This window comes from Paraburkholderia domus, assembly GCF_905220705.1.
Classification (GTDB): domain Bacteria; phylum Pseudomonadota; class Gammaproteobacteria; order Burkholderiales; family Burkholderiaceae; genus Paraburkholderia; species Paraburkholderia domus.
On record NZ_CAJNAT010000010.1, the window covers coordinates 1 to 111,999 of the forward strand.

The window sequence follows — 111,999 nt, forward strand, 5'->3', positions numbered from 1 at the left end:
GCCAGTTATGGAACCAGACCGGTCCCATCGCATTGCCGGAAGTGCCGGGCGACACTGAACGATAGGTGCGGGAGAACACCATCGGCATGTCGTCGCCGCTGACGAAATCCGCGCTGTCGAGCGTAACGGCACCGCTGCCCGGATAAACCGGATCGGCAACCGGGCAGGACTTTTCAGGCTGCGGATCGGTTTCGCCCGCGCACCATTTGTTGATGAGATCGAGGTCGTTCAGGCATGCATAGCCGCCTGGCCCACCCGGCGAATTGCTCGCAGCGTCGATAGCGCAGAACTTGCTGCCCTGGATGGCACCTGATTTTGCGTAGCGTGTGGTGCAGTCATTCTGGTAGTCGGCGTTCGCGCCGAACGCGACCAATAACAACGTGAATGCGACGAGGAAGCGGCACAGCATGCCAGCCGTTCCTCTCTGTGGTTTCCAGTCTTTCATTTCGCTCCTTTTATTGTGAGATTCGCCATTGACGGCGTAAGCACTTTTAAGGAGATTGAAATATTTTTAAATCCGACAATTCCGAAAAATCTGATTGCGCGGATACGCGCGAAAAACGTTACAGATGGTGAAGAAAGTCTTGTAAGCACTGTTAAAGGCGCGTTTACTCTGGTTTTTGTTGCCGGGGAAAAGCGATGGAGCAAGACGTGTTCGGTATTCAGGATGAGTTTGGCGATTTGCGCGATCCGCGCAGCCGCACGCCGGCTAGTCCGACGGACATGCTGGTCGTGGTGGTATGTGCAATTCTCTCGGGAGCCGATATTCGGATGGCGATTCAGATATGGGGCGAAGCAAAGCTGTGCTGGCTGCGGAGGTACCTGCTGCTTGATTGTTTACAACGACGGCTCCGGGCGGAGTCAAGGCCAGATGACGCGAGATGGTGCCTGCGAAAGGAGGGCGCGTATCGGCGCAGATACAGTAGAAGCCAGAAGTAGTGGTAGACCTATCAAATGAAAAAAGGCCGCCTCGGGTGCGAGGTGGCCTTTCTTACCGTGTTCGGCTTTTTGGCGTTAGTTCGGCGCAGCGTGCGCGTTTTGATCATGCGCGCAGCTATGCTCGCAGCCGCTCTGATCCAGCGGCATCTGCTGTGCCGCTTCTGCGCGAACGCCGAGGCGTTCGAGCAGTTTGCGGTCCGCTTCCGCTTGCGGGTTGCTGGTGGTCAGCAACTGATCGCCGTAGAAAATCGAGTTCGCGCCAGCCAGGAAACACAAGGCCTGCAACGCTTCGTCCATCTGCTCGCGGCCAGCCGACAGACGCACCATTGCGCGCGGCATCGTGATGCGTGCAATCGCGATCGTACGGACGAATTCGAACGGATCGATTGCTTCGGTGCCGGTCAGCGGCGTACCTTCCACTTGCACCAGGTTGTTGATGGGTACCGATTCCGGATACGGCTCCATGTTCGCCAGTTGCGCGACCAGGCCGGCGCGCTCACGGCGCGATTCGCCCAAACCGACAATCCCGCCGCAGCACACGTTGATGCCCGCATCGCGCACGCGTTCCAACGTATCGAGACGGTCCTGATACGTGCGCGTCGAAATGATCTGGCCGTAGAACTCCGGCGATGTATCGAGGTTGTGGTTGTAGTAGTCGAGACCCGCTTCGCGCAGACCTTGAGCCTGATGCGTTTCCAGCATGCCGAGCGTCACGCAGGTTTCGAGGCCCATCGCCTTCACGCCGCGGATCATGTCCTTGATCGGCTCGAGGTGACGGTCCTTCGGATTGCGCCACGCCGCACCCATGCAGAAGCGCGTCGCGCCGTTTTCCTTGGCGACCTTTGCTGCGGCCAATACTTCATCGACCGGCATCAGCTTGTCGGCTTGCAAGCCTGTGTCGTGATGCACCGACTGCGGACAGTACGCGCAATCTTCTTCGCAACCGCCGGTCTTGATCGACAGAAGCGTCGACAGTTGCACGGTGTTGGCGTCGAAATGTTCGCGGTGGGTTTGCTGCGCGCGGAACATCAGATCGTTGAACGGCAGTTCGTACAGCGCGACGATGTCAGCGACGCGCCACTTGGCTACCTGCTTGCCGCCTGCTGCAGCGTGGTTGGCGTTGTGGTTCGAGGCGGCCGTCTCGGCTGGCGTCGGAGCGATGTTCAGTTGCGTCATGTCGTCAATCCTCATGGATGGATGTAATGGGTTTTCAGCGCTGCGCGTGACGCAGCGTCTGCAGGAGTCGGTTGATGTCGAGTTGATCTGCCGCGAGCTCCGGCGAAGCCGGGTTCAAATGCGGCACGATGCCGAGCAAGGGCGCATCGTATTCGCGCCCAAGATGCTCGCGAATCGAGGCGATGTTTTCGTCGGGGAACGTCATGTCCGGATCGATGCGATTCGCGACCCAGCCAGCGAGCGTCAGCCCGCGCGCGGCGATCGCTTCGGCCGTGAGCAATGCGTGGCTGATGCAACCCAGGCGCATGCCGACCACCAGCACGACCGGCAGCTTCAGCGCGACGGCGAGATCGGCGGTGTCCTGCGTCGCGGTCAGCGGCACGCGAAAACCGCCGACGCCTTCGACTACGACGATCTCGGCTTGCTTCAATGCTTGCGCGTGGCAATCGACGATGTGGTCGATATCGAATGTGACGTTTTCCAGCGCGGCGGCGATATGCGGCGCGGCGGGTTCTTTCAACAGATACGGCGTGCGAATCTCTGGCGGCAGCAGGACGCTCGACGCGGCGTCGAGTTGATCGGCATCTTCGTTGTGCAACACGCCGTTCACTTCGAACGCGCCCGCGGCGATCGGTTTCATCGCGGCGGCTTGCAGGCCTTCGCGAACGAAGCCGCGCAAGAGCGCGGCGGACACGAAAGTCTTGCCAATTTCCGTATCGGTGCCGGTGACGAAGAGAGACAGCGCGTTTTGATTCGAGCTGCTCATGCCGCTTTTGCCCCGAGTTGTTGCAAGCCCGCTTCGAGCCGATCGAGATCCGCCTGCGAATGCGCGGCGGAAAGCGAAATGCGCAGCCGCGACGTACCCGCCGGCACAGTCGGCGGACGGATCGCCGGTACCCAGAGACCCGCGCGATCGAGCGTGGCCGCGATGTCCAGCGTCGCCTCGTTTGCGCCGATGATCAGCGGCTGCACGGCAGTGTGCGAATCAACCGGCAGCCACGGCGTTGCCTTCAACATCGCGCGTGTACGTTCGATCAATTGCCGAAGATGGGCACGCCGCGTATCGCCTTCTTCGCCACCGATAATGCGCAGACTCGCCGACACCGCATGCGCCGCAGCCGGAACCGAAGCGGTTGTGAAGATATACGGACGCGCGCGCTGCACGAGCCATTCGATCACGGTGCCGTGCGCGACGACGAATGCGCCCGACACACCAGCAGCTTTACCGAGCGTGCCGATCGAGATCAGATTTGGCGAGCGCAACGCGGCCTCCGCGATCGCGCCGCGGCCTTGCGGACCGAGCACACCGAAGCCGTGCGCATCGTCGACGATCAGCCATGCACCGTGCTGCTCTGCAAGTTCAAGCAGACGCGCCAGGGGCGCGACATCGCCGTCCATGCTGAACACCGTATCGGAGACGATCACTTTGACTTCAGCGTCCGAGGCATCGAGCATCGCGCTCAGCGCTTCCATGTCGCAATGCGGATAGATCTGCACTTCAGCGCGGGACAAACGCGCGCCGTCGATGAGCGATGCGTGATTCAACGCGTCGGAGAACAGCGTCGTGCCACGGCCCGCGAGCGCGGTAAGCGTCGCGAGATTCGCCATGTAACCGGTGCTGAAGTAGAGCGCGCGTGCGTTGTCGACGAAGCCGCCGGCGAATTCAGCCAGATCGTCTTCGAGCTGCGCATGCGCGCGCGAGTGGCCGCCTAGCAGATGCGAACCACCGCTGCCGGCGCCGTAACGCTGCGCACCTTCCGCGATTGCCGCGATCAGTTGCGGATGCGCCGCGAGCCCGAGATAGTCGTTGCTGGCGAAACCGATGATCGCGCGGCCGTCGACCGTCATGTGCGCTGCACATGGCGTGTCGGCGGTACGGCGACGGCGGCGCAGACCGCGCGCGTCGATTTCCTTGAGGCCTTCTGTGAGTGTGTCGAGCAGGTGCATTAACGGGTTTCCGCGAGAGTTGCTTCGAAAGTTTCGCGCGTGCGCGAGGCGAGCAGCGCGATTTCTTCGTCGTCGAGGATGTATGGGGGCATCAGATACACCGTGGTCGAAATCGGACGCAGCAGCAGTTCACGCTGCAACGCGTTTTCGAAAAAACGGCGCGAAAATGTTTTGGCTTGCTGAGCGTCGTCGATCACTGCATCGAACGCGAAGATCGTGCCGCACTGACGCAAATTGCGCACTTGCTTATGTTCGGCGAGCGGCGCCAACGCGGCCTTCAGCGTCGCGGATTTCTGTGCGTTGACCGCGAGCACGTTGTCGCTGGCGAACAGATCGAGCGTCGCGAGCGCCGCTCGGCAGGCGAGCGGATTGCCCGTGTACGAATGCGAGTGCAGGAAGCCGCGCGCGGTATCGTCGTGATAGAAGGCGTCGAAAATTTCAACGCGCGACAGCACGATTGAGAGCGGCAGATACCCGCCGCTAATGCCTTTCGACAGACACAGGAAATCCGGCCAGATACCGGCTTGTTCGCATGCGAAGAACGTGCCGGTGCGGCCGCAACCGACCGCGATTTCATCGGCGATCAGATGCACGCCGTATTGGTCGCAGAGTGCGCGCAATCCGGCGATATACGACGCATCGTGCATTGCCATGCCGGCCGCGCATTGCACGAGCGGCTCCACGATGAGCGCGGAGATTTTCGTGGCGCGTGCTTCGAACAACGAGCGAACGTGTTCGAGCGCGCGGCGCGACACATCGGCTGCGCTTTCACCTGTTTGCGCGAGGCGCGCGTCGGGCGATGCAACGACGTGTGCGTTGCGGATCAGCGGGTCGTAAGCGTCTTTGAAGAGCGCCACATCGGTGACGCCGAGGGCGCCGACGGTTTCGCCGTGGTAGCTGTTAGCGACGCAAACGAATTCCTGCTTGTCGGTGAAGCCGCGATTGCGCCACGAGTGGAAGCTCATCTTCAGCGCGATTTCGACGGCCGATGCGCCATCGGACGCGAAGAACGCGTGACCGAGTGTGTTGCCGGTGAGGGCGCTGAGGCGCTCCGCAAGTTCGATGGCTGGCTCGTGCGTGCAGCCCGCGAGCATTGCGTGTTCGAGCGTATCGAGTTGATCTTTGAGTGCCGCATTGATGCGGGGATTGGCATGCCCGAACAGGTTGACCCACCAGGAACTGATCGCGTCCAGATAACGCTTGTCCGCGCGGTCGTAGAGCCACGCGCCTTGACCTCGTGCGACCGGGATTAGCGGCAGGCGCTCGTGGTGTTTCATCTGGGTGCAGGGGTGCCAGACGGCACGCAGGCTGCGGGTGATCCAGTCTTCAGGGGATGCTGACTTTTCCAAAGGGTACTCCGAGGTGCTTTTTTTGCCGTTGCACGGCTGGCTTTTTAGGGCCTATTCATTCGCGCTGCGGTTTCTTGTGTGCGCTGCGCGCGGCCTTGGGGAGGCTTGCGGGGTCGAGATTAGCGGTTTATTTCGTGCTGTGCACTAGGGCTGGACGGTGAGGTTTTGCCGGCGGCGCCGGAGTTTTGCGCTGTTCGATGCAGGTGGTTTCAGTTTCCTTCGGAAGGTCGCTGATCGATGGAGTTAGCGACGACAAAGTAGTTGGTGCTTATGGGCGGGAATTTGGGGTTTGGGGTGGGACTTTGCCTCCGGCGGTGGGGGTGGTTTGGGTTTTGGCTGCTCGGCGCTTGTTGTCTGTATGCCTGCGGCGGTGGCCTTTCCTTGATTTGCTATTGGTCTATTAGCGTCGCCCCTGTGCGGGGCAGGCACCTACTTTTCTTTGCCTGCTGCAAAGAAAAGTAGGCAAAAGAAAGCAGCTCAAACCGCTAACTCTTAAGCGGGTCCCCTGGCTCGGAGGGGGGAGTGGTGCATCTGGAATCCGTGCTCTCGCACCTTCAGCGTGAGTGACAAGGGGCTCATCAGCGCCCACTCCGCACTGCGTGCGTCGCGGATGGGTCTGCGAGGGAAACCCGGGGCTTCGGTTGGACGCGGTGGGGGCCATCGGCTTCGCCTCGGCGAAGCGCCGAATGAAGCGCGAGTGCGAAACCGGAGTGGTCGGTTTTATGAAATGCTCTTCGGCGCGCGCAGCGCCACCGGAAGTATGACGGCTTGTCACCAAGGCGGAATGTGCGAGGGCACGGATTCCAGATGCACCACTGCCGTGGCTGTGCGGGGGACCCGCTTATGTGCTGGCGGTGTGAGCCGCTTTCTTTGCTTATCTTTCTTTGCGGCGGCAAAGAAAGTAAGTGCCGCCCCGCACAGGGGCGACGCTAATCAACCACTAACAAAACAAGGAAAGGCCAACGCCACAGGCAAACAGACAATACGCCCCGAGCAGGCAAACAGAACAAGCAAAGCCCAACACCGCAGGCACAAAGACGACCAAACGCCGAGCAGGCAAAACCCTAACCCTTAATTCCGGCTAGCAATAGCCGGCCGACCATCGGCAGACCCAGCCGAAGAAGAATCCGCCGTCTGCGAAGACCCAGAACCCCATACAACGGAGTTGTCCACCGCATACAACCGGCAACGCGCCGAACTCTGCTTCTGGCAATTGGCAATAGCCACCGACATCGGATCATCGCCGCCCTCGGCCCAGGACCATGCCCCCGTATCCGACACAGCAAAAGCCCGGCTAGGATACTGATGCAAGAAATTCCGATATCCGTTACGGCCAGCTTCGTCGACAAACGGTACAGAGTCGACCGCATCGACAGCAGCAAACCCGCTTGCCTTCGGCAAAGAAGGATCAGACACGCGATATTGCACGCCAGTCGGCATCCCAGCTCGAGCCAGGAAGGCTTCAACCGCAGGCCACCAGATCTGCACGCCATCACGATCGCCCACGAGCCGATGCGCGTCATTCTTATAGTTGCCGAAATCCACCATCTTCGCACTCGCACCATGTGCGGAATACGCGGCATACATCCCGGCCACCAGCGGCGCCGTCCACACCGAGTCGTTATCGCCATACAACCACAGCGACGGCACCTTCGTTTTCTCGCCATACGCGCCGAATGCGCGCGTCAGGTTGCCCTGCCAGTCGGCGCACGCGTCCTGCCGCAAACCGCCCGAGAAATTGATCAAGGCCCGCACACCCGGTGCAGCCTCAGGGCCGTACGCCATCGTTGCCAAGCCGCCGTGCGAGGTGCCGGCCACCACGATGTGCGTCGCATCCACGTATGGCTGCTTCGACATGAAATCGATCGTGGCGGCCACGTCGCCGGCCTGGCCGATGCCGTTGCGTTCGACGTCGCACCCGTCCTGCTGATAAGTACCACCCGAATGGCCGAAGCCCTGGCGGTTCGGCGCCACCACCACATAACCCCGGCGCACGAATTCGCGCGCGAACGGCAACGGGTCGCTGCGCTCCTGCGTGCGCGGGTCGCCGGGAATCTTGCCGTGGTTGAAAACGATCATCGGAAACGGGCCTGCGCCGTCCGGTTTGTAGATCGTTGTTTCGAGTGTGACCGTGCCGGCAGCGTCGACCGGTACGCGGATGATCTGTTCGTTGAGGCCAGTGGTGGTCTGATAGACGTCGTCGTCGAGCGCAATGCGCGGCACGTGTGCGCGGGTGAGAGGCCCCAACTGGGTGTCGGCGAGCGGGTCGGCATGCGCGAGCGCGACGGCGCACATCGCCGTTACACACGTCACCGCACACTTCGTCAGAACCTTGCTGAACACCATTAACACACCTGCCTCAAAAACCTGCCCTGAACACCGTGATGCTTTGTCTGTCGAATGTCGTCACTGACAATTGCCTTTCATCAGCGTTTTCGACAAACAAAAACACACTCGCGTACGGAGTGCGCTAAGCGCACGCACGCTAATCGAGATCGCACGGGATGAACCCAAACGGCCGACGCGACCCCACGCGCCGATGATGAGCGCCACACATGCTGCCTGGAACCGCTGTCGAACCCCTACTGGTGGGCTATCGGCACGGCGCCTGCGCATTTGCGGAACCGGTATGGACCTATTCTCGCAACGTGGCGTCACAAACCTACGGCCTCATCCTGGCACGACAATTTTGTTTTGTGCAATCAAGGAGAACCCGCGGCGAAAAAATTGCCGCGTGCGGATCAGGGCACGTTCGCCTGCCGGGAGACAGCCAAACGCTTGCCCCGCGGTGCTTGGCTGGACGAAGTAATTTGTCGTATCACGCGCGCTGTAGCGTCGAGCCAACACGAAAAAAAAGCCCTCGTTTGAGGGCCATATGTGAACGCCGTGGGATGTGGGTCGCTGCGTCGTGTAAGGCTACGAAAGGTTGGGCCTATTCGCTCACATCGCCATCGACATAGCGCCAGCGTCCGTCTTCACCACGTAGAAAGCGGCTCAACTCGTGCAACCGGTGGGCGCGGCCGCTTACCTTATAACGTGCGACGAATTCAACGGTCGCATGATCGGCATCGGTTTCAGCGAAGGCCTTGATCTGGAGTCCGAGCCAACGCGGTGCGTCGGGGGCAGCAGGGTCGGTGTCGAGATCCGTGGGGCAGGTGTGCGGCGCCCAGGTGGCGCGCAAATAATCCGTTGCGCCCACAACGTACGCGCTGTAGCGCGAGCGCATCAGTTCGAGCGCGCGCGGCGCAATTTCGCCGCCGTCGATATAGCGGCCACAGCATTGCGCGAAGCGCGGCGGTTTGGCGCCGTTGCGCTGATCGGGCGCAGCGCCGCCACAGGGGCAGTCGGACGGTCGTTGCGTTGACAACAATGGCTTATTCATCAGACTTTCAGCCAAGGCCGCGCGCGATTAGAATTTTCTGGATGTCGCTGGTGCCTTCGTAAATCTGGCATACACGGACATCGCGGTAGATGCGTTCGACGGGGAAGTCGCTCAGATAGCCGTAGCCGCCATGAATCTGCAAGGCTGCCGAGCAAATGCGCTCGGCGGCTTCAGATGCGAACAGCTTGGCCATCGCGGCCTCGGTCAGGCAGTGCAGGCCGGCGTCTTTCAGCGAAGCCGCGTGCCAGATCAACTGACGGGCGGCTTCGAGTTGGGTTGCCATATCGGCGAGACGGAATTGCACGGCCTGGTGCGAAAACAGGGGCTGGCCGAAGCTCTCGCGCTCCTTCGCGTACCCCAAGGCCGCCTCGAACGCAGCGCGCGCCATGCCCACGCTCTGCGCCGCGATACCGATGCGCCCGCCTTCGAGCCCCGATAGCGCAATCCGATAGCCTTCGCCTTCCGCGCCGATCAGATTCGCGGCCGGCACGCGGCAATCTTCGAAAATAATCTGCGCCGTGTCCGACGAATGCTGACCGAGCTTTTCTTCGACTCGCGCGACGATGTAGCCCTTCGTATCGGTCGGCACGATGAATGCGCTGATGCCACGCTTACCTGCGGCCTTGTCGGTCACGGCCATGACGATCGCGACGTTGCCGTTCTTGCCGCTCGTGATGAACTGTTTGACGCCGTTCAGCACGTAATCGTCGCCGTCACGTGTCGCAGTAGTGCGCAGCGCGGATGCGTCGGAGCCCGCTTGCGGTTCGGTCAAACAAAACGCTCCGAGCATCTCGCCGCGCGCGAGCGGCGTGAGCCACTCGCGTTTCTGCTCGTCGTTACCATAGCTCAGCAGAATGCTGCACACCGGGCAGTTGTTGACGGAAATTGCGGTCGAGGTGCCGCCGTCGCCCGCCGCGATTTCTTCGAGGATCAGCGCGAGCGCCAGCGCGTCCATGCCGGCGCCGCCGTACGCTTCGGGCACCAGCACGCCATATGCGCCGAGTTCGGCGAGCTGGCGATGCACGTCCTTCGGAAAGATGCGCTCGCGGTCCCATTGCGCCGCATGCGGCGTGACCGCTTCGCGAACGAACGTGCGCACCGCGTCGCGGACCATCAGGTGGTCCTGATCAAGCACCATGGCTTGGTCTCCTTGTTAGTCTCTCCATTTGTCTCTTCACCAGTCGAGCGCCGTGCCGTCGTATTGATAGAACCGACCATTGAACGCTTCATGTGCGGCCGCTGCCTGCGCAAGCACTTCGCGCATGCCAGTGACGCTGCGCGCCGGATCGATCGCCGCCTGCGCGCCACCCATGTCGGTGCGCACCCAGCCGGGATGCAGCGAAATACATGTTGCGTGCGTTGCATCCAGCGACGCGATCTTCAGCGCGTCGTTCAGCGCTGCCTTGCTCGCCCGATATAGCCAGCCGGTCGTGCCGCTTGCGTCACCGATACTGCCCATTTTGCTCGAAATCACCGCGAACACACCGCCGGCTTCTTCGACGAGCGGCAGCAGGACCGGCATCAACTGCATCGGTCCGCGCACGTTGGTGTGCATGACCTGGTCGAAGTCTTCGGCGGTGATCGTCTCGATGTCCTCGGTGCGGGGGCCGTACACACCGGACACCAGCACCGCCGCGTCGAGCCGTTCGCCGTCGAGCTTCCAGCCGAATGCGGCGATTTCTTCGGGCGCGGTGACGTCGAGTGAAAAGGTCTCCGCGCCGAGCGCCTTCAGTGCGTCGAGCGCGGTGCCGTCGCGCGCGGTGGCGAGCACGCGCCAGCCGCTCTTCTTGTACTGCCGCGCAAACTCCTGGCCGATGCCGCGCGATGCACCCACGATCAACACTGTCTTCATCGAATCACCTCAAGCCCCTGGAAACTGCGCGTTAAACCAGTTCAATACCCATCGCGGTCGCTTCGCCACCGCCGATGCACAGCGTCGCGACGCCGCGCTTCAGACCGCGCTTTTTCAACGCGCCGATCAGCGTGACGAGAATTCGCGCGCCCGACGCGCCGATTGGATGACCGAGTGCGCAGGCGCCGCCGTTCACGTTGACCTTGTCATGCGGTAGATGATGTTCCTTCATCGCGGCCATCGTGACCACCGCGAATGCCTCGTTGACTTCGTACAGATCCACTTCGTCGGCACGCCAGCCGTTCTTCTCGAACAGCTTGCGAATCGCACCGACCGGCGCGGTGGTGAACTTCGCCGGTTCCTGGGCGAAGGTGGAGTGGCCGACCACGCGAGCAAGAGGCTCGACGCCGAGACGCTTCGCGGTCGATTCACGCATCATCACGAGCGCCGCGGCTCCGTCGGAAATCGACGACGAATTCGCCGCCGTCACCGTGCCGGTTTTGCTGAACGCGGGCTTGAGCGTCGGAATCTTGTCGAGGTTCGCTTTGAACGGCTGCTCGTCGTGATCGATGGTGACGTCGCCCTTGCGGCTTTCCACCTTCACCGGCGCGATTTCCCATGCAAACGAGCCGTCTTCGTTCGCGCGCTTCGCACGATTCAGGGACTCGACGGCGAACGCATCCTGCGCTTCGCGCGTGAAGTCGAACGACGCCGCGCATTCCTCGGCGAAGGTACCCATCAAACGGCCTTTCTCGTAGGCGTCTTCGAGACCGTCGTAGAACATGTGGTCGATCACCTGGCCGTGGCCCATGCGCATGCCGTTACGCGCCTTCGGCAACAGGTACGGCGCGTTCGTCATACTTTCCATGCCGCCGGCGACGATCACGTCGACCGAGCCCGCAGCCAGCATGTCGTGAGCGAACATCGCCGCGCGCATGCCGGAGCCGCACATCTTGTTGACGGTGGTGCTGCCGGTGCTCAACGGCAAACCGGCGCCGAGTGCGGCCTGACGCGCGGGCGCCTGACCGAGGCCGGCGGGCAGCACGCAACCCATCACTACTTCGTCGACCTGCTCGGGCTTCAATCCGGCGCGTTGCACGGCGGCTTCGATCGCAACCGAACCCAACTGCGGCGCGGTCAGCGACGCGAAATCGCCCTGAAATGCTGCCATCGGCGTGCGGGCCACGCCTACGATTACGATCGGATCAGACTTTGTCTCGCTCATGTTTGCCTCACTCATCTTTAAACTCCTTGATCACACCTTCGACGATCGCCGGCACGTCGCCGAGCTGGACCGCATCGGCGGCCGCCGCATCGTTATCTGCCTGGTACGCACCGCCGGCCGATACGGCCGCGATGCAGCGTTTGTAGGTTGCATCGAGTGCCGCCGGATCGTTGACGCTCATGCCGAGGTCGCGCACCTTGCCGTCGTGCACGCCATATACCCAGCCATGCACCGCCAGTTCCTGGCCGCGCGCCCATGCGTCGTTGATGATGGTGGTGCGGCATACGTTCATCACCTGCTCGATCGCGTTGAGTTCGACCAGACGCCGATGCCGCGCCTCGCCGATCGGCCACTCTTCGATCAGCGCGGCGTGTTTGGTGCGAACGTCCTGCACGTGATGCAGCCAGTTGTCCGCGAGGCCCACGCGCCGGCCGTGCAGCGCCGCGGCGACACCCGAGCAGCCATAGTGACCCACCACCATGATGTGCTTGACCTTGAGCAGATCGACGGCGAACTGGATCACCGACAGGCAGTTCAGATCCGTATGCACCACCACATTGGCGATATTTCTGTGCACGAACACTTCGCCTGGTGGCAGGCCGATGATCTGGTTGGCCGGTACGCGAGAATCGGAACAGCCGATCCACAGATACTCGGGTGTCTGCTGGTGCGCGAGACGCGAGAAGTACTCCGGATCTTCGGACAGTTTGCGGGCCACCCACGCGTCGTTGTTATCGAACAGGTGGGCCAGCGGATTGGCAGCGGGAGAAGCGTTCGTATTCATGGTGAGTCTGGGCGGTTGCTCGACCGATTGACCGGTCGATGTCGTTACATAAGGTTCGGACGATGCATTCAACAATGCGGGCGGCGCATGATGCGAATGCGGTTTAAGCCGCGCGCACGGTACGCTCATCTGCCGGGTTCTCCGATTGTCCGGACGCCGCATTGGCGAATCGTTCCGGATAGCGGATGCAGAAGCGCACGCTGCTGTCGTATGGGAAAAAGTCGGGCAGTTCGCCTTTTAATAGATGATCCTTGTGCCGTTGCCATAGCGCTGGATCGAAGAAGTCCGCGTGATGCTGCATGAAGGACCGGCGCACGCGTGGGTCGCCGAGCAAGAACGTGCCGTATGTCTCCGGGAAAATGTCATGTGGACCGACCGAGTACCACGGCTCGCCCGACATTTCGTCTTCCTCGTTACGTGGCGCCGGCACGGCGCGCACGTTGCATTCCGTCAGGTATTCGATTTCATCGTAGTCGTAGAACACGACGCGGCCATGACGCGTCACGCCGAAGTTCTTGTACAGCATGTCGCCAGGAAAAATGTTCACCTGCATCAATTCCTTGATCGCGTTGCCGTATTCCTTGATGCCGTGATCGATGTCGTCGTCGCTGCCGTTGTGCAGGAACAGATTGAGCGGCACCATCCTGCGTTCGATGTACATGTGGCGAATCACCAGGTTGTCACCGTCGTATTCCATCAAGGACGGCACTTCCTTTTCAAGCTCGCGCACTAGCGCTTCGTTGAGCCGCGAAACGGGCAGCGCCACGCTCGAATATTCGAGTGTGTCGGCCATGCGGCCCAAACGGTCATGCCGTTTGACGAGCTGATACTTTCCCTTGATCTGCTCGCGCGTGGTTTCCTTCGGCGGCGGGAAGTGGTCCTTGATCAGCTTGAATACGTACGGAAACGACGGCAGTGTGAATACGAGCATCACCAGCCCCTTGATGCCGGGCGCAATGATGAACTGATCGCTGGAATGCTTCAGGTGGTGCAGCAGATCGCGATAGAACAGATTTTTGCCCTGCTTCTGCAAACCAACCGACGTATAGATTTCCGCCTTCGGTTTGCCCTGCATGATCGTGCCGAGAAACTCGACGTAAGCCGACGGTACTTCCATATCGACCAGGAAATACGAATGCGAGAAGCTGAAGATGATCAGCAACTGGTCGCGTTGGAGTAGCACCGTATCGAGTGCAAGCACGCCGGGTTTGACATGACGCAGCGGCACGGCGAACGGCAGCAGCAAATCGCCGTTGATGATCCGGCCAACGATATACGCCGACTTGTTCCGATAGAACAGTGACGAGAGCACGTGAATCTGAAAATTTGGCGCTTCGTCGAACACGCCGAACGCATCGTGGATCGTCTGCATCACGCATTCGACGTCGCGCTTCAGATCTTCAAACGGTGGTTCCAGCTGGAAGTTGGTGACGATGCGTTCGAGCGTCGCGGCGAGGCCGTCCTTGCCGGGGTAGTACGCGCGATAGGTCGGCTTCGCCGCCGGTTCGTCATTCTCGATGTATTCGGTCGAGATCGCCGGGCGCACGAAAATGAAGTCGTTGTTGAAATACGAACGGTGCAGGATTTTGCAGCACACCGAATTGAAGAACGTCTCCGCGCACTCGGGCTGACGGTGCGTGGTCAAGAGACCGATGTAGTGGAGCTTGATCTGCTGCCACACTTCGTCGTCGATATTCTCGGCGTCGTATTCGTCTTCGAGCAGAACGACGCATTCCTCGACGCGTTCGTCATACGAGGTAATGCGTTCGCGCGCCAGCGTTTGCAGGCCATGCCAGTCGGCAGCTTCGAAGAGCGTTTTGGCATGGATCGCGGCGTCGCGGAAAATCCGGTAGTGTCGATCGAATCCTTCGAGCATCGTCTGGGCGACGTCAAAGCCGATCTGCGACGACAACAGTTTGGGGAAGTGATTCATGTCGACCGTGATTCGTCCCATGTCGTGAAGACACCCATGATTGTATCGTCCGGGTGGGCCCGCGACGCATCGCGCCGCTCTCCGCTTAGGCGGACCGGGTTTCGCGTGCGCCGCTCTCCAGCAACGCTTTCGCCTGAGCTTCGTATTGCGCGAGATCTTCGAGCGTCGCGTTCAGATCTTCCAGTTGACGTTCGAGCACGTCGCGATGGCGTGCCACGGTGGCAAGGAAGGCGTGCAATTGCGGTACGGTATCGGTCGGCGATTCGTAGACATCGAGCAGATCGCGGATTTCCGACAGCGTGAAGCCGAGCCGTTTGCCGCGCAGCGTGAGCTTCAGGCGGGTTCGGTCGCGGCCCGAATAGACGCGCCGTAAGCCGCTCGATCCCTCACGGCTCGGTGAGAGTAAACCCTGATCTTCATAGAAGCGGATTGCCCGCGGCGTGACGTCGAATTCCCGCGCGAGCTCGGTGATCGTGTATTGCGTGTTCATCGGGGCATTCCGTGGCCGGGCAGAAAATCGGATTGAACGATAGAATCGACGTTTACGTTATCGTCAACTTGAGCGAAACGCAACTACGGCGCAGTACGGCACCGGTATGTCCCGACCGGGCCGCAACCACGCCGTCCGGCATCGCATACCTCGCCATGCCGGACGGCCGACGGAGGAAGACATCCACAATGAATGCACTAGAACATCAACTCGACTACCCGTTCAACGACACCCTGCCGGAAGCGGGCCACGCGATGGAAGTCTCGCCCGGCGTGTTCTGGCTGCGCATGCCGCTGCCCTTCGCACTCGACCACATCAATCTGTGGCTGCTACGCGATGAAATCGACGGTCAGCAAGGCTGGACGGTAGTCGACTGCGGCATTGCGTCGGACACGATCAAGGAGAACTGGGAGAAAGTGTTCGACTCCGTGCTCGACGGTCTGCCGGTGCTACGCGTGATCGTGACGCATTGCCATCCGGACCATATCGGCCTCGCGCACTGGATTTGCGCCGGCGGCGACAAGAAGCGCTGGGACGTGCGGTTGTGGATGACGCTCGGTGAATACATGCAGGCACGCGTGATGGCGGCCGGCGACGGATCGAATGCGGGCGGCGAGGGCGCGGCACAGCACTTTGCGCGCCATGGTTTGAACGACGAGGCGTCGCTCGACAAACTGCGTAATCGCACGAGCTACTACTCGAGCCTCGTGCCGGCGATTCCCAGCCAGTACCGTCGCCTGCGCGAAGCCGATGGCGTGAAGATCGGCGGCAAGACGTGGCGCGTGGTGACCGGTTTCGGCCATTCGCCGGAACATTGCGCGTTACATTGCGAAGAAACGGGCGCACTGATCTCCGGCGACATGGTGCTGCCGCGTATTTCGACCAACGTCTCGGTGTTCGGCATGGAGCCGGAAGGCTCGCCGCTCGCGCTGTATCTGGAATCGCTCGGCCGCTACGAGACAATGCCCGAAGACACGCTAGTGCTGCCGTCACATGGCAAGCCGTTCCGCGGTGTGCACACGCGCATCAGGCAACTGCGTGAGCATCACGATGCGCGTCTGGCGGAAGTGCGCGAGGCATGTGCGGAGAAGCCGCAGAGCGCAGCGGATATCGTGCCGCTGATGTTCAAGCGCCAACTCGACATCCATCAGATGACGTTCGCGCTCGGCGAAGCGTTGGCGCACTTGCATCTGCTATGGCTGGCCGGTGAGCTGACGCGCACACAGGATGCGGATGGCGTGATCCGGTTCGCCGCGGCTTGACGGCTGGGACAGGCGGCCACGCATCGTCGCGTGGTCAATCCACCTTGACCGGGTGGAAGCGCCAACCCTCGATGGTCCATTGCATCGTATGGGTTGGTCGCAATGCTTCAAGGAACCCCGCATCATGCGATACCGCAACGATGGCGCCTGGAAAATCCGTTAGCGCGTCTTCAATCGCCAGCACCGATTCGAGATCGAGGTGATTGGTCGGCTCGTCGAGCAGTAGCAATTGCGCCGGCGTGCCGCGCCATAGTGCGCACGCAAGCGCCGCTTTCAGGCGCTCGCCGCCGCTTAGCTGCCGGGTGGGTTGCGTCGCGCGTTGCGCGTCGATTTGTAGCAACGCTAAACGGCTGCGCAACTCGCTCTCTGCAAGTGGCGTATCGAGCAGGCCCAACTGTTCGACGATCGAGCGCTCGGCGTCGAGCAGGTCGAGACGCTGATCCAGATAGGCGCATGGCACGTGCGTTGCCGACTTTCCGTTCAATGGAGCGATCTCGCCTGCCAGCAAGCGCAGCAACGTTGATTTGCCGCAGCCGTTGGGACCTGTCATGGTGACGCGTAGTGGGCCGGCGGCTGCCCACGTTATCCGCGCAGACGGATCGTCGGCACATAGCCACGGCAGTCTTGCTTCGTCGAGCGTGAATACCTGCCGGCGCGCGGGCACGACGGCGCCCGGCAGTGAGAGCATCACCGCGCTCTCAGGCACCACGCGCGCCGCGGCCTCGCGGACTTGTGTGTCGAGGTCAGTTTTGAAAGCCTGCTGTGCGCGGCGGACGTGACCCATGATGTCCGCCACGGCGCTCAGTCGTTTGCCTCGCCTGAAGCGGGATACATTTGCGGTTTCCCAATAGCGCCGTGCGCCCGCCGCGCGACGCTGGGTCGTGTCGTGCTCGCGTTGAAGCCTCTGCCGATCGCGAGTGCGTTCTGTGCGGACATGGTCGAGTGCGGTTTGCGCCGCGTCCTTCTCCGCTTCACGCTGAGCGCGGAAGAGGTCGTAGTTGCCGCCGTAGATGCGTGGCCCCTGTGGCGTCAGTTCGACGATACGCTGCACGCTGCCCAGCAACTGGCGATCGTGACTGACGACGATCAGGCCGCCGGGCCACGCGTCGAGCATCGCGTGTAACCAGACCCGACCGTCGTGGTCGAGGTGGTTGGTGGGCTCATCGCATACCAATAGATCGGCCTCTGACAGCAGTGCGCCGATCAGCACGATGCGGGCGCGCTGGCCACCGCTCAGCGAATCTGCTGAATCTGCTGCATCGAGTTCGGGCAGCCCCGCTGCGGCCAGTGCCTTCTGAAAGCGCGTGGCAAGATCCCAGCGATTGCCGACGAGGTCGAAATCTTCAGCGTTGGCCGAACCGGCCGCGAACCGCGCCAGCGCGTCGAGCGTGTCGGCCAGTCCGGCAGCCTGCGCGACAGTTTTTCCTACGAGTGCGGGTGCGTCCTGACTCACGAACGCGACGGAACCGAACCGCTCGATCGCACCCGCGGACGGCGTGAGTTCACCGCAAATCAATCTTGCCAGCACGCTTTTGCCCATGCCGTTGCGTCCAGCAATGGCGGTGCGCGCATGGTCGAATGTGAGGTCGATGGAGTCGAGCAACAGCGCTCCATCATTGAAATGGAACGATACGTGATGCAGTGAAACGAGTGGGGACGATGGCGTGACATGAGCCATAAGCACCTCCGAAAATGTGTTGAAACCTTCGCAGAGGCGCGTTGAGCGTCCTGATGCGAAAACATTTTGGATGGCTTAATTGTTCACTTTGGCTGATGTCCGGTTAGAGGAGAGGGTTCACAGTATAGCGAGCGATCTTTCGGCGAGGCAAGACTGCATCGTGTGGTGCGTTGTCGCGGTGACACACGTCTTCGACATGCCACCGCCGCGCAGCGGCGCAATAGAAACAGGCCCGGTGCGACGCAACCGGGCCTACTGGCATTTGATTCCGAACCGTGCCGCGGTCTTACTGCACCGCCACCGTCCCAAAGTTCTGCCGTCCGAACGGACTCACGTGATAGCCGCTCACATTCGTGCGCGTGATGGCCGCTGCGGTCGGGTAACCCAGCGGAATCCACAGGGCCTGATCGTGGATGATCTGCTGCGCCTGTTCATACGCCTTCGCGCGTTTGGCCTGATCGGGCGTCGTCTTGCCGTCGGCGATCAGCTTGTCCAGATCCTGATCGCAGAAGCGCGCGAAATTGATCCCCGACTTCACGGCATTGCAGCTGAAGAGCGGCGACAGATAGTTGTCCGGATCGCCATTGTCGCCGGCCCAGCCCATGAACAGCGTGTCATGCTGGCCTTGCTTCGCCTGCTTGATCAGCTCACCCCATTCGATCACCTTCACATCCGCTTTCACGCCAATCTTCGCGAAGTCGGCTTGAAGCAGTTCGGCGCCGGCTTTCGGATTCGGGTTCAGCACGCTGCCGTTCGGACGCACCCAGATCGTCGTTTCGAAGCCGTTCGGATAGCCCGCGTCGGCGAGCAGCTTCTTGGCCTTCACCGGATCGTACGGCCATGCCTTGACGGCCTTGTCGTAGCTCCAGGTATTAGGCGGATACGGGTTCACGGCCGGCGTCGCGGTGTTGTCGAAGATCGCCTTCAGATAGGTGGTGCGGTCGAAAGCCATGTTCAGGGCGGCGCGCACCTTCTGATTGTCGAGCGGCTTCTTCTGCGTATTCAGCGCAACGAACGCGGTCATGAACGCGGGCGTCTGCACAATGGCGAGCGATTTGTCGCTCTTCGCTTCGGCAAGATCTTGCGGCTTCGGTGACAAAGCAATCTGGCATTCGCCTGCCTTCACCTTTTGCGCGCGCACCGTGGCGTCCGGCGTGATCGCGTAGATCAGGCGGTCGATCTTCGGTTTCGCGCCCCAGTATGTCGGGTTCACGTCGTAGCGGATCACCGCGTCTTTGGTGTAGCTCTTCAATTCGAAAGGACCCGTGCCGATCGGCTTCGAGTTCAGATCGACCTGATTGCCGGCCTTGAGCAACTGGTCGGCGTATTCTGCCGAATAGATCGAGGCGAAACCCATCGTCAGGATCGACACAAACGTCGCGTCCGGCGCGTTCAGTTCGAACTTGACGGTGTTGTCATCGACCTTGCTGATCGACTTGATGAGTTTCGGCAAGCCCATCGACTGTGCATGCGGAAAGCCGCTTGCGCCCGCCACCTTGTGCCACGGATTGCTGTCGTTGAGCATGCGGTCGAACGTGAAGACGACGTCGTCGGCATTCAGCGCGCGGGTGGGCTTGAAGTAATCGGTGGTCTGGAACTGCACGTTCGGGCGCAGATGGAACGTGTAGGTGAGGCCGTCGGCGCTCACGTCCCACTTGTCGGCCAGCGAGGGTACGACTTTCTTCGCGGCCTCGTCGTATGAGACCAGCGAGTTGAAGATCACGTCGGCGGATGCATTGGTCGTGACGAGCGAATTGAACTGCACGACATCGAAGCCATCGGGGCTGGACTCGGTACAGACGGTCAGCGGTTTGGCGAGCACGAGCGCGGGCGCCGTGAACAGTACGGCGGCTGCGAGCAGTTTGAAGCGCATAGGATCTCCCATAACAAGCGCAGTCAGGCAGTGCGTCTGGTTGTGTAGTTGTATTCCGTTGACGGGCGGCGACCGGTCTGGCCGTCGTCTTTATTGTGATACGTTTCCGGCGCTGGCGCATGGTTTGGCTGCTGCGGTACATGCACATCCCTGCCTTCGCGAAAGCTTATCGAAGGGTGGTTGCGGCGACAACAATTTAATCCGCATATCCATATGGAGTCCGAGCGTTGGGACGCAGTGGCTCGGTGGTCCGGCTCAGCGTGAGCGCTCGGTACCGGCGTTCACGGTGCGGCAGCGCGCTGCAACAGATAACCGATGCCGTCGATGGCTCGCACGCCGTACCACGATACCAATTCACCATCGATCAACTCAATGCGTTTGCCGGCCAGACGAGGATCGCGTTTCAACGCGTCGCAATGCGTTTGCGTAAAGCGATAAGGCTCGCTGGAGAGCAGGATGCGATCGACGCCGGCCAGCCACGGCGCGCGCTCGAAGTCGAGCGTCGGATAGCGCGCCGCGCCTGCCGCTCCGCCCTCCACGTCAGGCAGCGTCTGCCAGTTCACGAGTCTCAGCATCGCGGCGATATAGGTATCGCGTGCGACCGTCATCCATGGTTCGCACCAGATCAGGTACAGCACGTTTTGTGCAGGAAACGCCTGCGCGGCGGCCTCGTGCAGACGCGCTTCGAGCGCCTCGCTCAAGCGTTGCGCTTCTTGCGCGCGGTCGAAGATCGTGCCCAGCAGCGAGTACAGCGAGAGATTGTCCTGCGGTGTCAGCGGATGGGTGACGATGATATGCGGCACGAACGCACGCAACTGCTCGATGGTATCGCGCTCGTTTTCGTCGATATTGACGATCAGATGAGTGGGGCGCAAAGCCCGAATCGCATGGATATTGACGGCCTTGGTGCCGCCGACCTTGCGTACCTGCCGCACCTTGTCATTCGGATGTACGCAAAAACCGGTGCGCCCGACGATCTGCCTGTCGAGGCCAAGAGCGAACAGCAATTCGGTGATGCTCGGCACCAGCGAGACGATGCGCGCACCGGGGCCCCCCATTTCGTGCGCGACGCCGGCTGCATCGACCGCACGCGGCTGCATGATTTATTCGGCGACGGCGCGGGGCTTGCGCGGCGCGCGTTCGAAGGCGAGATCGTAGAGCCGGCGCGGCAGCACATGCAGCAGCATCGCCACCACGCGCATCTGCCACGGGAACACCGCGAAGGCCGTCTGCCGTTCGATCGCCCCGGCGACTTTCGACGCGAACCGGTCGGCATCCATCAGGAACGGCATTCTGTACGGGTTGTGCTCGGTCATGGGCGTACGGATATAGCCGGGCGCGATGGTGACCACGCCGACACCCAACAGGCGCATCTCGACGCGCAACGCCTCCAGATACTTGAGCGCGGCTGACTTCGACGCGCTGTACGCGCCCGACCCCGGCAAGCCACGCACACCGGCGATGCTGGCGATCCCGACCAGCGTGCCTTTCTTCGCGGCGACCATCGCGGCGGCGAACGGCTCAAAGGTGGCGACCATGCCGAAGTAATTGATATCCATCACTTCGCGGAAGGTGCGCAGATCGCCGTGCCCGGTGACCGCGCCGCGGCTGATGCCGGCATTGGCGATCACGACGTCAGGCATTCCGTGCTGCGCGATGAACTGCGCGGCCGCTTCGGCGAGTGCCTCGGCGTCGCGGACGTCGACGGAATAGGTGGAGATGGAATTCTGCGGATGGGACTGCTGGAAGGCGGCGAGGGCATCGCCGCGGCGGGCAACCAGGCCGAGAATCGCGCCGCGCCGCGCATATTCGGCGGCGAGCGCGAGGCCGATGCCACTCGAAGCGCCGGTAATGAAAACCTTCAAGCGTGAACTCATTCCGGCGCCTCTGCTTTACATCTTCTTGGCGCGGACTTGCTGCACCAGATAGTCGAGAACCTGAATCGTGCCCGGCAGGCTGTTGGTCGCAGCAGGACCCGTTTCATACTTGCCTTGCACGGCGAGCGTCGGCACGCCGTCGATCTTGTAGTCGTCCATCAGCTTCTTATCCTTCTGCAACGCGCTTTGCGTCGAGAACGAGTTGTACGCGTCCATGTACTTCTTCGGATCGACGCCGTTCTTCGCGAGGAACTTGGCCTGGTCTTCCGGCGTCAGCAGATAGTCCTTGTTGACGTGGATTTCGTTGAAGACCTTCGGCGTGAGTTGCGTGGCGAGGCCGAGTGCGTCGAGCGCGTGATACATCTTCGAGTGCGGGATGAAGTCGTCGCGGAAGGCAACCGGCACGCGCTTGAACACCACGTCCGGACCTTGCTTCTTCACCCATGCTTCGAGGTACGGGTTGAATTCATTGCAGTGCGGGCAGCCGTACCAGAAGAATTCGGTGACTTCGATCTTTCCGGCCGGCACGTCCGTAGGTTGCGGCGTGGGCAGCACGGTGTAGTCCTTGCCGGAAACCGGCGCTGCCGGCGATGCATGCGCCGTGGCGGCAACCAGGCCCAGTGAGAGGAACAGAATGCTCAGCAGTTTTTTCATGTTTTGTTGACCCAAGTAGGCGGTAAAGCGGTGGCGCCACGCAAATGCCCGTCACCGTTTTCAATGTCGGCGTTAGACGTTCTAGTCGTCCGTTGTGCTTGTCGGTTGTGTTTGTGACTCGCGCCGCACGCCGATAGTTCGGCGGCGGCGCGTTCCGGCAAATCACCGTTTGTTTATTGATTGCTTATTGCTTCGTGAAGCGGATCACGGCTGTATCCACGCCCGCGTCGGACAGACGCTGACGGCTCGAATTCATGTCTTCGAACTTCGAGAACGGCCCGATGCGCACGCGGTAGTACGTCACGCCGCCTGCATCGCGCTGCGTAACCTTCGATTCGAAGCCCTGGAAGGCGAGGCGCGCGCGCTGCTGCTCGGCGTCGGCCGAGGTCTTGTAGGCGCCCACTTGCAGGAAGTAGCCGGTGTTCGCGTCACCCGCCACCGGCGCCGCGCCCGAACCCGGCTTGGCGTTGGCAGCCGTGGTGGCCGTGCTCTTCGGCGCCGAGCCTGCCGCCGTGGCGGCCGGAACGCTTGCGACTTGCGGCTTCTTCGCCGGTGCGGTGGCCGTGCCGTTGCCGTTATCCTGCGCGGGCTTCGGTGCGACCGCCGTGCCGTTCGTGTTGCCGCTCGCCGGCGGCACTTCGACGATTTGCGGTTCTTCCAGCATGCCGGACTGTGTCTGCGAGTTGGTCTGACCCGGTGCGGTGTTCGGCGGTGCCGGTTGCGCGGCTTGCGGCACCGGTTGGCCAGGCGTCTTGCCTTGCAGCGGACGGTTCGGGTCGTATTGCTGCGCCTGGCTTGCACCGGTGTCGGGCGCTGCGGGCGGCGCGACCTTCGAAACGAACGGCGTAGGCGCGCGGGTGATATACAGCGCCACCACTACCGCGATCGCGAGACCGACGATCAGGCCCAGCACGATGCCGAGAAAAGTCCCCCCGGTTTGTTTCGATTGCGATTGCTTTGTTGTGCGGCGTGGTTTTGCCATCGTATGAATCACCTGCAAAAAGAATCCTGGAACGGCCGTCGATTATAACGACGGCCGCATGCATGTTGCGCCGGAGGACTTACATCTTGACGGGAGCGGAGACGCCGATCGTCGCGAGACCGTTGGCCAGCACCTGACGTGTGGCCGCAAGCAGCGCGACGCGTGCATTGCGCTCGGCAGCGTCGTCGACCAGCACGCGTTCGGCTCTGTCATTGTAGAACGAGTGGAATTCTCCGGCGAGGTCGCGCAGATAGAACGCGACCGCGTGCGGCGCGAGTTCGTCGGCCGCATGTTGCAGCATGTCCGGGAACTCGGCGAGCTTGTTCAGCAAGGCCATGGCGCGTTCGCTGGTGAGCGGCGATACGTCGACCTCGGCCAGCGTGCTTTCGTCCGTGCTGTAGCGCGCCTTGCATTCCGCGATGACCGAGCAGATCCGCGCATGCGCATACTGCACGTAGTGCACCGGATTTTCGTCGTTCTGTTTCAACGCCAGGTCGATGTCGAACACGAATTCCGTATCCGCCTTGCGCGAAATCAGGAAGAAGCGCACGGCGTCGCGGCCGCGGCGAATCGTCTCGTCGTCGATCAGGTCGACGGCGGCTTCCGAGCCCGGCGTTGCGCCGCCCGACCATTCGATCAGGTCGCGCACCGTCACATAGCTGCCGGCGCGCTTGGAGATCTTCACCTCTTCGCCGTTGCGCATCACCGTGACCATCTTGTGCAGGATGTAGTCGGGATAGCCCTTCGGAATGCCGACGCCAAGCCCTTGCAGGCCGGCGCGCACGCGCGCGATCGTGCCGTGGTGGTCCGAGCCCTGAATGTTGATGACCTTGGTGAAGCCGCGTTCCCACTTGGCGACGTGATAGGCGACGTCCGGCACGAAGTACGTGTAGGTGCCGTCGCTCTTGCGCATCACGCGGTCTTTGTCGTCGCCGTCGTCGGTGGTGCGCAGCCACAGCGCGCCTTCCTGTTCGTAGGTCTTGCCGGCGGCGATCAGCGCCTCGACGGTCTTCTCGACCCGGCCTTCCTTGTACAGCGACGACTCCAGGTAGTACTGGTCGAACTTCACGCCGAAGGCTTGCAAGTCCATGTCCTGCTCGCGGCGCAGGTAGGCGACCGCGAAGCGGCGGATCGCGTCGAGATTCTCGATTTCGCCCGCGCCCGTGACCGGCTCGCCGTCGCTTGCCGCGACGGTGACGCCGTTCATATAGTCTTGCGCGATCTCGGCGATGTATTCGCCGTTGTACGCCGAGGCGGGCCAGCCTTCGTCATCGGGGGTGAGGCCGCGGGCGCGCGCCTGCGTCGACACGGCGAGCGTGTGAATCTGCACGCCGGCGTCGTTGTAGTAGAACTCGCGGTGCACGTCAAAGCCTTGCGAGGCCAACACGTTCGAGAGCGCGTCGCCGAGCGCTGCCTGGCGGCCGTGGCCGACGTGCAGCGGGCCGGTCGGGTTGGCCGAGACGAATTCGATCAGCACGTGCTTGCCGGCGTCGCGCTGCGAACGGCCGAACGCGTCCTTTTCAGCGAACACGGCGGTGATCACCGCCTGCTTGGCGGCCGCCGCGAGGCGCAGGTTGATAAAGCCGGGGCCGGCCACTTCGGCGGCATCCACGAGACCGTTGGCTCGCGGCTGCGCGAGCAGCGCGTCGACGATCTGCTGTGCCAGCTGGCGCGGGTTGGCGCGCAGCGGCTTGGCGAGTTGCATCGCCACATTGCAGGCGACGTCGCCGTGCGCGGCCACCTTGGGTCGCTCCAGCGTGATCGTGGGCGAGACGAAGGCGGCTTCGTTCGCGCCTTGGGTTGCTTCAGCAACCTGCTTGACCGTGTCGGCGAGCAGTGTTTCGAGGGTATGTTTATGTGCGGGCAGCATGCTTGTTGCGAGTCCAGTGAGGCAATCCGGTGATGCGGAAGAAGCGGCGACCGCGCGCAAGGCGCAGCCGATTCGTCAGAAGCGTGGAAAGCGGCGATGCACCGGCCGGGACGCGCCCGGCACCTCGGGGCGCCATCAGCCGCGTCGCGCGCAACGCGGTTAGCGCCATGCGCGGCGGCATGCCGAGGCGGCCGCCGCTGCGGCCTGGTGCGGCTGCACGTGGTTGCGTGCCAACCGGCCCAGCCACGCCACCTGCGCTACGCCGCGCGCGGCGCATTGCGGCACGCTTTTCCGTCCAGACAGATTTTAGCAGGTGCTAATATGTTCAATGAGATGCCCACCAAGGGCCGTGGCCGCCGTGCCTGATCGGCGTGTCAACGTAACGCGCGCCGACGGCTGGCTTACAGCCGTCCTCGCGTCAATCCAACATAACGAAAAAGGGAACCGTCATGCTGATTACTTTCAAATGTCGCGCCGCGCCGGACGTGATGATGCTTGAAAATCTCGCACAGTACCTGGTTGGCATTGTCGGCAAGCGCCTGGGTGAGCGAGGTGTCATCACCCACGACGAACTGAGCGTCGCGATCACCAAACTCGAATCGGCGATCAGCGTCGACAAACAGGAACGTGCCGAGCACGAGGGTCATTTCCACGAGGGCGAAGAGGGCCACGAGCATCATGAGATTCCGCCCGGACTCGCCCAGCGCGCTTATCCGTTCCTCGATATGTTGCGCGCTGCGCAGAAGGAAAACGCGGATATCGTCTGGGGTCTCTGATTCCGGAGCGGTCCGCCAGAAGTGGTGTTCGCCGCGCCTGGCGGCGCGGCGCAGACTGTGACGCATCAATGCAAAGAGCCCGCATCAACGGGCTCTTTGTTTTTCACGGGTTTTGACGGCCCGTCTACCGAATCTGCTTACTGGCTGGCGGCGTCCGCCGGTGCAGCCATAGGTGCCGACGCACCCTTTTTCATTTTCTGCTTCTTGGGCTTCTTGACGTGCTTTTCCGTAGGCGGCGAATAGGAACTCACCGAGCTGGCGGGCTGGGCCAGCGCCACCGAGGCGCTGGCGGCGAGCGAAACAGCAGTCAATAACAGCGTCAGCTTCTTCATACGATTCTCTCCGATGACGATTGCAATTTGATAAGCCGACGCGTTTTGGCCGCATCTGGCGGGTTGAAACTATTTCAGTCTACAAAGCCGAAAATTGCACTGCCGCAAATATTCAGCCTAGCGTGCCCGATATAGTAGGTTTCCCGCCCCGCAAGGCTTACAGCAAAGGCGCGAGAGCCCGTTCGGCGTCTGTTTTCGACAACGCCATCCGTTTTGCGTAGTCCTCCAGCTGGTCCTGGGCGATCTTGCCGACCGAGAAATAGGTGCTGTCCGGATGGGCCAGGTAGAAGCCGGAAACGCTTGCCGCCGGCAACATGGCCAGCGATTCGGTCACGCTCATGCCGATTTCAGTGGCTTGCAGCACGTCGAACATGTCGCGCTTCACCAGGTGATCCGGGCAGGCCGGATAGCCCGGCGCCGGGCGGATGCCGTGGTATTTTTCGGCGATCAGGTCGTCGTTCGAGAGGGTTTCGGTGTTCGCGTAGCCCCAGAGATCGCGGCGCACGCGGGCATGCATCGCTTCGGCGAAGGCTTCGGCGAAGCGGTCGGCGAGCGCCTTGAGCATGATCGCGCTGTAGTCGTCGTGATCCTTTTCGAACTGCTTTTCCTTCACGTCCACACCCAGACCCGCCGTGACCGCGAACATGCCGATGTAGTCGGCCACGCCCGAATCCTTCGGTGCGATGAAGTCGGCGAGCGAGCGGTTCGGCCGCATCACGCCGTCCACGACCGGCCGCACGCTTTGCTGGCGCAGATTGCGCCACGTCAGCGCAACTTCCGAACGCGATTCGTCCGTGTAGATTTCGATGTCGTCGTCGTTCACCGTGTTGGCCGGGAGCAGCGCGATCACGCCGTTAGCCTGCAGCCAGCGGCCCTGGATCAGGCGTGCGAGCATCGACTTGCCGTCCGAGAACACGCGGCGGGCCGATTCGCCGACGATTTCGTCGTTCAGGATCGCCGGATACGGACCCGCCAGGTCCCAGGTCTGGAAGAACGGACCCCAGTCGATGTAGTTCGCCAGTTCGTTCAGATCGAAGTTCTTGAACACGCGGCGGCCGATGAACTTCGGCTTGACCGGCTGATAGGCTGCCCAATCGACCTTGGTTTTATTCGCACGCGCTTCGGCGAGCGTGACCATCGGCAGGGCTTTCTTGTTGGCGTGCTGGTTGCGGATACGGTCGTAGTCGGCCTTGAGGTCGTCGACGTACTTCGCCGCGCCTTCGTCGGACAGCAGGCTCGACGCCACGGAAACCGAGCGCGATGCGTCCGGCACGTACACCACCGGCCCTTCGTAGTGCGGTGCGATCTTCACGGCAGTGTGTACGCGGGAAGTGGTGGCGCCGCCGATCAGCAGCGGTATCTTCTTCACGCGGAAGTAGTCGTCGCGCTGCATTTCCGAGGCGACGTAGGCCATCTCTTCGAGGCTCGGTGTAATCAGACCAGACAAGCCGATGATGTCCGCTCCCTCGACCTTCGCTTTGGCGAGAATGTCGTTGCACGACACCATCACGCCCATGTTGACCACTTCGAAGTTATTGCACTGAAGCACCACCGAAACGATGTTCTTGCCGATGTCGTGCACGTCGCCCTTCACCGTGGCGATGACGATCTTGCCCTTTGCACGCACGTCGGCGCCGGCTTCGGCCATCAGCTTCTTTTCTTCTTCGATGTACGGGATCAGATGCGCGACCGCCTGCTTCATCACGCGCGCCGACTTCACGACCTGCGGCAGGAACATCTTGCCCTGGCCGAACAGGTCGCCGACGATGTTCATGCCATCCATCAGCGGGCCTTCGATCACGTTGATCGGACGGCCGCCGGCTGCGGCGATTTTCGCGCGCACTTCCTCGGTGTCTTCAATGATGAAGTTCGTGATGCCGAGCACGAGTGCATGCGCGAGCCGCTTTTCGACCGGCTGGTTGCGCCACTCGAGGTTCTCTTCCTTTTTCGCGGCGCCGGTTTTGAACTTGTCGGCGATTTCGAGCAGACGATCGGTGCCGTCTTCACGGCGGTTCAGCACGACGTCTTCGACACGCTCGCGCAACTCCGGATCCAGGTCGGCATATACGCCGAGCTGGCCGGCGTTGACGATGCCCATGTCCATCCCGGCCTGAATCGCGTGATAGAGGAACACGGTGTGGATCGCCTCGCGCACCGGATCGTTGCCGCGGAACGAGAACGACACGTTCGACACGCCGCCGCTGATTTTCGCGTAGGGCAGGTTTTCCTTGATCCAGCGCGTGGCGTTGATGAAGTCGACCGCGTAGTTGTTGTGCTCTTCGATGCCGGTCGCAATCGCGAAGATGTTCGGATCGAAGATGATGTCTTCCGGCGGGAAGCCGACTTCGTTCACGAGGAAATCGTAGGAGCGCTTGCAGATCTCGGTCTTGCGCTGGTACGTATCGGCTTGGCCTTTTTCGTCGAAGGCCATCACGACAGCCGCCGCGCCGTAACGGCGGATCAGGTTCGCGTGATGACGGAACGCTTCTTCGCCTTCCTTCAGCGAGATCGAATTGACGATCGCCTTGCCTTGCACGCACTTCAAACCCGCTTCGATCACTTCCCACTTCGACGAGTCGATCATGATCGGCACGCGTGCGATGTCTGGCTCCGACGCGATCAGATTCATGAAGCGGACCATCGCCGCTTTCGAATCGAGCATGGCCTCGTCCATGTTGACGTCGATGATCTGAGCGCCGTTTTCGACCTGCTGCCGCGCGACCGCGATCGCGTCGTCGAACTGGTCGTTCAGGATCATTCGTGCGAACGCCTTCGAGCCGGTCACGTTGGTGCGCTCACCGACATTGATGAAGAGCGTCCCGGACGTGACGTTGAACGGCTCGAGGCCGGAAAGGCGCATGGTGTGATCGGTCATGGCGTGTGTGCGGTTCGGTTGCGTGCGGTTACTTGCGTCGGGTGCGATAGCTGAAGTGCGGCGGATCAGGATCGAGCCGCTGGACTCAGGCTGCGTCGCGATATTGGGTCGGCCATTGGCGCGGCTTCACTTCAGCCAGCGCTTTGGCAATCGCCGCAATATGCTCCGGCGTCGTGCCGCAGCAGCCGCCGGCGATATTCACGAGGCCTGCCTGCGCGAATTCCTTCAGCAATCCCGACGTATCCGCCGGCAATTCGTCGAAGCCCGTATCGCTCATCGGATTCGGCAAACCGGCGTTCGGATAGCACGACACATAGGTGTCGCACAGTTTCGCCAGTTCGGCGATGTACGGGCGCATCAGTGCCGCACCCAACGCGCAGTTCAAACCGAAAGTGAGGGGTTTGGCGTGGCGCAGCGAGTTCCAGAAGGCCTCGACGGTTTGTCCCGAAAGAATTCGACCCGATGCATCGGTGACGGTGCCCGAGATCATGATCGGCAAGCGCTCGCCGGTGTCTTCGAACAGTTCGTCCAGCGCGAACAGCGCGGCCTTTGCATTGAGCGTGTCGAAGATCGTTTCGACGAGGAACAGATCACAGCCGCCGTCGAGCAAGGCCTTAGCCTGCTCGTAGTACGCCGCGCGCAGTTCGTCGAAAGTTACATTGCGTGCGCCCGGATCGTTCACGTCTGGGGAAATGCTTGCCGTCTTCGGCGTCGGTCCGATCGCGCCGGCGACGAAGCGCGGCTTGTCGGGTGTCGAGTACTTGTCGCAAGCGGCGCGTGCCAGCTTCGCCGATTCGAGATTCATCTCGATGGCGAGGTCTTCCATCCCGTAGTCGGCCTGCGCAACGGTCGTGGCACCGAACGTGTTCGTCTCGATGATGTCCGCGCCCGCCGCAAGATATTGCTCGTGAATCTCGCCGATGATCTGCGGCTGGGTGATCGACAGCAACTCATTGTTGCCCTTGATGTCACGCCCGTAGTCCTTGAAGCGTTCGCCGCGATAGCGGGCTTCGTCGAGCTTGTAGCGCTGGATCATCGTGCCCATTGCGCCGTCCAGAATCAGGATGCGCGACTTGAGCAGCGCGGGCAGCGCCGTGCCGCGCGTGTAGGCGTCGTCGGGACGGACTGGCGTGGCGGATTGAGCAGGCTGGTTCATGGCGGACAAGGGCTTGCGCCGGCTTTTTCGGGAAACTTGCCATTGTAGCCGCTGCGGGGCGGTTCCGCCGGGCGCGGGCCCGGCAGGCGGATGCGCGGCAACGATGGCCCTGGCTGTGGCCGCAGCGGAAACAAACAGCGGAAACGACAGTGGAAACAAAACGGCCCAGTCAGGAGAAAGCCTGCTGGGCCGCGTTACTACTGCTGACCGACTTGTAAGGGCCGCCGGCTAAGCCGGTCGGCGCGGTCGATAGTTGTCGCCAAACCGTTACGTTAAACCCTTCAGTTAGTGAAGAATCACCGGTTGATGCATCAGGCTGTCGAATTGCCCGAGGAATTCGTCTACCTCATCCAACGACGGTTCCTCTTCGATCAGCTTTTGCACATGCTCGCGAAAACGCGCTGCCATTGCACCGTCAATGTAGATTTCGCGCTGCATGTTCTTGTCGACGATCTCGTAGCCACCTGATTTCATGGCCAGCGGGCCTTCCTGCGGCGGAAACTCGACGACACAATAGTTGGGGCTGTTATAGATCATTTGCATGGCGACACTCCTTATTTCCGTTGGCTCCTGGCCATTCCTGCGCCATAGGTGGAGCTTGTGGTGTGGAATTCAAGGGGTGGGTCCGGATTGACGCTTGTAAAGTTCCGAACCTACCGGTTAGACCGGCTTTCCAAGAAACGTTTCAAGCAGTGCAGCAAAACGGTGAGATTGCTCGATGGGCGCAAGATGAGCAGCCTCGAGCATTTCGAACTGCGCGCCTTGGATGGCGTCTGCTATTGCCTGCGTAGCAGCAGGTAGCGTGCCCGTGTCGTGGCGGCCTCCCACGGCCAACGTCGGGCAACGTATTGTTCCCAGCTTACCGCGTAGATCGAAATCGCGCAGGGCTTCGCACGCCATGGCGTAGCCTTCTGACAACGTATGGGTCATCACGTCGCGGATCTGCTCGACTGCTTCGGGGTGCGCGGCCTGGTAATCGGGCGTCAGCCAGCGGCTCAATGTCGCGGGCACCAGTGATGCCATACCCTCCGTGCGCGCCGTCGCCGCACGTTGGTCCCATAGCGCGCGGCCTTCGGGCGGCGTGCCGCTCGTGGTGTCGGCAACGGTCAGCGTGTCGACGCGCGACGGATGGTCCAGCGCGAATTGCTGCGCGATCATGCCGCCCATCGACATGCCGACAAGATGCGTGGTGGGTGCGCCAACTGCGTCAAGCAGCGCGGTGAGATCGCGGGACAGATCGGCGATGCTGAACGGTTCGCTCGATACTGCCGTCTTGCCGTGGCCCCGCAGGTCATAGCGCAACACCGTGTAGTTGTCACGAAAATAGCCGGCAAGTTGATCCCAAACAGACAGATCGCCGCCGAGCTGGTGAATGAACGTCAGCCACGGGCCGCCGCCTTCATTGCTCAGCACATAGCGCGTCTCGATACCGTTGATTTTCACTTGCATGCGGACTCCTTGGAGGGGGACGCAGTGGAAAGGGCCGTTTGCGCGCGCATCTCCTGTCCTCACTATACATACGCAGCGGCCGCGCGAACGGGTGCAGTTCATGGTGCGAGTGAGCCCCGTCGTAGAAGTTTCAGCGACTTGTTCGAGACCCTACTCGGCTTCAGGGTTTTTCGGGCGAGTTGCCGGGAACGGTCGAGTCGGCCGGTGAAGAGGGGGCGGTGTCGGGCATCGTTGCCGGCGTGTTAGCGGGCAACGGGTTTGCCGGATTGTCAGGAGAAGTATTGCCGCTGCTATCGGTGCTGCCAGAGCCGCTGGTGCCGTCGGCCGGACTGCCGGCGTCGTCTGCATTGAGCTTGCCGCGCCACACCAGTTCAAATTGCGTGCCGTTCGGCTCGGTCTGCATGATTCGCGCGGGGAGCCAGCCAAGCGACGGCGCGAGCCATACGTCGATGCGGCGTAGATCGCCATCATGGCGAGGCAAACGTTTGAAGTGGCGCGTCTCGAGGAAGCCCTGCGCGGTGCGGATGGTCTCGTCGCCGATTGTCTCGACTGGCCAGTTCTCGCCGCTGTCGTTGTCGACCACAAAGAACTGCCGCGTCACGCCTGGCTTGTAAGCGGCAGGGTCGCCGCGCACGAGGCTGGCAAGCTGCATGACCATGCTGAAACGGTCCTGCGCGCCGTCGGGCAGCGGCAGCGAGGCCGGGGTGCGCGTGAAGACGATCACTTTGTCGGTGCGATTGAAGATCGCCACGTCTTCCGGGCGGCGGCCGCGCTTTTCGATGTATTGATCCGGTGCGAGGCCGAATGCGTCGATGTGGCCATGGCTCGAGTACACGAACGTGCCGACGAACGGCAGCGGCACGGAGACGACCATCTCGTAGCTCTGGGCGTTGCTGGTCCAGTGGATGGTGCCGGGCTGGTTGCGCACGCCGTTGTAGTACGTGTCGTACTGCAGTTCCCCGGATGGCGGAACGGAGAATTTCACGCCCTCTGACGCGTGAGGCGCACTGGCGGCGGCGGGGGCGCTGGCCGTACCGGCGGCGGTTGCGCTTGCATTGGTGTTGGCATCAGCGTGACTCGCTGCAGCCGGTGCGCTTGCCACGACATCCGATGCGGCCGCGACCGCGGGTGCCTGCTTGGCTGGCTGCGTCGCTGTCAACACGTGTTCGCGCGGCTTGCTCGCAGCTGCCTTGTGCGCGGGAGCTGGCGCTGCAGCTTGCTGTGCGTCGGTAGCGGGTTTGCGTTCGATACGTTCGGGCGTCAGCAGTGCAACCTGCACGGGGACATGCTCGTTGTCAGACGGATTCAGCGTTGCGCGGTTGCGCTCGACCCATTGCGCCGCAATCCAGTGCAGGACCGCCACCACCAGCAGAACCGCAATCCATCGCCACACCCGCAAACCGCCGCGCGGTCCGGCGGGCGGCGTGCGATCAGGGCGGCTAGTGGTGGACGGTGATGACATCGGCAAATGAATTCGAACGGGTCGTCGGTGATGGATAGTTTCGAGGCGTCAGCGTGGCGCCGCACTATACCCGAGCTCGTACGAGAGTTTTTGCGCACATTCGCGCAGCGCCGTATCGATCTCGCCGCCCCAGCGGATATCGAACGCGCCTTCATGACCGAGCGCGATCAGTCCCAAAGCAAGATCGCCGGTCGAGTCGAACACCGGCATGCAGAACGCGTGGATGGTCGGCAGCAACATGCCTTCCACACGCGCCGCTTCGTGCTGCCGCACTTCCGCGAGCACCCGCTCGACCTCTTCACGTGAGCGCGGGCCGCCCATGTGCGACGAGCGGCGCGAATCAGCCAGTTCACGCTCGAGCATCGCGGCGGTCTTGCTTGACGGCAGATAGGCGGCAAACAGCAGACCGGTGGCGGAACTGAGCAGCGGCATCACGTCGCCGAGCTTGAGCGATGCTTTGGCTGGATGACTCGATTCCATCCAGTGGACCATCGTTGGCCCCTGATTGCCCCATACCGCGATGCCCACCGTCAGATCGAGCCGGTCGCGCAGTTCGGCAAGTGCAATGCGCGCAAGCTTCACGCCGTCGACGCGGGCAAGCCGCGCGAGCCCCAATTGCAACGCGAAGCCGCCCAGCTCGTAACGGCCCGACAGCGGATCCTGTGCCACGACGCCGAGGCGCAGGAAACTCACCAGATAGCGGTGCGCTTTCGCCGGACTCATAGCCGCGCGCTGCGCCAGATCGCGCAGCATCATCGCGCGCGGTTCGTGGGTCAGCACCTCGAGCAATCTGAACCCGACTTCGATCGACTGGATGCCGGAGCGCAGCTTTTCCTCGCCGGTCTCGACGGTTTCGTCGTCGGACTCGGGCGTTTCGAGCGGTTCAGCGGAGTCGGTGTCGGTACGGATCGCGCCGGAGCGGGCAATTGGAGGCATGAGCGAGGCGCATGGAGCGCGTTCAAAAACAATGAGAAAGGCGTTAGGCGCGACGGCACTTGGGCCGCGCCGATTCACCATCGTAGAATAGATTCCTTCTATCGTCACTAATACGGTTCAATTCCCTATGAAACTTGCCACGCTGAAGGACGGCACGCGCGACGGTCAGCTGATCGTCGTCTCCCGCGACCTGCACACCGCGGCCGTCGCCGACGCGATCGCGCCCACCATGCAGCGCGTGCTCGACGACTGGGCTTTCTACGCGCCGCAACTGCAGGACTTGTACGACGCGCTCAACCAGGGCCGCGCGCGCAACACCTTCCCGTTCGATGCCAAAGAATGCATGGCGCCGTTGCCGCGCGCATTCCAGTGGGCCGACGGTTCGTCGTACGTGAATCATGTGGAGTTGGTGCGTCGCGCGCGTGGCGCGGAAATGCCGCCGGAGTTCTGGACCGATCCGCTGATGTACCAGGGCGGCAGCGACGACTTCATCGGCCCGAAAGACGACGTGTTGTGCGCGTCTGAAGAATTCGGCATTGACTTCGAAGCGGAAGTCGCGGTGATCACCACCGACGTGCCGATGGGCGCCACCCCCGACCAGGCGCTCAGGAGCGTGCGGCTGGTGACGCTCGTCAACGATGTCTCGCTGCGCAATCTGATCCCCGCGGAACTCGCGAAGGGCTTCGGCTTTTTCCAGAGCAAGCCGGCGACCTCGTTCGCGCCGGTGGCGGTGACGCCCGACGAACTCGGCGAGAGCTGGCGCGAAGGGCGCGTGCACCAGCCGATGATCGTCCACTGGAACAACAAGAAGGTCGGCCAGCCCGACGCCGGCACCGACATGGTGTTCCACTTCGGCCAACTGATCTCGCACGCGGCGAAAACGCGCAACCTGCGCGCCGGCGCGATTGTCGGTTCGGGCACGGTGTCGAACAAGGACGCGAAGCGCGGCTATTGCTGTATCGCTGAAAAGCGCTGTCTTGAGACGATCGAGCACGGCGCGCCGCAGACCGAATTCATGAAGTTCGGCGATACCGTGAAGATCGAGATGTTCGACGAAGCAGGCAAGTCGATTTTCGGTTCGATTGATCAGGGTATTGCGCCGCTGGATTGAGGCGGCGATTTGGTGCAGTACGCGGCACCGGGACCGGGTCCGAATGAGCTTTGTTGTCTAACGAAAGGGTTTCGCCCGATGCCGACGCCACAACGCGCCGCTACACTGACTGGCGCGGCGGCGGCCTCGGGATAGCGGCTGTCTGTCGATCGCGAAGCCAGCGCAAAATGAACACGAACCGCACTTGAGCAGGACACAAGCAGCACATCGGCAGTACATCAAAACGAAAAACCGACGTGAGGAGACAGCATGCCGCGATTTGGATCCCTGGAACAAAGAACAACTCAATGCAATCGCGTATCGAGCGTGCGCGCGATGCCATCGCGGCGCGGGCTTGCCCATCTTGCCGCCGCGCTGTGTGCCGCGCTACCCGCCTTCGCCCTCGCGCAGGTGAAGATCGGCCTCGTGTTGTCGCTGACCGGGCCGGCTGCGTCGCTCGGTATTCCTGCGCGCGACACCGCCACGCTGCTGCCCAAACAGATCGGCGGACAGAGCGTCGAGTACATCGTGCTCGACGACGCGTCCGACACCACGCAGGCCGTGCAGGACACCAAAAAGCTGATCTCCGAGAATCACGTCGACGTGATCATCGGTTCCTCGATTACGCCGAATTCGCTCGCGATGATCGACGTGGTTGCCGATGGCGAAACACCGATGATCTCGCTGGCCTCGTCGGCGAAAATCATCGAACCCGTGGATGCCAAACGCCACTGGGTATTCAAGACCCCGCAGACCGACGCGATGATGGCATCGGCGATCGCCGAGCATGCGAGCACGCACGGCGTCAAAACGATCGCGTTCATCGGCCAGGCCGACGCGCTTGGCGAAACCTTCTACACCGAAGTCGCAAAGTTCGCGCAACTGCATCACATCAGCATGGTGGCGAGCGAGCGCTTCAATCGCACCGATCCGAGTGTGACCGGCCAAGTCCTGAAGATTCTCGCGACCCATCCGGATGCGGTGGTGGTCGGCGCGGCCGGCACGCCTGCCGCGCTGCCGCCGAAGACGCTCAGGGAGCGCGGCTACAAAGGGCTGATCTATCACAATCATGGGGTCGGCAATAACGACTTCCTGCGAGTGTGCGGCGCCGATTGCAACGGCACGTTCCTGCCTGCGAGCCCGGTGCTGGTCGCCGCGCAATTGCCGGCGGACCATCCGGCCAAACGTCTCGCGCTCGACTACATCGCGCGCTTCGAAGCATTGCGCGGACCCGGCAGCGTGTCGGCGTTCGGTTCTTACACATGGGATGCCGGCATGCTGCTCGGCAACGCGGTACCGATCGCGCTTAAGGCGGCTGCTCCAGGTACGCCGGAATTTCGCCGTGCATTGCGCGATGCGCTGGAAGCGACACGTGGTCTCGCGGACACCAACGGTGTGGTCAACATGAGCGCCACGGATCACCTCGGACTCGATCAACGGGCGCGCGTGATGGTCGAAATCAAGAATGCGAAGTGGGTTTATCAGCCGCAGTGAATTTGCGCGCGGTTTGCGCTGACGTAGCGCGGAAGGTGCCGAATGCGCCCTTAGGGCGGCGGTTTCAACAGACACACCGATAGACGGATTGCTCACCATGTCCCAGGCACCACACAGTAACGACGCGTTTTACGCGCACTACCAGTCACTGCAATTGCACCGCCATCCGCACGGCGTGCTCGAAGTCGTGATGAGCGGCGAGGGCGCGAACAAAAGCGGGCTTGCCACCGCTAACGCGCGGATGCACTTCGAACTCGCCGAAATCTGGCGCGATATCGATCGGGATCCCGAAACGCGTGTCGCGATCATTCGCGGCGAGGGCAAGGGCTTTTCGGCCGGCGGTGACCTGCAACTGGTCGAAGACATGGCAACCGATTTCGATGTCCGCGCACGCGTGTGGCGCGAGGCGCGCGATCTGGTCTACAACGTGATCAATTGCAGCAAACCGATTGTCTCGGCGATGCACGGACCGGCGGTCGGCGCGGGGCTCGTGGCCGGATTGCTTGCCGATATCTCGATCGCGGCGAAGTCGGCGCGCATTATCGACGGCCATACGCGCCTCGGCGTCGCCGCCGGCGATCACGCGGCCATTGTCTGGCCGCTGCTGTGCGGCATGGCGAAGGCGAAGTATTACCTGCTGCTGTGCGAGCCGGTCAGCGGGGAAGAGGCTGAGCGGATCGGTCTCGTGTCGCTTGCCGTCGACGAAAACGACCTGCGGCCCAAAGCATTCGAAGTCGCGCAAAAGCTGGCCAAGGGCTCGCAAACGGCGATTCGGTGGACCAAGTACGCGCTGAACAACTGGCTGCGCTCGGCGGGGCCGACGTTCGACGCGTCGCTGGCATTGGAGTTCATGGGTTTTGCCGGGCCGGATGTGCGCGAAGGCGTGAACTCGCTGCGCGAGCGGCGCGCGCCGGATTTTGGCGGCGCGGACCCGTGGAGCGGGCCGTCGCGGCACGCGCCGGGCGGCGGTCGCTCCTGAAACCGGACGCCGGCGCGTATTGCGCAAAGCCGCGCTGGCCGGCACTTGAGGTGGTGTGCGAGTAGGGCAAACAGCAGCCCAAACTAAGCGCGATTCACAGGGCCACGCGCGGTATGATCGAATCCGATGCGCGCGGGATGGCGCTATTTCCTTCCCTTTATGCAGCGAGGCGACAAGCATGACCGATACATCCGGCACCACGCCGCCCTTTCCTGGCTTTCCCGGTTTTCCGCCCGCTGAAATGCTCGAACGCATGTGGGGCATGATGCGCCTGTCGCCGTTCGGTTCGGCTTTGTCTGGCGCGCAGTCTGGCAGCAGCCTCGGGCCGTCGCTGTCGATGATGTCCGACATGATGGCGCCGCTTACCAACGTCGAGGAACTCGATAAACGCATCACCGACATGCGAGCGGTCGAGCAGTGGCTCAAGCTGAATCTGAACATGCTGCAGTCCGCCATTCAGGCGCTCGAAGTGCAGCGTGCAACGCTCGCGACGCTGCGTGCGTTCGGCGCGTTCGCTCAGTCGTCGATGGCGCAGCCGGCTTCCGCGGCTGCTGCGCCGAGTCCCTCGCCGACCGGCTGGCCGCATCCGGAAACCTCCTCGAGTTCGGCCAGTGCGAGCTCGCCGGACTCCGCCGAGTCGGCAACTGACGAAGCCGAGGCCGCCGCGACGCCCCCGTTCGACGCCTCCGGCTGGTGGAATCTGCTGCAATCGCAGTTCAATCAGATCGCTCAGTTTGCGATGACGCAGCCCACTGCGGCATCCGGCGGCTCGGCGACGGACTCGCCGGAAGGCGCGGCGAGCGCTTCGGCATCGGCCGGGAAAGCGGCTGACGCGCCGGGTGAGGCCGCCGCTGACGCGCCGTCCGCAACCAAACGGCCGGCGGCGAAGCGGGCAGCGACGTCAACTTCAACGTCTACCGGGCGTGCAGGCAGTTCAGGCGCCAGTCCGCGAGCAACGAAAAAGCCTATCTAGCGGCAGGAATGAAACGGAGCAGCCCGACCCACGCCGTGACGTGCAGAGCCTGACGGGTTGGCGAGTCAAACGCAATGAATTCGCCACCTGTCATGGTTTTGACCCCGATCGTCGGCCACACTCCGCGAATCGGGGCGTTTATTGAGAGAGGTCAAATACGCACTGGAATGGTGTCTGTCAAGGCGCGGAATCCGTAAAGTCAGCGTGCTATCATTGTGTAAGCTTCATTTGGCTTTTGGGCGTGCACTGAAAACAAGCAATCCAGCCGCCCTTGCTCCATTCGCCTCCGGTACTCCCGGTGCAGGGCTGGACGGTGCGGATTCATCGCAAGCTGGCTCGACCTCAGGCATAGGGTATCCCTCACCCACGGTTGGCCGCGCAGCGCGTAACTTCTGGTTAGGCGCGCCGCGCAAATGCCGGACTTCTTTGCTGCCCGGTGCATCTGGGCGGCCGATTACCGCGTAAAATTGAATGCTTGGCCGATAAACGATGCACAAAACGGTGCGCTTCGTTCGTCATAAGCAAAAGTGCTACACGAAGTAGTTACAGACACAGACAGTATGCGCAGAACAGGGGTGGGACTATGAACACCATGCTTTATCCGGAACTTTATAAATCGCTCGAATCCGTTCGATGGGACATGGAGAAAGACATTCCCTGGGACAAGTTCGATGCATCGCTATTGACCGACGAGCAGGCCGCGACGATCAAGATGAATGCGATCACCGAATGGTCGGCGTTGCCCGCCACGGAAATGTTCCTCCGTGATAACCATCACGACAGCGATTTCTCCGCATTCATGAGCGTGTGGTTCTTCGAAGAACAGAAGCATTCGCTGGTGCTGATGGAATATCTGCGCCGTTTCAAGCCGGAATTGTGCCCGACCGAAGAAGAGCTGCACGCCGTGCGCTTCGAATTCGACCCCGCGCCGCCGCTCGAAACGCTGATGCTGCACTTCTGCGGCGAAATCCGCCTGAATCACTGGTATCGCCGTGCTGCCGAATGGCACACCGAGCCGGTCATCAAGGCCATCTACGAAACCATTTCGCGCGACGAAGCGCGTCATGGCGGCGCGTATCTGCGCTACATGAAGAAAGCGATGGTGCAAACCGGCGACATCGCGCGCGCTGCATTCGCCAAGATCGGCGTCCTGATGGCATCGGCGCGCCGTACGGAAAAGCCGCTGCATCCGACCAACCTGCACGTGAATCAGGCGCTGTTCCCGCGCGATACGATTCAATCGCGTCTGCCGGATCCCGAATGGCTCGAACGCTGGCTCGACGAGCAGATCCGTTTCGACGACGGCTGGGAAAAGAAAGTGGTTGAGCGGATTCTGCACAACCTGTCGATTCTGTTCGAGCGCACGTTCAATACCGCGCAGGAATTGAACCGTTATCGCAAGGAAGTCGTCGCGCGCTTGCAGGCCGATCAGAAATCGGCTGAACAGCCGGCTTGATGGGTTGATTCGCGGTTTTAAAGTTTCAGGAACGGCCCGGCAGGCGTGAGCTTGCCGGGCCGTTTTGCTTCCTGCCGTTAGCCGTGTATCGTGGCGGCACTTCTTTTTTCTTTGCGACTTCGTCATGGCCGCCACTTTTGAACGCAAGATTTTTACGCGCGATGCGCTGGTGAAGCTTCGCGCTTCGATGTCCGCGCCGGTTGTATTTACCAACGGGGTGTTCGACATCCTGCATCGCGGGCATGTGACTTATCTGGCCGACGCCAAAGCGCTCGGCGCTTGCCTGATTGTCGGCGTCAATAGCGACGCTTCCGTGCGCATGCTAGGCAAAGGGGATGACCGGCCGATCAATAACGAGGCTGATCGGATGGCTTTGCTGGCGGCTCTGGAAAGCGTCGATTACGTCGTTTGCTTTGGCGAGAAGACGCCCGTGGAACTGATTTCGGCGCTGCGGCCGGACGTACTCGTCAAAGGCGGCGATTACGACATGGATGCTTTGCCGGAGTCGGCCATAGTACGGGGATGGGGCGGGAAGGCTTTGGCGATTCCCTTCGAGCATGACCGGTCGACCACCGCGCTGCTGAAGAAGGTTCGTACGCAGGGGTGATCTTTACCGAGGCAGCGCCGATGCCGCTATCGCCGGCGTCGGCGCCGGGCCGCCTACGACCGCCTGGTCGGCGGCTTCGGCTGCTGTGACGGGTTGCACCTTCAACCACTCCGCATGGAGCTGGCGGTTCAGATGGTTAGGCTCGCGGCCTCCGGCTGTGGGCGCCGGGCCGAATACGCCGCGCACCGCGACGAATGCCAGCATGTTGGCAAGAAACAATATGGCGATCAGCCAGCGCAGCATCGTTAGTATTCCCCGTCCATAAGTTCAGCCGCCGCTATCCGTATGGTCGCGACTCAGGCGTCGTGGTCCATCGCGCTTTCGGCAGCAATCAGAGCAAGCCCCGACAGCACCAGCGAATCGTGGCGAGTATGCGGCACTTTTAGTGCACTTGTCACTTCGTCCACGGCGCCGCCGCTCACCACCAGGCGCACTGGTACCTGCCATTCGTCCTGCAGATCACGCCACATGCGCTCGATCAGACCGGCTTGCGCCAACGTGCATCCGGCTGACAACGAGCGCGGCGTATCGGTCGCGAAGAACGGGCCGTGGCGTTCCGGATCAGACACGGTGTCCGCGTCGAGCAAGCCGCGCGCCGCGTTGGCGTCGAGCGTAGGAAGTTGTGCCGTGTGCTCGCCTAGCGAGCGCATCATCAAGGTCCAGCCCGGCGCAATCAGGCCGCCGACAAAGCAGCCGTCGGCACGCAACGCTTCAAGCGTGGTTGCCGTGCCAAATGTAGCAATGAGCAGATTCTCGCCAGGAAACGCCGCGTGCGCGCCAATCAGGCCAGCCCAGCGATCGCTGCCGAGTGCATGCGGTGTCGTGTAGCTATTGGTCACGCCGCATTGCTGCGCGCAGGCGCGGATCGTCGTGCGTGGCAGTTGCGGCCAGTGGGCGTCGAGTAGTGCGGCAATGCGTGCCGCGACATTTTCGCCTGCGACGTTTGATAACCATGCACCACCCGGCGCCGGCATTTTCGACCAGTCTGGCTCGTCAGCGCCGCCATGCGCGAGCGCGCCGGCCGCGATTTGCGTGCCGTCTCGCCGTACCAGCGCCCACTTTATGCGGCTATTGCCCGCGTCGATCAACAGATAAGGCGCGCCGCTCGTCATGCAGCACCGTCGGCCAGACGCAGCGAAACGTCACCCGTTGCGACGGTCAGACGCCCTGCAGCCGTGTTGAGCAGCAGTTGCCCGCGTTCGTCGACGCCCGCCGCTACGCCGCGCGCCAACTCTTCACCTTGCTCCAACAGCACGACTTCGCGGCCTGCGTAGGCGTGCACGGCGTTCCAGCGCGCCTGGAACGGCGCGAAGCCTTCAGCGCCGAAGCGCTGCAGCGCGGGTTCGAGCGCGTTCAGTTCCGCCGCCAGCGTATCGGTGAGGTTCGCATTCGGCAGGGCGCGCTGCAGCGCGGTCGGCACGGTGCCGCGTGCTTGCGCGGGCACGTCCGCGTTCAGCGCGCCGACCTTGGCGGCGAGCTCGTCCGCGCCCTTCACATTGGTGCCGATACCGATCACCACGGCGCTCGCGTCATCCGTGCTCCACGCGGTTTCGATCAGGATGCCTGCAAGCTTGTCGCCTTCGAGCAGGACGTCGTTGGGCCACTTCAGTGCGATTTGTCCAGGGCCCGCGACCGGCAACGAGCGCAGCCCGTCGACCAGCGCCACGCCCACCGCGAGACTCAAACCCGCCAGCCCCTCGAGCGGGCGCGGCAGCACGCACGCCACCGAAAACAGCAGCGCATTGCCCGGCTCCGCATACCACGGACGGCCGCGGCGGCCGCGGCCCGCAGTTTGCAGATAAGCGACCCGCACGATCGGCCGCGGCAGCGCGTTGGCTTTACGCGGCAATGCTTTGACGCGCGTCATCAGATCGGCGTTGGTCGAGCCGGTTTCCTCGACGATCTCGATCGGCCAGTCATGCGCGTGCGGGCCGAACAGGGCGACGGCGCGTTCGCGGTCGATGCGCCAGTCGGAAGCCGCGGCGGCTTGGGGTGGGGTCTTGGAAGCGTTCATGTCTCATATTGTAGCGACAGCGAACGCTGCGGGCCCGCGAGCACAGTTCATCCGCCGCACCTTCGTTACAATGGCCCCTAATCCGATAACCAGATTGCAGCGATCCTTGAACTACGACACTCCGCCCGGCCTTGAAGTCGCGGCAGGCAGCCAAGGCAAGATCGTCCGGCTTTCGGGCCAGTGGACGGCGCTCGCGCTCGCGCGCGACAAGGCCACCGGCCATGTGATCCCTTCGTTGCACTCGCTGGTCGGCGCTGAAGGCATCCGCCAATGGGATCTGTCGCGTATTGACCGGATGGACCACGTGGGCGGCCAGGCGCTGTGGCGCGTCTGGGGTCACAAGATGCCCTCGGACACCACGCTCACCGACACGCAACGCGACATTTTCGAGCGCATCGCGCTGCTCGACACGGTGCGAGAAAAGGCCGAGCCGGTGGTCAAGTTCGACCCGTTCACCCGACTGGGCCTCGCGATCTTCTCGTTCTTCGAGCATCTGTACGGCGGATTCGGCATGCTCGGGCAGGTCGTACTCGATCTCCTCGCGATCCTGCGCAAACCGAAAATCACGCCATGGACCGAAATCTCCGCGAACATCTATAACGCCGGCACCAAGGCGTTGCCGATCACCGCGCTGGTTGCGTTCCTGATCGGCATCGTGCTGAGTTACCTGTCTGCACAGCAACTGCGGCTTTTTGGCGCGAATCAGTACATCGTCAATATTCTTGGGCTGTCGGTGATTCGCGAACTGGGGCCGGTGCTGTCGGCGATTCTGGTGGCGGGCCGTTCGGGCTCGGCGATTACCGCGCAGATCGGCGTGATGCGCGTCACCGAAGAACTCGATGCCATGCGCGTGATGGGCATCCCGCACGGCCTGCGGCTGATCCTGCCACGCGTGGTCGCGCTCGGCGTGGCCATGCCGCTCCTCGTGATGTGGACCAACATCATCGCGTTGACGGGCGGCGCGCTCGCCGCGAAGATCGTGCTCGGCATCGACATGAGCTACTTCGCGCGCGCATTGCCCAGCGTCGTGCCGGTCGCGAATCTGTGGATCGGTCTCGGCAAGGGCGTCGCGTTCGGCATGCTGATCGCGATTGTCGGCTGTCACTTCGGCTTCCGTATCAAGGCCAATTCGCAGAGTCTCGGCGAAGGCACGACGACCTCGGTGGTGACCTCGATCACCATCGTGATTCTCGCGGACGCGGTGTTCGCGATCCTCTTCCAGAACGTGGGGCTAGGATGATCGCGCCACTCACTCAGGCCGTACGCGGCCAACCGGTGCCCGAGATTGCGGAGCCGGTGATCGAGGTGATCGACATCACCAAGCGCTACGGCCGTAACATCGTGCACCAGCATCTGAACTTCGACGTGCGGCGCGGCGAGATTGTCTCGATCGTCGGTGGGTCGGGCTCGGGCAAGACCACGCTGGTGCGGCAGATTCTCGGCCTGGAGCGCCCGTCGTCGGGAACCATCAAGCTGTTTGGTGAGGACATTGCCACCATTTCGCCGGATACCGCGCTACTCATGCGCAGCCGCTCCGGAATGCTGTTTCAACGCGGCGCGCTGTTCTCGTCGCTCTCGGTGTTCGACAACATCGCGCAGCCGTTGCGCGAACTCGGCAAGGTGCCCGAAGACCTGCTGCGCGACATCGTGATGCTCAAGCTCGAGATGGTTGGCCTGCCGTGCAAGCATGCGTCGAAGATGCCGTCCGCGCTCTCCGGCGGGATGATCAAGCGGGTGGGTATCGCGCGTGCCATTGCACTCGAGCCCGAACTGCTGTTTCTCGATGAACCGACTGCCGGCCTCGATCCGCAGGCGTCCGACGAATTCGTCGAACTGATCTCCGCGCTGCATCGCGCGCTCGGTCTGACGGTGGTGATGGTCACGCACGATCTCGACACGATGATCGCGCTGTCCACCCGCGTCGCCGTGCTGGCGGATCGCAAGGTGCTGGTCGCCGCGCCGGTTGAAGAGGCGGCGGGCGTCGATCATCCGTTTATCCGCGAATATTTCCTCGGCCTGCGCGGGCGTCGCGCGCTGCAGGCGCTGCCGCCGGAGCGCCGCGCGAAACTGCCGCGTGCGGCCCTCGAATCGGCATCGTCCGAATTGCCGCTGTGAACCAGGGAACCTGACAATGGAAAATAAATCACATGCCTTCTGGGCAGGGCTCTTCACGGTGGCCTTGCTGGCTGCAATCGCAGTGGCGGCTTTTTTGTTCAACGTCGACCGTTCCGTACGGGTGCCATACGATCTGATTGCGCGCACCAATGTCACGGGGCTCTATACCGACGCGGCGGTGCGCTATCGCGGGCTCGACGTCGGCAAGGTGCAGTCGATCAAATTCGATCGGGATCATCCCGGACAGATTCTGATCCGTATCCTCGTCGACACGCACGCGCCGATTACGCACTCCACGTTCGGCAGCCTCGGGTTCCAGGGCGTGACGGGTATCGCCTTCATCCAGCTGGATGACAATGGGCGCGATCCGACGCCGCTCGCGTCGTCGCCGAAAGAGGTGGCGCAATTGCCGATGCGTCCGGGCTTGCTCGATCAGTTGCAGCAGCGCGGCGAAGTTTTGCTGCGCAAACTCGAAAAAGTCACTGACGACGTCGACAATCTGTTGTCGCCGGAAATGGTCAGCCAGTTGCACGGTACGGCTGCGAGCATTCAGAAGGCTGCTGACGGCGTCGCCACGCTGACCCAGCAGATGGCGCCGGTTACCGGCAAGCTGCCCGCCACCATCAACCAACTGGATCGCACGCTGGCCTCGACCAATCAGTTGATCACCAGTCTGAACCGCCCGGACGGGCCGTTCGAGACCAACCTCAACAAGGTCGGGACGGCGGCGCAGCAAGCGGGTGACGCGCTGGTGTCGATGGACAGTTCGATCCAGGAATTGTCGGCGCGCGTCGGTTACGACACGCTGCCGCGTGTCAATTCGCTCGCCGAAGACGTGCGCTCAGCGGCCCGTTCGGTGGACCGCGCTGCCGACACATTCAGCACCAATCCGCGCAGCGTGCTGTTCGGTGCGCCGAGTGCGGCGCCAGGCCCCGGCGAGGCTGGCTTCATGTGGCCCGCCGCCCGCACCGCTGCGCAAGCCGCTAAATGAAATGATTTGAAGGTTTTGAAGAAGGAACATGGTTATGTCACGCTCGATTCACCGATTGTTGTCCTCGAGCGCCGCGCTGGCGATGCTGCTCGCGTTCGGCGTGCTGGCTGCGGGATGCGCAGGCAACCCCGCGGCGATCTCGGATATCCGCTACGACCTCGGGCCGCCGAATCCGGCGGCTTCGGCCGGCACGCAGCCGGCGGTGAAGGTGCTCGATGTCAGCGCGCCCGACACGCTCGAGTCCGATAAGCTGATTTACCGCCTCAGCTACGCCGATGCGCAGCAGACGGCGTCATACGCGAATAGTCACTGGACCATGGCGCCGTCGCAGTTGCTCACGCAGCGGCTGCGAAGCGCGCTGAGTTCGCGGGGCACCGTGCTGACTGGCGCTGATGGCGTGCGGGCCCCAGTGCTGAAGGTCGATCTGAGCGAGTTCGAACAGGTCTTCGATAGCCAGTCGGAAAGCCACGCTGCGGTCACCGCGCGCGCCACGCTGACGCAAAGCGGCAAGGTAATCGGTCAGCGCACGTTCATCGCGCGCGCGCCGTCCAGTTCCGCAGACGCCGCCGGCGGTGCCCAGGCGCTCGCTGCAGCCAGCGACGACCTCGTCTCGCAGATCAGCGCGTGGCTCGGCGTGCAGGCGCTGGTCGCCGCGCAATGACCGCCTGGCAGCGCACGCAACGGAGCGCTGCATGAGCGTCAAACCCTGGCAGCGCCGTCCTTCGGCGCTTGCCCGGCAGGCGCTGGGGCTATATGCGGCGCTGATTGTCTACGGTTCGTGGTATCCGTTTTCCGGCTGGCGTTCGCTCGGCCTCGCTCCGTTTGCCTATCTGTCCGATCCCATGCCGCGGTACCTGACGGCGTTCGACGTCGTCACTAACGTGCTCGGTTATATGCCGTTCGGCGCGCTGGTGGTGCTCGCGGTGTATCCGCGCTGGCGCGGTGCGCTCGCGGTCGCGTTGGCTTTCGTGCTCGGCGGGTTGCTGTCGGGCGTGATGGAAGCGGTGCAAACCTATCTGCCGACGCGCGTTGCCTCCAACCTCGATCTGGCCGCTAATGCGCTCGGCGCGCTGCTCGGCGCGGCGATCATATCGCCGGCCACCGGCGCGTTGCTCGACCGCGGTTTATTGCGGCGTTTGCGACTCTTGTGGTTCGAGCGCGACACGGCTGCGCTCGCGTGTCTTGTCGCCTTGTGGCCGTTCGCCACCATGTACCCGGCGCCACGTCTCTTCGGTCTGGGTAACTGGCCGCGCGCGCTGTGGCTGAGTTTCGATTCGACGACGCAAGATGCGCTGCTCGCATGGACGCCGCCCGCCTGGCACGTCGGTGCGTGGCCGGCGCTGGTTGCCGCCTGGCTGCCGGACGACGCCTGGGAAACCGTCATCACCACGCTCAATCTGTTCGCCGCGCTCGCGCTGGCCTCGCTGCCGGTGCGCCGCCATGCGCCGCTCATGCGGCTATTGATCGCGTTTATCGTCACGACCTTGTGCGTCAAGGCGGGCGCCACCTTTCTGCAATCGCAATCCGGTCTTGCGTTCGACTGGGCGACGCCTGGCGCGCTGACGGGGCTCGTGTGCGGCACCGTCGCGGCACTGTTGGCACTGCGGCTGCGGCGCAGGTCGCGTGCGGCGCTCGCGGCCTGTGCGCTCACGGTCGCGCTGGTGTTCGTCAATCTGCTGCCTGTGAATCCGTATTTCGATGCCGTGCTGGCCGACTGGCGCCAGGGGCGGTATCTGCACTTTAACGGCCTCGCGCACTGGATCGCATGGATCTGGCCGTACGCGGCGCTGGTGTGGCTCGCCTATCGCGTCGAACAGGTGTGGCTCAAGCGGCGCGTGAAGCACGCATGAAGCAGGGGCGGCGCATGCGTGCCGCCGAAGAAGTCGCGCTATGTCGGGCAGGGCGCACGCAACGTGGTGCAGATCCCGCCCGCCCGCGAGTCGCCGTCCGTCCACCGCTCAGCGACCGCCAGTCCCGCTCGCTATAATCGTTCGCACAACAGGCGCGCCGCAGCGCTTCCAGCGCCATTCCTACTCTTACAGTCTCGCCCCCGGACATCATGGACTCCTTCTACAAGTACCACGTCTTCTTCTGTCTCAACCAGCGCGACCCCGGCGCGGAGCGTCCGAGCTGCGCGAATTGCAACGCGCAGGCGATGCAGGAGCACGCGAAAAAACGCGTGAAGCAACTCGGCCTCGCCGGCCCCGGCCAGGTGCGGATCAACAAGGCAGGCTGCCTGGAGCGCTGCGAACTGGGCCCGGCGCTCGTCGTGTATCCGGAAGGCGTCTGGTACACGTACGTCGACGAGAGCGACATCGATGAAATCGTCGATTCGCACCTCGTGAACGGCAAGATCGTCGAGCGTCTGAAAATCGATCAATAAGTCTCGCCATGAACATCCATACGAAGAAGTATTTGATCGACGGCCCGGTCGGCAAAATCGAGGTCGCGCTGGATCTGCCCGACGAAATGCGCGAGAACGGCGCCGCGCCGCGCGGCATCGCGCTGGTCGCGCATCCGCACCCGCTGTTCGGCGGCACGATGGACAACAAGGTCGCGCAGACGCTCGCGCGCACACTTGTGCAGTTGAACTATGTGACGTACCGCTCGAATTTTCGGGGTGTCGGCGAGACGCAAGGCGAACATGACGCCGGTATCGGCGAGCGCGATGATCTGCGCGCCGTGCTCGATCACATGCGCGCGCAAGCGGGGCGGGGCGATCTGCCTCTGGTGCTGGCGGGTTTTTCATTCGGCACCTTTGTGCTGTCGCACGTGGCAGCGAAGTTGCGCGAAGAAGGTCAGGCGATCGAACGGATCGTGTTCGTCGGCACCGCGGCGAGCCGTTGGGAAGTCGCACCCGTGCCGGAAAACACGCTCGTGATTCACGGCGAAACTGACGAGACCGTTCCCATTCAGTCGGTTTACGACTGGGCGCGGCCGCAGGAATTGCCGGTCGTGGTGATTCCGGGGGCAGAACATTTTCTGCATCGCAAGCTGCACGTCCTCAAGCGGATCATCGTCGACGCATGGCGTTGATTAGCCTGCCGCGCGTGTTTTCCGGGGTACAGGTGCGTGAAAACGCAAATTAATCGCCGCCCTTTGGTCAAAGATACCAGGATAGCGCGCGTATAATGAGCGCTCTTTTTTGGGCGCAGCATTGCCCACCCGGCAGTTCGCGCGACGCGTAGCTTCTCTCTCGCGCGCAGCGGTGCCGGATGCGAGGCGTGCTGCGCGAACCGATCGCGTCGCCGGAAGTCCAATGGGCGCCGCGCCGTTTTTACGGCATGACGCCCGCCGACCGGCTCCTCCAAACTGTGCGCCCTGCGCGCGAAGTATTTTTCCGCACGAATCGACCCTATGCGTTTCTCCACCTCCGGCCGCACGTCATTCCCTTCAGTTTCTTCTTTCGTTCCCCCTACGCTTAGCCGTGCCGTAACCCTCGGCATCGTGCTGCCGGCCACGCTTGTTGCAAGCACGGCGTTCGCGCAGGTGCCGCCGCCCGCGGTGAACGCGCGCTCGTGGGTGCTCGTCGACGCCACCAGCAATCAGGTGCTCGCATCGGGCAATGCCGACGAACGCGCCGAGCCGGCCTCGCTGACCAAGCTGATGACCGCGTACCTCGTCTTCGAAGCACTGCAGACGAAGAAGATCACGATGGACCAGACGATTGAGCCGAGCGAAGCGGTGCGCCGCGTCAAAACCGACGAATCGCGCATGTTCATCGAGGCGAACAAGCCGGTGACCGTGCACGATCTGGTGTACGGCATGATCATCCAGTCCGGTAACGACGCGGCGATCGCGCTGGCCGAACTGGTCGGCGGCAGCGAGTCGCAGTTCGTCAACATGATGAACGCCGAAGCGCAGAAACTCGGCATGACGCACACGCATTTTGCTGACGTGAACGGTATGCCCGACCCGCAGCACTACACCACGGCGGGCGACCTCGCGATTCTGTCGGCGCGTCTGATCCGTGACTTCCCCGACTACTACAACATCTTCTCGGTCAAGGAATTCACGTACAACAAGATCAAGCAGCCGAACCGCAACCGCCTGCTGTGGATCGATCCGACGGTGGACGGCCTGAAGACTGGTCACACGCAAGCCGCCGGCTATTGCCTGATCGCCAGCGCGAAGCGTTCGCTGCCGGGCACGACCGACGGCTCGCGCCGTCTCGTCGCGGTGATGATGGGCGAGACCAAGGAACACGACCGCGTGCAGGACGCACTGAAGATGCTGAACTACGGCTACACCGCGTATGACACGGTGCGGCTGTACAAGGCGAACCAGGTGGTCGGCACGCCGCGCGTCTACAAGGGTGCGCAGGACACCGTGCAGATCGGCGTGAAGGGCGATCAGTACATCACCTTGCCGAAGGGCATGGGCGACAAAGCGAAGCCGCAGATCGAGCAGATCGATCCGCTGATCGCACCGATCGCGAACGGTCAGCAGGTCGGCACGGCGAAGCTGGTCGCCGACGGCAAGGTGCTGGCGCAATTCCCGATCGTCGCGCTGCAGGCTGTACCGCAAGCCGGCGTGGTCGGCCGCGTGTGGGATTCGCTGATGCTGATGTTCAACAAGAAGAAGTAAGAGTCCGATTGCGATGACCGCTGTTTCCGATGTTTCGCTCGACCCGATCGTTTATCTGAACGGCGAGCTGGTGCCCTTGTCCGAAGCGCGCGTGCCGGTTCTCGACCGCGGCTTTATTTTCGGCGACGGCATTTACGAAGTCGCGCCGCTGTATCCCCACGCGGGCGGCCGGACGGCGTTTCGCTTCAGGCATCATCTGGCGCGCCTCGCGCGTTCGCTGGACAAGATCGGCATCGTCAATCCGTTCGACGCCGCCGGCTGGCGCGAGCTGATCGACCGCGTGGTCGCGGCCAATGAGGCGGATGCAGGCCTGCGCGCCGATCAGGACGCGATTGCCTACGTTCAGATCACACGGGGCGTCGCAAAGCGCGGTCACGCGTTCCCGGCAGGCATCCAGCCGACCGTGTTCGTGATGGTCACGCCGCTGAACCTGCCGGGCGCAGCGCAACGCGCGCAGGGCGTGCGCTGCGTCACCGCTGAAGACCGTCGCTGGCTGAATTGCGACATCAAATCGGTGTCGCTGCTCGGCAACGTTCTGATGGCGCAGTACGCGGCCGAAAACGACGCGTTCGAGACGATCCAGTTTCGCGACGGCATGCTGACCGAGGGTTCGTCTTCGAATGTCTGGATGGTGAAGGACGGCGTGATGTATGCGCCGCCGCGCAGCCACAAGATTCTCGAAGGGATTCGCTACGGGCTGATCGAGGAGCTGACGGGCGAATGCGCCATCCGCTTCGAAGCGCGCGAGATCGCCGAAGCCGAGTTGCGGGCAGCCGACGAGATTATCGTCAGCTCCGCCACCAAGGAAGTGCTGCCGGTTACCCAACTCGATGATCAGCCGGTTGGTGACGGCAAGCCGGGCGCGGTGTTTGCAGCGTTGTACGCTGCCTATCAGCGTGCCAAGGCCAAGGAAGCGCAAGAAGCGCACGAAGCGCAGCAAGGAGTAGAAAGTGAATCCCGCGAAAGAGTCATTGCTTGAATTTCCGTGCGACTTTCCCATCAAGATCATGGGCAAGTCGCATCCCGAGTTCGCCGAGACGATGGTCACGGTAGTTCGGCAGTTCGATAACGAAGTCGATCCCGAGCGCGTCGAAACGCGACCATCCAGTGGTGGCAATTACACCGGTTTGACGGTGACCGTGCGCGCGACGAGCCAGGCGCAGCTCGACGATATCTACCGCGCGCTCACCGGCCATCCGATGGTGAAAGTGGTGCTTTAGCACACTGTCCGAGCAGGCGCCGACTTTGACTTTGGCGCCCGCACTGCAGGCCGTGCCACTGATGCCTCGTTTTACGGCGTGACGCGCAATGCGTCCGCCGTTAGATCGGCGCTTGCCGCGGGCCCTATCTCGCAAGCCCGCTCGAAAAGCTGTTTGAACCGTCCCACTTCTTCGAATACCCAATCGCGGAACGCCTTGACTCGCGCGGTTTCGAGCATCTGCGGCTGGCAGATGAAGTAGTACTGCCACGGGCTCGGTCCATCCACATCGAACAGCCGCACCAGGCGGCCTGCTGCGATCTCATGCATCGCCAGCGAGCGGCGTGTGAGCGCGATCCCCTGACCGTCGATGGCCGCCTGCAGCAGATTCGACGAATCCTGATACAACACGCCACGCTTCGGCTCTGGCCAGTCGGCGAGCCCCGCGGCGTCGAACCACGGGCGCCAGAGTTCGTCGTCCGAGCGCAGCAGCGGGACTTTGGCCAGATCGGCCGGCGTTTGCGGCAGCTTGCCGCCGTTGAAATTCGGCGCACAGGCCGGAAAGAAGATTTCCTCCAGCAGCAACTCCGCGTGCAGCCCCGAATATTTGCCGTAGCCGAAGCGGATTGCCACGTCGACATCGTCGCGCGCGAAGTCCGTGAGCGCGTTAGTGGACAGCAGTTCGAGGTCCCACTGGGGATGCGCCTCGATAAAGCTGCCGATGCGCGGCGTCACCCAGCGCGCCGCAAACGATGACAGCATGGACACGACAAGGCGCCGCTCGCGGTCGCCGGCGCGGATTTCGCGAGTGGCGTCGACAAGCGCCGTCAGCGCGCTGCGCACGCGCGTGGCATAGCGGCGGCCCGTGTCCGTGAGCCGGACACGCTTGCCGTCGCGGGCGAACAGTGTGATGCCCAACTCCGCCTCAAGCGCGCGGATCTGGTGACTGACAGCGCCGTGCGTGACGAACAGTTCGTCGGCGGCGCGCGAGAAGCTCTCGTGGCGGGCAGCGGCTTCGAATGCTTTGATGGCATTCAGCGGAGGGAGTTGCCGGAGGTCCATCGCAATATTTCTCACATAGAGGTGAAAATAGATCGTTTTGCGTAAACCCTTGCTACACCTACGATTGTAGCCATGAAACGAACTTTGGCGAGGGCATCATGCGAGAAATTTCCTCTAGCATCGGGTTTGAAATCCGCAACGGCGAAACCATTCCTATGAAGGTGGCACGCAGCACCAAGCTGGTCGTGCACGGCGGCGCGGTGTGGGTCACGCGCAGCGACGACACGGAAGACTACTGGCTGCAGCCCGGCCACACGCTGCGGCTGCGGCGCGGTGAACGGTTGTGGTTGAGCGCCGAGGGCAGCACGCATGCGAAAGTCGCGTTTTCGGTGCCGACGCGTTGCGATGAACGTGCGCTGAACTGGCTCGCGCGGGTCGGCGAACGGCTGGCGGCCCGCATGCGTGGAGGTTGGCGCACGGTGTGAGCGCGGGCGGTGCCGTGACGCGATCACGGACCGCCACTGCAACTGGGCGGCGCGCGGGTGGGAAACGAACCTGCAACGCGACGCTAGCCAATACCGGCGCGTCCGGCGGAGATTCCCATATTTCGGTAAACTGCCGGGATCATGTGTACCACCCCGGTTTCCCCGTCTCCCTTGCCCGCCACGGCGCCGCTTACGCTGCGCTGGCTTGGCAGCGAACCTTACGAAGCCAGTTTCGACGCGATGCGCGCGTTTACCGACGCGCGCACTGCCGATACACCCGACGAAATCTGGCTGGTCGAACACCCTCCCGTCTTTACGCTCGGCCAGGCCGGCGACCCGGCGCATCTATTGGCCGCCGATAGCGGCATTCCGCTTGTCAAGGTCGACCGGGGCGGGCAGATCACGTATCACGGGCCCGGACAGGTGGTTGCCTACCTGCTGCTGGACCTGCGCCGACGCAAGCTGATGGTGCGCGAGATGGTCACGCGGATCGAGCAGGCCGTGATCGACACCCTCGCGGCGTATAATCTCGCCGGAGAACGCAAGGCGGGCGCCCCCGGTATCTACGTGGCGCCCGGGCCGGACGCCGGGCTGCACGCCGGCGCCAAGATCGCCGCGCTGGGTCTGAAAATCCGCAACGGCTGCAGCTATCACGGCGTGAGCCTGAATGTGAACATGGATTTGAAGCCGTTTCTGGCCATCAATCCGTGTGGCTACGCGGGGCTCGAAACGGTCGATATGGCAACGCTGGGCGTTGCCGCCGGCTGGGACGACGTGGCCCGTACCTTTGCAGCACGCCTCACCGCAAACCTCGACGGCAGTCCCGCGGCCGTCGCCCAACCGCAGGCCGGTGCTCTCACCACCTGACTGGACCGAACGAATGACTGACGTTACCGCGAACCTCGCAGCTTCTCCCGCACCCGATGCCGTGCCGGCTTCCGCCGCTGCCTACGACGCCACCGCGAAGCAGAAGGCGCAAGCCAAGACCGCCCGTATTCCGATCAAGATCGTCCCGATCGAAAAGCTGAAAAAGCCGGACTGGATCCGCGTCAAAGCGGCCACCGGCAATTCGCGCTTCTACGAAATCAAGCAGATTCTGCGTGAGCACAACCTGCACACGGTGTGCGAGGAAGCGAGCTGTCCGAACATCGGCGAATGCTTCGGCAAGGGCACCGCGACGTTCATGATCATGGGCGACAAGTGCACGCGCCGTTGCCCGTTCTGCGACGTCGGCCACGGCCGCCCCGATCCGCTCGACGTGGATGAGCCGGGCAATCTGGCACGCACCATCGCCGCGCTGAAGCTGAAGTACGTGGTGATCACGAGCGTCGACCGTGACGATTTGCGCGACGGCGGCGCGGCTCACTTTGTGGAATGTATCCGTCAGACGCGCGAATTGTCGCCGGAAACACGCATTGAAATTCTGACGCCGGACTTCCGCGGCCGTCTGGATCGCGCGATCGGCATTTTGAACGCCGCACCGCCCGATGTGATGAACCACAACCTCGAAACGGTACCGCGTCTGTACAAGGAAGCGCGCCCGGGTTCGGACTACGCGCATTCGCTGAAGCTGCTGAAGGACTTCAAGGCGCTGCATCCAGACGTCGCGACCAAGTCAGGCCTGATGGTCGGCCTCGGTGAAACCGAAGAAGAAATCCTGCAGGTGATGCGCGATCTGCGCGAACACAATGTGGACATGCTGACGATCGGCCAGTATCTGCAACCGTCGGAACACCATCTGCCGGTGCGCTCATACGTGCATCCGGACACGTTCAAGATGTACGAAGAAGAAGCGTACAAGATGGGCTTCACGCACGCCGCGGTGGGCGCGATGGTTCGCTCGAGCTACCACGCTGACTTGCAGGCGCATGGAGCAGGGGTGGTTTGACTGGTTTAGACGGAGTCGTTGTCTGAAGAACAAAGCCCGCACTTGTTGCGGGCTTTGTTCTTTTTGGCACGCGGGTTTTTGCCGCCCGAGTCATGCATTGGCGGTCTACCCGCGCGAGTTACCTGTAATGCCGTGCGAGCAGCATGCAAATCGAGGCGAGCGTTCCACCGATGATCGTGAAGGGGTACATGAAGAAGATAAAGCGCTCGCGAAATGCGCGGTTCTCGATGACATAGTCGATCAGATTGGGCATGTGGGTTCTCCCTGTGAGGCACGGTGAAAAGTATAGCTCAGCGGTTGAAAATTATTTAGGTTAACGAATAATGAGATATGGAGAAAGAGGTCGAAACGATTGCCGTCATCAACAGTGAAAGCCATATCAGTCCTCGGTCACGGGTTATCTCGCTGGCGTCATATACCTGGCGGGATGCCGCATCGGCTGCGGCGAACGACACGAGTATGGACGCTGCAACGATAAGCAGCACGTGCCAGAGTAGTCCTGCCAACATGAAAGCAAGCATGCTGTTTGTCGACGCTTCGCTCAACGCGCAACCGATCTCATAGCAAGCGCTGGCGCACATCGAAATGACGACCCATAGTAACTGTCCGTCCCGAATGGCCTTTGTTGCAATGCCTTTCGACGCGTGCCGATAGAATCGCGAAAAGCTCAACAAGGGCAGCAGGGCGATCGGCGCGAACACCGGTACGCCGACACTAAAAAACAACCAACTCAAGCGGCTAAGTAGAACGATCATAGGAATACTGAAGTGTGGGCAATGCAGAGATCATCCCGCTGCGCTCAATGCTCGGTCAATCCGCCGAACGGCCAGCTTGCGCTAAGGCACCCCAATCCATAATCATTCGCTAGAAGCCACTCACCGCCCATCGCAACAGTCGTGCCGATCCAACTCAACGTGAAAAGCAATGCTCGAACAGCGTCATTAGCAATCGTGGATTAATTAGAACCGCCGCCGGATAAACTCCCTATAGTCGAAAGCCTCCCAGACAATACCCACCAAAGGGGCTTCTCGATGAACCGCTTCCTTCGTCCGCTCGCCGCGTTCGCTACACTGCTCGCGCTGTCCGCGCCGCTTTCTTCCGTTGCACACGCCGACACCAAAGAAGTCGTGATCGCATATCAGGACATGGTCGTGCCGTGGCGCTATGCGCAGGCGACCGGCGAAGTCGAAAAAGCCACCGGCTACAAGGTCACTTATCGCAAGCTCGGCAGCGGCGCGGACGTGATCCGCGCGCTGGCTTCCGGCTCAGTGCAACTCGGCGAAGCAGGGTCGAGCCCGATTGCAGCCGGGCTATCGCAAGGCGTCGATATTTCGCTGTTCTGGATTCTGGACAACATCAACGACGCTGAAGCGCTGGTCGCGCGCGACGGCTCGAACATCACCAGTGTCGCCGGTCTGAAGGGCAAGAAGATTGGCGTCCCGTTCGTTTCGACCTCGCACTTTCATACGCTGGTTGCCTTGCAGAACGCCGGCGTGAATCCGTCCGATGTGAAGATCGTCAATCTGCGCCCGCCTGAAGTCGCGGCGGCGTGGGAGCGCGGCGACATCGACGCGACTTACATCTGGGACCCGGTGCTGGCGAAGGTGAAGAAGAACGGCAAAGTGCTGATCACATCGGGTCAGGTTGCGCAGCAAACCGGCAAGGCGACGTTCGACGGCTTCGTTGTCGACCGCAAGTTCGCTAGTCAGAATGCCGAGTTCGTCGCGCGCTTCGTGAAGGTGCTGGCCGCGACCGATGCGAGCTACCGCGATCACACGTCGGCATGGACCGCGACGTCGCCGCAGGTCGAGGCGGTTGCGAAAGAGTCCGGCGCCACCGCTCAGGAAGTGCCGGCGAGCCTCGCGCTGTATGCGTTCCCGACACCGGCCCAGCAGGCATCGACTGCATGGCTTGGCGGCGGTGCGCAATCTGGCGCGGCTAAATCGCTGGCCGCGACTGCTGCATTCCTGAAGACGCAGGGCACGATTCAGAATGTGTTGGCCGACTACTCGACCGGCGTCGATCCTCAGTTCGTGCAGCGCGCGGCGCATTAACGGTTGAGCATGGTTATCCATCGGCATGATGAGGCACGGCGATGAGCAGTCTTGAGATCCGGCGGCTGCACGTCGCCTACGAAGGCGCACGCGGCGCGGCGCCGCACGTCGCGCTCGCCGACGTCGATCTGCGCATCGAACCGGGCGAGTTCGTCGTTGCGCTGGGTGCATCCGGTTGCGGCAAGACGACCTTGCTGAACTGCATCGCCGGTTTCATTCAACCGACCGGGGGCGAGGTGCGTTTGAACGGCGAGCCCGTGCTTGGGCCGGGCGCGGACCGCGGCGTCGTGTTCCAGAAGTACGCGCTGATGCCCTGGCTCGACGTGCTCGACAACGTCGCCCTCGGCTTGCGTTTTCAGCGTGTACCGAAGGCGCAGCGTGAGCGCATCGCGCTGGAGATGCTCGCGCTGGTTGGGCTCGAGAAGCATGCGCGTTCGCGGGTCTACGCGCTGTCCGGCGGCATGCAGCAGCGCGTGGGTATTGCACGCGCGCTGGCAAGCGATCCGCAAGTGCTGCTGATGGACGAGCCGATGGGTGCGCTCGACGCGATGACGCGCGAGTCGATGCAGGAGCTTGTGCTGGACGTATGGGGCCGCACCCGCAAGACGGTGTTCTTCATTACACATAGCGTGGAGGAAGCGCTGTTTCTGGCGACTCGCCTCGTCGTGATGACGCCGGGGCCCGGCCGTATCGCAGAGAGCTACGACCTGCCATTCGCACAGCGCTTTCTCGAGACCCGCGACGCACGCGCGATCAAGTCGTCGCCGGAATTCATCGACTGGCGCGAACGGTTGGTGCGCCGTCTGCACGAACGGAATGAGCGGAATCAGGAAGAGGTGGTGTTGTGACGGCTTCGCGTGGATCTTTGGGCAACGTGCCACTGACCCAGGCCAGCGAACCGCCCGGACGCAAGGCGCGGCCGGTACGCGGCTGGCGCTTGCCGGGCGAAGGGCCGACTGCGGCGCTGAGCGCGGTCTCGGTAACGACGCTCGCAGCGCTATGGTGGCTCGCCACGCATCTGCATTGGCTGCCTCCGCTATTCCTGCCGACGCCCGAGGCCGTTTGGGCCGCGTTTCAGGACGCCTGGCACGGACGTATTCAAGGCGGCTTGCCGCTCTCCGAGCATCTCGCATGGAGTGCGCTGCGCGTATTCGGCGCGTTCGCGCTGGCCGCGATCACGGCGGTACCGGTCGGGATCTTGATGGGCGTGAGCCGGGTTGCGCGCGGTTTGCTCGATCCGCCGCTGGAGTTCTACCGGCCGTTGCCACCGCTTGCGTATTTGCCGCTGGTGGTGATCTGGTTCGGTATCGACGAGACGGCGAAGATCGTTGTGATCTACCTCGCCTGTTTCGCGCCGATTGCGATGGCGGCGCGCGCCGGTGTGCGCAGCGCGACGGTCGAGCAGATTCATGCGGCGTACTCGCTCGGTGGCCGCTTCGTGCAGATCGTGCGCTATGTGGTCCTGCCGGCGGCGTTGCCTGAGATCCTGACCGGCTTGCGAATTGCGATCGGCTTCGGCTGGACCACGCTGGTCGCCGCCGAGATGGTCGCGGCGACCGCTGGTCTCGGTCAGATGGTCCTCAACGCATCGAGCTTTTTGCGCACCGATGTGGTGGTGATGGGCATTGTGCTGATCGGACTGATCGCGTGGTTATTCGATCTCGGCATGCGTGCGCTTGAACGGCGGCTGGTACCGTGGAAGGGGCGCGTGTAGCCAGCCTGGCCTCAAGCAAACAATTCGATCACCGGCCAGCCGCGCTCCGTGGCAATGGCGCGCAGACGCGGGTCGGGATTGGCCGCGACCGGATGGGTGACGCGCTCGAGCAAAGGCACGTCGTTGATCGAGTCACTATAGAACCAGCTCTGCGGAAAATCTTGCAGGCGATGTCCGAGCGAAGCCAGCCAGTTCTCGGTACGGGTGATCTTGCCTTCGCGGAAGGTTGGCACGCCGACGGCGTGTCCGGTAAAGCGCGCCAAAGGATCGCCGCCCTCGGTGCCGAGATCGATGCCCAGTAGATGTTCGAAGCCGAGTGCCTTGCCGATCGGCTTCGTAATGAACACGTTGGTGGCTGTGACGATGCAGCACAGGTCGCCGGCTTCGATATGACGTTGCACGAGTTCCCGCGCGGCCGGCAGGATGGCCGGCGCAATCACCGCCTCCATGAACTGCGCATGCCACGCGTCGAGCTGCTCACGCGAGTGGCGAGCCAGCGGCGCCAATGTGTAGTTCAGATAGGCGGTCATATCGAGCGTACCGGCCACGTACTGCCGGTAGTAATCGTCGATCTCTTCCGCGTGCTGCGCAGCGCCTTCTATGCCCAATCCGGCGATGAAGTGGGCCCACGCCTGATCGCTGTCGAGCGGCAGCAGCGTATGGTCCAGGTCGAACAGCGCAAGGTTGCGGCTCATCCAGAGTCCTCGTGATGAAGTGGGCAAATGAAGTGATCGAACGAATCGCGTTCCGCACGATGAGCCGGTGCACAGCGATCCGCAGGTTGGCACGAGCGTATATTTAAAAGCACAAAATTACAATAAGGCAGAAATGTGCAACACTACTGTCATAAACGCCCCGGGTGCTGGTTCGCGCGGCACGCGGTTCGAGTGATGGCAGCAGGAACGGATGCGCAGTGCCTTATGTTGATCCTTCTTAACCTTCTGGCTGGTGTGGCGCTCCTCGTGTGGGGATCGCACATCGTACGTACCGGCATCCTGCGCGTGCTCGGCGCCGATCTGCGCGGCGTCCTCGGGCGCAGCACCAGCAGCCGCTGGCGTGCCTTCCTTTCGGGCGTTGGTGTTACGAGCCTCGTGCAGAGCAGCAATGCGACGGCGGTGATCGCCACGTCGTTTGCCGCGCAAGGTCTTCTGCCGCTCACCAGCGGCCTCGCGATCATGCTTGGTGCCGACGTCGGCACCGCACTCATGGCACGGCTGCTCACGCTCGATTTGTCATGGCTGTCGCCGATCCTGATTCTGTTTGGCGTGCCGCTCTTTCTGTCGCGCAAGCAAACCCGCGTCGGCCAGATCGGGCGCACGCTGATCGGGCTTGGTCTGATTCTGCTGGCCTTGCATCTGATCGTCGAAGCCGCCCAGCCGATGATGCACGGCGCCGGCGTGCGCGTGATGTTCGGCGCGCTGACCGGCGACACCATGCTCGACGCGCTGGTCGGTGCAGCGTTCGCGATGCTGTCCTATTCGAGTCTTGCAGCGGTCCTGCTGACAGCGACGCTTGCCTCGTCCGGCGTGATCTCACTGAAGGTGGCGCTGTGTCTCGTGATCGGCGCGAATCTCGGCAGCGGCTTGCTGGCGCTGATGGGTACGCTCGCGCAGAACACGGCGGCGCGGCGTATGGCCTTGGGCAGTCTGGCGTTCAAGCTGGCCGGCGCGCTGCTCATCCTGCCTTTCGCGCCGCTGCTTGCGCGCGGGCTGCCGGTGCTGATCGCAAATCCACGCGAAGCGGTGGTCGGCTTTCATGTGATCTACAACACGCTGCGTTGCTGCGCCTGCCTTTTGCTGATCGATCCGGTGGCACGCATCTGCACGCGGGTGTTGCCCGAGCGGCCGCAAGCCAACGGCGAACTGCGGCCGCTGCATCTGGATGCCGCCGCGCTCCCTACACCCACGCTCGCACTCGCGTACGCCGCGCGTGAGGTGCTGCGTATCGGCGACATTGTGCGCACCATGCTCGATAACGTCGCCGACCTGATCCATAACAATAGCCTCGAAAAGGCGCGCGAAACGGTCCGTATGGACGACGACGTGGACCAACTCTATGCTGCGGTCAAAAGCTATCTGACGTTGATCTCCCGCGAGCAACTCGACGAGGCCGACAGCCGCCGCTGGACCGACATCATCTCGCTGACGATCAACCTGGAGCATGCGGGCGACATCATCGAGCGGATCGTCTGCGATATCGAGGAAAAGAAAATCGCGCACCGCCTGTCGTTTTCGGAGGAGGGGCTGGGCGAGCTCGACGACCTGCACGCGCGGCTCGTCGGCAATCTGCAGCTTGGCCTGTCGGTGTTTCTGAATAACGATCTGCGTTGCGCCGAGCGGCTGCTGGCGGAGAAGGAGCGCTTTCGCGATCTGGAGCGCGCGTATTCATACAAACACCTGGACCGGCTCGCCGGGCAAACCTTGCGCAGTATCGAAACCAGCGCTTTGCATCTCGATCTGATCAGCGACATGAAGCGACTCAATTCGCTGTTCTGTTCGACGGCCTATCCGGTGCTCGACGCAGCTGGCGCGCTGCGCGATACGCGCTTGCGCAAGCGCGTGCTCGACACGATGTATGTGAAGGAGTAGGGCGAGGCCCTAGGCCCTAAGCCAGAACGATTTCTTCCAGCTTCTTTTTTAGCGCGGCAAAGTCGGCGGCTTCGGCCGCCTTTTTGTTGGTGACCAGCACATCGATCCGATCGACCGGACAGTACGAAATCCGGCTGCGCTGCCCGATCTTGCTGTAGTCGGCGAGGATCGCCACGCGATCGGCGTTAGCGACCATGGCGCGTGCCACTTCGGTTTCAGCGTGATCGTAGTTGGTCGCGCCATGCCGGTGATCGATGCCGACCGGCGAGAGCAAGGCCATGTCCGCACGATAGCGCTGGATGTCGAGCACGGTGGTGGCGCCGGTGGTCGCCATGGCGCGATCGCTGATCGAGCCACCTAGCAGAATGACTTCGTTGGCCGCTTCCGTTTGATCCACGGCGCCGCGCATTTTCAGCGCGACGTCGATGGAATTGGTGACGATCGTCAGGTTCGCCAGTTTCGCCAGCTCTTCAGCGAGCGCCGCGGTGGTGGTGCCCGCATCGATGAAAAGTGTCTGGCCGCTTGCGATCAAACCGGTGGCCGCCTTCGCAATCGCCGTTTTAGCTTTGACACGCATGTGAGCGCGCTCGGCGATTGGTGCCTCGTCGGCGGGTTTGATCGCGCCGCCATGCACGCGCTTCAGTTCACCGAGTGCTTCGAGGTCGAGCAGATCGCGCCGCACGGTTTCGCGCGACACCCCGAGGTCCGCCATGATCCGTTCGGTCGACACGCGTTGAAGCGTAGACAGCAACGCGCGAATTCTCTGATGACGGTCTTCCTGCCACATGCATTTTTCCTTGGATGCGAACGCTCGCTGACACGGCTTTTTTAAAGTGCCATCGTGGACACGGATGTGTGTCCGGACTATGTCAAGCGTACTACTTTAGCCCAATTGTGTTGTATTTTTTTGGCAGCTTGCAAGTTTGTGTATTTCACCTTAGCCTTCGCAGATCGAAGCGTTGCGCCCATTTCGAACATCAAATGTTCGGAAAGGAATTGAAATGTCCGATTTCGAGCATTTTGCGGCGCTTTTTGGCAATTTGATTGACTCATGTCGTTGCCATAATGAATCTTGGGATCTGCCGTCTGAACAATTCGCTGCTGCATGCGGCGCTGCCTGGAAGTCGCACGGTTCGGCATCCTGACCATAAGATAGCAGGGACGTCGCGGGTGTGGCATTGGCCTCATGGCCAGCTATCGCAGCGCTGCCCATTGGCGCGATACTACGTGCGGGGCTCACGCGTAGAGGCTGCAGGGCGCAGTTGTTGCATGGCAGTGGTAGCCGGGAACGTGTCGAGAGCATATTAACCCGCTCTATCTGGAAGGTAACGAGACGTGGGAAACGGGATTGATCGCACCTTAACCGCAAACTGGCTGTATCCGAAGCTGGTTGCGCATCGCTGCGGCGGCACGCTGGCGCCGGAGAACACGCTGGCCGGTTTCGACGCGTGCGTGCGCTACGGCTACCGCATGGTCGAATTCGACGCCAAGCTTTCCGCTGACAACCAGCTCTTTCTGTTGCACGACGACACGCTGGAACGCACCACCAACGGTCATGGCGCCGCTGCTGAACACACGTGGCACCAACTAGCCGCGCTCGATGCCGGCGCCTGGTTCGGGCCGCAGTTCGCCGGCACGCACCTGCCGACGCTCGCCGAGGCCGCGGGGCGTTGTGCGCGAGATGGCATTGCCGCCAACATCGAAATCAAACCGTGCCCGGGGCGCGACGAGATCACGGGGCAACTGGTCGCAAGCGGTGCGCTGACTCTGTGGCAAGGGCAGACTCCGCTGCTGTCATCGTTTTCGTTCGAGGCACTTGCCGCGGCGCGCGATGCGGCGCCCGTATTGCAACGCGGCATGCTGTTCGAAGAAGTCCCGGCGGACTGGCTGCGCATTGTGCGGGAACTGGATTGCGTGTCGTTGCACGCGAGCCACCGGTATCTGAACGAGCGGCTGGTCGCCGAGATCAAGGCCGCCGGATTACGCGTGCTGGCCTACACGGTGAACGAGCCTGAGCGTGCGAGGCTGCTGGCCCAATGGGGCGTCGACATGATTTGTACTGATCGCATCGATATACTGGAACACGACATGTTTCAGGCACCGGCAAAGCCGGCCTGAGCATGGCGCGGGTACGCGAGTGCGAGCTTGCACAGGCGCGCGCCCATAGAGCTTGAAACCAGAAATTTCCAAACGTAGCAATTTCGGCAGAGGATGGGGAAGACTATGAAGCGCACCGCGTTAGCTCGTTTACTTTCGATGTCGGCCGCTGCGGGCGTTGCCGCAGCCGGCGTGAGCAGCGCCTCGGCCGCGCCGCTCGACGCACTGGTCGCAGCCGCCAAGCAGGAAGGCCAACTCACCGTGATCGCGTTGCCGCACGACTGGTGCAACTACGGTCAACTGGTCGCTGGCTTTCAGAAGAAATACGGCATCAAGATCAACGAGCTGAATCCGGATGCGGGTTCGGGCGACGAAGTCGAAGCCATCAAGGCGAACAAGGGCAACAAGGGCCCGCAAGCGCCTGACGTGATCGACGTGGGTCTGTCGTTCGGTCCGACCGCGAAGGCCGAGGGTCTGCTGCAGCCGTACAAGGTCGCTTCGTGGAACTCGATTCCGAAAGAGTCGAAAGATGCCGACGGCTATTGGTATGGCGATTACTACGGCGTGCTGTCGTTTGAAGTGAACGCTGACATGATCGACAAGGTGCCGGCCGACTGGAGTGATCTGCTCAAGCCGGACTATAAGAACGCCGTTTCGCTCGCGGGCGACCCGCGCACGGCCAACCAGGCAATCCAGGCTGTGTTCGCCGCAGGCCTGTCGCAAAGCAAGGGCGACGCGAGCAAGGCCGACCAGGCCGGTCTCAAATATTTTGCCGACCTGAACAAGAGCGGCAACTTCGTACCGGTGATCGGCAAGGCCGCATCGCTCGCGCAGGGCACCACACCGATCGTCGTGCGTTGGGACTACAACGCGCTGGCCGACCGCGACACGCTGAAGGGTAATCCGAAGGTGCAGGTTGTGATTCCGAAAACGGGCGTGGTCGCGGGTGTGTACGTTCAGGCGATCAGCGCGTACGCACCGCATCCGAATGCCGCCAAGCTGTGGATGGAATACCTGTACTCCGACGAAGGCCAGATCGGCTGGCTGACCGGCTATTGCCATCCGATGCGCTACAACGAACTGGTGGCGGCGAAAAAAGTGCCGCAAGCGCTGCTCGACAAGCTGCCGCCGCCGTCGTCGTACAAGAATGTGGTGTTCCCGACGCTGTCCCAACAGGACGCCTACAAAGACACCATCACGAAGCACTGGGACGAAGCGGTCGGCGCGAACGTCAAGTAATCGTCGTGGTGCAGGCGGGTGCAGGCGGGTGCGGCGGCAGGGGAGCAGAGGTCGATCGAATTCTCTACACGCCGCCGTTTCTAACCGCAATGTGCAGATTCGAAGGTGGCGCGTCGCCCGACGAGAGCGGCGCGTCACGCGTTAGCCAGATTGCCAAAGGTGAGCTATGAGCGCTTCATCGGATGCCGGAACGGTGCAGCCGGAATTACTGGTTCCACCTGCGCCCACGCCAACACCTCGCGTCGGCGGTCCGGGCCGCGCGTCGCAACTCCTCGCCTGGATCGGCGTGGTGCCGTTTTTCACCTTCGCACTGTTGTTCCTGATTTTGCCAACCGGCTTTCTAATGGTCGGCGCATTTCAGGATCCGCAAGGCCACTTCACGCTCGCCAATTTCCGTGATCTGCTGCAGCCCACGGTGATGGACGCCTACTGGATCAGCTTCAAGGTGAGCGCTGCTTCCGCACTAGGCGGGGCGTTGATCGGCTCGCTGCTCGCGTGGGCGGCAGTACAAGGCAAATTGCCGGGCTGGATTCGTCCTACGTTGATGACGTTCTCCGGCGTTGCCTCGAATTTTGCCGGCGTGCCGCTCGCGTTCGCCTTCATCTGCACGTTGGGGCGCGTTGGTCTCGTGACTGTATTACTGAAGAAGTATCTCGGCTTCAATCTGTACTCAACAGGCTTCAGTGTCCTGAGCTTCTCCGGGTTGACACTGACTTACCTGTACTTCCAGATTCCCCTGATGGTGCTGATCGTCACGCCCGCGCTCGACGGCCTGAAGCGCGAATGGCGTGAAGCCTGTGACTGCCTTGGCGGCACGGCCTTCCAATACTGGCGCCACGTGGCGTTGCCGGTGTTGTGGCCGAGCGTGCTCGGCGCGACGCTGCTGCTGTTCGCCAACTCGTTCGGCGCCGTTGCCACGGCTTACGCGCTGACCGGCAGTTCGCTCAACATCGTCACGATCCTGCTGTACGCGCAGATTCGCGGCGACGTGATGCACAACCAGAACCTCGGCTACGCACTCGCGCTCGGCATGGTGCTGGTGACTGGGCTGTCGAACGGCGGCTACATCTGGTTGCGTTCACGCGCAGAAAGGGGGCGCCGATGAAAAGCCAATCGCGTGTGGGCGCGTGGACCGCGATGATCGTCGGTTCGCTGTACTTTCTGATTCCGCTGCTCGCCACATTCGAATTCAGCCTGCGCATGAAGCGCGGCGTTTATAGCTTCGAAGCGTATAGCGTCGTGCTGAGCGATCCGCGTTTTCAGGCCTCGTTCGGCTATTCGATCCTGATGGCGGTGCTGACGATTATTGTTGGCATATTGCTGGTGGTGCCGACTGCGTACTACGTGCAGTTGCGCCTGCCGAAACTGCGGCCGATTGTCGAATTCATCACACTGTTGCCACTGGTGGTGCCGGCGATCGTGATCGTGTTCGGCTATCTGCGTATCTATAACAGCAGCTCGATTCTGCCGCTCACCGGTAACGAGCGCGCGACCGACCTGTTACTGGTGTTCGGTTACGTGACGCTCTCGCTGCCGTACATGTATCGCGCGGTCGACGCTGGTTTGCGCGCGGTCGACGTGCGCTCGCTGACCGAAGCCGCCGAATGTCTCGGTGCGAACTGGCCGACGATTCTGTTCAAGGTGATTTTCCCGAATATCCGCTCGGGCATTCTGTCCGGGGCGTTTCTCACCTTTGCCGTCGTGATCGGTGAGTTCACGCTGGCGAGTCTGCTCGACCGCCCCGCATTTGGCCCGTATCTGCAATTGATCGGTGCGAACCGCGCGTATGAACCGTCGGCGCTTGCGATCATCGCGTTCGTGATTACGTGGGCGTCGATGGGTTTGATTCAGGTATTCGGTTCGGCCCGCGCGCTTAGCGGCCAGAAAATTTGACGGACTCATTTGACCGACTAAGGTAGCGAATCATGGCATTCCTTGAGATCGAAAATCTGCACAAGTCCTTCGGGGCGAACACTGCGCTGCATCACTTCGACATGAAGATCGAACGCGGCGAATTCATCACGTTCCTTGGACCGTCCGGCTGTGGCAAGACCACGGTGCTGCGGATGATCGCCGGCTTCGAAACTCCGACGCGCGGCATCATCCGGCTGGATAACAAGGACGTGACGCACCTTCGGACCCGGCAGCGCAAAGTCGGCATGGTGTTTCAGTCGTATGCGCTGTTTCCGAACATGACGGTCGCCGACAACATTGGCTTCGGACTGAAGATCACGCACCGTCCGCAGGTGGAGATCAACAAGCGCGTCGAGGAGATGTTGCAACTGATCAAGCTGCCGCATCTCGGCGCGCGTTATCCGTGGCAGTTGTCGGGCGGCCAGCAGCAGCGCGTGGCGTTGGCGCGCGCGCTCGCCGGCAAGCCGCAGGTGCTGTTGCTCGACGAACCGCTCTCGGCGCTCGACGCGAAGATTCGCATTTCGTTGCGGCAAGACATTCGCGCGTTGCAGCGTGAGTTGGGCATCACGTCGATTTTCGTGACGCACGATCAGGAGGAGGCGCTGTCCATTTCCGACCGCATCGTGGTGATGAACGAGGGGCGAGTCGAACAGATCGGTTCGCCTTTGGATATTTATAACTACCCGCGCACGCGCTTTGTCGCGTCGTTTGTCGGCACGCTGAACATTCTGGCGGGCCATGTGATCGACCCGAAAACCGGCAAGATGGCCGTCGACGGTCAGGAGTTGACCACCACGCAAGAACTGCCAGCGGACGACGCCGGCAAGAAACGCATGCTCGCGCTACGGCCGGAAGCAATCGTGCTGGAGCCGGCCGCGCCGGGCCGCAACACACTGAACGCGACCGTCGAAGAAGTGAATTTCCTCGGCGCGGTGGTGCGCATCCGAACGCGCGTGAAGGATGCGGTCATTTCGCTCGATGTGTTCAACGACCCGAATCGCGGCTTGCCCGAACGGGGGCAGCCAGTGTCGCTCGGTTTCTCGCACGAGAACCTGCTGGTGCTGGAAGAGGGCGGCGCATAGAAGCCAAACCGCAGTGCCTGACTTGTGCGAGGGCCGCGCGTACGGACTGAGCAGTTCTCGTGGCGCGTGCGAAAGCCCCGCGTACAGGGTGGGCGGTTTCGGCTGAAATAGGCGAAAGCCGCAGCCCGCAAGGTTCTCCGGGTTTTCCCGGGTTCGCGGTCTTTACAAATTCCGGATTCCCCGACACGCCTCGTCCGGATTTCCGGAATCCCGGACGCCGCGCGCCATAGCGTGCTAAAAAACCTATACAAATCAAAGCAATTCGCTTCGCATCAAGCTGGCATCGACCTTGCAATTTAGATCGCGCGGCCGCAACGGTCCGACAACTAAAGCAAGGAGACAACGATGTCTGATTTCCCTTCCCGGTATTTCTGAATTCGTCGTCTTGTCGCGGCCTAATGCCGTGCACAGGCGTGACGATTTTTCGTTCGCATGATGCGCAGCGTGGCAGGCCTTGAGCTCATCCACATCGCAGGAAACATCGTGAAGAAACCTATCCACAAAGTGCTGTACGTCCAGGTGATCGTGGCGATCATCATCGGCATTGCGCTCGGCCATTATTCGCCGGACTTCGCCATCGACATGAAGCCGCTCGGCGACGGCTTCATCAAGCTGATCAAGATGGTGATCGGGCCGATCATCTTCTGTACGGTGGTGACGGGTATCGCCGGTATGGAAGACATGAAGAAGGTCGGGCGCGTCGGCGGTAAGGCGCTGCTGTACTTCGAAGTCGTCTCGAGCTTCGCGCTGGTGCTCGGTCTGATCGCCACGCACGTGCTGAAACCGGGCGTCGGTTTCAATATCGATCCTGCCACGCTCGACGGTAAGGCCGTTGCGTCGTATGCCGCGAAGGCGCACGGCCAGACCACGGTCGACTTCCTGATGCACATCATTCCGGACACGCTAGTGTCGGCGTTCGCACAGGGAGAAATCCTGCAGATCCTGCTGATCGCGCTGCTGTTCGGTGCGGTGCTGGCCACGGCCGGTGAGAAGGGCAAGGTCGTCACCAACTTCATCGACGGGCTCTCGCATGTGTTGTTCGGCGTCGTGCGCATCATCACGAAGCTGGCGCCGATCGGCGCGTTCGGCGCGATGGCCTTCACGATCGGCAAGTACGGTATCGGCTCGCTGCTGCCGATGCTCAAGCTGATCGGCACGTTCTATCTGACTTCGATCGTGTTCGTGGTGGTCGTGCTCGGCATCATCGCGCGTGCGGTGGGCTTCAACATTCTGCGGTTTGTCGGCTACATCAAGGAAGAGATGCTGATCGTGCTCGGCACGAGCTCGTCGGAAGCCGCGCTGCCGCAACTGATGCTGAAGCTCGAAAAGCTCGGCTGCTCGCGCTCGGTGGTGGGTCTCGTGGTGCCGACCGGTTATTCGTTCAACCTCGACGGCACCAACATCTACATGACGATGGCGGTGCTGTTCATCGCTCAGGCCACTAACACGGACCTCACGTGGACGCAGCAGCTCACCTTGCTGGCGGTGACGATGCTGACGTCGAAGGGCGCGAGCGGTGTCACGGGGGCAGGCTTCATCACGCTGGCCGCAACGCTTGCTGTCGTGCCGACCATTCCGCTGTCGGGCATGGTGCTGATTCTCGGTATCGACCGTTTCATGAGCGAATGCCGCGCGCTGACGAACATCGTCGGCAACGGGGTGGCGACGGTGGTCGTGTCGGCATGGGAAAAGGAACTGGACCGCAACAAGCTGAACGCCGCGTTGCGGGGTGAAGTGGCGGTCAAGGAGCCTGCTGGGGTTTAAGCCGCATCGGCCACGACTTCCGCCGGCACCCTGATCATGGTCGCGGACACCCACGTATGAAAGCGGTGTCCGCGCGCCGTGACCCCGCGCCGTCGGCCGACGAAGCTCGCGCCGACGGCGCGTCGCCTTATGCCACAATATCCGATCCTCACCGATCGGGAATTGCCAACGTGACGCGCCGCCTGCTGATCCTCTTCGCGCTCGTCGCCGGGTTCGTGGTGGCGTGCGGGCTCACGTACAGCATTGCGTGGCAAAGCGGGATCGACAACTTGCGGCGCAACGCCGCGGTGCGCGTCGATCGCACGACCAGCGCGCTGAAAAGCACGCTTGAGCGCTACGAATCGCTGCCTTATCTGCTGGCCGAACATCCCATCGTGCAAGACGTGCTGGTCAATCCCAGTCCAGCCAACGTCGAACGGGCCAATCTCTATCTCGAAGACCTCAACCGCCACGCGCGGGCAACGGTCACCTACATCATTCCCCTCGACGGCTATTGCGTCGCCGCGAGCAACTGGCACGGGCCGGGCAGCTTCATCGGCGCGGGCTATCAATTCCGGCCGTATTTTCTCGACGCGGTGAAGGGCGGCGTGGGCCGCTTCTTCGGCATCGGCACGATTTCGCAGGCGCCGGGTTACTACATCTCGCAGCCCGTGCGACGAGACGGCAAGATCGTCGGCGTGGCGGTCGTCAAACTCGATCTCGAATGGTTTCAGGGCGTCGATGCGTCCGAGCCTCTGGTTGTCACCGACGACCACGGCGTGATCTTTCTGTCGTCGATGCCGGCGTGGAAATATCACACGATCCGGCCGCTGTCGGGGCAAGTCGCCGACTCGATCTACCAGGCGCGCCAGTACGCACAACAACCGATCGCACCGCTGCCGGTCACGATCGAGCGCACGCTCGAGGGCAACGCGCAGATCGTGCGCATCGGCGGGGGCCGCTATGCGCCGCGCTATCTCGCCTCGCGACGCGGCATGGGCGAACCGGACTGGCATCTGATTACGATGTCGCCCGTCAATCCGGTCGATGCCGACGCGCGCAACGCGACCATCGTTACCGGCTTCGGATACGTGTCGCTGGTGTTGCTCGCGTTTTACTGGAGAATGCGCCGCGCACGCGTGCGCGAAGTGATGCGCAGCCGTTCTCTGCTGCAAAAGGCCTACGCTGAATTGAACCAGCGAGTGGCTGAGCGCACCGCGGATCTCTCGCAGGCGAATGAACAGTTGCAGAAGGAAGTCGCCGAGCGTACGCGCGCCGAACAGGAACTACGCGCCGCGCACGATGAGCTGATTCAGGCAAGCAAACTCGCTGCACTCGGTCAGATGGCAGCCGGCATTACGCATGAATTGAATCAACCGCTCGCGGCGTTGCGCGGCTTCTCAGACAACACACGGGTGCTGCTTGAACGCGGCGATCAGGCGTCGGCGCGTGAAAATCTCGAAGCGATCGCGGCGCTCACCGAGCGCATGGGCAAGATTACCAATCAGCTGAAGCTGTTCGTCGGACGCGCGCGGCCGCGCAGTGCGCGCGCCCCGATCATGCGAGCATTGCGCAACGTCATCGCGCTGCTGCAAAAGCGTTTGCAAGGCGTCGAAGTCGAATTCGTTTTGTTCGACGCCGACACCGGCGCGCGCAAGCCGCTGAATCTCGCAGACGACCACCCCGAACTGATTGCCCATTACGACGATCTGCGGCTCGAACAGGTGTTGATCAATCTGCTCGGTAACGCGCTCGACGCAACGGTGGGGATGACGCCGCCGCGCATTTCGATCGAGATCGAAACCGCGGAGTCGAGTTTGTCATTCGCTGTGCGCGACAACGGTCCAGGCATTCCCGACGACGTGTTGCCGCGTCTGTTCGAGCCGTTCTTCACGACGAAGGAAATGGGGCAAGGGCTGGGGCTCGGCCTTGCGATTTCATCGTCGATTGCACGTGATTGCGGCGGCACACTGGTGGCGCGCAACGCACCGGACGGCGGTGCATTATTCGTGTTGACGCTGCGCCGCGCGCGCGTGCAGACGAGTCACACATCGGACCCGCTCACCACGGGTTCCTGAATCAAACGAGAACGACATGCTGAACCACGGCTTGCAAGTGCTGTATATCGAAGACGACGAACTGGTACGGCGCGCCAGTGTGCAGAGTCTGCAACTGGCGGGCTTCGACGTGATCGGCCATGCCTCGGCGGAATCCGCGGCGAAGATGATCAGCGCGGATTTCTCTGGTGTGATCGTTAGCGATATTCGCTTGCCTGGCGTGAGCGGTCTCGAACTGCTCGCGCAGTGCCACGAACGCGCGCCCGACGTGCCGGTGATTCTGGTCACCGGTCATGGCGACATTTCGATGGCGGTGCAGGCCATGCGTGATGGTGCGTATGACTTTATCGAAAAGCCGTTCGCATCCGAACGTCTGATCGAAACCGTGCGGCGTGCCCTGGAGCGCCGCAAGCTCGTGCTGGAGAACCTCGCGTTGCGCCGTGAACTGGCCGGGCAGAACACGGTGGCGCCGCGCATCATAGGCCGTAGTCCGGCGATCGAGCAGGTGCGGCGGCTGATCGCGAATATCGCGCCGACCGACGCGTCGGTGCTGATCAACGGCGACACGGGGGCGGGCAAGGAGTTGATCGCGCGCAGTCTGCATGAACTGTCGCCGCGGCGTGACAAGCCGTTTATCGCGGTGAATTGCGGCGCGCTACCGGAGCCGATGTTCGAGTCGGAAATGTTCGGCTACGAACCTGGCGCATTCACCGGCGCGGCAAAACGCCGGGTCGGCAAGCTTGAACATGCTTCGGGCGGCACGCTGTTCCTCGACGAAATCGAGAGCATGCCGCTCGCCTTGCAGGTCAAGCTGCTGCGCGTTCTGCAGGACGGCGTGCTGGAGCGGCTGGGCTCGAATCAGCCGATCCGCGTGAATTGCCGCGTGGTGGCCGCTGCAAAGGGCGACATGGCAGAGCATGTCGCGGACGGCTCGTTCCGTCGCGATTTGCTGTACCGGCTCAACGTGGTGACGATTGCGCTGCCGCCGCTGGGCGAGCGTCGCGAAGACATCGTGCCGCTCTTCGAGCATTTCCTGCTGGATGCGGCGGTGCGTTATCAGCGCCCCGCGCCAATTCTCACCGACCGGCAGCGTGCCAGCCTGATGCAGCGCGAATGGCCAGGAAATGTGCGCGAGCTGCGCAATGCTGCCGACCGCTTCGTGCTCGGAGTCGCCGACGATCCGGTCATGTCTTTCGCCGACGAGGGCGCCGCGACGCAACCGTTGAAGGAGCGTATCGAGCAATTTGAGCGAGCGGTGATCGCGGAGGCGTTGGAGCAGGCCGGCGGTGTGGTCGCGGCCGCGGCAGACAAGCTGCAGCTTGGAAAAGCGACGCTCTACGAGAAGATCAAGCGATATGGCCTTGCGGCCAAAGGGGAGGGGGAGCGGTGAGGATTTGGAGCGCCGGCGGCGAGGTGCGACGCCGACGCGTTTGAATCAGGTTGACTCAGTTTGGATCACGAAGCGCGATCGCGCTCGGTCATCAGGCCGCGTTCAGCGCTTTTTCCAGCAGCTGGTCGAGTTCCGCGAATTGCGGCTCGCCGACGTAGCGCTTCAGAATCTTGCCGTCCTTGTCGACCAGGAACGTGGTCGGCGTGAGCTGGACGTTGCCGAACTGCTTGGCGGCCGAACCGTCGTCCATCGCTACCTTGAACGGCAACTGGCGCGTTTGTGTGTAGTTGGCCACGTACATCGGCGCGTCGTAGTTCATCGCGACGGCGACGAATTCGAGCCCTCTGCCCTTGAAGCGGTTGTAGGTCTGGACCATCTGCGGCATTTCTTTCATGCAGGTGTCGCAGCTGGTCGCCCAGAAGTTGATCAGGTAGACCTTGCCTTTCAGGTCGGCGGTCGAAACTTTCTGGCCCGAGAGCAACGTGAAGGTCGCATCGGGCACGCGCTGCTGACCGGCGAACGCGAAATAGCCGGCAATCGCAATCGCGATGGCCACGACGGCGATGATGATGTAGCGAATCGGATTCGCGCGCCGTGCGGCGGTGGACGGGGTGGAGCTCATGAACGGAACCTCGAGAGTCGCGCGGACCGCGCGGGACAGTGCGTTGGTTTGGATTGTTAAATCCGGTGCTGCTTGGCGTCGCTATTGTAGCCCCATTCCGGCTGCACGGCAGAGAGCGGCCCGGGAGGGGATAATGGAACTTTACGTTCTTGTCAGCCCGATCTTCTGTCCCCATGTTCCGTACCGCTTTTCGCTTCCTCGCCCGAATCTCGATAATCCCGTTTGGCCGTCCTGTCAGCCCAGTTAGCCGCCTCTCACGTTTCTTCCTGGCCGCCGGCCACCCGGCCGGCACCGCTTCGCGCTTACAGCGGGCACGCGCGGCACTTGGCACGATCGCTTGTGCGCTGGCGTTGGGCAGTGCCTTGGCAGCGTGTTCGCCGACCTTCGATTGGCGCACCATCATGAATAACGACAACGGCTACACCGTCGACCTGCCGGCCAAGCCGGGCAACGATCAGCGCGCAGTCCAGATCGACGGCAAGCCGATGCAGATGGCGATGCAGACAGCCGAAGCCGGCGACGCCGTGTTCGCGGTCGGCACGGTGATGCTGCCGAACGACGACGCAGCGACGCAGCGCGCCGCCCTCGAATTCCTGCGCACCGGTCTCGCCCGCAATGTTGGCGCCGCGCCGGACGCGCATGCGGTGCAAATTCCGCTCGCCGCCGGTGGTCAGGTGCTGGGTCTGGAAATGAAGCTGACGGGTGAGGCCGGTTCGCAACACGAAACGCGGACTGTCTATGCGCGGCTGGTTGCTCACGGCCGGCATGTGTATCAGGCGGCCATCATCGCTTCCAAGCCCCTGCAGCAGGAGCAGGTCGATCAGTTTTTCTCGTCGTTTCAACTGTATTGAGAGCCGTGGTTTTGTGCGATCCGGCGCGCGATGGATTGCTGGGTACAGTGAAAGTTCCTTCGCAGCATCGCGCGCTAATTCCCGGTTTACGTTGAAGTTTTTCCGTTACCCACAGGTGCTGTGGATAACTCTGTTGAGAACTTCGCTTTTTTTGCCGTAGATGCCCATCCCGTGCGCATTCTGTCAGGTGGAGTCCGCTCAGGACAGTCGAAAAAATCCAATTGAATCAATGTCTTTTGGATGCATGCTTCCGTGTGCCTTTCAGATGTTTCAAAATCTGTCTGGAACGCGCACGTGTGCATAAGTCAAGTCTTGACAGCGGATTTTTCGCCTTATACCGACCCCAAAGCCCGCCGATATTGAATGGCTTCGCCGATCTGCGCGGCGCTCGGCATGGCGGAGCCGGCCAGATCGGCGATGGTCCGCGCCACCTTCAGGACCCTGTAGTAAGCACGCGCTGACCAGCCGAAGCGCTCACTGGCCTGGCGCAGCAAAGCTTCACCCGCCGAGTCGAGGTGGCAGACCTCGTCCACTTCCCGTCCGCCCAGCTCCCGATTGGTTTTGCCTTGCCTCGCCAGTTGCCGCTCGCGGGCGGCATTCACCCGAAGCGCGATCGAGGCGCTGGATTCACCTGCGCTGGTGGAACGTGCCGACAACTCCGCTGGCGTGAGCGCAGGAATCTCGATCTGGATGTCGATCCGGTCGAGCAGTGGCCCGGACAGTTTGCGGAGGTAGCGCGCCGCGATTTCCGGCGTGCAGCGGCAGCGGCCGTTGGGGTCGCCTCGCCAACCACATGGACAAGGGTTCATTGCGGCGATCAACTGACAGGCTGCCGGAAAATCCGCTTGCAAGGCGGCACGCGAGATGGTGATGCGACCGGCCTCGAGCGGTTCGCGCAGGGTTTCCAGCACATGGCGGTCGAATTCCGGCAGTTCATCCAGAAACAGCACACCAAGATGCGCCAGGGTGATCTCGCCGGGTTGCGGCGGATTGCGCCCGCCGACCAGCGCCGGTGCGCTCGACGAATGATGCGGCGCCCGAAACGGCCGTTGCCGCCATTGCGAAGGTGAGAAGCCAGCGCGGCTGGCGGACAGCAAGGCTGCCGAGCTGAGTGCTTCGTCGTCGGTCATGGGTGGGAGCAGGCTCGGCAGGCGAGCCGCGAGCATCGATTTGCCCGCGCCAGGCGGCCCGACCAGCAAGACGTGATGGCCGCCGGCCGCGGCGACCTCCAGGGCTCGGCGCGCGCCGCGCTGGCCGATCACGTCGGTCATGTCAGGAACGGCGGCGGGTGCGGTTTCGCTGAGGTCGGGTGCCGCAACAGGGTAGAGCCGGGCGTCGGGCGCTCCGGCCAGATGTGCGCACAGCGATGGCAGATCGGTCGCACCGTAGACCTCGACACCGGGCACGAGCGCCGCTTCGGCCGCGCTTGCGGCGGGCAGATAGAGCTGCGGAGTGGTTTGAGCGAACGTCTCGGGCGTCGCCGGTTCGGCTGAAGTGATATGAGTAGACGACGAAGCAGACACGCCGCCCGGTGCGCCATGAGAAGCGCCGCTGCGAGCTGTCCCGCACGCCATCGCGAAAGCCCCTCGCATCGGCCGCAGCGCGCCGGTCAGTGACAGTTCACCGGCGAATTCACGGTGTAGAAGGGATTCGGCCGGAATTTGCCCGCTCGCCGCCAGAATGCCTAAAGCGATCGGCAGATCGAAACGGCCGGACTCCTTGGGCAAATCGGCTGGCGCGAGATTGACGGTAATGCGCCGCACGGGGAAATCGAAGCTGCAGTTCTGCAGCGCCGCGCGCACGCGCTCGCGGCTTTCGCGCACTTCCAGATCGGGAAGGCCAACGATCGAAAAAGAGGGTAAACCGTTCGCGAGGTGAACCTCGACGGTTACTTCGGGCGCGCGGCCAGAGGCCGGCGCGCGACTGCGCACCACGGCAAGCGACATGTTTTCTCCCGTCGGACGGCGCGCCGAAGCGCGCACGAGTCCCCTAAAACGCTGATGACGTCACGGCTTGCTTGCCAGTGATGCGCAGCACTGCGCAGCTAACGCGCTGCGCGCAAAGTCTTAGGACGTTTGGGTCGTGACCGGCAGCTTCTGCTCCAGTTCGGCAACGCGGCGCTCCAGTTCTTCGAGGCGCGCACGGGTGCGCACCAGTACCTGGGTCTGCGTATCGAATTCTTCACGCGTGACCAGGTCGAGCTTGGAAAAGCCCTGCGACAGCATGGCTTTCACATTGCGTTCGACATCTTTGGCCGGCGAGTTCTTGAACAGATCGCTCATGCGGGCCTGGAAATCGTTAAAGACATCGTTCGGTTGTTTCATGGTGTTCCCTTTGGTGCACAAAAAATGTGCATGTTTCGTTGCGTCTGTGCTTTGTCACGTTGAATGGGCCGTCTTGGTGCATGACCGGTTGACTGCCGCTGCCGCATGAGCCCGTTTGGTGCGCGCTCAAACGTTAAAAGCCTTCGAACACTCTAGCAACGATCCATGCGCCGCGCCAGCATGCCCCGCCAACGTTGGCTATCCGGCCAGGGCCGCTTGCGCCCCTTTTGCAGCGTGCCCGGAGGCGAAGTCTGACACAACATGGCACGCGAGTTGCTGTTACTGCCCGGCGCGCACTGCCGGCACCTTTTTATCGGGAGTGGGACGAGACCACGCGGGCGGGTTACGGGTACGCAAACAGGTTACGCAACGGGTTACGCAACTAAGAGAGGGATGTCATGAAACTCATTACCGCAATCATCAAGCCGTTCAAGCTCGATGAGGCGCGCGAAGCCTTGTCGGCCATCGGCGTCTCAGGCATCACGGTGACAGAAGTCAAAGGCTTCGGTCGTCAGAAGGGCCATACGGAACTGTATCGGGGCGCTGAATACGTCGTCGATTTCCTGCCGAAGGTGAAGATCGAGGCCGCGGTCTCGGACGACATCGTCGATCAGGCGATCGAGGCGCTCGAACGCGCGGCACGCACCGGCAAGATCGGCGACGGCAAGATTTTCGTCACCCCGATCGAACAAGTGATTCGGATTCGCACCGGGGAGACCGGCGCGGACGCTCTGTAATACCAAAAGATAGCGACACAGATAGCGACAAGAGGAAACGAAGATGCGCAAATTATTGATGTCCTTGCTGATGGCCGGTTCGCTGCTCGCGGGCGGTATCGGCGCCGCCCTCGCGGACGACGCTTCCGCCCCCGCAGCCGCCTCGGCCGCTGCTTCCGATACGACGGCGAGTGCGCCGGCGCCTGACGCTTCGGCCGCCCCTGCTGCCGCTGCGGCTTCGGCACCGGCCGCAGACGCGTCCGCCGCACCGGCTGCCAGCGCCGCAGCCGCACCTGATGCATCGGCCGCATCCGCTGCCGCCGCACCGGCAGCCCCGACCGCGCCGTTCTCGGTCGATTCGTCGAAGATCAATTCGGGCGACACTGCCTGGATGCTGACCTCCACCGCGCTCGTGCTGTTCATGACGATTCCGGGTCTGGCGCTGTTCTACGGCGGCATGGTCCGCAAGAAGAGCGTGCTCGCGATCCTGATGCAAAGCTTCGCGATCACCTGCCTCGTATCGATCATCTGGGTCGTGATCGGCTACAGCCTCGCCTTCACGCCGGGCGGTTCGTTCATCGGTGGTTTGTCGCGCTTCTTCATGCAAGGCATGAACTACATCCACGGCGACAAGGCCACGACGCTGACCGTCAGCCACCTCGCACCGACGATCCCGGAAACGGTCTACGTCGTCTATCAGATGACGTTTGCGATCATTACCCCGGCACTGATCACGGGCGCGTTTGCCGATCGTATGAAGTTCTCGGCGATGCTGGTGTTCATGACGCTGTGGTCGATCATCGTCTACTCGCCGATCGCGCACATGGTCTGGGAACCGACCGGCTGGCTGGCTAGCGCGGGCATCCTCGACTTCGCGGGCGGTACGGTGGTGCACATCAACGCCGGTATCGCGGCGCTGGTCTGCGCACTGGTACTCGGCAAGCGTGTCGGCTACGGCAAGGAAGCGATGGCCCCGCACAACCTGACGCTCACGCTTATCGGTGGCGCTATGCTGTGGGTAGGCTGGTTCGGCTTCAACGCGGGTTCGGCAGTGGCCGCAGACGGCCGTGCTGGTTTCGCCATGTTCGCAACGCAAGTGGCAACCGCAGCAGCAGCACTCGCATGGATGTTCGCCGAATGGGCAACCAAGGGTAAGCCGTCGGTACTCGGTATCGTGTCGGGCGCCGTGGCAGGTCTGGTGGCGATTACGCCGGCTTCGGGCTTCGTCGGTATGACGGGGTCGCTCGTGATCGGCATCGCCGCAGGCGTGATCTGCTACTGGTCGGCAACGTGGCTCAAGCACAAGCTCGGTTACGACGACTCGCTCGACGCGTTCGGCGTGCACTGCATCGGCGGTATCGTGGGTGCGCTCCTGACCGGCGTGTTCGCGGTCAAGGACATCGGCGGCGCGGACGGCAGCGTCATCCTGCAAGCCAAGGGCGTGCTGACGACGCTGATCTACAGCGGCGTGGTGAGCTACATCCTGCTGAAGGTCATCGACATGGTGATGGGCATCCGCGTGACGGAAGAAGAGGAACGCGAAGGCCTGGACGTGAGCCTGCACGGCGAACACGTCGAATAAGGATATTGTTGGTACTCGCCGTCGAGCTCCAGGGCTTGACGGATCAGATTCAAGCGCAGCGATTTTTGGCCCGCCTTTATGGCGGGCTTTTTTCTTGTCGCTTATCTTGCTGACGGTAGTTTTCCGCGCCTATCATGACGATAGCGAGAATGCATCCGCATCGGCTTGCGAATGGAGAAAGCGTCCCCAAATGGACAAAGCATTTGCTCTACAATCTTTTTTCTCCAGTCTGCGAGTGATCAATGGTTCCGCACCTAGTTACGGCGTTAAACGGCCCGCTGCTCGACCTCGAGCGGAAGATCCTCGACGCTACGCCCGCCATCGAACGCTGGTTCCGGCTCGAATGGCAGGAGCACACGCCGCCGTTCTACTGTTCAGTCGATCTGCGTAACGCGGGTTTCAAGCTCGCGCCGGTCGACACCAATCTGTTCCCCGGCGCATTCAACAATTTGCCGCAGGAAGTGCTGCCGCTCGCCGTGCAGGCCGCGATGGCGTCGATCGAAAAGATCTGCCCGGACGCGAAGAATCTGCTGGTGATCCCGGAGCGCCATACGCGCAACGCGTTTTATCTCGAGAATGTCGCACGTCTGGCCGCCATCATGCGTCAGGCCGGCTTGAACGTGCGTTTCGGCACGCTCGACGAAAGCATCGTCGGGCCGGTCACGATCGCACTGTCCGATGGTCAGAAGCTTGTGCTCGAACCGCTCGAACGTTCGCAGCGGCGCCTCGGCCTGAAGAATTTCGACCCGTGCTCGATTCTGCTGAACAATGATCTGTCAGGCGGCATTCCGCCCGTACTGGAAAATCTGCACGAGCAGTACCTGCTACCGCCGCTGCACGCAGGCTGGGCCGTTCGCCGCAAATCGACGCACTTCTCCTGTTATGACGACGTCGCGAAGAAGTTCGCAAAGATGGTCGAAATCGATCCGTGGATGATCAATCCGTACTTCGCGCATGTCGAAGGGGTTGATTTCCAGGAGCGCACGGGTGAAGAAGCGCTTACAGATGCGATCGACGGCGTGCTCAAGAAAATCGCCAAGAAGTACCGGGAGTACGGTATCTCCGAGAAACCGTATGTTGTCATCAAGTCGGATGCCGGCACGTATGGCATGGGGGTCATGACCGTGCACGACGCGTCGGAAGTAGCCGCGCTCACCAAGCGCGAACGCGCCAAGATGGCCGCCACCAAAGACGGCCTCGAAGTGCATGACGTGATCGTGCAGGAAGGCGTGTACACCTTCGAGCGGATCGGTGAAGAAGTCGCCGAGCCGGTCGTGTACATGATCGACCGTTACGTGGTGGGCGGCTTTTACCGCGTGCACGGCAGCCGCGAGCGCGATCAGAATCTGAACGCGCCCGGCATGCACTTCGTGCCGCTCGGTTTCGAGCATACGGCCCTGCCGGATGCGCACGCCAAGCCAGGCGCGGCGGTGCCGAACCGCTTCTATATGTACGGCGTGGTGGCGCGGCTCGGGTTGCTGGCCGCATCGGTCGAACTGGAAAAGACCGATCCGGAAGCCATTCAGGTTTAAGCCTCGCGAGGTGGTCGATGGCGGCATGCGTGCCGCCATCGTCATTTTCAGCGACTAATATTGACGATCAATGCCAAGCCCTAAGGGCGCACCGGAATCCTCATGGACATTCTTTTCATTGCCGATCCGCTCACGCAGTTCAAGATCTACAAAGACTCGACCTACTCGATGATGGCCGAAGCCGCGCGCCGCGGTCACACGCTCTACACGTGCGAACCGAAGCATCTGGCGTGGACGGGCGGCGACGTCGAGGCGAACGTGCAGCGCTTTGCGATCGTCGGCGACGTGACGGACCTGCATCGCGACACCTGGTACGCCGCTGACGCGGCCGCGCCAAAATCGCTGAAGAGCTTCAGCGCGGTGGTGATGCGCAAAGACCCGCCGTTCGACATGGAATACGTGACGTCCACATGGCTGCTGGAATTGGCCGAACGCGGCGGCGCGCGCATCTTCAACAAGCCGCAGGCAATTCGGGATCACTCGGAAAAGCTGGCGATCGGTGAGTTCGCACAGTTCGTCGCGCCGACTTTGGTGACGCGCGATGCAACCCGTTTGCGTGCCTTCCATGAAGAACACGGCGACGTAATCCTGAAGCCGCTCGACGGCATGGGCGGCATGGGCGTATTCCGCGTGAAGGCCGACGGCATGAATCTCGGCTCGATCATCGAGATGCTGAGTCACGACGGCGCACGCTCGGTGATGGCGCAAAAGTTCATCCCCGAGATCACGGAAGGCGACAAACGCATCCTGCTGATCGGCGGCGAAGCGGTGCCGTTTTCGCTCGCGCGGATTCCTCAGGGCAATGAAGTGCGCGGCAACCTCGCGGCGGGTGGGCTGGGCGTGGCGCGTCCGCTCACCGAGCACGACCGCAAGATCGCCGAGACGCTCGCGCCAGTGCTCGCCGCGCGCGGTCTGCTGCTGGTTGGGCTGGACGCGATCGGCGACTGGCTCACCGAGGTGAACGTCACGAGCCCGACGTGTTTCCGCGAGATCATGGATCAGACCGGTTTCGACGTCGCCGCGATGTTCATCGACGCCTTGGAGCGCGCGGCAGCTTGAGGCGCAGCCCTTGAATGGCCGCCATGCCCCCCAAACTGTGTAGTAAATCCGCATCAAGCGAAACACCGGCTTTGGCGCGAAAATGGGCCTGATACAATGCCCGCTCTCCCGCGCCAAGCCGAATCGATGGCATCTGCCGGACGCTGCAGGCATGGATTGCGGACTGTAGACGGGCTGTTTTCCGCCTGCGCCGTAGCGGTAGCAGGCGCCGCGGGCCGCTCGTCAGATGATGCGTTCCGGCCCTCGCGACCCACGGCCGGTCGAGGGCGCTTACGAATCGGGCTTCGTCCCGGTCCACGGTTCGGGGCCGTTCTTTTGCAGTAAGGCTGACATGGCAGGCATTCTGATCATTGCGCACGCTCCGTTCGCCACCGCGTTGCGCGATTGTATTTCGCACATCTACGGTGGCTTGCCGGCTCGCATCGGTGTGATTGACGTATCGCCGGATTGCGATCCTGAGCAACAGGTTGCGTTTGCGCACTCGGAAATCGAGCGGCTCAAGGAAGAAAACGGCGCACTCGTGCTCACCGACATGTTCGGCGCCACGCCGGCGAATATCGCCGGGCGGCTCGCTTCGGTGCCGAATGTCCGTGTGCTGTGCGGCGTCAATCTGCCGATGCTGGTGCGCGCGGTCTGTTATCGCGCTACGCCGCTCGACACGCTGGTCGACAAAGCGCTCGCCGGGGCCACCAAGGGCGTGCACGCAATCGGGCCTGCCACGCCGGCGCCGGTTGCGCCGCCTGCGGAGTCCGGCGATTGCTTGCCGGCTTTGCCGCCCGCTGCTGCTGCCCCGGACTGCTTGCCTGCCTTGCCGCCCGAGGCTGACCTGACTCAGAAAGCTGGCTCGACCGGGTTGTAAGCGGATCGCACGGCTTTATACGATTGCGATCGGGTTATAGCCCGGTCGCAACTGGTTTGCAGTTTCACCTTTCACCACAACACTTACCCGCGCTTCGGACCATCACATGCTGCAACAGGAAACGACTATTGTGAACAAGCTGGGGCTGCACGCGCGCGCGTCAGCCAAGTTGACGCAACTCGCGGGCAACTACCAGGCGGAAATCTGGATGAGCCGCAATGGCCGCCGTATCAATGCCAAGAGCATCATGGGTGTGATGATGCTGGCCGCGGGTATAGGCAGCACGGTGCTGATCGAAACGGAAGGCACCGACGAAAAAGAAGCCATGGACGCATTGCTGAAACTGATTGCCGATAAATTTGGCGAAGGTCAGTAAATTCCTGCGTTGCCCTTGCTTGAAGCAAAATGCCGCGGCTGTCCGCGGCATTTTTTTTAGCGCGCGACAATTAGCGCTTGAGGGGCGTCGGGGCGTATGAGCCGGCAGTGCCGGCGGCGTGTGGAGGGTTCACGTTGCCGGAACGCAAGGTGATTGAAGGGGCATTTTCGTGGCCGGTTACGGTTTTCGTGCTGCGCTGCACACAGCCCCGGCGTACCTGCAAAGGGCGCGGAATTTATAATGGCGAAGAGAGTCTGAGAGCATTGCAGCGGTTTGCCGCGGCATTACACAACTAGAGGAGGTGCGCGTGTCCTTCACGCTGCATGGAATTCCCGTGTCACGCGGTATCGCCATCGGGCGGGCATATCTGATCGCCCCGGCTGCACTTGACGTAGACCACTATCTAATCGAACCCGCCCAGATCGAGGGCGAGATCGAGCGCTTTCGTGTGGCCCAGCAACATGTGCACTATGAGCTCGACGCGTTGCGCGCCGATCTCGCCGCGGATGCGCCGAGCGAAATGGGCGCGTTCATCAACGTTCATTCAATGATCCTGAACGACGCAATGCTCGTGCAGGAAACCATCGACCTGATCCGCACGCGCCGCTACAACGTCGAGTGGGCGCTGACCGAACAACTCGAGCGCCTGTCGCGCCATTTCGACGATATCGAAGACGAATACCTGCGCGAGCGCAAAGCCGACATCGAACAGGTGGTGGAGCGCGTGCTGAAGGCGCTCGCCGGCGCTTCGGTGGCGCTGGTGGACGGTGTGCACGGTGCCTGCGACGAGATGATCGTAGTCGCGCACGACATCGCGCCGGCCGACATGATGCAATTCAAAACGCAAACGTTTCAGGGTTTCGTCACCGATCTCGGTGGACGTACTTCGCATACGGCGATTGTTGCGCGCAGCCTCGGCATTCCGGCCGCGGTCGGTGTGCAGCATGCGAGCCAGCTAATCCGTCAGGACGATCTGATCATTGTCGACGGCGATCACGGCATTGTGATCGTCGATCCCGCACCGATCGTGCTGGAGGAGTATTCATACCGCCAAAGCGAAAAAGCGTTGGAGCAGCGCAAGCTGCAGCGGCTGAAGTTTTCGCCGACGCAAACGCTCTGCGGCACGCGTATCGAACTCTGCGCGAACATCGAACTGCCGGAAGACGCGCGCGCCGCGGTCGATTCGGGCGCGACTGGCGTGGGCCTGTTCCGCACTGAGTTCCTGTTCATGAATCACAAGCACCAGTTGCCGGAAGAGGAGGAGCAGTTTGCTGCCTATCGTCGCGCGGTCGAGTTGATGAACGGATTGCCGGTGACGATCCGTACGATCGACGTCGGCGCCGACAAGCCGCTCGATTCGATGGCCGGGGGCGATGGCTACGAAACCGCGCCGAACCCCGCCTTGGGGCTCAGGGCGATTCGCTGGAGCCTCTCGGAGCCGCAAATGTTCCTGACGCAACTGCGCGCTATTCTTCGCGCGTCGGCGTTCGGCAAGGTGAAGATTCTGATTCCGATGCTTGCCCACGCGCAGGAGATCGATCAGACGCTCGATCTGATTCGCGAAGCCAAGCGTCAACTGGATGATGCCGGCATCACCTACGATCCGAACGTGCAGGTCGGCGCGATGATCGAAATTCCGGCCGCGGCGATTGCGTTGCCGCTATTTCTCAAGCGGCTCGATTTCCTGTCGATCGGTACTAACGATCTGATCCAGTACACGCTGGCGATCGATCGTGCGGATAACTCGGTTGCGCATCTGTACGACCCGTTGCATCCGGCGGTGTTGCATCTGATCGCCTTCACGCTGCGCGAGGCGAAGCGGGCCGGTGTGCCAGTGTCGGTGTGCGGCGAGATGGCGGGCGATCCCGCGTTGACGCGTCTGTTGCTCGGCATGGGCCTCACCGAGTTTTCGATGCATCCGAGCCAGTTGCTGGTGGTCAAGCAGGAAGTCCTGCGTTCGCATCTGAAGACACTCGAGAAGCCGGTGGCCGACGTGCTGGCTTCCTTCGAACCGGAAGAGGTACAGGCGGCGCTCAAGCGCGTCGTGCTGGCTTGAGACTGAAAACCCGGATTGGTGGGTTCAAATGAAAACGCCGCACACTATGTGCGGCGTTTTTTTCACCGTCTTGCCTCGGCTCAGACCTGATGCCGTTGCCCGCATACCGGGCAATCCGGCTGGCGCGCAATGCGCATCGTGTTCCATTCCATTCGCAACGAATCGAGCATTGTGAGGCGGCCCACCAGCGGCGTGCCGATTTCGCCGATTACTTTCAATGCTTCCGCCGCTTGCATCGAACCGATGATGCCAACGGTGGGCGCGAACACGCCCATGGTCGAGCATGCGACTTCCTCGAACGGCTGGTCTTCCGGAAACAGGCAGGCGTAGCAGGGCGACGCTTCATCGCGGAAATCGAAGGTGCTGATCTGGCCGTCGAAGCGCAGTGCCGCGCCTGACACCAGCGGCACACCGTGTTTCACGCACGCCCGATTGATCGCGTGGCGCGTGGCGAAGTTATCGCTGCAGTCGAGCACGACTGTGGCGTGCGGCACCTCGCGATCGAGCCACGCATCGTCGACGCGTTCGGCGACCGCGTTCACCACGACCTCAGGATTGATCTGGGCGATCGCGTCGCGTCCGGACTCCACTTTCTTGCGCCCGACCGATGCGGTCACATGCAGAATCTGCCGCTGCAGATTGGTCAGGTCGACCGTATCGGCGTCGACCAGCGTCAAGCGGCCGACGCCTGCCGCCGCCAGATACATCGCCGCAGGCGAGCCCAGGCCGCCCGCGCCGACGATGATCGCGTGCGCGTCGATAAAGCGCTGTTGCGCCTCGATGCCGATTTCGTCGACGAGGATGTGGCGGGAATAGCGGAGCAGTTGATCGTCGTTCATGGCGGGCGCGTGAAAGATATCGCGCAATGAGATGTAGGACCCGGACAGCCTACAACTGCGCGTTTTCGTCGTGCTTATTTTAATCGCGCGGAGGGCGGGTATTCGTGCGGGGTATTGCCGCGTGTCTTCGCAGCCCGAAGCTGCTGCGAAGACACGTAGGGTTTTGCTGCTTAGTTGCTTTGAGCAGGCGCCGAGGCCGGGACCGATGCGCCCGGCACCGGTTGCGTCGGCTTCACGGCGACCGGCGCGGACGCCGACGTTGCCGGCTTGTTCTGCGCCAGACGCCGCTCGGTCAGCGACTTCGATTCCATAACCGGCTTGCCTTCCAGCTTGTTCAGCGCCTGTTGCAGCATGAAGTCGTCGGTCGAACCGAACTCGACCGGCTTGCGCTCACGATCCTTCTGACGCTGTTCCGGCGTCTTCTTGTCGTTCTGCTCTTCAAGCTGGCGCAGTTGGTCCATGCGCTCCTGTTCGCGCTGATCCGCTTCCTTCTTCTCGTTCGGATCCTGCGTGTTCGCAAGGTGGTTCGAGTAGTCGACTTCGCGGGTAACCAGTGCGTCGTCCGGATCGCCTTCCGCATACTGATCGACCGCAATGTCAGGACGGATGCCCTTGTTCTGGATCGAACGGCCGCTCGGCGTGTAGTAGTACGCCGTGGTCAGACGCAGTGCCGTGTCCGCCGTCATTGGGCGGACGGTTTGCACCGAACCCTTGCCGAAGGTGGTCTTGCCGACGATCAGCGCACGATGCTGATCCTGCAGCGCGCCCGCAACGATTTCCGAAGCCGACGCCGAGTAGGCGTTGGTCAACACGATCATCGGCACCGTCTTGAAGATCGGTGCTTCGTCTTTCAGCGGATCGCTGTCGAACGATTGCAGGCGGTAGTTATCGTACGTGTCGCGATAGACCTGTTTCGAATCCGGAATCTGGCCATTGGTGGACACCACCACCGAATCCGCCGGCAGGAACGCACCGGCCACGCCGACCGCGCTTTGCAGCAGACCGCCGCCGTTATTGCGCAGATCGAGCACGAGACCCTTCAGGTTCGGCTGTTGACGCGCGATGTCTTGCAGTTTGGCGGCCAGATCAGGCGTGGTGCGTTCCTGGAAGCTGGTAATGCGGATATACGCGTAGCCCGGCGCCAGGATCTTCATCTTGACCGACTGGACCTTGATGATCGCGCGCGTCACCGTGAGCGGGAACGTGCGGTCGTCGGTCTTGCGGAAGATGGTCAGCGTGACCTTGGTGCCCGGATCGCCGCGCATCTGCTTGACGGCCTGATCGAGCGTCATGCCGCGCACGGGTTTGTCGTTGATGCGGGTGATCAGGTCGCCCGGACGGATGCCGGCGCGGAATGCAGGCGTGTCTTCAATCGGCGAGATCACCTTGATCAGGCCGTCTTCAGACGAAATTTCGATGCCGAGACCCGCGAAGCGACCCTTGGTCTGCTCCTGCAGTTCTTCGTAATCGGTCTTGTCGAGATACGACGAGTGCGGGTCGAGGCTCGACACCATGCCCTTGATCGCGGCGGTGAGGAGCTTCTTGTCGTCGACCGGTTCGACGTACTCATGCTTGATTTGCCCGAAGACTTCGGCAAAGAGCCGGAGTTGGTCCAGCGGCAACGGTGCAACGGCGCTCGAGGCGGCGCTGGCGGGTTGCTGGGCCGAGGCGGAGAGTTGCAGGGTGGCAAATACGCCGGTAGCAAGGCCCGCGGCAATCAGGCCGATATTTTTCAGGTTCTTTCGCATAGAGTCTGTTGCGGTCGGAAGCGCGTGGCAGCGTCGATAGAGATGGGGACGGACAAGTATAACTGCACACCCGCCCAGTCAGGGCGCAGCACAGGCAATCGTGATTCGACAGCGCGGGCCGGCCCTGGTTCGTGAGATCGGCGCGGCGGTGGTGAAGTAATGTGCGGTAACAGTCGGATGGCGGCCGCCAAGGCGCGCGCGGGAGATGCGGGCCACGCCGGCCCGTGCGTCTTGCCGGTCGGCGCGGCCCGTTTGCCGCAACCCTGCTGCATTGTTCACGCAGGGCTGCGGCTCGAGGGTGGGCTTAGCCCGCCTTGCCTTGCTTGGCAACAGCGGCTTGCGCCTTCGCGATCGCGTCCTGGTCGCCCAGATAGTAGCTTTTGATCGGCTTCAGGTTTTCGTCGAGCTCATAGACGAGCGGCACGCCGTTCGGGATATTCAGGCCGACGATGTCCGTGTCCGAAACGTTGTCGAGGTACTTCACCATGGCGCGGATCGAGTTGCCGTGCGCGGCGATCACGACCTTGCGGCCCGACTTGATGGCCGGCGCAATCGACTCGTTCCACAACGGCAGAACGCGCGCGACGGTATCCTTCAGGCACTCGGTGAGCGGCAATTGTTCGCGCGGCACCTTGGCATAGCGCGGATCGCTGTAGGGCGCGCGGTCGTCCGACGGATCGAGCGCTGGCGGCGGCGTGTCGTAGCTGCGGCGCCAGACCAGCACCTGTTCGTCGCCGAACTTCGCGGCGGTTTCCGCCTTGTTCAGGCCCGACAGCGCGCCGTAATGGCGTTCGTTCAGACGCCACGAATGCACCACCGGCAGATACATCAGATCCATCTGGTCCTGCACGTGCCACAAGGTGCGGATCGCGCGCTTGAGCACCGACGTGTAGGCGATATCGAAGGTGTAGCCCGATTCCTTCAGCAGCACGCCCGCTTGTTGCGCTTCATGATTGCCTTTTTCGGTCAGGTCGACGTCGACCCAGCCAGTGAAGCGGTTTTCCTTGTTCCACGTCGATTCGCCGTGGCGGATGAGAACGAGTTTGTACATGAGATTGCCGGTCGGTAGTAAGGAAGCGGTAAAGCGTTGCGAGGGTCCTCTAGAGGAGCGTCGCCATCGCGTCAGACGGTTATTTTATAATGGGTGGATTGCCCTTTTCGATTTCTCTCTTTTTCGGCGGATTTTCCGTGAAGTTTTTCACTGATTACACAAACCTTGTACTGATCGCAATCGTCCTCATCTCCGGTGGGTTGCTGCTGTGGCCGACGATCAGCCGGCGTGGCCGCGGGGGCCTGTCGGCCGCTGAGGCGACCCAACTGATCAACCGGCGCAATGCGGCGGTCATCGATCTGCGCCCGTCCGCCGACTTTGCCAAGGGCCATCTGCCCGCGGCACGGCACCTTGAATTTGCAGAGTTGCAGGCGAAAGTCGCGCAACTCGTGAAGAACAAGAGCAACCCGGTGCTGCTGGTATGCCAGACCGGCCAGCAGTCGAACAAGGCAGCGCGTATCGTGCAAGATGCCGGATACGCGGAAGTCCATGTTCTCGAAGGCGGTGTCGACGCCTGGCAGAAAGCCGGTATGCCGGTTGTGAAGCAAGGAGCAGCCAAGTGAACAAAGTGATCATGTATAGCACCCAGGTGTGCCCGTATTGCCAGATGGCCGAACGTCTTTTAAAGTCGCGCGGCGTCGAGCACGTTGAAAAGGTACTGATCGACAAGGATCCGGCACGTCGTGAAGAAATGATGACCCGGACCGGTCGCCGTACCGTGCCGCAGGTGTTCATCGGCGAGACGCATGTCGGCGGGTACGATGACCTCTCCGCGCTCGATCGCGCGGGCGGTTTGATGCCTCTGCTCGAAGCTGCCTGAATCCGCGCGCCGTCCGGCGCGTGAATGAGGCAGGTGAAATACAAGTCGGCGCATGCTGGCCCTTCAAGGACACCTTCGAGGGCAGGCGATGCGCCGCAACGATCTGGCGGCCCGTGGAGCCATGGGCCGCCGCCATGCATACCTATCAGGGAATCATTCAATCATGTCCGACGAGAATAACCAGCCGTTCTTCAACATCCAGCGCATCTATCTGAAGGACATGTCGCTCGAGCAGCCGAATTCGCCGGGCATCTTCCTCGAGCAGGAAATGCCGTCGGTCGAAGTCGAAGTCGACGTGAAGGCCGAGCGCCTCGCCGACACCGTGTTCGAAATCCTCGTGACAGGCACGGTCACGGCCAAGGTGTCGGACAAGGTTGCGTTCCTGATCGAAGCCAAGCAAGCCGGCATTTTCGACATCCGCAACATTCCGGCTGAGCAGATCGATCCGCTGGTCGGCATTGCATGCCCGACGATCCTGTTCCCGTACCTGCGCTCGAACATCGCCGACGCGATCACCCGCGCAGGCTTCCCGCCGATCCACCTCGCCGAGATCAACTTCCAGGCGCTGTACGAGCAACGTCTCGCGCAAATGGGCGGCCAGGAAGGCGCGGCGCAAAACGGCGTCACGCATTAACGCGTCCGTTCGGTGCCGGCTATGAAGGTCGCTGTCCTCGGCGCCGGTGCATGGGGCACAGCCCTCGCCGGCCATCTGGCCGCACGGCACGACACGGTGCTGTGGGCGCGTGAACCCGCGCTCATCGCCGATCTCTCCGCTTCGCACGAAAACGCCCGCTATCTGGCGGGCGTTGCTTTGCCGCCGTCCCTTCGCTATGAAGCCGATCTGAGCGCAGCGCTCGACCATGCGCTCGCCGACGATGCGTTATGCGTCGTGGCGACGCCCGTCGCCGGTCTGCGGGCGCTGTTCCGGGCGATGCACGACGCGGGCAAAGTGCCGGCGCATGTGGTGTGGTTGTGCAAAGGTTTCGAAGCCGACTCGCAGTTGCTGCCGCATCAGGTGGTCGCGGCTGAACTGCCGGGGCATGGCAGTAACGGCGTGCTGTCGGGCCCAAGCTTCGCGCGCGAAGTCGGGCAGGGTTTGCCGGTCGCGTTGACGATCGCGAGTACCTCATTGACGTGCCGCGAGCGCACGGTTGCCGCGTTTCATCATGGCGCCATGCGCATCTATACCGGCGACGATATCGTCGGCGTGGAAGTGGGCGGCGCGGTGAAGAACGTGCTGGCGATCGCCACGGGGATTTCCGATGGCCTCGGCCTCGGTCTCAATGCCCGTGCGGCGCTGATTACGCGTGGTCTCGCTGAAATGTCGCGCCTGGGCGTGACGCTCGGCGGACGGGCGGAGACGTTTACCGGTTTGACCGGCCTCGGCGATCTGATCCTGACCGCCACGGGCGATCTGTCGCGCAATCGTACGGTCGGCGTGCAGCTCGCTGCGGGCCGTACGCTCGACGATATTCTCGGCGGCCTCGGTCACGTGGCCGAAGGCGTGCGTTGTGCGCAAGCTGTACTGGCGATCGCCCGCGCTCATGCGATCGAGATGCCGATCACGCAGGCGGTTTGCGCCGTGCTATTCGACGGTGTGGCGCCCCGCGACGCCGTCAGTGCCTTGCTGCGGCGCGATTCGAAAGCAGAATAAGTCTCGTCTTTCAGCCGTTCGGCGCAAACGCGCTGAACGGCTGCCTGCCATCGCTGTCCACGTCTTATCGACGCTCCGGTCCAGCGAGGTTTTTCATGCTCAGTTTCAACCATTGCACCCTGGAAGCGCGCGCGGTCGACATCACGACACTTGCCGTGGACGCGATCGTTAACGCCGCGAATACTTCGTTATTGGGCGGGGGCGGTGTGGACGGCGCGATTCACCGCGCGGCCGGCAGGGAATTGGTGCATGAATGCGAGGCGCTCGGCGGCTGCGCGACTGGCGACGCAAAGATCACCGCCGGCTACCGCTTGCCGGCCAAACATGTGATTCACGCAGTCGGACCGGTGTGGCGGGGCGGTGCGCATGGCGAGGCCGATCTGCTCGCTTCCTGTTATCAGCGCTCGCTCGAGGTGGCGCATCAGGCGCATTGCACGAGCATTGCGTTTCCCGCGATTAGTTGCGGCATCTACCATTTTCCCGCTGACGAGGCGGTGCGGATTGCCGTCGGCACCGTACTCGAAACCTTGCCGCGTACGCCGAAGATCGAGCGCGTGGTGTTCGCGTGTTTCGACGACGCCATGCTCGCGCTTTACGAAGCCGAATTGGAACGCCGTCAGGCGCCGCCGTCGAAGCCAGTCTGACGCCACGCTTCGAACACGACCACGGCGACCGTATTCGAGAGGTTCAGGCTGCGGTTGCCCGGCCGCATCGGCAGACGCACGCGCTGCTCGTTGGCGAATTGATCGAGCACCGCGTCAGGCAGGCCGCGCGTTTCGGCGCCGAACACGAACCAGTCGCCGAATTGAAACGCATGCTCGTGAAACCGGCCCGAGCCACGGGTGGTGAAGGCGAACATGCGCGCTGGATCGGGGGCTTCCTTGGCGACGAATGCTGCCCAATCGGCGTGCACGTTCATCTGCGCGTACTCGTGGTAGTCGAGTCCGGCGCGGCGCAACTTGGCGTCGTCGAGTGGAAAGCCGAGCGGCTCGATCAGATGCAGTCGCGCGCCGGTATTGGCGCACAGGCGGATGACGTTGCCGGTGTTCGGCGGGATTTCCGGTTCGACGAGAACGACATTGAACATGATGAGACCAAGTAGAGACTAGTTTTTCGGCGTGCGCAGGGCGACGAAGTTGGTGACCCGTCGCGCACCGGCGGCTTTAAGCGTACGCGCCAGCGCTTCGAGCGTCGCACCGGTCGTCATTACATCGTCGACGATGCCGACATGCAGACCTTGCACCGGTTTGGCGACCTCGAATGCGCGGCCCACGTTCAACCGGCGCGCGTCCAGATCGAGCCGCGATTGCGGCGCGGTGTGGATCACCCGACGCAGCAAGGTGGCGTCGCTGCGCACGTTCAGCGCGCGGGCCATGGGCCTGGCAATTTGCCAGGCCTGGTTGTAGCCGCGCTCGATGAGACGTTGGCGGGCCAGCGGCACGGGCGCGAGCACATCGGGTTTTTCGGATGCGTCTACCCATGAATCCCCCGCGAGACGAGCAAGACGTTGCGCGAACTCGCGCGCCAGCATCAGCCGGGCGCGGAATTTGAGGCCGAGCGCCAGGGCGTCGAGCGGCTGGCGGTAATCGGCGAGCGCAAAAGTCGCCTCGAACGGCGGCGGCTCGCCGATGCAATCCGCACAGCGATATTGCGCCTGGCCCGCCCAGCGCTTTCGGGACAAGGGAACCGCGCACACCGTGCAGCGCAACCTGCCTTCGTTCCAATACGATTCATCGCAGCCGGCACACAACGTCTTATGCGACAAATTGCCGCAGAGCGCGCACAGGTTCGGCAGCGCAGCGTGCATCACATGCGGCCATGCCGAATACAGGCCGCGCGTGAAACGTGCAAAACGTGCGTTCGAGCCGCCGGGAGATGAAGAATTTTTTCGGAATGGCATGATTGGACCGCCCGCGAAGGCCTTTCACGCTGAATGGGAGGAAGCGAGCGAGTATACTTCGTGCTCTACGCCAGTACGACACCCATGCCCCCAACTTCGTCTCAATCTGGCCGTCCGGCCTATGATTCCCGGCGCCTCAGGCAGATTTTCGACCGCCGCGCAGCGACCTTCGACAACGTCGCGTTCCTGCCGCGCGAAATCGCGCAGCGCATGCGCGAGCGCCTCGACTACATCAAGGTCGCGCCGGCAAGCGTGCTCGACGCCGGTTGCGGCGCGGGCGAAGACATCCCCGCATTGCGTGAACGCTTTCCCGAGGCGCCGGTGTTCGGCACCGACTTGTCGCATGGGATGCTCGCGCGCGCGCTGCGTCACGATTCCGGCGACACGAGCTGGCGGCGTTTTCTGCCGGCAACGCTCGGCAAGGCGCTCGGCGCCCGTGGTCCGCGTTTCGCGCAGGCCGACTTCTCGGCACTCCCGTTCGCGGCCGGCGCCTTCGAATTCATCTGGTCGAATCTCGCCTTGCACTGGCACTCGCGCCCCGATCTCGTGTTTCCTGAGTGGCAACGGGTGCTGAAAGTAAACGGCCTGCTGATGTTCAGCACGCTCGGTCCCGATTCGCTGAAGGAATTGCGTGGTGCCTACGCGGAGGTGGAGGCCGCGCACGGCGTCGCTTCGCGCAAGCATGTGATCGATTTCGTCGATATGCATGATCTTGGCGACATGCTGGTCGAGAGCGGTTTCGAGATTCCAGTGATGGACCAGGAGACGCTCACTATTACGTATAAGTCGCCCGAGTCGCTGCTCACGGACGTGCGCCGCTGGGGCGCTTATCCGTTCGAACGCGAGGCCACCTCGAATGCCGTAGCGCGTAGGCTGCACAAGGCTTTGTTGGCGGCGCTCGAAGCCCGCCGGCGTGCCGACGGCACGATTGCGCTGACCTTCGAAGTGATCTACGGCCACGCCTGGAAAGCCGTGCCGCGCACCACGGCTGAAGGTCATGGGATCGTGCGGATCGAGGATATCGGACGAGGTTCGTCGAGGAGTCGGTGAGGAATCACCGAAGTGGTAAAGAGGACATCTGTTATGTCTGAAATTACCACTTCAAAAGACGCGCGAAAGCTGCGTCAAAACGGCGCGGAGGCTTGTCGCACCTGGCTTGTGAGCCGATTGAGGCTTGCTTGTGGATGCTATGGATCGCGCCTATAATGCGTCAGTTTGTCGCCCGGAGTTCCCACATTTGGGGCGGCGGGCCCGAGGCACAGGGCTGCAACATGAAGTGACGCGGCGGTGATTGAGTGGCCGTTCGGCGGTCGCGAGCAATGGCCGCAGGCGGCGTTGGTGACGGTCGGCAGGAGGCAGCGATGGAAGCATCAGATCTGCTGGCGGATTCAGAACCAGTTCTGAAAGACTGGACGATGAAGCGCAACTGTTCAATATCGCCGCAGCAGTTTGTATGTTTCTACGTGTCGCTTGCGTTGTTCTCGTTGGCAATTGCTTTCATGCTGGTTCTGGTCGGCACCTGGCTGGTGTTGCCGTTCACCGGTATCGAATTGCTGGCGGTGGGCATCGCGTTTGCCATATATGCGCGTCATGCTGTCGATTACGAGCGCGTCCGGCTGTTTCAGAACCGGCTCGTGATCGAGCAGGTCAGCGCCGAGCGGCTCACGCAGTTCGAATTCAATCCGCGCTGGGTGCGGATCGAACCGGGCGCAACGCCGCGTGACCAGATCAAGCTGGTCTCGCGCGGCCAGACGATCATGATCGGGCAACATCTCGCGCAGTATCGGCGCGCGCAGTTCGCAGGCGAATTGCGTATGTGGCTCACGCGTTGTTAGACGTGTTGAGACGCGCGGCGTTCACGGGGAGCGCGAGACAGCCTGCCAGCGGGGTCGAGGGTTTGAATGGAAATTTTGGGTAAGGAAGCTATGAAAACAATCAAGCGAGCCCTCATGGGCGTGCTGGCGATGAGCGGACTGCTTTTCGCCGGTGCCGCCCTGGCAGTGGGCGATGTTCCGGGCGGCCCTGCCGTCAACGAGATCAATCTCCAGCCGCCTGCGACGAAAATCGCTGAGGAGCTCTTCAGCCTCCACATGTTCATGTTGGTTCTTTGCCTGGTGATCTTCGTCGGCGTGTTCGGCGTGATGTTCTATTCGATCTTTGCCCATCGCAAATCGAAAGGTCACAAGGCTTCGAATTTCCACGAAAGCACCACCGTCGAAATCATCTGGACGATCGTGCCGTTCATCATCGTCGTGCTGATGGCGCTCCCCGCCACCAAGACTGTCGTCGCGATGAAGGACACCACGAACGCCGACGTCACCATCAAGGTTACCGGCTACCAGTGGAAGTGGGGCTACGACTACGTGAAGGGGCCGGGTGAGGGCATCAGCTTCCTGTCCACGCTGGCCACGCCGCGTGCGGAAACCGATGGCCGCGAGCCGATTTCCACCACGTATCTGCAGGAAGTCGACAACCCGCTCGTCGTCCCGGTCGACAAGAAAATCCGCATCATCACCACCGCGAACGACGTGGTCCACTCCTGGTACGTTCCGGCTTTCGGCGTGAAGCAGGATGCGATTCCGGGTTTCGTGCGCGACACGTGGTTCAAGGCTGACAAGACCGGCACGTTCCGCGGCTTCTGTACCGAACTGTGCGGCAAGGAACACGCGTTCATGCCGGTGGTGGTCGAAGTGCTGTCGGCAGACGACTACGCGAAGTGGGTCGACACGCAGAAGCAGAAAATGGCCGCTGGCCAGGACGATCCGAACAAGACCTACACGATGGCCGAGCTGATGGAGCGCGGCGGCAAGGTGTACGCATCGAACTGCGCGGTCTGCCACCAGCCGACCGGCAAGGGCGCAGGCGTATTCCCGGCGCTGGACGGCAGCAAGATCGCCAACGGCCCGATCGCCGAGCACGTGAGCCTGGTGCTGAAGGGCAAGAACGCGATGCCGTCGTGGGCGCCGACGCTGAACGACGTGGAAATCGCATCGGTCATCACGTACGAACGTAATTCGTGGGGCAACCACACCGGCGACATTCTCCAGCCGAAGCAAGTGCTGGATGCGCGCAACGGCAAGCTGCCGGAAGGCGGCAATCATCTGGCCGACGCAGGCGCAGCAGCGAGCGGCGCGGAAGCGGCTTCGGGCGCAGCGGCAGCGTCGGGTGCATCGGGTGCTGAAGCGGCTGCAGCCGGTTCGGACAGCGCGGCAGCATCGCAGGCAGCGGCATTGCCTGCAAACGTCTACTTCGAGACCGGCAAGAGCACACTGCCGGCCGACGCGAAAGCAGCGGTCGACGCGGCCGCGGCCTACGCGAAAGCGCACCCGGACGCAAAGTTCACGCTGTCGGGCTTCACCGACGCTACCGGTTCAGCCGAAGTCAACGCGAAGCTTGCGAAGACGCGTGCTGAAGCTGTGCGTGATGCGCTGAAAGCAGCCGGCATTGCCGAAGACCACATCATTTTGAAGAAGCCGGAAACGATCACGGGCGGCACCGACGCGAAAGAAGCCCGGCGTGTCCAGATCAGCCCGGCTGCCTGACGTGTTCATGGTCAGCACCGCAGAATTCGCATTAGGAGATTGTCATGTCTAGCATCGGACACGATGTAGTCGCGGGCCACGAGCACGTGCACGGCGACCATGCCCACGAAACGCCGCATGGCTGGCGTCGTTGGCTGTTCGCAACCAACCACAAGGACATCGGTACGCTGTACCTGATCTTCTCGTTCACCATGTTCCTCTCCGGGGGCGTGATGGCGCTGATGATCCGTGCCGAACTGTTCGAACCGGGTCTGCAGATCATGCGCCCCGAGTTCTTCAACCAGTTGACCACCATGCACGGCCTGATCATGGTGTTCGGCGCGATCATGCCCGCCTTCGTCGGCTTCGCGAACTGGATGGTGCCGCTGCAGATCGGCGCATCGGACATGGCTTTTGCGCGGATGAACAACTTCAGCTTCTGGCTGCTGCCGGTGGCCGCAGTGTTGCTGGTCGGTTCGTTCTTCGCACCTGGCGGCGCGACCGCCGCGGGCTGGACGCTGTACGCGCCGCTGTCGACGCAGATGGGCCCGGGCATGGACTTCGCGATTTTCGCGATCCACTTGATGGGCGCTTCGTCGATCATGGGCGGGATCAACATCGTCGTGACGATCCTGAACATGCGCGCACCTGGCCTTACGCTGATGAAGATGCCGATGTTCGTCTGGACGTGGCTGATCACCGCGTACCTGCTGATCGCCGTGATGCCGGTTCTGGCCGGCGCGATCACCATGGTGCTGTTCGATCGCCACTTCGGCACGTCGTTCTTCAATGCGGCAGGCGGCGGCGACCCGGTGATGTACCAGCATATTTTCTGGTTCTTCGGGCACCCCGAGGTGTACATCATGATCTTGCCGGCGTTCGGGATCGTGTCACAGGTGATCCCGGCATTCTCGCGCAAGCCGCTGTTCGGCTATAGCTCGATGGTGTACGCAACCTCGTCGATCGCGATTCTGTCGTTCATGGTCTGGGCGCACCACATGTTCGCGACCGGCATGCCGGTGACCGGCCAACTGTTCTTCATGTACGCGACGATGCTGATCGCCGTGCCGACGGGTGTGAAGGTGTTCAACTGGGTCGCGACGATGTGGCGCGGTTCGCTGTCCTTCGAAACGCCTATGCTGTTCGCGGTCGGCTTCCTGCTGGTGTTCACGTTCGGCGGTCTGTCGGGCCTGATGCTCGCTATGGCGCCGCTCGACATCCAGTATCACGGTACTTATTTTGTGGTGGCGCACTTCCACTACGTGCTGGTTGCGGGTTCGCTCTTCGCGCTGTTCTCCGGGTGGTACTACTGGGCGCCGAAGTGGACCGGCTGGATGTACAACGAAACGCGCGGCAAGATCCACTTCTGGGCGTCGATGTTCTTCTTCAATCTCGCGTTCCTGCCGATGCACTTCGTTGGTCTCGCAGGTATGCCGCGTCGCTACGCTGACTACCCGGCACAGTTCACGGACTGGAACCAGGTCATCTCGATCGGCGCGTTCGGCTTCGGTCTGGCGCAGGTTTACTTCCTGTTCGCGGTTGCACTTCCGGCCTACCGTGGCGGCGGCGAACTTGAAAAGGCTGGCGACAAGCCGTGGGACGGCGCAACGGGCCTCGAATGGACCGTGCCGAGCCCGGCTCCGTTCCACACGTTCGAAAACCCGCCGACCGTCGAATAATCGGCGTTCAGTGAGGTTGCCGGTTCCGGCGGCACATTGCCGGAACCGGGCTGTCACTCCAGCAGTGGCGGCACCCATGTAGTCACGAAAGTATTCAGAAAGTCGAGCATGACGCGCAATCCTCAAGAAAGACGTACGCCCGAGCAGGTTCGCGCGGGCAACCGGCGGATCGGTATCGTGATGTTTGTCATCGCCGCGGCTTTTTTTGCGAGCGTCATCATTCATCAGAAGTGGTTCACCTGACGCGGTACGCGGTGGTTCGAGTCTGTGTGCAGGATTGTTGAGGATTGAGATGTCGACGCAACCGCCGGCTCAGGCCGATCGCTCTTTTAACCGTTCGATGCTGATCAAGCTGTTCATCGTCGCATTGATGATGTTCGGTTTTGGTTTTGCGCTGGTGCCGATGTACCGCGCGATCTGCCAGATCACCGGCATTAACAACCTCGTGCAGCGTGATGCCACGGCGCGCGAGGCGAAGAATACGCAGGTCGACATGAGTCGCACGATTTCGATCGAATTCGATGCGAACGCGCGCGGCCCGTTGGGTTTCAAGCCGGAGCAGCGCAGTCTCGACGTGCATCCGGGCGAAGTGACAACAGTGATGTACGAGGTCAGCAACGAACAGGCGCGCACGATTCAGGCGCAAGCCATTCCGAGCTACGCGCCGAAGCAGGCAACCGAGTACTTCAAGAAGATCGAGTGTTTTTGCTTTACGCAGCAGACGTTGACTGCAAATCAGACAAAGCGGTTGCCGGTGGTGTTTGTCGTCGACCCGAAGTTGCCGAAGGATGTGAAAACGATCACGTTGTCGTACACATTCTTTGAGTTGAATACGCCGGCAGCGGCGACGGCCGGGAGTGCAGCACCCACGGCCAATACGGCGGCAACCACCGCCAATCCCGCCTGACGGTTTTAGCCGTGGGCGAAGGAAGAAGACGTAATGAGCGATAACAGCGGCGGCCCGCGCAAGAGCAGTTTTGGCCAGTCGATGAAAGCCGTGTTCTGGTCGTTTTTCGGGGTGCGCAAGCGTCGCGATCTGGAAGCGGACGCCACGCAGTTGAATCCGCTGCATGTGATCGCGGCGGCATTGATCAGTGCGGCCATCTTCATCGGCGTGCTGGTCCTGATCGTGCGCGCGGTGGTGGGCTGAAGCGGTCAGGCTTACGGGTAGTACAGGGCGAAGCAAAGCCCACGAATTAGAGTGAAGCGGTGCGGTATCGACGCGCCGCCGAAGATACAGCCGGAGATTCCGGGACAACTGGACTGAAGTGGAGAATCAAGAATGAGCGGTCAAAACGAGAGCCCGTACTATTTCGTGCCGCATCCGTCGCGGCATCCGATCAGCGCCGCTGCCGGGTTGCTGGTCATGCTCGGATCGCTTGCGGCATGGATCAACGACCATGACTGGGCGCCGCTCGGCGTCGCAGTGGGTCTGCTGTGGCTGCTCTATACCTTGTGGCATTGGTTCGGCGACGCGATCGCCGAGTCGGAAGGCGGCATGTACGGCAAGAATGTCGACAAGTCGTACCGCTGGAGCATGAGCTGGTTCATCTTCTCCGAAGTGATGTTCTTCGGTGCTTTCTTCGGCGCGCTCTTCTATGCACGTGAAATCGCGCTGCACCAGCTTGGCAGTCTCGACTACAAGCTGATCTGGCCGGATTTCTCGGCGGTGTGGCCGAACAACGGTCCTGCGGCGCTGGTCTCGACCTTCAAGTCGATGCAGCCGTGGCCGGTGCCGACTATCAACACGGCGCTGCTGCTGTCGTCGGGCGCTACGTTGACGGTTTCGCACCATGCGCTGCGTGAAGATCATCGCAAGAAGGCGATCATCTGGCTGGCAGCTACACTCGTGCTCGGCGTCTGCTTCCTGTTCCTGCAAGGCTTCGAGTATTTCCACGCCTACAACGAACTCAACCTGACGCTGGCCTCGGGCGTGTACGGTTCGACGTTCTTCCTGCTGACGGGCTTCCACGGTTTCCACGTGTTCCTCGGCGGCACGATGCTGGCCGTGGTGCTGGTGCGGATGATCCGCGGCCACTTCACGGCGGAACATCACTTTGCGTTCGAAGGCGCCGCGTGGTACTGGCACTTTGTGGACGTGGTGTGGCTCGGGCTGTACATCGTCGTGTACTGGCTGTAACGCAGTCTGGCCTGCATACGTGCTGGAAACCGGCTGGTTTCCGGAATGTGCGCAGGCCCTTCGCGCATCGCCTGCCAAGGGCGCGGCGCACGAGCAGTACGCAAGTTATGCAGCGCCGCCCTCGACCCTGTCAGGGCGGCGTTTTGTTTGGTGAGTGTGGTGACGTGAAGTTTTTTCCGCCGAGCTCAACGCCCGTAAGGAATACCGGTCGACTGAATCCAACCCATCCAGTGAGCGAACAGGATGAACAGGAACAGCGAGATCGAGAGGCCCACCCGCGTGGCGAGCGACCAGACCATCCGCTTGGTTTTGCCCTTGTCATGCATCATGAAATACAGCGCCGACACCATGCTGGCGATGATCAGGACGAAGGCGATGGGAACGAGAATGTGCATGGAACCAACTGAAACCAGGAAGCGCAGAGGCAAGACGTTTATTATCGCACTGCGCGCAGGCGTCTGCCGTACGTTCCAGACGATGCCACAAGCCGTTCTGGAGCTCGTCCGATGAAGTTCCGCCTGGTTCCCGCGCTGTTGATTCTGTTGGTCATCGTGGTGACGGTGCGGCTTGGTTTCTGGCAGCGCGATCGTGCGCATCAGAAGGAAGCGCTTCAGGCGCACATCACGCAGTTCGAAGACGCGCCCGCGCAGCCGGTAACCGCTACGCCGGTCGACCTGAAGGACATCGAATTCCATCGCGTGAAGGCGCGCGGCAGTTTCGTCGCGGATAAAGTCGTCTATCTGGATAATCGCCCGTATAACGATCAGCCGGGCTTTTACGTCGTGATGCCTTTTAAACTGGCCGACGGCGGTTACGTGTTGGTCAATCGCGGCTGGTTGCCGCGCAACATGAACAATCGCGAGACCATCGCACCGTACGCGACGCCGCAAGGCGAGGTCGAGATTGAAGGCATTGCGCGTGCCGATGCCTCGCGTGCTTTCGAGTTAGGGCAGGGCGGATCGGCCGCGCATCAGACGATCCGTCAGAATCTGGATACGGCGGTCTACGCTGCGGAAACCGGGCTGCCGTTGCAATCGTTCGTGATTCAGCAATTGAGCGACGACGGCGACAAACTGGTGCGTGACTGGCCGGCGCCTACCACCGGTGTCGAAACCAACTACGGCTACATGTTCCAGTGGTGGGGCATGGCGGCCGCGGCCCTCGCCTTTGGCCTGTATGCCGCGCGCCGCGCCGCGAAGAAAGAGCACGCGCCTGGCGCATAACGCATCACCCGCGGTTTCTCGTACCCCGAACAGGGGCCTCGAAGCCGCGCAATCATTGAAAGAGGTCCTGTAGTGTCGACGCAATCCCCCCGTTCGCCGCAAGCCGGCAAACCCGCAGCTCCGAAAGTGATGCCTGGTCAACCCAATGGCGAGGGCTCGTGGAAGCGCGGCCGCTGGATGCTGCTATTGCTGGCGATCATCTGCGCTGCACCGATTGCTGTGTCGTATTTCGTTTATTACGTGGTCAAGCCGACCGGCGGCAGCACGAGCTACGGCACGCTGGTCGAACCACAGCGGCCGATTCCCGACTCGCTCGTCGTCACGGGTGAAGACGGCAAACCGCTCAAGCTCGCGTCGCTGCGAGGCCGCTGGCTGATGATCTCCGTCGACAACAGCGCATGCGACAAAGCCTGCGCCACCAAACTGTATTTCATGCGACAAATCCGCGCAGCTCAGGGCCCGGAACGCGAGCGCGTCGTCGAAGTGTGGCTGCGCACCGATGCAGGCAACGTGTCCGACGTGATACAAAAGGCCTACCCCGACACCGACATGCTGATCGCTGATCCGGCACAGGTGTCCGCATGGCTGCCGACCGACGCCGGCACCAAACTCACCGACCACATTTACATGGTCGATCCGAACGGCAATCTGATGATGCGTTTCCCCAAAGATCCGAACCCCAGCAAGATCAAGGTCGACGTGACCAAGCTGCTCAAATGGTCGAGCATCGGCTGATGTCGCAACAAGGGTAAGAAAGATGTTCGTATTGCAACTGGCCCTGATCGGCTTGTGTATCGCGTTGTTGCCGCTGTCCTATGTGTGGGTCAAGGCCGACGACAACAAATTCCGCAAGCTGGTGTGGCTCACCACTTTCCTGACGCTCGATCTGGTGATGTTCGGTGGCTTCACGCGCCTCACCGACTCCGGTCTCGGCTGCCCGGACTGGCCGGGCTGCTACGGCACGTCGTCGCCGTTCATCGCGCACGCCGCGATTAGCGCCGCGCATCAATTGATGCCCACCGGGCCGGTCAGCATGACCAAGGCCTGGATCGAGATGATTCACCGTTACTTCGCAATGGCGATCGGCGTGCTGATCATCGCGCAGACCTTGATTGCCTGGACGGCCCGTATCAAGCGGCGTCCGCTGCACGTGTCGCCGTGGTGGCCGACTTCGCTGCTGCTGCTGATTCTCGTGCAGGGCGCGTTCGGTGCGTGGACCGTGACCATGAAGCTGCAACCGGTCATCGTGACGACCCATTTACTGCTCGGTCTCGCGTTGCTTGGCACGCTCGGCTGGCTGGCCGCGCGCCAAACACCGCTGCCGGCTTATGAGCCCGAAGCCGCGCGCTGGCGCGCGGCGGCGATTGCCGGTCTCGTGCTGCTGGTCGTTCAGATCGCTTTGGGCGGTTGGGTCAGCACCAACTACGCCGTGCTCGCCTGCACGGACTTCCCGACTTGCAACGGCCAATGGGTTCCGCCGATGGACTTCGCGCACGGTTTTCACCTGTGGCGCGCGCTCGGTATGACCGGTGACGGCGAGATGATTACGCAAGATGCGCTGGTCGCCATCCACTGGACCCACCGCACATTCGCGATCGTCGTGGTCGCTTATCTCGCGTGGTTCGCGCTGAAACTGCGCCGTTTCGAGTCGCTGCGGCGGCCGGCGAACGGCGTGTTGCTGGTGGTGTTGATCCAGTTCATCACCGGCCTGTCGAACATCGTCCTGCAATGGCCGTTGCCCATTGCGGTCGCGCATAACGGGGGGGCCGCAATCCTGCTGCTTCTGCTCGTTATGTTAAACTTTCGGATCGCTTATAGCCGTCCCGGCCGCGCCGTGTTGCCTGCGCGCGATGCCGCGCCAGCGTGACCCCACATGGACAGCACAACTCTCTCCCAAACGCCCGGTAGCCGGGTCTCCCAGTACATCGCCCTGACGAAGCCGCGCGTCACGCAGCTCGCTGTGTTCTGCGCAGTCATCGGCATGTTTCTGTCGACACCCGGCATGGTGCCGTGGACCGTCCTGATCGGCGGCACCGTCGGCATCTGGCTGCTGGCCGGTGCGGCGTTCGCCATCAATTGCCTGATGGAACAGAAGATCGACGCGAAGATGCGTCGCACTTCATGGCGGCCATCCGCGCGCGGCGAAATTACGACCCCGCAAATCCTGCTGTTTTCGGCCGTGCTTGGCGGGCTCGGCATGTGGACGCTCTACACGTTCGCCAATCCGCTGACCATGTGGCTCACGCTCGCCACGTTTGTCGGCTATGCAGTCATCTATACGCTGCTGTTGAAGCCCGCCACGCCGCAGAATATCGTGATCGGCGGAGCATCGGGCGCGATGCCGCCGGCGCTGGGTTGGGCCGCTGTCACCGGTCACGTGCCGGGCGATGCATGGATTCTCGTACTGATCATTTTCGTGTGGACACCGCCGCATTTCTGGGCGCTCGCGCTGTATCGCCGCAAAGACTACGAAAATGCCGGCCTGCCGATGCTGCCGAATACGCACGGCGAAAAATACACGCGTCTGCATATTCTGCTGTACACCGTGATCCTGTTCGCGGTCACGATGATGCCGTTCATCTCCGGCATGAGCGGCGTGGTGTACCTCGCGGCGGCGGTGTTGCTCGGCGCCGTGTTCCTCGCGTATGCGTGGAAGATCTATCGGGAATATTCCGACGACCTGGCGCGTAAAACCTTCCGTTACTCGATCGTTTATCTGTCGCTGCTATTCGCCGCGCTGTTGATCGACCACTATGCGCGCGTCGTGATCGGCGCGTAAGATCCATGCTTACACAACGCTTTGTGCGCACGGCGCGTGCCGCCGCGCGTGTCACCGTGATCGCTTGCGCACTCGGCGGCGCGTTGCTGGTGGCGGGCTGCGGCAAGCAGCCGCCGGCATTCCAGAACCTCGACATCACCGGCAACACTCAATTCGGGAGCGACTTCTCGCTGCCCGACACGTCCGGCAAAATCCGTACGATGGCGGATTACAAGGGCAAGGTAGTGGTGCTGTTCTTCGGCTACACGCATTGCCCGGATGTCTGCCCGACCACGATGGCTGAGCTCTCGCAAGCGCTCCAGCAACTCGGCCCGGAAGACGCGAAGCGTGTGCAGGTGCTGTTCGTCACCGTCGATCCTGACCGCGATACGCCGGCCCTGCTCGCGCAATACGTGCCGGCGTTCAACCCGACGTTCGTCGGCTTGCGTCCGGCGGACCAGGCGCAACTCACGAAGATCACGAAAGACTTCCGCGTGTACTACGCGAAAGTGCCAGGCAAGACGCCCGATAGCTACACGATGGACCACACGGCGGCGAGCTACGTGTTCGACCCGGACGGCAAGCTGCGTCTGTTCGCACGCGACGGCCAGGGTGCCACGCCGTGGGTGCACGATATCAAGCTGCTGCTCGATTGATGCATTGACGCGGACGGTCGCGTGCTTTTGCCGCGCGGCCGTATTCATTTTCTTTCGCTGTAATCCTCAAGCCGGCATCGGCAAATTCATTCCCGGCGCCAACCGCGTCGCCTTGAACTCCGTCACCTCATAACGCGCGAGCTTCTGCTCGGCGAACGGGTCGCTGGCGAGAATCTCATCCAGCTTATCGCGCTCGATGCGCACCGCCAGAATGATGCCGCCGTCGCGCGGCACCTTCGGCCCGGCGGCCACGAATACTCCTGCTTCGAACTGCTTTGTCAGAAATGCGCGGTGCGCTTCGAGTGCGTCGTCGACGCGCTCAAGCGATGCGGTGTAAATCAGATTGATGACGTACATGAGCCTTCTCGTAAGCGATTGAATGGTCCCGCCTGAATCCGCGGGCATGGGCCTCCGATTATCTGTCAGCGGACGATTCGTTGCGTACAGCCAACCTCGGCTCATCTCTCTCCCTTGTCATTGCTTCCTTACAGGTTGCCTCAAGTCGAACGGCTGCCATGCCGATATACCTGAGGCAATCGTTTGCGCGTTAGACATGTAAGCACGTTCGCGAGCCGCGAGCGGATTGCAACTCAGACCGCAAACTGAATACGAATCACACGAGAGAGATCACAACAATGAGCAGGATGAGTTTGAATCGCAAACTATGGCTGTCGCTCGCGCTCGTCTGGCTGGGGCTGCTTGGCGTCGGGCTGTGGAGCGCGGTCGAAACGCGCAGCACGATGCTGGCCGAGCGCAAGGCGGGCATGGTGAACCTTGTCGGCGCGGCACAGGGCGTCGTGAACGGCTACTACGCGCTCTCGCAGGGCGGCAAGATGAGCGAGGCCGACGCACAGCGCGAAGCGCTCGCGCGTCTTGCGACGATGCGCTACGGTGAATCCGGCTATCTGTTCGTGATGGACTCGAAGCCTGTCGTGCTGATGCACCCGACGCTGCCGCAAATGACCGGCAAACCCGTCGGCGATTTCAAGGACCCGGACGGCAAGCTGCTGTATGTGACGATCGTTGACGCGGCCAAGGCGACCGGCCGCGGCTTCGCGGAGTATCGCGGACGCTTGCCGCACAGCGAAACCGCGGTGCCGAAGATCAGCTACGTGGTGCGTTTCGCGCCATGGGACTGGAACATTACGAGCGGCGTGTTCATCAAGGACATCGACACGGTCTACTACGAAACGTTGCTTGGCCACCTGCTTGTCGTGCTGGTCATCGGTGCGATCATTTCACTGGCGATGGTGCTGATCATTCGCAATGTGCGCGCGAGTCTTGGCGGCGGGCCGGACCAGGCGGCGCGATTGGCTGCGAGCATCGCCAAGGGCGATCTCACCCAGATCGTCGACGTTCGCCCGCAAGACAAGACCAGCATGATGGCGGCCATGCACGACATGCAGAACCGTTTGCAACGGACCATCAGCGAGATCCGCCACTCGGCAGAATCGATCGCCTCGGCAACGCAGCAGATCGCCGCTGGCAACGGCGATCTGTCGCAACGCACCGAGCAGCAGGCAGCCTCGCTGCAGGAGACGGCGGCGAGCATGGAAGAGCTCACCGCGACGGTCAAGCAGAACGCGGACAACGCGCGTCAGGCGAGTGGCCTCGCACACAACGCGTCGGACATTGCGATGCGCGGCAACGACGTGGTGAGCCGCGTTGTCGGCACGATGGGCGAAATCAACGACAGCTCGCGGCAGATCGCCGACATCATCGGTGTGATCGAAGGCATCGCTTTCCAGACCAATATTCTGGCGCTGAACGCGGCGGTCGAAGCGGCGCGGGCCGGCGAGCAAGGCCGGGGTTTTGCGGTCGTCGCCGGGGAAGTGCGCAGTCTCGCGCAGCGCTCGGGCACGGCGGCCAAGGAGATCAAGCAGTTGATCGGCGCGTCGGTGGAGCGCGTGCAAAACGGTTCGACACTGGTCCAGCAGGCAGGCACGACGATGGGCGAAATTTTGCAAGCGGTGCAGCGCGTCACGGACATCATGGGCGAGATCGCGGCGGCGTCCGAGGAGCAGAGCAGCGGCATTTCTCAGGTGGGCCGCGCGGTCACGCAGATGGACGAAGTGACGCAGCAGAACGCGGCGCTGGTGGAGCAGGCTGCGGCTGCGGCGGCTTCGTTGCAGGATCAGGCAGGGCGTTTGCGCGACACCGTGAGTGCGTTTCGCGTGAGCGGCGCTGCGCAAGGCGCATAACGATATGCGATCGTGATATTTCCCATCTCGCCGGGCATATGAGACCATTTGCGGTCCAGTTGGCGGCGCGCGGCCATTAGCACTCAACCGCAAGGCTGCCGCCAGCTTTCACCCGAATCTGACATCGATCAGAAAAAGCGAGAATCACATGCAGCGCAGAAACATCCTCAAAGCCCTCTCGGCAGTCGTCACCAGCGCGGCGATCGTCACCAGCGTCGGCGCGCACGCCGACGACAAGGTCATCAAGGTCGGCACCATCGGCGGTCCGGACGCGCAAATCTGGGAAGTTGTCACGAAAGTGGCGAAGCGCGAAGGCCTGAATGTGAAGGTCGTCGAATTCAACGACTACGTGCAGCCGAACGCGGCCCTCGACGCGGGCGACCTCGACGCCAACAGCTTCCAGCACCAGCCGTACCTCGACAGCCAGGTCAAGCAACGCGGCTACAAGATCGTCAATGCAGGCCTGACGTACATCTCGCCGCTCGGAATCTATTCGAAGAAGCTGAAGTCGCTGAAGGATCTGGCGCAGGGCGCAAAGATCTCGGTGCCGAATGACCCGTCGAACGAAACCCGCGCGCTGCTGCTGTTGCAGGCGCAAGGCGTGATCAAGCTGAAGACCGGCGCGGGCACGAACGGCAATAACGCAACGCCGCTCGACGTCGCCGAGAATCCGAAGAAGATCAAACTGGTCGAGCTCGACGCCGCACAACTGCCGCGCTCCCTGTCGGATGTCGACGCTGCGGCGATCAACACGAACTTCGCGCTGGCTGCCGGTCTGCAGCCGACCAAAGACGCGATCGCGCTCGAAGACATCCACAGCCCCTACGCGAACCTGATCGCCGTGCGCGCGCAGGACAAGGACAAGCCGTGGGTCAAGAAGCTGGTCGCGGCTTACCAGTCGGAAGACGTGCGCCAGTTCATCAAGACGCAGTTCAAGGGTTCGGTGGTGCCGTCGTTCTAAGCGACCGCTTTCAACCTGAACCGCAAAACAGAAACGCCACGGTTGCAAGCCGTGGCGTTTTTTTATGCTTCACGCATTCGTTGACGGGACTACAACGCCAACTCCCATCGCTCGATCGTCAGATCCTTGCCGAAGCGCCGCTCCGCCGATGTAGCCGCGAGCTGGAAGCCGGCGCGTTCGCATAGCCGCCGTGGCTCCTGAAGCGTGCTGGCAGTGGTCAGCGTGAGCCTGGTGTACCCCGTGCGCCGGGCGAACCGCACGCATTCGCTCATCAATTGCGTGCCGATGCCAAGACGCTGTACGTCCGGTTCGACCCACAAAAGCCGCACGCCTGCCACGGTCGTCGAAACTCCGACGATGCACACCGAGCCGACCACCATGCCTTCCTGATCGGCAACCCAGCACATCTCGCGCACTCGATCGTTGCGTTGCGAATAATCGGCGACGACGCGCGCGAGCAAGCCTTCGAACGATTGATCCCAGCCATATTGCGCGGCGAACCACTGCGCCTGCCGATGCACGAGCCAGCCGCAGTCGCCCGCACGAGGCTGCCGAAGGATCACGAGTTCGTGGCGCGGCTTGCTGTCGAGCAACCGCTCGATCACCTTCATCGAGGCGATCAAGTGTTCCTGGGAGAGTGGCGCGAGGCCGTTCAGCAGCGCCGATACTTCTTCAATGGCCGCCGTATCGAGCGGCGCGTAGGCCGCGTGACCGTTGTCGGTGAGGGCGATCAGCGACTGACGCGCGTCCGAGTCGGAAGGGCGTCGCGTAATCAGATTGCGTCGTTCGAAGCTGGTCAGAAGGCGGCTGAGGTAGCCGCTGTCGAGGCCGAGGCTGCGTCCGAGCACGGAGGCCGTCTGCGCGCGTCCGCGGGACAGTTCATGCAGAACGCGTACTTCCGTCAGCGAGAAGGCGCTCTTTGCCAAATGCTCATGCAGTGCGCCAATGTGCTGGGTATAGAAGCGGTTGAAATGGCGGACGGCCTGAGCGCGTCGCAGCGCCTCGGAATCTGTCAAATGCGGCTCCCCGGGGAATTTTTATGGCTTGCTACACAGCACTATATTGGAACGGAACCCATTAAAAAAGCCGTGTGGCTAAGCGGGATATCGAAGTGGTATCGGAAAGGTATCGATTTCCGGGCTTCCTGCTAGCCAGCAAGAGAACCAATATGGACCACGCTTGCACGGTCCCGTGTCTCGAATACGGGTAAATCCCGATCCCTGTAAACCGCTCTCCAGCGCCCCTGGATTGCCTTCAGAGGCTTATCCAGCAAGGCTTTCCGCCAGTCCATACCAACATAATACCAGTCTGTTGACTGGTATTATGTTGGTTATATAATGGGCTCTCATTTTCGTAGGCCGCACTCTTCAAGACGACCGCCGGAGCCCCATGGAAACTCGCTGGTCCGCACTGATGCCTGACGCCCGCAACGTCACGCCGCTCTATTTGCAGCTCGCGCGCAATCTGGCGACGGCGATCCACTGTGGCGTGTGGTCGGCGGGTGAAGCGCTGCCTTCGGAGCGCACGCTCTCGGATGCGATCGGTGTGTCGCGCATCACCGCGCGCAAGGCGATCGAACTGCTGGTCGAGCAAGGCTTGATCCGGCGGGCGCGGGGCGCGGGCAGCTTCATTACGCCGCGCGTCGAAGACCCGCTGTCGCGGCTCACCGGTTTCACGAAGAAGATGCAGCAACGCGGTTTCCGGCCGGACTCGGTGTGGCTTGAGCGCGATATCCGCGCCGCCAACCGTGATGAGCTGGTGCACCTCGGCCTGTCGCCCGGTGCGGCGGTAGCGAGTCTGCGGCGCCTGCGGCGCGCGGACGGCATCGTGATGGCGGTCGAGCATTCGGCACTGCCCGCGGCGATCGTGCCCGACCCGCTTGCCATCGGCGTGTCGCTTTACAGCTATCTCGAACAACGCGGCGCTGCTGTCGTGCGCGCCTTGCAGCACTTTCGCGCGGTCAATGCTTCGAGCGAGATCGCCTCGTTGATGGATATCGAACCGCGCTCGGCGCTGCTGGTCATTACCCGTATCGGGTATAGCGCGGACCAGCGTGCGATCGAATTGACCGACACCTATTGCCGCGACGATTACTACGACTTTGTCGCTGAATTGCGCACCTGATTGGCGTGCTTGATTTGCGCACCGGCGCAGGCCACGCGGGCCGCCGCCACGTGCGGCGCCATCGAGCGAAATTCAGCCACACCCCGCATTACGCCTCACCAGAGAGACTCATGCTGACCGGAAACATACTCACCACCGATGGGTGGATTCACGGCACGCTCGAATACGAAAACGGCCGTATCACGGCGCTGACAGGCGAACGCGTCGATCCGTCGAAGAACGACGCGCCGTACATCCTGCCCGGCTTCATCGATCTGCACGTGCACGGCGGTGGTGGCTCCGACGTGATGGAAGGTGGCGACGCGATCGAAACCATCACCCGCACGCATGCGCGCTACGGCACGACCAGCCTGCTCGCCACCACGATGACCGCGCCGCGCGACGAGCTGATGAGTGTCGTCGCGGGTCTGGGCAACAACGCGCGCATTCGCACGCCAGGCGGCGCGCGCGTGCTCGGCGTCCATCTGGAAGGTCCGTACATCAATCCCGGCAAGCTCGGCGCGCAACCCGACGCAGCCGTGTCGGCCGTGATGGACGAAGTGCTGAAGTATCTGTCGATCGCGCCGATCCGCGTGGTCACGCTGGCGCCGGAAATCGCCGGCCATATGGAGATCATCTCCGAGATGGCGGCGCGTGGCGTGCGCGTGCAGCTCGGGCATTCGCTCGGCACCTACGACGACGCCGTCGCCGCGCTCAAGCACGGCGCGTGCGGCTTCACGCATCTGTTCAACGCGATGTCGCCGTTGCATCACCGCAATCCTGGCCTCGTCGGCGCCGCGCTCGCGCACGCCGAATTCGCCGAAATCATTCCCGACTTGCTGCACGTCCATCCGGGCGCGATCCGCGCCGCGCTGCGCGCGATTCCGCGTCTCTACGTGGTGACGGACAGCACCTCGGCTACCGGCATGCCCGACGGCGAATACCGCCTCGGCAGCCAGCACGTGACGAAGTGCCTCGGCGGTGTACGTCTCGCCGACGGCACGCTCGCTGGCAGCACGCTGACGATGGATCAGGCGCTGCGCAATCTCGTCTCGATCGGCTTGCCGATCGCCGATGTTTCAAACCGTTTGTCGCGCTACGCCGCCGACTACCTCGGCATCGAAGACCGCGGCCACATCGCACGCGGCGCGTGGGCCGATGTGGTCGTGTTCGATCGTGAACTGGCGTTGACCGCGACTTACGTCGAAGGAGAATCAATTGTCGAATATGCTTAAAGAGGCGCTGGCATCCGCTGAAACGGTTGCCGCGCAACTCGCGGAACCCTCGCGCGTCGAGGCGCTGGCGGCGAAGCTCGCGCAGCAACCGCGTCATGTCGCGCTGACGGTCGCGCGCGGCAGCTCGGACCACGCAGCGAGTTACTTCGCAAGTTTGACGATGAGCCGCCTCGGTGTGCCGGTCGCCTCGCTGCCGATGTCAGTTGCGACGCTTCAGCAGGCGCCGCTTCAGGTGCGTGATCAGCTCGCGCTGGCGTTCTCCCAATCGGGCAAGAGCCCGGATCTGGTCGGCACGATGGAAGCGTTGCGCAAGGCTGGCGCGTTGACGGTGGCCGCAGTGAATGCACCGAGCTCGCCGCTGGCGGACGCATGCGAATTTCATCTGCCACTCATGGCCGGTCCGGAACTGAGCGTCGCGGCGACCAAGAGCTACATCGCCATGCTGTCGATCTCTGCGCAACTCGTCGCTCACTGGCAGAAGGACGATGCGCTGCTCGGCGCGTTGAACACGTTGCCC

112 protein-coding genes (1 of these 112 only partly in view) are annotated in these 111,999 nt (G+C 62.2%); 66 read left to right on the forward strand and 46 right to left on the reverse strand.

Annotation, left to right across the window (positions count from 1 at the left end):
* Positions 1-445: DUF6531 domain-containing protein (locus tag KHO31_RS18620; protein ID WP_236071322.1), on the reverse strand; the 445-nt coding region annotated here is incomplete at its 3' end.
* Between the two features lie 194 nt (positions 446-639).
* Here KHO31_RS18620 and KHO31_RS18625 point away from each other — a divergent pair.
* Entirely contained in the window at positions 640-939 is a 300-nt protein-coding gene (locus KHO31_RS18625) for a transposase family protein (RefSeq protein ID WP_211623896.1), read from the forward strand.
* A gap of 75 nt (positions 940-1,014) precedes the next feature.
* Here the strand turns inward: KHO31_RS18625 and bioB are convergent, their stop codons facing one another.
* The 12 genes from bioB to KHO31_RS18685 form a co-directional block, all read right to left on the reverse strand.
* Positions 1,015-2,115, reverse strand: coding sequence for a biotin synthase BioB (gene bioB / locus KHO31_RS18630; RefSeq protein ID WP_211623898.1), 1,101 nt, complete (start codon positions 2,113-2,115; stop codon positions 1,015-1,017).
* 34 nt (positions 2,116-2,149) lie between these two features.
* The gene (gene bioD / locus KHO31_RS18635; RefSeq protein WP_201072103.1) at positions 2,150-2,881 is read right to left on the reverse strand and encodes a dethiobiotin synthase; all 732 of its coding nucleotides are present in this window, start codon (positions 2,879-2,881) and stop codon (positions 2,150-2,152) included.
* Positions 2,878-4,062, reverse strand: a complete 1,185-nt coding sequence (gene bioF / locus KHO31_RS18640; RefSeq protein WP_211623900.1) for an 8-amino-7-oxononanoate synthase — start codon at positions 4,060-4,062, stop codon at positions 2,878-2,880. Before bioF ends, bioD begins: the two co-directional genes overlap by 4 nt.
* A complete protein-coding gene (bioA, locus tag KHO31_RS18645; protein ID WP_201085888.1) occupies positions 4,062-5,411 on the reverse strand; it encodes an adenosylmethionine--8-amino-7-oxononanoate transaminase in 1,350 nt (449 codons plus the stop codon). Before bioA ends, bioF begins: the two co-directional genes overlap by 1 nt.
* 1,071 nt (positions 5,412-6,482) lie before the next feature.
* Positions 6,483-7,757 carry a dienelactone hydrolase family protein gene (locus KHO31_RS18650; protein WP_201072109.1) on the reverse strand — a complete coding sequence of 425 codons (1,275 nt, stop codon included), beginning with the start codon at positions 7,755-7,757 and terminating at the stop codon, positions 6,483-6,485.
* Positions 7,758-8,343: 586 nt separating this feature from the next.
* A complete protein-coding gene (locus tag KHO31_RS18655; protein ID WP_201072112.1) occupies positions 8,344-8,793 on the reverse strand; it encodes a YchJ family protein in 450 nt (149 codons plus the stop codon).
* A 7-nt stretch (positions 8,794-8,800) separates the two neighbouring features.
* Entirely contained in the window at positions 8,801-9,931 is a 1,131-nt protein-coding gene (locus KHO31_RS18660; protein ID WP_201072114.1) for an acyl-CoA dehydrogenase family protein, read from the reverse strand.
* A gap of 36 nt (positions 9,932-9,967) precedes the next feature.
* Positions 9,968-10,645: an SDR family oxidoreductase gene (locus KHO31_RS18665; RefSeq protein ID WP_211623902.1), complete on the reverse strand. Its 678-nt coding sequence runs from the start codon at positions 10,643-10,645 to the stop codon at positions 9,968-9,970.
* 31 nt (positions 10,646-10,676) lie between these two features.
* Entirely contained in the window at positions 10,677-11,885 is a 1,209-nt protein-coding gene (locus KHO31_RS18670) for an acetyl-CoA C-acetyltransferase (RefSeq protein ID WP_201072118.1), read from the reverse strand.
* Positions 11,878-12,654 (reverse strand): carbonate dehydratase, encoded by a 777-nt coding sequence (can, locus tag KHO31_RS18675; RefSeq protein ID WP_201072120.1) that lies wholly within the window; start codon positions 12,652-12,654, stop codon positions 11,878-11,880. Before can ends, KHO31_RS18670 begins: the two co-directional genes overlap by 8 nt.
* Positions 12,655-12,757: 103 nt before the next feature.
* A complete protein-coding gene (gene aceK, locus KHO31_RS18680; protein WP_201072439.1) occupies positions 12,758-14,587 on the reverse strand; it encodes a bifunctional isocitrate dehydrogenase kinase/phosphatase in 1,830 nt (609 codons plus the stop codon).
* An 85-nt stretch (positions 14,588-14,672) separates the two neighbouring features.
* Complete coding sequence (locus KHO31_RS18685; protein ID WP_201072122.1) at positions 14,673-15,077, reverse strand: MerR family transcriptional regulator; 405 nt, start codon at positions 15,075-15,077, stop codon at positions 14,673-14,675.
* Positions 15,078-15,265: 188 nt separating this feature from the next.
* Between KHO31_RS18685 and KHO31_RS18690 the strand changes: the two genes are divergently transcribed.
* Positions 15,266-16,339, forward strand: coding sequence for an MBL fold metallo-hydrolase (locus tag KHO31_RS18690; RefSeq protein ID WP_201072124.1), 1,074 nt, complete (start codon positions 15,266-15,268; stop codon positions 16,337-16,339).
* Positions 16,340-16,373: 34 nt separating this feature from the next.
* Here the strand turns inward: KHO31_RS18690 and KHO31_RS18695 are convergent, their stop codons facing one another.
* From KHO31_RS18695 to argS, 7 genes are all read right to left on the reverse strand, one after another.
* Complete coding sequence (locus KHO31_RS18695; RefSeq protein WP_211623903.1) at positions 16,374-18,017, reverse strand: ABC-F family ATP-binding cassette domain-containing protein; 1,644 nt, start codon at positions 18,015-18,017, stop codon at positions 16,374-16,376.
* 286 nt (positions 18,018-18,303) lie between these two features.
* On the reverse strand, positions 18,304-19,890 hold the full coding sequence (locus KHO31_RS18700; protein WP_201072129.1) for an ABC transporter substrate-binding protein: 1,587 nt from the start codon (positions 19,888-19,890) through the stop codon (positions 18,304-18,306).
* Positions 19,891-20,171: 281 nt separating this feature from the next.
* Entirely contained in the window at positions 20,172-20,990 is an 819-nt protein-coding gene (locus KHO31_RS18705; protein ID WP_211623905.1) for a helical backbone metal receptor, read from the reverse strand.
* A 3-nt stretch (positions 20,991-20,993) separates the two neighbouring features.
* A complete protein-coding gene (locus tag KHO31_RS18710) occupies positions 20,994-21,767 on the reverse strand; it encodes an SDR family oxidoreductase (RefSeq protein WP_201072133.1) in 774 nt (257 codons plus the stop codon).
* A gap of 15 nt (positions 21,768-21,782) precedes the next feature.
* On the reverse strand, positions 21,783-22,421 hold the full coding sequence (locus KHO31_RS18715) for a thiol:disulfide interchange protein DsbA/DsbL (protein ID WP_201072134.1): 639 nt from the start codon (positions 22,419-22,421) through the stop codon (positions 21,783-21,785).
* A gap of 184 nt (positions 22,422-22,605) precedes the next feature.
* On the reverse strand, positions 22,606-23,421 hold the full coding sequence (locus KHO31_RS18720) for an SPOR domain-containing protein (RefSeq protein ID WP_201072135.1): 816 nt from the start codon (positions 23,419-23,421) through the stop codon (positions 22,606-22,608).
* Positions 23,422-23,482: 61 nt separating this feature from the next.
* Positions 23,483-25,273 carry an arginine--tRNA ligase gene (gene argS, locus KHO31_RS18725; protein WP_211623907.1) on the reverse strand — a complete coding sequence of 597 codons (1,791 nt, stop codon included), beginning with the start codon at positions 25,271-25,273 and terminating at the stop codon, positions 23,483-23,485.
* Between the two features lie 449 nt (positions 25,274-25,722).
* On the opposite strand from argS, the gene KHO31_RS18730 reads away from it, so the two are divergent.
* Positions 25,723-26,049, forward strand: a complete 327-nt coding sequence (locus tag KHO31_RS18730) for a DUF1840 domain-containing protein (RefSeq protein ID WP_201072137.1) — start codon at positions 25,723-25,725, stop codon at positions 26,047-26,049.
* Between the two features lie 137 nt (positions 26,050-26,186).
* On the opposite strand, the gene KHO31_RS18735 is transcribed toward KHO31_RS18730, so the two are convergent.
* From KHO31_RS18735 to KHO31_RS18765, 7 genes are all read right to left on the reverse strand, one after another.
* Positions 26,187-26,381 (reverse strand): acid-shock protein, encoded by a 195-nt coding sequence (locus KHO31_RS18735; RefSeq protein ID WP_201072139.1) that lies wholly within the window; start codon positions 26,379-26,381, stop codon positions 26,187-26,189.
* Between the two features lie 157 nt (positions 26,382-26,538).
* Positions 26,539-29,304: a methionine synthase gene (gene metH / locus KHO31_RS18740; RefSeq protein WP_268963813.1), complete on the reverse strand. Its 2,766-nt coding sequence runs from the start codon at positions 29,302-29,304 to the stop codon at positions 26,539-26,541.
* Positions 29,305-29,341: 37 nt separating this feature from the next.
* A complete protein-coding gene (locus KHO31_RS18745) occupies positions 29,342-30,412 on the reverse strand; it encodes a homocysteine S-methyltransferase family protein (RefSeq protein ID WP_201072441.1) in 1,071 nt (356 codons plus the stop codon).
* 285 nt (positions 30,413-30,697) lie between these two features.
* Positions 30,698-30,955: a BTH_I0359 family protein gene (locus KHO31_RS18750; RefSeq protein WP_007179533.1), complete on the reverse strand. Its 258-nt coding sequence runs from the start codon at positions 30,953-30,955 to the stop codon at positions 30,698-30,700.
* Between the two features lie 117 nt (positions 30,956-31,072).
* Positions 31,073-31,861 carry an alpha/beta fold hydrolase gene (locus tag KHO31_RS18755; protein WP_201072143.1) on the reverse strand — a complete coding sequence of 263 codons (789 nt, stop codon included), beginning with the start codon at positions 31,859-31,861 and terminating at the stop codon, positions 31,073-31,075.
* A gap of 160 nt (positions 31,862-32,021) precedes the next feature.
* Positions 32,022-33,323: a DUF3108 domain-containing protein gene (locus KHO31_RS18760; RefSeq protein ID WP_201072145.1), complete on the reverse strand. Its 1,302-nt coding sequence runs from the start codon at positions 33,321-33,323 to the stop codon at positions 32,022-32,024.
* 48 nt (positions 33,324-33,371) lie between these two features.
* Positions 33,372-34,259 carry an IclR family transcriptional regulator gene (locus KHO31_RS18765; protein WP_201072146.1) on the reverse strand — a complete coding sequence of 296 codons (888 nt, stop codon included), beginning with the start codon at positions 34,257-34,259 and terminating at the stop codon, positions 33,372-33,374.
* A gap of 127 nt (positions 34,260-34,386) precedes the next feature.
* Here KHO31_RS18765 and KHO31_RS18770 point away from each other — a divergent pair, with 127 nt between their 5' ends.
* From KHO31_RS18770 to rfaE2, 6 genes are all read left to right on the forward strand, one after another.
* On the forward strand, positions 34,387-35,370 hold the full coding sequence (locus tag KHO31_RS18770; RefSeq protein WP_211623911.1) for a fumarylacetoacetate hydrolase family protein: 984 nt from the start codon (positions 34,387-34,389) through the stop codon (positions 35,368-35,370).
* 249 nt (positions 35,371-35,619) lie between these two features.
* Complete coding sequence (locus KHO31_RS18775; RefSeq protein ID WP_201072148.1) at positions 35,620-36,843, forward strand: ABC transporter substrate-binding protein; 1,224 nt, start codon at positions 35,620-35,622, stop codon at positions 36,841-36,843.
* Positions 36,844-36,940: 97 nt separating this feature from the next.
* Positions 36,941-37,822: an enoyl-CoA hydratase/isomerase family protein gene (locus KHO31_RS18780; RefSeq protein ID WP_201085882.1), complete on the forward strand. Its 882-nt coding sequence runs from the start codon at positions 36,941-36,943 to the stop codon at positions 37,820-37,822.
* A 178-nt stretch (positions 37,823-38,000) separates the two neighbouring features.
* The gene (locus tag KHO31_RS18785; protein WP_201072153.1) at positions 38,001-38,795 is read left to right on the forward strand and encodes a PhaM family polyhydroxyalkanoate granule multifunctional regulatory protein; all 795 of its coding nucleotides are present in this window, start codon (positions 38,001-38,003) and stop codon (positions 38,793-38,795) included.
* A gap of 583 nt (positions 38,796-39,378) precedes the next feature.
* On the forward strand, positions 39,379-40,251 hold the full coding sequence (locus KHO31_RS18790; RefSeq protein WP_201072155.1) for a ferritin family protein: 873 nt from the start codon (positions 39,379-39,381) through the stop codon (positions 40,249-40,251).
* A gap of 124 nt (positions 40,252-40,375) precedes the next feature.
* On the forward strand, positions 40,376-40,858 hold the full coding sequence (gene rfaE2 / locus KHO31_RS18795) for a D-glycero-beta-D-manno-heptose 1-phosphate adenylyltransferase (protein ID WP_074285600.1): 483 nt from the start codon (positions 40,376-40,378) through the stop codon (positions 40,856-40,858).
* 3 nt (positions 40,859-40,861) lie between these two features.
* Here the strand turns inward: rfaE2 and KHO31_RS18800 are convergent, their stop codons facing one another.
* From KHO31_RS18800 to KHO31_RS18810, 3 genes are read right to left on the reverse strand one after another with little or no spacing between them, the layout of a single operon-like run.
* Positions 40,862-41,101 (reverse strand): hypothetical protein, encoded by a 240-nt coding sequence (locus tag KHO31_RS18800; RefSeq protein WP_201072157.1) that lies wholly within the window; start codon positions 41,099-41,101, stop codon positions 40,862-40,864.
* A gap of 53 nt (positions 41,102-41,154) precedes the next feature.
* A complete protein-coding gene (locus KHO31_RS18805; protein WP_211623913.1) occupies positions 41,155-41,970 on the reverse strand; it encodes a type III pantothenate kinase in 816 nt (271 codons plus the stop codon).
* Entirely contained in the window at positions 41,967-42,872 is a 906-nt protein-coding gene (locus KHO31_RS18810) for a biotin--[acetyl-CoA-carboxylase] ligase (protein WP_201072161.1), read from the reverse strand. Before KHO31_RS18810 ends, KHO31_RS18805 begins: the two co-directional genes overlap by 4 nt.
* Before the next feature lie 106 nt (positions 42,873-42,978).
* Between KHO31_RS18810 and KHO31_RS18815 the strand changes: the two genes are divergently transcribed.
* From KHO31_RS18815 to KHO31_RS18860, 10 genes are all read left to right on the forward strand, one after another.
* The gene (locus tag KHO31_RS18815; RefSeq protein ID WP_201072164.1) at positions 42,979-44,112 is read left to right on the forward strand and encodes an MlaE family ABC transporter permease; all 1,134 of its coding nucleotides are present in this window, start codon (positions 42,979-42,981) and stop codon (positions 44,110-44,112) included.
* Positions 44,109-44,987 (forward strand): ABC transporter ATP-binding protein, encoded by an 879-nt coding sequence (locus tag KHO31_RS18820; protein ID WP_201072179.1) that lies wholly within the window; start codon positions 44,109-44,111, stop codon positions 44,985-44,987. The genes KHO31_RS18815 and KHO31_RS18820 overlap by 4 nt, the downstream gene beginning before the upstream one ends.
* A 16-nt stretch (positions 44,988-45,003) precedes the next feature.
* Positions 45,004-45,978 (forward strand): MlaD family protein, encoded by a 975-nt coding sequence (locus KHO31_RS18825; protein ID WP_201085880.1) that lies wholly within the window; start codon positions 45,004-45,006, stop codon positions 45,976-45,978.
* Between the two features lie 34 nt (positions 45,979-46,012).
* A complete protein-coding gene (locus KHO31_RS18830; protein ID WP_201072182.1) occupies positions 46,013-46,639 on the forward strand; it encodes an ABC-type transport auxiliary lipoprotein family protein in 627 nt (208 codons plus the stop codon).
* Between the two features lie 31 nt (positions 46,640-46,670).
* On the forward strand, positions 46,671-47,828 hold the full coding sequence (locus KHO31_RS18835; protein WP_201072183.1) for a VanZ family protein: 1,158 nt from the start codon (positions 46,671-46,673) through the stop codon (positions 47,826-47,828).
* Between the two features lie 209 nt (positions 47,829-48,037).
* On the forward strand, positions 48,038-48,361 hold the full coding sequence (locus tag KHO31_RS18840) for a (2Fe-2S) ferredoxin domain-containing protein (protein WP_063494611.1): 324 nt from the start codon (positions 48,038-48,040) through the stop codon (positions 48,359-48,361).
* Between the two features lie 8 nt (positions 48,362-48,369).
* Complete coding sequence (locus tag KHO31_RS18845; protein ID WP_201138631.1) at positions 48,370-49,014, forward strand: alpha/beta hydrolase; 645 nt, start codon at positions 48,370-48,372, stop codon at positions 49,012-49,014.
* A 321-nt stretch (positions 49,015-49,335) separates the two neighbouring features.
* Positions 49,336-50,565, forward strand: a complete 1,230-nt coding sequence (locus KHO31_RS18850; protein ID WP_201072186.1) for a D-alanyl-D-alanine carboxypeptidase family protein — start codon at positions 49,336-49,338, stop codon at positions 50,563-50,565.
* Positions 50,566-50,578: 13 nt separating this feature from the next.
* Positions 50,579-51,544 carry a D-amino acid aminotransferase gene (locus KHO31_RS18855; RefSeq protein WP_211623915.1) on the forward strand — a complete coding sequence of 322 codons (966 nt, stop codon included), beginning with the start codon at positions 50,579-50,581 and terminating at the stop codon, positions 51,542-51,544.
* Positions 51,516-51,785, forward strand: a complete 270-nt coding sequence (locus tag KHO31_RS18860) for a DUF493 family protein (RefSeq protein WP_201072189.1) — start codon at positions 51,516-51,518, stop codon at positions 51,783-51,785. Before KHO31_RS18855 ends, KHO31_RS18860 begins: the two co-directional genes overlap by 29 nt.
* 71 nt (positions 51,786-51,856) lie before the next feature.
* Here the strand turns inward: KHO31_RS18860 and KHO31_RS18865 are convergent, their stop codons facing one another.
* Complete coding sequence (locus tag KHO31_RS18865) at positions 51,857-52,825, reverse strand: transcriptional regulator GcvA (RefSeq protein WP_201085879.1); 969 nt, start codon at positions 52,823-52,825, stop codon at positions 51,857-51,859.
* Between the two features lie 98 nt (positions 52,826-52,923).
* Between KHO31_RS18865 and KHO31_RS18870 the strand changes: the two genes are divergently transcribed.
* From KHO31_RS18870 to lipA, 3 genes are all read left to right on the forward strand, one after another.
* Entirely contained in the window at positions 52,924-53,250 is a 327-nt protein-coding gene (locus KHO31_RS18870) for a DUF2917 domain-containing protein (protein WP_093645639.1), read from the forward strand.
* A gap of 141 nt (positions 53,251-53,391) precedes the next feature.
* Entirely contained in the window at positions 53,392-54,117 is a 726-nt protein-coding gene (gene lipB / locus KHO31_RS18875; protein ID WP_201072195.1) for a lipoyl(octanoyl) transferase LipB, read from the forward strand.
* A gap of 13 nt (positions 54,118-54,130) precedes the next feature.
* A complete protein-coding gene (gene lipA / locus KHO31_RS18880; protein ID WP_012431571.1) occupies positions 54,131-55,138 on the forward strand; it encodes a lipoyl synthase in 1,008 nt (335 codons plus the stop codon).
* A 118-nt stretch (positions 55,139-55,256) separates the two neighbouring features.
* Here lipA and KHO31_RS39730 read toward each other — a convergent pair whose 3' ends face one another.
* Together KHO31_RS39730 and KHO31_RS18885 are read right to left on the reverse strand one after the other, a co-directional pair.
* Positions 55,257-55,391, reverse strand: coding sequence for a hypothetical protein (locus tag KHO31_RS39730; RefSeq protein WP_268959059.1), 135 nt, complete (start codon positions 55,389-55,391; stop codon positions 55,257-55,259).
* 55 nt (positions 55,392-55,446) lie between these two features.
* Positions 55,447-55,893 (reverse strand): hypothetical protein, encoded by a 447-nt coding sequence (locus KHO31_RS18885; protein WP_201072198.1) that lies wholly within the window; start codon positions 55,891-55,893, stop codon positions 55,447-55,449.
* Positions 55,894-56,169: 276 nt separating this feature from the next.
* On the opposite strand from KHO31_RS18885, the gene tauA reads away from it, so the two are divergent.
* Genes tauA through KHO31_RS18900 form a run of 3 tightly spaced genes read left to right on the forward strand, consistent with a single transcriptional unit; the run spans position 56,170 to position 58,906 of the window.
* Positions 56,170-57,192, forward strand: coding sequence for a taurine ABC transporter substrate-binding protein (gene tauA, locus KHO31_RS18890; RefSeq protein ID WP_201085878.1), 1,023 nt, complete (start codon positions 56,170-56,172; stop codon positions 57,190-57,192).
* Between the two features lie 41 nt (positions 57,193-57,233).
* A complete protein-coding gene (locus KHO31_RS18895) occupies positions 57,234-58,040 on the forward strand; it encodes a taurine ABC transporter ATP-binding protein (RefSeq protein WP_201085877.1) in 807 nt (268 codons plus the stop codon).
* 26 nt (positions 58,041-58,066) lie between these two features.
* Positions 58,067-58,906 (forward strand): ABC transporter permease subunit, encoded by an 840-nt coding sequence (locus tag KHO31_RS18900; protein WP_236060849.1) that lies wholly within the window; start codon positions 58,067-58,069, stop codon positions 58,904-58,906.
* Positions 58,907-58,917: 11 nt separating this feature from the next.
* On the opposite strand, the gene KHO31_RS18905 is transcribed toward KHO31_RS18900, so the two are convergent.
* Positions 58,918-59,601, reverse strand: coding sequence for a histidinol-phosphatase (locus KHO31_RS18905; RefSeq protein WP_201072209.1), 684 nt, complete (start codon positions 59,599-59,601; stop codon positions 58,918-58,920).
* A 225-nt stretch (positions 59,602-59,826) separates the two neighbouring features.
* On the opposite strand from KHO31_RS18905, the gene KHO31_RS18910 reads away from it, so the two are divergent.
* Positions 59,827-61,494: a Na/Pi cotransporter family protein gene (locus KHO31_RS18910; protein ID WP_201072212.1), complete on the forward strand. Its 1,668-nt coding sequence runs from the start codon at positions 59,827-59,829 to the stop codon at positions 61,492-61,494.
* Positions 61,495-61,510: 16 nt separating this feature from the next.
* On the opposite strand, the gene KHO31_RS18915 is transcribed toward KHO31_RS18910, so the two are convergent.
* On the reverse strand, positions 61,511-62,281 hold the full coding sequence (locus KHO31_RS18915; RefSeq protein WP_201072214.1) for a DeoR/GlpR family DNA-binding transcription regulator: 771 nt from the start codon (positions 62,279-62,281) through the stop codon (positions 61,511-61,513).
* A gap of 214 nt (positions 62,282-62,495) precedes the next feature.
* Here KHO31_RS18915 and KHO31_RS18920 point away from each other — a divergent pair, with 214 nt between their 5' ends.
* The 9 genes from KHO31_RS18920 (at position 62,496) to KHO31_RS18960 (ending at position 73,016) form a co-directional block, all read left to right on the forward strand.
* Entirely contained in the window at positions 62,496-62,639 is a 144-nt protein-coding gene (locus KHO31_RS18920; protein ID WP_201072216.1) for a hypothetical protein, read from the forward strand.
* Between the two features lie 190 nt (positions 62,640-62,829).
* On the forward strand, positions 62,830-63,612 hold the full coding sequence (ugpQ, locus tag KHO31_RS18925) for a glycerophosphodiester phosphodiesterase (protein ID WP_211623917.1): 783 nt from the start codon (positions 62,830-62,832) through the stop codon (positions 63,610-63,612).
* Between the two features lie 105 nt (positions 63,613-63,717).
* The gene (locus KHO31_RS18930) at positions 63,718-64,830 is read left to right on the forward strand and encodes an ABC transporter substrate-binding protein (RefSeq protein WP_201072220.1); all 1,113 of its coding nucleotides are present in this window, start codon (positions 63,718-63,720) and stop codon (positions 64,828-64,830) included.
* Positions 64,831-64,996: 166 nt separating this feature from the next.
* The gene (locus KHO31_RS18935) at positions 64,997-65,935 is read left to right on the forward strand and encodes an ABC transporter permease (protein WP_201072222.1); all 939 of its coding nucleotides are present in this window, start codon (positions 64,997-64,999) and stop codon (positions 65,933-65,935) included.
* Positions 65,932-66,723: an ABC transporter permease gene (locus KHO31_RS18940; protein WP_201072224.1), complete on the forward strand. Its 792-nt coding sequence runs from the start codon at positions 65,932-65,934 to the stop codon at positions 66,721-66,723. The genes KHO31_RS18935 and KHO31_RS18940 overlap by 4 nt, the downstream gene beginning before the upstream one ends.
* Positions 66,724-66,755: 32 nt before the next feature.
* Positions 66,756-67,826, forward strand: coding sequence for an ABC transporter ATP-binding protein (locus KHO31_RS18945; RefSeq protein ID WP_201072225.1), 1,071 nt, complete (start codon positions 66,756-66,758; stop codon positions 67,824-67,826).
* Between the two features lie 483 nt (positions 67,827-68,309).
* Entirely contained in the window at positions 68,310-69,590 is a 1,281-nt protein-coding gene (locus KHO31_RS18950) for a dicarboxylate/amino acid:cation symporter (RefSeq protein ID WP_201072226.1), read from the forward strand.
* A gap of 56 nt (positions 69,591-69,646) precedes the next feature.
* Positions 69,647-71,647 carry a sensor histidine kinase gene (locus KHO31_RS18955; RefSeq protein ID WP_211623919.1) on the forward strand — a complete coding sequence of 667 codons (2,001 nt, stop codon included), beginning with the start codon at positions 69,647-69,649 and terminating at the stop codon, positions 71,645-71,647.
* 16 nt (positions 71,648-71,663) lie between these two features.
* Positions 71,664-73,016 carry a sigma-54-dependent transcriptional regulator gene (locus tag KHO31_RS18960; RefSeq protein ID WP_211623921.1) on the forward strand — a complete coding sequence of 451 codons (1,353 nt, stop codon included), beginning with the start codon at positions 71,664-71,666 and terminating at the stop codon, positions 73,014-73,016.
* 91 nt (positions 73,017-73,107) lie between these two features.
* Here KHO31_RS18960 and KHO31_RS18965 read toward each other — a convergent pair whose 3' ends face one another.
* Positions 73,108-73,638 carry a TlpA disulfide reductase family protein gene (locus KHO31_RS18965; protein WP_201072229.1) on the reverse strand — a complete coding sequence of 177 codons (531 nt, stop codon included), beginning with the start codon at positions 73,636-73,638 and terminating at the stop codon, positions 73,108-73,110.
* A 173-nt stretch (positions 73,639-73,811) separates the two neighbouring features.
* On the opposite strand from KHO31_RS18965, the gene KHO31_RS18970 reads away from it, so the two are divergent.
* Positions 73,812-74,489, forward strand: a complete 678-nt coding sequence (locus KHO31_RS18970) for a hypothetical protein (protein ID WP_236060851.1) — start codon at positions 73,812-73,814, stop codon at positions 74,487-74,489.
* A 332-nt stretch (positions 74,490-74,821) separates the two neighbouring features.
* Here KHO31_RS18970 and KHO31_RS18975 read toward each other — a convergent pair whose 3' ends face one another.
* Together KHO31_RS18975 and KHO31_RS18980 are read right to left on the reverse strand one after the other, a co-directional pair.
* Positions 74,822-76,435: a YifB family Mg chelatase-like AAA ATPase gene (locus KHO31_RS18975; protein WP_201072231.1), complete on the reverse strand. Its 1,614-nt coding sequence runs from the start codon at positions 76,433-76,435 to the stop codon at positions 74,822-74,824.
* A gap of 120 nt (positions 76,436-76,555) precedes the next feature.
* Entirely contained in the window at positions 76,556-76,813 is a 258-nt protein-coding gene (locus tag KHO31_RS18980) for an accessory factor UbiK family protein (protein WP_144144128.1), read from the reverse strand.
* A gap of 398 nt (positions 76,814-77,211) precedes the next feature.
* Here KHO31_RS18980 and KHO31_RS18985 point away from each other — a divergent pair, with 398 nt between their 5' ends.
* The 7 genes from KHO31_RS18985 (at position 77,212) to ptsP (ending at position 84,993) form a co-directional block, all read left to right on the forward strand.
* Positions 77,212-77,550 carry a P-II family nitrogen regulator gene (locus tag KHO31_RS18985; RefSeq protein ID WP_006048089.1) on the forward strand — a complete coding sequence of 113 codons (339 nt, stop codon included), beginning with the start codon at positions 77,212-77,214 and terminating at the stop codon, positions 77,548-77,550.
* Between the two features lie 43 nt (positions 77,551-77,593).
* The gene (locus KHO31_RS18990) at positions 77,594-79,111 is read left to right on the forward strand and encodes an ammonium transporter (protein WP_201072233.1); all 1,518 of its coding nucleotides are present in this window, start codon (positions 77,594-77,596) and stop codon (positions 79,109-79,111) included.
* 242 nt (positions 79,112-79,353) lie between these two features.
* Positions 79,354-80,643, forward strand: a complete 1,290-nt coding sequence (gene gshA / locus KHO31_RS18995) for a glutamate--cysteine ligase (protein ID WP_211623923.1) — start codon at positions 79,354-79,356, stop codon at positions 80,641-80,643.
* A gap of 102 nt (positions 80,644-80,745) precedes the next feature.
* Positions 80,746-81,702 carry a glutathione synthase gene (gene gshB / locus KHO31_RS19000; RefSeq protein ID WP_201072238.1) on the forward strand — a complete coding sequence of 319 codons (957 nt, stop codon included), beginning with the start codon at positions 80,746-80,748 and terminating at the stop codon, positions 81,700-81,702.
* A gap of 331 nt (positions 81,703-82,033) precedes the next feature.
* On the forward strand, positions 82,034-82,561 hold the full coding sequence (locus tag KHO31_RS19005) for a PTS sugar transporter subunit IIA (protein ID WP_211623925.1): 528 nt from the start codon (positions 82,034-82,036) through the stop codon (positions 82,559-82,561).
* Between the two features lie 106 nt (positions 82,562-82,667).
* Positions 82,668-82,937, forward strand: a complete 270-nt coding sequence (locus KHO31_RS19010; protein ID WP_054035732.1) for an HPr family phosphocarrier protein — start codon at positions 82,668-82,670, stop codon at positions 82,935-82,937.
* 307 nt (positions 82,938-83,244) lie between these two features.
* Complete coding sequence (ptsP, locus tag KHO31_RS19015) at positions 83,245-84,993, forward strand: phosphoenolpyruvate--protein phosphotransferase (RefSeq protein WP_201072240.1); 1,749 nt, start codon at positions 83,245-83,247, stop codon at positions 84,991-84,993.
* Between the two features lie 80 nt (positions 84,994-85,073).
* On the opposite strand, the gene KHO31_RS19020 is transcribed toward ptsP, so the two are convergent.
* From KHO31_RS19020 to gpmA, 3 genes are all read right to left on the reverse strand, one after another.
* Positions 85,074-85,832 carry a HesA/MoeB/ThiF family protein gene (locus KHO31_RS19020; protein ID WP_201072241.1) on the reverse strand — a complete coding sequence of 253 codons (759 nt, stop codon included), beginning with the start codon at positions 85,830-85,832 and terminating at the stop codon, positions 85,074-85,076.
* Between the two features lie 170 nt (positions 85,833-86,002).
* A complete protein-coding gene (locus KHO31_RS19025; protein ID WP_201072242.1) occupies positions 86,003-87,580 on the reverse strand; it encodes a S41 family peptidase in 1,578 nt (525 codons plus the stop codon).
* 304 nt (positions 87,581-87,884) lie between these two features.
* Entirely contained in the window at positions 87,885-88,631 is a 747-nt protein-coding gene (gene gpmA, locus KHO31_RS19030) for a 2,3-diphosphoglycerate-dependent phosphoglycerate mutase (RefSeq protein WP_201072243.1), read from the reverse strand.
* A 137-nt stretch (positions 88,632-88,768) separates the two neighbouring features.
* Between gpmA and KHO31_RS19035 the strand changes: the two genes are divergently transcribed.
* The 5 genes from KHO31_RS19035 to KHO31_RS19055 all read left to right on the forward strand — a co-directional run bounded on the left by KHO31_RS19035 (position 88,769) and on the right by KHO31_RS19055 (position 91,749).
* A complete protein-coding gene (locus KHO31_RS19035; protein WP_054035864.1) occupies positions 88,769-89,194 on the forward strand; it encodes a rhodanese-like domain-containing protein in 426 nt (141 codons plus the stop codon).
* Positions 89,191-89,451 carry a glutaredoxin 3 gene (gene grxC / locus KHO31_RS19040; RefSeq protein ID WP_028199035.1) on the forward strand — a complete coding sequence of 87 codons (261 nt, stop codon included), beginning with the start codon at positions 89,191-89,193 and terminating at the stop codon, positions 89,449-89,451. The genes KHO31_RS19035 and grxC overlap by 4 nt, the downstream gene beginning before the upstream one ends.
* A gap of 163 nt (positions 89,452-89,614) precedes the next feature.
* Positions 89,615-90,085 (forward strand): protein-export chaperone SecB, encoded by a 471-nt coding sequence (gene secB, locus KHO31_RS19045; RefSeq protein WP_054035743.1) that lies wholly within the window; start codon positions 89,615-89,617, stop codon positions 90,083-90,085.
* Positions 90,086-90,106: 21 nt separating this feature from the next.
* Positions 90,107-91,105 carry an NAD(P)H-dependent glycerol-3-phosphate dehydrogenase gene (locus KHO31_RS19050; protein WP_201072245.1) on the forward strand — a complete coding sequence of 333 codons (999 nt, stop codon included), beginning with the start codon at positions 90,107-90,109 and terminating at the stop codon, positions 91,103-91,105.
* A 95-nt stretch (positions 91,106-91,200) separates the two neighbouring features.
* Positions 91,201-91,749, forward strand: coding sequence for an O-acetyl-ADP-ribose deacetylase (locus KHO31_RS19055; protein ID WP_201072247.1), 549 nt, complete (start codon positions 91,201-91,203; stop codon positions 91,747-91,749).
* Here the strand turns inward: KHO31_RS19055 and trmL are convergent.
* Together trmL and KHO31_RS19065 are read right to left on the reverse strand one after the other, a co-directional pair.
* Complete coding sequence (gene trmL / locus KHO31_RS19060) at positions 91,722-92,192, reverse strand: tRNA (uridine(34)/cytosine(34)/5-carboxymethylaminomethyluridine(34)-2'-O)-methyltransferase TrmL (protein ID WP_201107887.1); 471 nt, start codon at positions 92,190-92,192, stop codon at positions 91,722-91,724. The two genes, KHO31_RS19055 and trmL, sit on opposite strands and share 28 nt — an antisense overlap.
* Positions 92,193-92,210: 18 nt before the next feature.
* A complete protein-coding gene (locus KHO31_RS19065; protein ID WP_211623927.1) occupies positions 92,211-93,005 on the reverse strand; it encodes a ComF family protein in 795 nt (264 codons plus the stop codon).
* A gap of 84 nt (positions 93,006-93,089) precedes the next feature.
* Between KHO31_RS19065 and KHO31_RS19070 the strand changes: the two genes are divergently transcribed.
* From KHO31_RS19070 to KHO31_RS19105, 8 genes are all read left to right on the forward strand, one after another.
* Complete coding sequence (locus KHO31_RS19070; protein WP_201107885.1) at positions 93,090-94,055, forward strand: methyltransferase domain-containing protein; 966 nt, start codon at positions 93,090-93,092, stop codon at positions 94,053-94,055.
* Positions 94,056-94,366: 311 nt separating this feature from the next.
* Positions 94,367-94,840 carry a DUF2244 domain-containing protein gene (locus KHO31_RS19075; RefSeq protein ID WP_201072255.1) on the forward strand — a complete coding sequence of 158 codons (474 nt, stop codon included), beginning with the start codon at positions 94,367-94,369 and terminating at the stop codon, positions 94,838-94,840.
* Positions 94,841-94,906: 66 nt separating this feature from the next.
* Positions 94,907-96,547, forward strand: a complete 1,641-nt coding sequence (gene coxB / locus KHO31_RS19080; RefSeq protein WP_201072257.1) for a cytochrome c oxidase subunit II — start codon at positions 94,907-94,909, stop codon at positions 96,545-96,547.
* 44 nt (positions 96,548-96,591) lie between these two features.
* Complete coding sequence (gene ctaD, locus KHO31_RS19085) at positions 96,592-98,205, forward strand: cytochrome c oxidase subunit I (RefSeq protein WP_201072259.1); 1,614 nt, start codon at positions 96,592-96,594, stop codon at positions 98,203-98,205.
* A 108-nt stretch (positions 98,206-98,313) separates the two neighbouring features.
* Positions 98,314-98,448, forward strand: coding sequence for a cytochrome oxidase small assembly protein (locus KHO31_RS19090; RefSeq protein WP_211607278.1), 135 nt, complete (start codon positions 98,314-98,316; stop codon positions 98,446-98,448).
* Between the two features lie 49 nt (positions 98,449-98,497).
* Positions 98,498-99,112, forward strand: coding sequence for a cytochrome c oxidase assembly protein (locus KHO31_RS19095; RefSeq protein WP_201107884.1), 615 nt, complete (start codon positions 98,498-98,500; stop codon positions 99,110-99,112).
* Between the two features lie 33 nt (positions 99,113-99,145).
* Entirely contained in the window at positions 99,146-99,355 is a 210-nt protein-coding gene (locus tag KHO31_RS19100) for a DUF2970 domain-containing protein (protein ID WP_201072263.1), read from the forward strand.
* A gap of 132 nt (positions 99,356-99,487) precedes the next feature.
* The gene (locus KHO31_RS19105) at positions 99,488-100,345 is read left to right on the forward strand and encodes a cytochrome c oxidase subunit 3 (protein WP_201072265.1); all 858 of its coding nucleotides are present in this window, start codon (positions 99,488-99,490) and stop codon (positions 100,343-100,345) included.
* A 185-nt stretch (positions 100,346-100,530) separates the two neighbouring features.
* Here KHO31_RS19105 and KHO31_RS19110 read toward each other — a convergent pair whose 3' ends face one another.
* Positions 100,531-100,740, reverse strand: a complete 210-nt coding sequence (locus KHO31_RS19110) for a twin transmembrane helix small protein (RefSeq protein WP_007179452.1) — start codon at positions 100,738-100,740, stop codon at positions 100,531-100,533.
* Between the two features lie 111 nt (positions 100,741-100,851).
* On the opposite strand from KHO31_RS19110, the gene KHO31_RS19115 reads away from it, so the two are divergent.
* The 5 genes from KHO31_RS19115 (at position 100,852) to KHO31_RS19135 (ending at position 104,982) form a co-directional block, all read left to right on the forward strand.
* Complete coding sequence (locus KHO31_RS19115; RefSeq protein ID WP_211623929.1) at positions 100,852-101,568, forward strand: SURF1 family protein; 717 nt, start codon at positions 100,852-100,854, stop codon at positions 101,566-101,568.
* A gap of 72 nt (positions 101,569-101,640) precedes the next feature.
* On the forward strand, positions 101,641-102,303 hold the full coding sequence (locus tag KHO31_RS19120; protein WP_211623931.1) for an SCO family protein: 663 nt from the start codon (positions 101,641-101,643) through the stop codon (positions 102,301-102,303).
* A 22-nt stretch (positions 102,304-102,325) separates the two neighbouring features.
* Positions 102,326-103,435: a COX15/CtaA family protein gene (locus KHO31_RS19125; protein WP_211620442.1), complete on the forward strand. Its 1,110-nt coding sequence runs from the start codon at positions 102,326-102,328 to the stop codon at positions 103,433-103,435.
* Positions 103,436-103,441: 6 nt separating this feature from the next.
* Entirely contained in the window at positions 103,442-104,347 is a 906-nt protein-coding gene (gene cyoE / locus KHO31_RS19130) for a heme o synthase (protein ID WP_201072274.1), read from the forward strand.
* A gap of 5 nt (positions 104,348-104,352) precedes the next feature.
* Complete coding sequence (locus KHO31_RS19135) at positions 104,353-104,982, forward strand: SCO family protein (RefSeq protein ID WP_201072277.1); 630 nt, start codon at positions 104,353-104,355, stop codon at positions 104,980-104,982.
* A gap of 66 nt (positions 104,983-105,048) precedes the next feature.
* Here KHO31_RS19135 and KHO31_RS19140 read toward each other — a convergent pair whose 3' ends face one another.
* A complete protein-coding gene (locus KHO31_RS19140; protein ID WP_201072279.1) occupies positions 105,049-105,339 on the reverse strand; it encodes a YciI family protein in 291 nt (96 codons plus the stop codon).
* 278 nt (positions 105,340-105,617) lie between these two features.
* On the opposite strand from KHO31_RS19140, the gene KHO31_RS19145 reads away from it, so the two are divergent.
* Positions 105,618-107,183 carry a methyl-accepting chemotaxis protein gene (locus tag KHO31_RS19145; RefSeq protein WP_211623933.1) on the forward strand — a complete coding sequence of 522 codons (1,566 nt, stop codon included), beginning with the start codon at positions 105,618-105,620 and terminating at the stop codon, positions 107,181-107,183.
* 148 nt (positions 107,184-107,331) lie between these two features.
* A complete protein-coding gene (locus KHO31_RS19150; protein WP_211623934.1) occupies positions 107,332-108,144 on the forward strand; it encodes a MetQ/NlpA family ABC transporter substrate-binding protein in 813 nt (270 codons plus the stop codon).
* 89 nt (positions 108,145-108,233) lie between these two features.
* Here KHO31_RS19150 and KHO31_RS19155 read toward each other — a convergent pair whose 3' ends face one another.
* Entirely contained in the window at positions 108,234-109,160 is a 927-nt protein-coding gene (locus KHO31_RS19155; protein ID WP_201072283.1) for a bifunctional helix-turn-helix transcriptional regulator/GNAT family N-acetyltransferase, read from the reverse strand.
* A gap of 373 nt (positions 109,161-109,533) precedes the next feature.
* Here KHO31_RS19155 and KHO31_RS19160 point away from each other — a divergent pair, with 373 nt between their 5' ends.
* From KHO31_RS19160 to KHO31_RS19170, 3 genes are all read left to right on the forward strand, one after another.
* Positions 109,534-110,268, forward strand: coding sequence for a GntR family transcriptional regulator (locus tag KHO31_RS19160; RefSeq protein WP_074285541.1), 735 nt, complete (start codon positions 109,534-109,536; stop codon positions 110,266-110,268).
* Between the two features lie 110 nt (positions 110,269-110,378).
* Positions 110,379-111,482 carry an N-acetylglucosamine-6-phosphate deacetylase gene (gene nagA, locus KHO31_RS19165; RefSeq protein WP_211623935.1) on the forward strand — a complete coding sequence of 368 codons (1,104 nt, stop codon included), beginning with the start codon at positions 110,379-110,381 and terminating at the stop codon, positions 111,480-111,482.
* Positions 111,475-111,999, forward strand: partial view of an SIS domain-containing protein gene (locus tag KHO31_RS19170; RefSeq protein ID WP_201072445.1) — the 5' portion only. 483 nt of this gene lie beyond the right edge of the window; only the first 525 of its 1,008 coding nucleotides appear in the window; it begins with the start codon at positions 111,475-111,477; its stop codon lies off the right edge, out of view. The genes nagA and KHO31_RS19170 overlap by 8 nt, the downstream gene beginning before the upstream one ends.

Excerpts from the sequence above, each read along its gene's own strand:
- KHO31_RS18625 (WP_211623896.1), top strand. The coding sequence starts at position 640 with ATGGAGCAAGACGTGTTCGGTATTCAGGATGAGTTTGGCGATTTGCGC.
- bioB (WP_211623898.1), bottom strand. The coding sequence starts at position 2,115 with ATGACGCAACTGAACATCGCTCCGACGCCAGCCGAGACGGCCGCCTCG.
- bioD (WP_201072103.1), bottom strand. The coding sequence starts at position 2,881 with ATGAGCAGCTCGAATCAAAACGCGCTGTCTCTCTTCGTCACCGGCACC.
- bioF (WP_211623900.1), bottom strand. The coding sequence starts at position 4,062 with ATGCACCTGCTCGACACACTCACAGAAGGCCTCAAGGAAATCGACGCG.
- KHO31_RS18650 (WP_201072109.1), bottom strand. The coding sequence starts at position 7,757 with ATGGTGTTCAGCAAGGTTCTGACGAAGTGTGCGGTGACGTGTGTAACG.
- KHO31_RS18655 (WP_201072112.1), bottom strand. The coding sequence starts at position 8,793 with ATGAATAAGCCATTGTTGTCAACGCAACGACCGTCCGACTGCCCCTGT.
- KHO31_RS18660 (WP_201072114.1), bottom strand. The coding sequence starts at position 9,931 with ATGGTGCTTGATCAGGACCACCTGATGGTCCGCGACGCGGTGCGCACG.
- KHO31_RS18665 (WP_211623902.1), bottom strand. The coding sequence starts at position 10,645 with ATGAAGACAGTGTTGATCGTGGGTGCATCGCGCGGCATCGGCCAGGAG.
- KHO31_RS18670 (WP_201072118.1), bottom strand. The coding sequence starts at position 11,885 with ATGAGTGAGGCAAACATGAGCGAGACAAAGTCTGATCCGATCGTAATC.
- can (WP_201072120.1), bottom strand. The coding sequence starts at position 12,654 with ATGAATACGAACGCTTCTCCCGCTGCCAATCCGCTGGCCCACCTGTTC.
- aceK (WP_201072439.1), bottom strand. The coding sequence starts at position 14,587 with ATGAATCACTTCCCCAAACTGTTGTCGTCGCAGATCGGCTTTGACGTC.
- KHO31_RS18685 (WP_201072122.1), bottom strand. The coding sequence starts at position 15,077 with ATGAACACGCAATACACGATCACCGAGCTCGCGCGGGAATTCGACGTC.
- KHO31_RS18690 (WP_201072124.1), top strand. The coding sequence starts at position 15,266 with ATGAATGCACTAGAACATCAACTCGACTACCCGTTCAACGACACCCTG.
- KHO31_RS18695 (WP_211623903.1), bottom strand. The coding sequence starts at position 18,017 with ATGGCTCATGTCACGCCATCGTCCCCACTCGTTTCACTGCATCACGTA.
- KHO31_RS18700 (WP_201072129.1), bottom strand. The coding sequence starts at position 19,890 with ATGCGCTTCAAACTGCTCGCAGCCGCCGTACTGTTCACGGCGCCCGCG.
- KHO31_RS18705 (WP_211623905.1), bottom strand. The coding sequence starts at position 20,990 with ATGCAGCCGCGTGCGGTCGATGCAGCCGGCGTCGCGCACGAAATGGGG.
- KHO31_RS18710 (WP_201072133.1), bottom strand. The coding sequence starts at position 21,767 with ATGAGTTCACGCTTGAAGGTTTTCATTACCGGCGCTTCGAGTGGCATC.
- KHO31_RS18715 (WP_201072134.1), bottom strand. The coding sequence starts at position 22,421 with ATGAAAAAACTGCTGAGCATTCTGTTCCTCTCACTGGGCCTGGTTGCC.
- argS (WP_211623907.1), bottom strand. The coding sequence starts at position 25,273 with ATGCTGCCCGCACATAAACATACCCTCGAAACACTGCTCGCCGACACG.
- KHO31_RS18730 (WP_201072137.1), top strand. The coding sequence starts at position 25,723 with ATGCTGATTACTTTCAAATGTCGCGCCGCGCCGGACGTGATGATGCTT.
- KHO31_RS18735 (WP_201072139.1), bottom strand. The coding sequence starts at position 26,381 with ATGAAGAAGCTGACGCTGTTATTGACTGCTGTTTCGCTCGCCGCCAGC.
- KHO31_RS18745 (WP_201072441.1), bottom strand. The coding sequence starts at position 30,412 with ATGAACCAGCCTGCTCAATCCGCCACGCCAGTCCGTCCCGACGACGCC.
- KHO31_RS18750 (WP_007179533.1), bottom strand. The coding sequence starts at position 30,955 with ATGCAAATGATCTATAACAGCCCCAACTATTGTGTCGTCGAGTTTCCG.
- KHO31_RS18755 (WP_201072143.1), bottom strand. The coding sequence starts at position 31,861 with ATGCAAGTGAAAATCAACGGTATCGAGACGCGCTATGTGCTGAGCAAT.
- KHO31_RS18760 (WP_201072145.1), bottom strand. The coding sequence starts at position 33,323 with ATGTCATCACCGTCCACCACTAGCCGCCCTGATCGCACGCCGCCCGCC.
- KHO31_RS18765 (WP_201072146.1), bottom strand. The coding sequence starts at position 34,259 with ATGCCTCCAATTGCCCGCTCCGGCGCGATCCGTACCGACACCGACTCC.
- KHO31_RS18770 (WP_211623911.1), top strand. The coding sequence starts at position 34,387 with ATGAAACTTGCCACGCTGAAGGACGGCACGCGCGACGGTCAGCTGATC.
- KHO31_RS18775 (WP_201072148.1), top strand. The coding sequence starts at position 35,620 with ATGCCGCGATTTGGATCCCTGGAACAAAGAACAACTCAATGCAATCGC.
- KHO31_RS18780 (WP_201085882.1), top strand. The coding sequence starts at position 36,941 with ATGTCCCAGGCACCACACAGTAACGACGCGTTTTACGCGCACTACCAG.
- KHO31_RS18785 (WP_201072153.1), top strand. The coding sequence starts at position 38,001 with ATGACCGATACATCCGGCACCACGCCGCCCTTTCCTGGCTTTCCCGGT.
- KHO31_RS18790 (WP_201072155.1), top strand. The coding sequence starts at position 39,379 with ATGAACACCATGCTTTATCCGGAACTTTATAAATCGCTCGAATCCGTT.
- rfaE2 (WP_074285600.1), top strand. The coding sequence starts at position 40,376 with ATGGCCGCCACTTTTGAACGCAAGATTTTTACGCGCGATGCGCTGGTG.
- KHO31_RS18800 (WP_201072157.1), bottom strand. The coding sequence starts at position 41,101 with ATGCTGCGCTGGCTGATCGCCATATTGTTTCTTGCCAACATGCTGGCA.
- KHO31_RS18805 (WP_211623913.1), bottom strand. The coding sequence starts at position 41,970 with ATGACGAGCGGCGCGCCTTATCTGTTGATCGACGCGGGCAATAGCCGC.
- KHO31_RS18810 (WP_201072161.1), bottom strand. The coding sequence starts at position 42,872 with ATGAACGCTTCCAAGACCCCACCCCAAGCCGCCGCGGCTTCCGACTGG.
- KHO31_RS18820 (WP_201072179.1), top strand. The coding sequence starts at position 44,109 with ATGATCGCGCCACTCACTCAGGCCGTACGCGGCCAACCGGTGCCCGAG.
- KHO31_RS18825 (WP_201085880.1), top strand. The coding sequence starts at position 45,004 with ATGGAAAATAAATCACATGCCTTCTGGGCAGGGCTCTTCACGGTGGCC.
- KHO31_RS18830 (WP_201072182.1), top strand. The coding sequence starts at position 46,013 with ATGTCACGCTCGATTCACCGATTGTTGTCCTCGAGCGCCGCGCTGGCG.
- KHO31_RS18835 (WP_201072183.1), top strand. The coding sequence starts at position 46,671 with ATGAGCGTCAAACCCTGGCAGCGCCGTCCTTCGGCGCTTGCCCGGCAG.
- KHO31_RS18840 (WP_063494611.1), top strand. The coding sequence starts at position 48,038 with ATGGACTCCTTCTACAAGTACCACGTCTTCTTCTGTCTCAACCAGCGC.
- KHO31_RS18845 (WP_201138631.1), top strand. The coding sequence starts at position 48,370 with ATGAACATCCATACGAAGAAGTATTTGATCGACGGCCCGGTCGGCAAA.
- KHO31_RS18850 (WP_201072186.1), top strand. The coding sequence starts at position 49,336 with ATGCGTTTCTCCACCTCCGGCCGCACGTCATTCCCTTCAGTTTCTTCT.
- KHO31_RS18855 (WP_211623915.1), top strand. The coding sequence starts at position 50,579 with ATGACCGCTGTTTCCGATGTTTCGCTCGACCCGATCGTTTATCTGAAC.
- KHO31_RS18865 (WP_201085879.1), bottom strand. The coding sequence starts at position 52,825 with ATGGACCTCCGGCAACTCCCTCCGCTGAATGCCATCAAAGCATTCGAA.
- KHO31_RS18870 (WP_093645639.1), top strand. The coding sequence starts at position 52,924 with ATGCGAGAAATTTCCTCTAGCATCGGGTTTGAAATCCGCAACGGCGAA.
- lipB (WP_201072195.1), top strand. The coding sequence starts at position 53,392 with ATGTGTACCACCCCGGTTTCCCCGTCTCCCTTGCCCGCCACGGCGCCG.
- lipA (WP_012431571.1), top strand. The coding sequence starts at position 54,131 with ATGACTGACGTTACCGCGAACCTCGCAGCTTCTCCCGCACCCGATGCC.
- KHO31_RS39730 (WP_268959059.1), bottom strand. The coding sequence starts at position 55,391 with ATGCCCAATCTGATCGACTATGTCATCGAGAACCGCGCATTTCGCGAG.
- KHO31_RS18885 (WP_201072198.1), bottom strand. The coding sequence starts at position 55,893 with ATGATCGTTCTACTTAGCCGCTTGAGTTGGTTGTTTTTTAGTGTCGGC.
- tauA (WP_201085878.1), top strand. The coding sequence starts at position 56,170 with ATGAACCGCTTCCTTCGTCCGCTCGCCGCGTTCGCTACACTGCTCGCG.
- KHO31_RS18895 (WP_201085877.1), top strand. The coding sequence starts at position 57,234 with ATGAGCAGTCTTGAGATCCGGCGGCTGCACGTCGCCTACGAAGGCGCA.
- KHO31_RS18905 (WP_201072209.1), bottom strand. The coding sequence starts at position 59,601 with ATGAGCCGCAACCTTGCGCTGTTCGACCTGGACCATACGCTGCTGCCG.
- KHO31_RS18910 (WP_201072212.1), top strand. The coding sequence starts at position 59,827 with ATGTTGATCCTTCTTAACCTTCTGGCTGGTGTGGCGCTCCTCGTGTGG.
- KHO31_RS18915 (WP_201072214.1), bottom strand. The coding sequence starts at position 62,281 with ATGTGGCAGGAAGACCGTCATCAGAGAATTCGCGCGTTGCTGTCTACG.
- KHO31_RS18920 (WP_201072216.1), top strand. The coding sequence starts at position 62,496 with ATGTCCGATTTCGAGCATTTTGCGGCGCTTTTTGGCAATTTGATTGAC.
- KHO31_RS18930 (WP_201072220.1), top strand. The coding sequence starts at position 63,718 with ATGAAGCGCACCGCGTTAGCTCGTTTACTTTCGATGTCGGCCGCTGCG.
- KHO31_RS18935 (WP_201072222.1), top strand. The coding sequence starts at position 64,997 with ATGAGCGCTTCATCGGATGCCGGAACGGTGCAGCCGGAATTACTGGTT.
- KHO31_RS18940 (WP_201072224.1), top strand. The coding sequence starts at position 65,932 with ATGAAAAGCCAATCGCGTGTGGGCGCGTGGACCGCGATGATCGTCGGT.
- KHO31_RS18945 (WP_201072225.1), top strand. The coding sequence starts at position 66,756 with ATGGCATTCCTTGAGATCGAAAATCTGCACAAGTCCTTCGGGGCGAAC.
- KHO31_RS18955 (WP_211623919.1), top strand. The coding sequence starts at position 69,647 with ATGAAAGCGGTGTCCGCGCGCCGTGACCCCGCGCCGTCGGCCGACGAA.
- KHO31_RS18960 (WP_211623921.1), top strand. The coding sequence starts at position 71,664 with ATGCTGAACCACGGCTTGCAAGTGCTGTATATCGAAGACGACGAACTG.
- KHO31_RS18965 (WP_201072229.1), bottom strand. The coding sequence starts at position 73,638 with ATGAGCTCCACCCCGTCCACCGCCGCACGGCGCGCGAATCCGATTCGC.
- KHO31_RS18970 (WP_236060851.1), top strand. The coding sequence starts at position 73,812 with ATGTTCCGTACCGCTTTTCGCTTCCTCGCCCGAATCTCGATAATCCCG.
- KHO31_RS18975 (WP_201072231.1), bottom strand. The coding sequence starts at position 76,435 with ATGTCGCTTGCCGTGGTGCGCAGTCGCGCGCCGGCCTCTGGCCGCGCG.
- KHO31_RS18980 (WP_144144128.1), bottom strand. The coding sequence starts at position 76,813 with ATGAAACAACCGAACGATGTCTTTAACGATTTCCAGGCCCGCATGAGC.
- KHO31_RS18985 (WP_006048089.1), top strand. The coding sequence starts at position 77,212 with ATGAAACTCATTACCGCAATCATCAAGCCGTTCAAGCTCGATGAGGCG.
- KHO31_RS18990 (WP_201072233.1), top strand. The coding sequence starts at position 77,594 with ATGCGCAAATTATTGATGTCCTTGCTGATGGCCGGTTCGCTGCTCGCG.
- gshA (WP_211623923.1), top strand. The coding sequence starts at position 79,354 with ATGGTTCCGCACCTAGTTACGGCGTTAAACGGCCCGCTGCTCGACCTC.
- gshB (WP_201072238.1), top strand. The coding sequence starts at position 80,746 with ATGGACATTCTTTTCATTGCCGATCCGCTCACGCAGTTCAAGATCTAC.
- KHO31_RS19005 (WP_211623925.1), top strand. The coding sequence starts at position 82,034 with ATGGCAGGCATTCTGATCATTGCGCACGCTCCGTTCGCCACCGCGTTG.
- KHO31_RS19010 (WP_054035732.1), top strand. The coding sequence starts at position 82,668 with ATGCTGCAACAGGAAACGACTATTGTGAACAAGCTGGGGCTGCACGCG.
- KHO31_RS19020 (WP_201072241.1), bottom strand. The coding sequence starts at position 85,832 with ATGAACGACGATCAACTGCTCCGCTATTCCCGCCACATCCTCGTCGAC.
- KHO31_RS19025 (WP_201072242.1), bottom strand. The coding sequence starts at position 87,580 with ATGCGAAAGAACCTGAAAAATATCGGCCTGATTGCCGCGGGCCTTGCT.
- gpmA (WP_201072243.1), bottom strand. The coding sequence starts at position 88,631 with ATGTACAAACTCGTTCTCATCCGCCACGGCGAATCGACGTGGAACAAG.
- secB (WP_054035743.1), top strand. The coding sequence starts at position 89,615 with ATGTCCGACGAGAATAACCAGCCGTTCTTCAACATCCAGCGCATCTAT.
- KHO31_RS19050 (WP_201072245.1), top strand. The coding sequence starts at position 90,107 with ATGAAGGTCGCTGTCCTCGGCGCCGGTGCATGGGGCACAGCCCTCGCC.
- KHO31_RS19055 (WP_201072247.1), top strand. The coding sequence starts at position 91,201 with ATGCTCAGTTTCAACCATTGCACCCTGGAAGCGCGCGCGGTCGACATC.
- trmL (WP_201107887.1), bottom strand. The coding sequence starts at position 92,192 with ATGTTCAATGTCGTTCTCGTCGAACCGGAAATCCCGCCGAACACCGGC.
- KHO31_RS19065 (WP_211623927.1), bottom strand. The coding sequence starts at position 93,005 with ATGCCATTCCGAAAAAATTCTTCATCTCCCGGCGGCTCGAACGCACGT.
- KHO31_RS19070 (WP_201107885.1), top strand. The coding sequence starts at position 93,090 with ATGCCCCCAACTTCGTCTCAATCTGGCCGTCCGGCCTATGATTCCCGG.
- KHO31_RS19075 (WP_201072255.1), top strand. The coding sequence starts at position 94,367 with ATGGAAGCATCAGATCTGCTGGCGGATTCAGAACCAGTTCTGAAAGAC.
- coxB (WP_201072257.1), top strand. The coding sequence starts at position 94,907 with ATGGAAATTTTGGGTAAGGAAGCTATGAAAACAATCAAGCGAGCCCTC.
- ctaD (WP_201072259.1), top strand. The coding sequence starts at position 96,592 with ATGTCTAGCATCGGACACGATGTAGTCGCGGGCCACGAGCACGTGCAC.
- KHO31_RS19090 (WP_211607278.1), top strand. The coding sequence starts at position 98,314 with ATGACGCGCAATCCTCAAGAAAGACGTACGCCCGAGCAGGTTCGCGCG.
- KHO31_RS19095 (WP_201107884.1), top strand. The coding sequence starts at position 98,498 with ATGTCGACGCAACCGCCGGCTCAGGCCGATCGCTCTTTTAACCGTTCG.
- KHO31_RS19100 (WP_201072263.1), top strand. The coding sequence starts at position 99,146 with ATGAGCGATAACAGCGGCGGCCCGCGCAAGAGCAGTTTTGGCCAGTCG.
- KHO31_RS19105 (WP_201072265.1), top strand. The coding sequence starts at position 99,488 with ATGAGCGGTCAAAACGAGAGCCCGTACTATTTCGTGCCGCATCCGTCG.
- KHO31_RS19110 (WP_007179452.1), bottom strand. The coding sequence starts at position 100,740 with ATGCACATTCTCGTTCCCATCGCCTTCGTCCTGATCATCGCCAGCATG.
- KHO31_RS19115 (WP_211623929.1), top strand. The coding sequence starts at position 100,852 with ATGAAGTTCCGCCTGGTTCCCGCGCTGTTGATTCTGTTGGTCATCGTG.
- KHO31_RS19125 (WP_211620442.1), top strand. The coding sequence starts at position 102,326 with ATGTTCGTATTGCAACTGGCCCTGATCGGCTTGTGTATCGCGTTGTTG.
- cyoE (WP_201072274.1), top strand. The coding sequence starts at position 103,442 with ATGGACAGCACAACTCTCTCCCAAACGCCCGGTAGCCGGGTCTCCCAG.
- KHO31_RS19135 (WP_201072277.1), top strand. The coding sequence starts at position 104,353 with ATGCTTACACAACGCTTTGTGCGCACGGCGCGTGCCGCCGCGCGTGTC.
- KHO31_RS19140 (WP_201072279.1), bottom strand. The coding sequence starts at position 105,339 with ATGTACGTCATCAATCTGATTTACACCGCATCGCTTGAGCGCGTCGAC.
- KHO31_RS19145 (WP_211623933.1), top strand. The coding sequence starts at position 105,618 with ATGAGCAGGATGAGTTTGAATCGCAAACTATGGCTGTCGCTCGCGCTC.
- KHO31_RS19150 (WP_211623934.1), top strand. The coding sequence starts at position 107,332 with ATGCAGCGCAGAAACATCCTCAAAGCCCTCTCGGCAGTCGTCACCAGC.
- KHO31_RS19160 (WP_074285541.1), top strand. The coding sequence starts at position 109,534 with ATGGAAACTCGCTGGTCCGCACTGATGCCTGACGCCCGCAACGTCACG.
- nagA (WP_211623935.1), top strand. The coding sequence starts at position 110,379 with ATGCTGACCGGAAACATACTCACCACCGATGGGTGGATTCACGGCACG.